Genomic DNA, 115,343 nt, shown 5'->3' with positions numbered 1-115,343 from the left:
CTCCGGCGAAGCTTGCATAGTCGCATGCGGCGATCTCTTCCTGCTTCGCGTAACGCTTGCCGCCCAGTCCGTCTTCTTCGATCCCGGGACTTTCGATCGCGAACCGGTCGTCCCAGCTGACGTCGAACCGGTCCGCAGGCCGCTGCATCCAGCGGCATCGGAACGCATCCGGCCAGAACCCCGCCCGCGCGAACAGCTCCGCCTGGTCCGGCAAAATCTCGAACGCTTTGATCCGCTGCGTCCGGTCCGACCAACGCTCAAGCTGCGCCCTGAGCAGCTTCATGACCTGCGCCGTCTCCCGGAATGGCGGCACGAAGAACAGCAAGTAGATTTTGTTCGGGAGCATCGTGACGCCGCCGATTCTCGTCTCCCCTTGATGAATCCAGAAGCGGCTTCCGTGCGGCGCGTCGAAACGTTCTTCCTTGAAGAAGCCGTTGTAAGCCATGTTGTAATAAACGGAACAGTAGACGCCCCACTCGGCCGGATCTGCTCTATGAAGGGAATAATCGCCAGACAGCGGGTACGCTGCGTTATCCTCGGAATAGTTCAAGTTCAAGTCCTGCATCTCTTCTCCCCCTTGTGAAGCCTGTCTCAGCGCTGTCTCAGTACTGTCGGCCCACCTGATCCAAACCAGGATTGATTAGCGTTCGCTGCGAAAACAAAAAGCCGCGAATGAACAACGCGCTCATCCGCAGCCTTCGATCCGCCTACTTCACCATCAGCTCATCCAACGCCTCGGCAACCTGCTCGGACGGCACAATGGCGCGCAAATAAGCATGCGGTCCTTGCTCGTCGTCCTGCCACTCATTCGCTCCGGTCGCCGGATCGACCGCGATTCGGCCTTGCACCGTATCCCAGTACGGGCCTGCTCCGCGAACCGCGTAGAGAATCGCGGTCAAATCCCAGCTCGGGCGCGCTTCCCCTTCGCCGACGTACCAGGCATAGCTCTGCCGCACGGGATGCTCCGCCGGCAGATCGGCGAACAGCCGCCGGCCCGTCATAATCGGCAAGCCGATCTCGAAGCCCGTGAACGTAATCGGCGTCGGCCAATGCGAGGCGACGTACGCCGCGGATTCGGGATGCATCTCGAAGTTCCATTCTTTCCCGCTCGGGAACGTGCCGCCCATGACAACCAAGCGGCTGACTTTTCGCCCGACCAGCTCGGCGCCGCTTAGCGGGCTGATCGCATCCGGCCCGGATTGCAGCAGATCCATCAGGTTCGGCAGCGGGCCGATCGCCGCGATGACCGTTCCCGCATCCTCGCCCCCGGCCAGCAGCTCGCGGTACAGCCGGACCGCATCCGGCGCGGCGTCTTCCTTATAGCGGTTCGGATAGTTCAGCGTAACGCCCTTGTTGTACTTCTCGTAGCCGGCATCGTCGTTCAGGAAGCCTTCGCGCTTCAAGGTACCGACGGGAATGTCCGGTCTGCCGTAATACGCGTTGATCGCGTCCAGGCAGCCCGCCCCCCATCTGCTCGACGTGCAGTGCATCATGCCGGCGATCGCGGCTTCGCCGCTGCGTTCCAACGCATGCAGCACCGCTGCCGCTCCGGCATCGTCGCAATCCGGTCCGATATCGGTATCCAATATAATGCGTACGGGTACGGATGGTTCTGTTGTCATGATTCGCATGCCCCCCAGTGTTAGTCGCTCCGGTTTACAGTGTCGGCCATGCGTCTGTTCGTGCCGCCGCTTCAGTGCGTCAGATTCGATGGGCATTCCCGCTGCGCTTCGCGCAAAAGTCGTTCTCATTCGAACTGCCGAAGCTTCCGCTCCGCACGAAAGGCTGCCTAACGACAAAACCTTCGCTTGCATTTCTCGTGTCGATGAATGATTTCGACCTGCCTTCGGGAAATCCTGCTTCGGGGGTTCAGCTGTCATTTCCCTATGTACGCGTGGGACTTGAAGACAGCACAAAAACGCCGCCCGACGCGTCGGACGACGTTATGCTTGATGGCGGTTATGGCATGCTGGAGCCGGCTAGCAGCTCTTGCCGTTATCCGGCGACATCGGTTTCGTGCCGCTGTCCTCGGCCAGCCTGCTGCCGTATTGATCGAGTCGGCCGGGATGCGATTCCGGTCCTCTACGCTTCGGCTTGCTGTTTCTTCCCGTCATTGCGCTCACCTCCATCCCGCTTAAGATGGACGCGGGGAGCGGTTTTCATGCAAGACCCGCGCATGAAGGGCTTGGACGGATTTCTTGCTCCCGCTCGCTACATGCGGCTCTGGCGCCGGTATTCCGAAGGCGTGAGCCCGATATGCTTCCGGAAGTTTTTCGACAGCACGTGAATGCTGGAGTAGCCGTACTTCTCCGCGATCTCCGTTATCGATACGTCCGACTGCCGCAGGTCGCATTTGATGCGCTGCAGCTTGCGGCGGGTCATGTAATGCTTCGGCGAGAGGCCCGTCTCTTCGCGGAATAACGCGTAGAACCGGCTGCGCTTCAAGCCGATCTGCTCCGCGTACTGCACCAGCTCTTGTTCCTCGATCTCCGCTTGGCTGGCCACCAGCTTCAGCAGCTCCCGGATGCGCGGGTCGCCGTTATTGCTGGAATCCTTGCACGCCGTCGATAGAAACAACGACAGAAACACCTGGAACTCGCCGCGCAGACGGATCGCTTCCCGCATGTCGGTGCCGCCGATCCGTCCCGGCAGCGTCAAGAAGCGGTTATGGTAGGAGAGCCACAGCGGCAAATTGGCGATGATCGCGACCGGCTCGATTCGAAGCGCCGGCTCTTCGTCGACGTAGACGGAGAGCGGCGCGGAATGATGGGAGACGATGTGGAAGAATTGGCCCTCGGACACGAACGGACGCTGACGGGGGTTCCAATCGAAATACGCGGTCCGGTGAATCATCGGCTCCGCCGAAGCCGCCCGCCAGCGATGGATTTTGCCGGCGGGAATGTAGACGAGCGTCCCCGCTTTCATCGGAATGTCGCGGTCGTCCATATGCAGGATGCCTCCGCCGGTCTCCACGATAATGATCGCGTTCATGTAGGCAATCCGTTCAAACGAGGACTCGTTCGGGTAGAACGCATACCGCTGGGCGAACAACAGAAAAGGATGAAGCACAGTCGGATCGATCATTGCCTGCTCATTGCCGCCGAAGGCAGCGCTCATCCAGAACTCCTCCTTGGCCATGCGAGTTTCTCTGTCAGCCGCGGGCTGGGCTTAAGGCTATCCTCATTATAGAACCGGCCATGCGGCAAGGACAATCCTCTCCCCGCCGCACGGCCCGTTCATGCCCTTACGCTTATTTCTTCTGCTTGTCGTACGCCTTCTGGTAGATTTCCAGGTAGTGCTTCAGATTCAGTCCGTCGAAGCCCTTCACGTAGCTGTCCCATTCCGAATCCGTCAGCTTCTTCGCGCCCGTGACGAACTGCGCCATGTTGGAACGCACGTATTCGTTGATCTGCGTGCGCAGCATGATCGCTTCGTTCGCGTCACTCTCGTCGACGAAGATCGTGAGCGGGAACGTTTCCTCCGGCTGCTTGTTCTCGTAATTTTTGGCCGTTTCGGTGTACAGCCTTAATTCGTAGCCTTGTTGGGAGAACGGATCGGCGGGCGCTGTCCACGATTCGCGGATGGCGCGCGTCCGTCTCGTGATGCCCATCTGATCCCAGGTATCGTTCTGCGTCGTCTCCACGTCCCAATATTTCGGCTTCAGGCTGTACTTCGCCTGGTTGCCGTGCACGTCCTTCTCGCCGTCCTTCGCCTTCTCCCAGTAGATGCCTTCCGGACCGTACTCGTTCATGATCGCATGCTCTTCGGAATACATGTAATCCGCCATCTTGATCGCCGCGATCGCCTGCTCTTCCGTCGCTTTGTTCGTAATGGCGAACTGGCCGTTGCCGTACGACTTGTAATAGCCCGCGTAAGCGACGCCGCCGGGACCGGTAAGCGGAGCGACGGTCACGTACTCTTTATGCCGGTTCTGCCCTTCCGCCAAGCTGAAATACATCCCGATATGGCCGGCCGTCACGCTGCCGGAGACGTTGTCGCCTTCCTTGTTGCCGACTTGCGCCATCTGGTCGTTGTTCTGCGTGAACGCTTCTTTATCGATCAAGCCCTCGCTGAACAGCTTATTGATGTACGTCAGTCCGTCGCGCCATTCCGGCTGATTCGCCGCCAGCTGCACCTTGCCGTCCTTCATGAAGAAGAAGTCTTCGTCGTTATCGTAAATGAACGAGTTCATCAGGAAGTTCGACGGAATGCCGTGCCACGTATTGAACGCGCCGGACAGCGGCACTTCGTCCGCCTTGCCGTTGCCGTTCGGGTCCTGCGTCTTGAACGCCTTCAGCACTTGATAATATTCTTCGGTCGTGGTCGGCATCTGGAGCCCGAGCTTATCCAGCCACGTCTGGTTGATCCACAGCTTCTGCGAGTACCAGCAGTGGAAGCATTCGTTGATATGCGGCAGCGCGTAGATGTTGCCGTCCGGCGACGTAATCGCCGCCTGCAAGTCCTTATCTTCGGCGAACGCGCGCTTGATCTCGTTGCCGTACTTGTCGATCAGCTCGTTGAGCGGCTTCAGGATGCCCTGCTTGCCGTAGCTGATCTGTTCCGCCTGCGTGAAGTCGCCCGAGAGGAAGACGGACGGATAGTCGCCGCTCGCCATGATCAGCTTCTTCTTGTCCGCGGCGTTGGCGCTCGGCGTCGCGTCGAACTTGAATTTGATGTTGAGCTTCTTCTCGATGTACGTGGTGACGGAGTTCGTATTCAGATCCTCGATCTTCGGCGACACGCTGATGAACGTGTCCAGCGTGACGGGCTTGGCGCTGCTTCCCGCATCGCCCCCGCCATTCCCCCCGTTGCTGCCCGTTCCCGCGTTCGAGCTGCCGCCGCCATTGCCGCCGTTATCGTTGCCGCATGCCGCTAGGAACATTGCCATGACTAACATCAAACCGAGCCATTTCGAGCTTCTCTTCATGTTCAAGACAGACGCCTCCTTGTAATTTCAATCGTAACATGCTTCCCGCTTCCCGACATCAGGGTAACCGCTTTCAATCGAAGGCCTCACCACCTTCAAGCCGACCGGCTTCGCGCCGTTATCCTTTCAGCGAGCCGATCATAATGCCTTGCACGAAATATTTCTGCACGAACGGATAGATGGCAAGCACCGGCACCGTGGCCACGACGATCAGCGAGAACTTGAGCAAATCCCGCAAGCCCTGCATGGCGGCCATTTTGTTCGCGTCCACCATCATGCTCGAATCGATCGAGTTCAGAATCAGGATGTTCCGCAGGATGATTTGCAGCGGGAACCGGCTCTGCGATTTCAAGAAAATCAGCGCCTCGAAGTACGCGTTCCACTGGCTGACCGCATACATCAGCACGAGCACCGCGAGAATCGGCTTGGACAACGGCAGGACGACCCGCCACAGGAAGCCGAGGTCGCTGCAGCCGTCCAGTTCGGCCGCCTCGCCAAGCTCCTTAGGAATGCTGGTCTGGAAGAAGGTTCTCGCGATGATGACCTGCCATACCGCCATCGCGCTCGGCAGCAGCATCGCCCAACGCGTATCCAGAAGATGCAGGTTCTTCACCGTTAAGTAGTACGGAATGAGCCCGCCGCTGAACATCATCGTCAGCACCAGCATGCCCATCAGGACATTGCGGCCGTAGAACGTCGTGCGGGATAGCGGATACGCCATCATGACGGTCAAGCTTACGTTGATCAGCACGCCGAAGACCGTGTAGAAGAGCGAATTGCCGTAGCCGGTCATGATCTGCGGATTCGAGAAGATCGCGCGGTATCCGGCCAGGCTGAAATCCACCGGCAGCAGCCATACTTTGCCGCTGATGACCGCCTGCGGCGAGCTGAACGACGAGCTCAGAATATAGACGAGCGGGTACAGCACGACAAGCAGGACGAGAGCCAGGAAGGCGTATACCAGCGTCAGGAAGAGCTTGTCACTGAAAGATTCGCGAATAGTGTTCGTGCGTGACATTTCTTGTTTCGCCCCCTACCATAAGCTGCTTTCGGAGATGCGTCTGGCCACGTAGTTGACGCTGAGCAGCAGAATAAGATTGATGACGGAATTGAACAGGTCGACGGCCGCCGAGAAGCTGAAGTTCGCGCCCAGCAATCCAATCTTGTACACGTAGGTCGAGATGACCTCCGAGGTGCTCGTATTGAGCGGATTTTGCATCAGATAGATTTTCTCGAAGCCGACGTTCATGATCTGCCCGACGTTTAGAATGAGCAGGATCGTCGCCGCCGGCATGATGCCGGGCAAGTCGATATGCCAGACTTTGCGGATCCGGGACGCCCCGTCCACCTTGGCCGCCTCATACAGGTCAACGTTGATTCCGGAGAGCGCCGCCAGGTAGATGACCGCTCCGTACCCGATGCCCTGCCAGACGTTCGACCAGACGAAGATGCTGCTGAAGTACTTCGGAACGCCCATGAAATTGATCGATTCCATGCCGAAGACCGTCAGAATATGATCGACGAAGCCCAGTCTCGGCGACAGGAACAGAATGATCATGGACACCATGACGATCGTCGAGATGAAATACGGCGCGAACGTCACCATCTGCACGAGCCGCTTGAACCGCATGCTCCGGACTTCGTTCAGCGCCAGCGCGAGCAGAATCGGCGCGGGAAATCCGACGATGAGCGAGTAAATGCTGATGATGAGCGTGTTCTTGATCAGCATCCAGAAGTTCGGCGAGCTGAAGAACGTCGAGAAATGCTTCATTCCCGCCCAATCGCTGCCGGTCACCCCCTTCACCGGACTGAAATCCCGGAACGCGATCTGCGCGCCGTACATCGGGATGTATTTGAAAATCACCAGATACGCGACCGGCAGCAGCACGAGCAGATACAGCTGCCAATGCCGCTTCACCCGCTTCCCGCGGTCTCTGAGTATGAGCGATCTGCCGCCCGTGGCGGTTTTCGCCTTCTTGCCTTCAAGCGCTCCCGTCGTTGCCGGCATGATTCCCCGTCACTTCCCTTCTTCACGTTATGGATGGCTTGCGGTACTGCATGCATGAGCGATGAACGTCGCTGCTTGCGATTCCCCCGTCTCGCTGGCTGGATGACAACGGCTTGATGACAACGATAATGGAATCGCATGTCGCGGACAACGGCTACTTCTCCACATGTGGTCTATTTTTCCAATCCCGCGCCGTTGCTGGGATCTGCGCATGCAGCGCGCATTTTTCCAGCGGCGCTTATCTTTCCGGCGGCGTGCTTGCGGGCATGTTCGAAGAGCTGCGGCGGTCTGCTGCCGGAGGCCGGGGCAGTCTGCTGCCGGAAGGCACGGGCGGCGGGGAAGCCTGCTGCCGGAAGGCCGGGATGGCCTGCTGCCGGAAGGGCGTGGCGGCCTGCTGCCGGACGGACCGGGAAAGACCGCTGACGGCAAGCCGAGCGCCCGCCCGCCGACCGCGACAAAAAGACTGCCCGCAAGCAGAAACGCTTCTGCTGCGGGCAGTCCCTTATCTTTCGCCGTAAGGCGTTTATCCGATCGTTTGTCCGTTCTTACATCGCATGGCGCTTGCGGTAGTCGACGGGCGAGATGCCCTCCACCTTGCGGAACACCCTGCGGAACGTCGCCGCGTTGACATAGCCGACGCGTTCGCCGACCTCCTGAATCGAATCCGGCTGCTCCAGCAGCCGTTTCTTCGCTTCCATGATGCGCAGCTGGGACAGATAGTCCAGGAAATTCTCGCCGAATTCTTCCTTGAACAGCTGGCTGATGTATTTGGCGCTGATGCCGAACTTATCGCCGAGGAATTCCAGCGACAGCTCCGAATTGGCATAGTCCTGCCCGATATAATCCCGAATCTCTTGAAGAAGCTGATGATGCTGGCGGTGGTTCGCCAGCGCCGCCATCTGCTCGGCGTTCCGCGCGAGCGCCTCGCCGAAGCGCCGCTGCAGCTCGTCAAGCGTCTCGAATTCTTCGATCGCCTGCCGCAAGGGCGCGGAAGCGTACTGCATCCAAGCGTCGTAATACTCCTTCGAGGCCTGTGACAGCTGCAGGTCCGAATGGTCGACGAAATACCGGCACAGCCCGGCGATCTCGCTCTTCGGCAGAAGGCTGCCCCGCATGCCTCGGAAGAACGCTTCGAACCCTTCTTGCCATTCGGCGTCCTGCAGCCGAAGCTGCTGGATCAACCGATGGATCGCCTGCAGATGCTTATTCGTTTCCTTGGCCGTCGCCTGCTGCGTGTCCCTGTACGCGATGACGCGGTTATAACCGAGCGTCGCCTTGAACGTCAGCGCCTCCAGCGCCTGCCGGTTGGATACGCCGGCGCCCGCCGGCAGGCTCGAATCCGCCGCCGGCCCGAATCCGGCGCCGGATTCGATCGGCTCCCCGAGGCCGACCGTCACCGAGAAGGCCAAGTGCTGATCCACCCAGGAAGTAATGCGCGCTGCCGTTGCGGCGGCAATGCCTTCAGCCTCATGCTCATTCTCAGCCTCATCCTCGTCCGTCAGGAAGACGATGCCGGTCAGCTGCAGCGGCGTCGTCCATTCCAGCCATAACGGAACCTGGCGCTGCGCCTTGAACATTTCATGAACCGCGCTGCTGATGACGAACTTGAATAACGACTGGTCGCGGCTCTTGTAGCGGCTGAACACCTGCTCGGGGTGATCGATTTCGACGACGAAGGTTTGCAGCCGGTCATGAACCGGCAGACCTGACGGTTCGATGCCTTCCGCGTGCACGCCCTCCGCATGCTCGCCGCTTTCCTGCAGCAGCTCCCGGAACAGCGCCTTCTGTCTGCGGGCCGCCGTCTTCTGGCTCTCCTGCTGGAACAGCTTCGTCTGCTCGGCGAAATTGTTGATGGCCGTCTCGATGAACGTGAATTCGTCCACCGCCAGCCTGCCGAGCGCCGGCTTATCGGCGCCGAATTGATCCTGGATGCGGAAGACGAGATCCGCGATCGGCTTGTAATTCTTGCGCGTGATATAGACGATCGAGACGCCTCCGGCGACGAACACGAGCAGCCCGAGCATGAGCCATATGCTCGATACGCCCGAGATCGCGGCAACGGTCGTCCCGTCCGCGGCGCCGCTCTCCGCCGTCCAGCCGGTGTAAGACGAGGACTGGCTCGCCAGCACCCGCCTCTTGCTCGGCATGTCGTCCGGGTTGAACAGCGGATTCCCATCGTTATCGTACAGCTGGACGAATACGCGCTCCGGATCGTACATCTCGCCGAGCATGTCCCGAAGGGAGGCGAGGCTGATATTGACGACGATCATGCCGTCCGTGCCGTCGCCGATCGCCACGTTGTGCACGAGGCTGATAACGTCCTTCGGCTTCTGGTTCGTGAATTCGCGATAGGAGCGGAACGAGCTCCACGTCGAGACATACGACAATTTGCCCGCCTGCTGGCCGCGGATGAACGCAATGTCCGGGAACGCGTTCATCGGCGTCGACGTGCCGCTGAAGACGGTGCCGTCGTTGTTGCGTACCAAATAATACGAGTCGATGATCGGCATCGCCAGCTTCAATTGCTGCATCTGGTTGACGACCTGGTAATTCAGAAATACGTTATCCTTCCCGCGCTCCTGGAAGAAGTCGGTCAGCAGCCTGCTGGACAGCAGCATTTCCCGGATCATCATATTGTCGAGTGACCTTAAGCTGACATCCACGGACTGCAGCAGCTGGTTCACGAACACTTGGCTGGATTCTTTCGTGTTGCGATTGTTTTGTTCAACGAGAGTCTGGAAGAAAACAAAGAAGAGGAAGGAGAAGATGAAGCAGAAGATCGGCAGATAGGACCATATCATTTTTCGCAGCCACATACGATTCAAGCACCATCATTCCTTTTGAGAAAGTTTGTGCGCATCCCGACTAGCGCGATCCATGATGTGAAACCGCATACATCTCTATCTATTATAAGCCTGCGCGGTACGGTCGTCTTTGTTATTCTCACCAATTATTTGTCTGTTTTTCCACTGGAGCGCGGCTGTCTCAAGCAGCGTGCAAGCTCGGTTGGAGCCTGCATCCACGCGCTCCTCCACATGAAAAAGAGCGGTTCCGCATGGAAACCGCTCTCTTCTTCTTCTGTCTTAAGACCTCACGTACCCGAGCTCATAGGCCCTTTCTTCGACCGCCCGAAAGTCTGCGGCGTCCTTGCACCGTTATACGCCAAAATGCGCCCGAACGTATCCGAATTGTTCTTCCTCGCTCATATGGGGCGTTCTTTCAACGGTTCCGATCCCGTGCCTCATGCAGGCCATACGAATTTCATGGGAGAATTTCACCATCGTTCGGTTGCCGTGCCTGATGGTCTCCGCCGGATTGGCCGTCAGGTTAATGACGTCCAAAATCATCTTATGGTCTTCGCGAAAGAAGTAGAGCCGCTCGATCTCTTCATCCGAGGTATACAGACAGATCATCCGCTCTTGCGGAATGAACGGCAGGATATGTTCCGGCATGAGGGAGACGGCGGATTCGGACCGGCCGTCTATAGCTGCACCACCGCATCGGAGATCCTCCTTTCGTGAACTGCTACAACCTTTCGACAATGGAAAGGGAATTCCTTCAAATCCCAAGGCTCAGTATCCTCTGCCTTCTTGTCTTTCCTGTATTACCCGCACATATTTTGCGACCGCTCACGTACGAATTATAGTAAAATAGATGCCGAACACATTAAGGCTAAGTGAAGGAGAACGAATCGGACAATGAAATCGTTGTACGCCAAGCTGTTCCGAAACTATTGGAGCCCTTATCTGGCCATGGCGCTGGCGGGCCTTTTAAGCGCGGTTTATTTCGGCATTACGAAAACGGTGTGGGCGGTGACCGGAGAATTCACCCGTCTCGCCGGGCATGTCATGGAGTGGTTCGGGGCGGATGTCTCGAGTTGGAGTTACTTTCAATTGATCGGCATGAAAGGAACCACCTTCAACCGAACGGACGGCTGGATCGTATGGGGGATGTTCATCGGCGCCCTGATCATGGTCCTGCTGAACAATAACTTCAAGCTCCGCCTCCCGAGGCAGAAACGGCGATGGGCGCAAAGCTTCGCCGGAGGGATCGTCGCCGGCTTCGGCGCCCGCCTGGCGCTCGGCTGCAACCTGGCTGCCTTCTTTACCGGCGTCCCCCAGTTTTCCCTGCATGCTTGGATCTTCATGGTTGCGACAGCAGGCGGCACCTATCTCGGCGCCAAACTCGTCGTCACCCCGTGGTGGAAGGGAAAGCCGCGGCTCGCGAAAGGCGCTCTCGAACGCCCGACGCCCCAAACGTCGGCGATACAGCCTTATCTGGGCGGCATCGTCGCGGTCGCTTATGCAGGGCTGATCGTGTATTTCTTCGCGAGCGGTCAGCGCATGCTCGGCGTCGCCGCCTTGTTCGGCGCGATGTTCGGCATTCTGATCGAACGCGGTCAAATCTGCTTCACGTCGGCGTTCCGCGATCTCTGGATCAGCGGACGCGCGACGATGACCAAGGCGATTATCCTTGGCATGGCGATCAGCTCGATAGCCACGCTTGCCGTTATTGTCATCTACGGCATGGAGCCGATCACGAAGATCGCCGGCTTGAGCACGCTGATCGGCGGCTTGCTGTTCGGCATCGGCATCGTGATGGCAGGCGGCTGCGAGACCGGCATGATGTACCGTCTGATGGAAGGACAAATCGTGTTCCTCCCCGTGTTCATCGGCAATGTTCTCGGCGCCGGCGCGCTCGCGTATGCCTGGGATCATCTGGGCGTCTATGATGCGCTCGTGAAGAGCGGCTCCAAGATTAATCTGATCGATGTCATGGGGCATGCGGGAGCGCTTGCGGCTACCCTCGTCGTCCTGGCGGCCGGCTTCATCGTCGCCGTGTATTGGCAGAAGCATTACCGATTCAAGAGAGGCTTCCGGAAAGGAGAATCCGAACATGTCGCAGAATCCCCCTCGTTCCATTGATTATTCGCTTGATGTACGCGGCGAATCTTGTCCTTATCCGGTCATCTATACGCTGGAAACGCTGACTCAGCTCCAGAAGGGCCAATTGCTGCAAGTGGTGGCCGATTGCCCGGCCTCGCTGCGTAACGTCCCCGAAGAAGTGGTGAAGCATGGCTACACCATGGAGATGGAGCCGCAGCAGAACGGACGCGAGCTGATATTCTATATCCGGGCGTAACGCGCGCCTGCGCAGGGCTATGACTAATCGAGAAAGCTCGGAGCTTCGGCTCCGGGCTTTTCGATTTAATTATTCTGCTCTTTCGTATTATGAGTTCGGCCTTCGCGACTCTTCAGCCCTACCATTCAATCAGATCGCGCCTGACGCGAGGGAAGTAGTACTGATCCCCTCGGCTTCCTGATGGCTCTGAACGTGGCAAACTTAAGTTACCCGGCGTTCTTGCGATTGCGTCTAGCCGGCTTCTGCGTGATGACATGGCCCGTGCCGCTGCGCCGTTCGTAGAACAGCTGCCGCTTCCGGTTGAACAGGCACATGACGAGGTGAATGCCGAAGACGGCATTGACCGCGAAGACGGCCAACAGTAAGGAGAGTATGGCAATCGAGCCGCCTCCCCCGCGCGCGCCGAAGCCGATCATCAGCGCGTTGATTCCTCCGACGGCCCCGTAGAGCAAACCGTACCGGATCAGCAGCTCCTTCAGCCCCAGCCGGTTCCCGGTTCCGCGCACGCGGATGCGGACGAACCATTTGCCGAGCGTCTGCCCGTTAGCGATATACGGCAGCGCGATGAAGTACGCCGCGACCGCAATGACGTACGGCACCGGGACATGCATGACCGCCAGCGCCGCGATGACCGGATTCAGCGCGAACCAGTCAATCAGGAACGCCAGCCCCCGGCGGGTGTACGACACGCGCTTCGCCGTCAAATCGACGTGCTCGTCAAGCTTGTCGATGCGGGGCAGCCGCGAGGACAGCCAGTCGGCGGCAACGAAGCCGATCATGCCGCCGCCCGTGTTCGTCATCGCGTCGTCGACGTCGAACAGCCTGTACGGGTAATCGTAGATGCCGTAAATGCCCGTCACCTGCGTCACTTCGAAGAAGAGCGAGAGCCCGAAGGTCAGCAGCAGGCATTTCAGCCATCCCGTACGGAAATAATACCGCAGGAACATGCCGAACGGCACGGTCAGCAGCACATTGAACGCAACCTGCAGCACCGCCCTTTCCTCCAGCAGACGGAGGTACGTCGAAGGCCGCTCCCAGTCAACGCCGGTCTCCTTCAGGATATCGATGACGAAATGGAACGGGATCCACTGCGCGTACGAGCCGGACGACGGGGGCTCGTTGTGGACGCTCGGCGGGAGCGGCAGCAGAATCAGATACACCGCGTTCATCATATAGAGCAGGAACAGATACAGCAGCAGCGCCCGGTACTTATGGACGTACCCGTGACGCCGATATTGCACGAGCAGGAACGGCAGCGTGAACAGCAGCGCTGCGACCGGAAAGCTCAGAAACGCATACGAAATCGGAAATAAGTAAAACGTCAGCATGTTGACACCTTTCGCCGGGAAGCGCGTATGCCGCGCAGATCCAGAGGTTGCTTGTTACGCTAAATATTCGAGCTTGATACGTTAGTTCCTGTCTCACTAGCCTGCCCGCCGGCCGATCGGCGGAAACCGATTCAGTCGTCCGCTTCCAAAACGATCGTATCATAGATGCTTCCGGCGCGGTCCAGCGCACGCACCCGCCAGCCCTTCAACGTATCGATAGCCAAGGGATAATTAAACAACGACTTGAGGCCATTGCCGTACCTGACGATGAAGCGGCAGCCGGGCCGGACGATCGGTCGCAGTTCCCGCAAGATGTCCAGCTTCTCCGGGACGAGCGAAGCGATGAAGATATGCGTGGCATCGGCAGCGAAGCGAAGGTCGCCCAGATGGCTCTTCACGTAGCGAATCGTTGCATCCAGCCCCAGATGCCGCGCAAGCTCGGTGCCGTATCGAATCGCTTCCTCATCGATATCGACGCACAGCACTTCGGTCGATACGGCTTCCGCAAGCGTAAACGCCGAGGCGGGGAAAGCGCCAGCGCCGACAAACATCACCTTCGCATCCCGCGGCACCTCAACCTGATTGCGTTCCTCCCGCAAGGAGGCGGACAGCAGCTCCGCGTACAGGCAGCGATCGCGATGTCGCGAACAGATTTTCCGCACTCTTGCCTTCTCGAGGGTACCGAGCGCCATAGCGGAACAATGCCGCATATAGGCTGCCGCGTCCGTCGCCATGCGATCCTCCAGATGGTTCCATAGCCGACCGTTGTCCTCGTGGAGAATATAGGCGCACAGGCGATCCAATTCGGCGCTTAGCCGCTCGAAGCTGTCCGATTGATAGCAAGCGCTGGCCTGCAGCTCATTGATTTCGTCTGCCCATGCGCGTAATTCGTCCGTGAAGCGCGCCTCGCTTATGCTTCGCACTTCCCTCCTCCTCTCGATACGCAAGCGTTTCAATCCGCTTAATTGAGAATTATTATCAATCAAAGCGAAAACAGTGCCGCAGCAATTTCATTTTGAATACGGGGAGCATCATTCGAGTGTGAACCGTTAACGGGTATAGCCTGACGAATCGGAGCGAAGGAGCTTCTCTTCCCTAGCGTGCTTTCTTTCCGAATCCAGTGATAATGATTATCAATATCGAAGATGGAGGAGCCGGCATCTCGATCATCATCAATAAGAATATGCCGGATGCCGCCAGCTATGCGCAGAATCAACAAGATTACGCCGAGCTGCCCCTGATAAGCCGGGAAGTCTGCCGGCAGTCATTCGTTCCAATCGGCAGGAGGCGTCATTCGGGCGCCGGCAGAGGGCTAACGCAAACGCGTATTCCGCATACGTAAACGCATATGTCCACACAAAGCAACGGAGCGCCCAATCCGAGTGATTGTGCGCTCCGCGTCCGTTCAGTCCATGTGAAGCAAACGTATGATTTCACCGTCTATGACTTCTTCGCTGAGCTTGCGGAACCCCAGCGATTCATACAAGCATGCGGCAGCGTGATTCTCGGGTCTATGTCCGATCATCAATCGCTTGCAATTCATCCCGCGCATGCAGGCAATCAATTGTTCCATCGCGGCCCGGCCGCAGCCCTTGCCCTGATGCTTCTCATCAATCATGATCGCCGGTATCCAGTAGCTGCCGTCCATGTCCGGCTTCGTACGGAATACGATAAATCCGGCTACTTCGTCCTCCCAATAGACCGCGCGCAGCTCAAAATCATCGACATACTTGGATTCCGCGATCCAGTACACAACCGGCGCCGGAAAAACATGGAGCTGCTCGCTCCTGACGTTCAGCTTGGTGCATGCATACCAGTTCTCGGCAGACACCGGCTTAAGAGTAACGCCCATTTCGATTCCTCCCGAAGCTCATCTCGCCTTACTCTTCGAGACGGCGGGTCCGATTACCTGCCGTTACCCGATGCCGGAGACGGACGTCGCCTGCCGCGACGATATGAATGCCGTGCAATCCGCGATTTGATTGGACAAGAGGCGGCCCGAATTGGATGGGGGAAGCTTCGCGCGAATGGATGGTGATGCAGGGGATGGAGTCCACTATTCTTAATTCGAGCGGTTCGGTTCGCATGTTAATGAGATGGAGGTGTATCGTATGATGTATACGATTATCGTTTTTGCCGTGATGATCGTGGGCGTGGTACTATTGATGCTTGCGGGAAGAAGCATCTTCAACTCGGAACGATAACCTCGCGGCGCCAGTGAAATAATCTCATCGACGAAGGGGAATGCATGATGTGGAAGCTCGATCGCGACGGCAAAAGAGCCCTTTATCAGCAGATTGCCGATCATCTTGAGCAGCGAATTTCATACGGCGAGTTTCCTCCCGGCAGCCTGCTCCCCTCCGAGCGGAAGCTCGCGGAGCAGCTCGGGGTCAATCGCAGCACCGTGGTCATGGCATTTGCCGAGCTTCGTTCCTTGGGGATTATCGACAGCCGTACGGGAAGCGGGACCCGGGTGAGCGCCACGAAATGGGGAGCGACGCCAAGGCATACCCCGAACTGGAGCCGCTATACGGAAGGCGGCCAGTTCTTGCCGAACTTGCCGTTCATGCGGCGGATCCGGGAAGCGCTTATCCAGCAGCCGGCATTGATCGATTTTGCAAGCGGGGAGCTGGCGGCCGATCTGGCTCCGACCGAAGAGATCGCCAAGCTGATGAGCACGCATGAATATACCTCCTACTTGGGCTACGATAATCCGCAGGGCTCCATGCCGCTACGACAGGCGTTAGTCGGGTACCTGGAGAAATACAGGGGCATTCGCACGACCGAATCATCGATTCTGATTACGTCGGGCTCCCAGCAATCGTTGTATTTAATTACGCAGTGCCTGCTGTCCCCGGGAGATGCGGTTGCGATCGAAGATCCGTCCTATTGTTACTCGCTCCCCATGTTCCAGTCGGCAGGGCTGCGATTGTTCCGGCTCCCGGCGGACGCCGAGGGGATCGAGCCGGAGGATATACGGACCTTGTTCAAGCAGCATCGGATTAAAATGGTGTTTCTGAACCCGACCTTCCAAAATCCTACCGGGACGGTGCTAAGCGACGAACGCCGCCGGCAGCTGCTAGCTGCGGCCAGCGAGCTCAGACTGCCCGTTGTCGAGGATGATCCGTTCAGCTTGACCGCATACGACGGCAATCCGCCGCTGCCCTTGAAAGCAATGGATACCGCCGGCTCCATCCTCTACATCGGTTCCTTCTCGAAGATTGCCGCATCCGGGCTGCGGATCGGCTGGATGGTCGCTCCCCGTTCGATCGTCGAGCGCCTCGCCGATGCCAGGCAGCAGATGGATTTCGGCTTGAGCGTCATTCCCCAGCAAGTCGCCGGGCAGTTCCTGCAATCCCCCTTCTTCGAGCCGCATCTCGACAGGCTGCGCATGGAATTGCGGTTCAAGCGGGATATCCTGATTGAAGCGTTGAACAAGGAGCTCCCGGGCATGATCCGGTACAACGCGCCCAATGGCGGCCTGCACTTATGGTGCCGGCTCAACAGCGCCGTTCAGGACGGCAAACTGCTGGAGGAGACGATCAAGAGAGGGGCAGTGTTCGTCCCCGGCAGCGTGTACGGATCGGATTCGGGGTTCGTAAGGTTCACCTTCGCCAGACCGCGAACGGAAGAGATTGAACAGGGCATATCCGCGTTTAGCCAGGCTCTCCGGCTGCTGCAGGAGTAGCGCGGTTATCCGCCGGCAATAAAAAGCGCACCCGCAGACCTTCCTGCGGGTGCGCTTCGAACCGCTTATCGAAGCTCGCCATTAAAACTGGCCGTATTTCTCGTTGCCATGATCTTCCCATCTTCTTGAGTAGGCTTTATTCGTGATCCAGAACGTCATCCACGCCAACACGACGACAATAACACCGGCAGCAACCCATACGCCCGCTGGTACATGCATATTCCGATCCCCTCCGTTACGAGCTTTAATGAAGATAAGGGTATCATAAACAGAATGGACGGTTTTGTAACCGTCCATTTCTGCATGCCCGCGACCATCCAATTCATGATTAGCCTACGGAACCGGACCTCGGTCCGGCGTAATCGGGCGTCATCGTTTACCTGTTCGCTACGGGCGCCATGCCGTTCTTCTCGATCGGCGCCGCCGCCTTCGCCTTCGGCTGCAATTTGAACAACAGCAGACCTGCTATCAGGGCGGCGGCCCCGGCCGCCTTCTGCCAGCTGAACGGTACCCGCTCGAGTCCGAGCCAGCCTGCGGAATCCCACCATAACGCGCAGAGCAGCTGCGATGCCATGACGATCGTCGTCGCGGCGCTCGGACCGAGAAGGCGAACGCCCTTGACGACGCAGGTCACGACGCCGATCCCCAGCAGTCCGCTGAACCAGAACCAGCCGGGCATCGCCTGCCAGTTCAGGAAGTCTGTCCCTTCCGCCGCCAATCCGGCGCCGAACGAGGCGATGAAGCCCATGCCCAGCACGAGCGCGGTCGTCGTATGGGAGTTGACGGACAGGTTTACTTTATTGTTGAACAGCGTCTGCACGCTGACGAGCATTCCTGCCAGTAGCGCTAATAGGATGCCGATCATGGCTGCTGATCCCTCCGCTCTCCTTGTTCGTATATATTTCGTCCTGCGGCCGCCTCGAGGCCCTTCCGATCCCGGACCACGAGCGAGCCGCGGCTTCGTTCAATCCAACCCGACCGGCAGAAATTCAGGATGACCCGGTTCAAATGCCGGTAGCTGGTGCCGATCAGATTCGCCATATCCTTCACATTCGCCGTGCTGACCGCCGCGTCCGACGCGTTCGTCATGGAGAGCAAATAGCTGGCCAGACGGACTTCGACCGGGTACAGCAGATTAAAGCTGAGCGACACCGATTTGCTGTAGAACTTATGCGCGATCAGCTGCAGCATGAATTGCAGGAAGGGCGCCTCCTCCCGGTACAGCCGCAGCCACCGTTTGTGAAATCCGACCGCCTCCACGGGCGTCACGGCCGTCACCGTGTTCAGATTGTCCAGCCCGCTCAGGCATTCGATCTCCCCGATGACGCCGAGCGGCGACATGAAATTCAGCAGCAGCGTATTGCCCTCTGCCGATGTCGTATAGACCTTGACCTTCCCGCGCATGAGGAAGAACATCCATTCCGGTGCTTCGCCCTGCATGCAGAGCGCTTCCTCCGGCTCGAACCGGCACAGCGTCAAATGCTGCCGCAGCGGTGCCGTGAACACCGCTTCGAGCCCGTATTGCGCGAGGTATCGTTCGATCCGGCCGGTATCCTCGATTTCATTCATCGCAGCCGCTCCTTCTCTGTGGGATTAGTTTAACCGCTTAGAAGGACAAACATAAGATGCCTGCGATCATGAGCGCTATGCCGGCCCATTGCGGCGTGCGAAGCCGCAGCGCGCGTCTGCCGTACCAGCCGGCCTTCTCCATCGCCAGCGTTCCGATAATCTGGGCGATCAATGCCGAGGATACCGTCACGGCGGCGCCGTTAAGGTGGAACGCGGTAATGTTGCCGAATATAATAACGGCCGCAAGCGCCCCGCCTATATGAAACGGCAGCCTCACTCGCGCGAGCTTCCTCCAAGACCGATCGCCCGCAAGCCAGACCAGCAGCAGCGCAGCCGCGAACCCCGTACCTTGCGTCAGCGCCGCGGCCTGCCAGGTGCCGAGGCGAGCGCCGATCGCCGCATTGGCCGTGCTTTGCAGCGTGATGAATATGCCGCCCAACATGGCGTAAATCATGCCTTTCATTCCCCGTCTTCCTCCTCGAACGTCATGCTCTCCCTATTAAACGACGAGCGGACGGTGTCGTGAAAGGACATATGTCCTCAACGAGCGGCAGCGCTTCAATCGCAGCATGCGGGACATACGCAAAATAAAAGAGCAGATCAAGGCATTGGCCTGCGATCTGCTCTGTCCGGAACGATATTTATTGCGGCATGCCGGGATTCACGTACCGGGACGGGTCCATTCCCATACCCATCCTCATTCCCATTGGCGCGCCCATAGGTGCCGCCATATTGGCGGGCTGATAAGCGCCAAGCGTCGTCTCGGTCGTTATTTCCTTCATGGTCGGCACTTGGTAGTATCCGGCTTGGTTCATATATTGCCAGATCTCGTACGCCTGCTCCGAGCAATTGACGGCGCCTTGCTGCAGGTTGGCGCGGAGCTGCGGGTTCGCGCACTCCAGCGCCGCGATGATCTTCATGGTGGCGGACGATTTATGGAGATTCAGCAGCGCGAACGCCACGTCCCGGTCGTCGATCCGATTGTCCGGGCCGATCGGCGCCGGATGGTCAAGTCCGTATACCGGGGCTCCTGCGCGCGGCATCCCGTAAGCGGATGACTGCGGCCCGGCGTTCATGACTTGCAGCTGGCCGGCCAGCTGCTGCGCCGACTGCACGCAGTGATTGTATTCCTGGATCGCGAATTGAAGCTGCTTGTCCGCAATTTGCGCGAGACGTTGATCTTGAATATGCGGCCGATACAGCTGCATCGTATGGATATTGGATACGGATGCGGACAGCAGCTCGTGAAGCTCCATCGTTTCATGTGCGCCTAAGTTGGCAGCCATAGCAAGATTCCTCCTCAGCTTGAATGGGTAACCCAAATTAGATTGGCGATCGGCATCCGAAACTATTCATTGCGACCAAGCGTATATTCGGCCTTGGAGCGGAATCCAGCGGAATCCTACAACGTGTCTGCGAAGCTGCGTCCGAAGGCCGACAATGCGAAAAGGCCGCTGCTAGAGCGGCCTTTCGGTTCGATTTTCGCAAGCGTGAGTCAAGACGCAACGCTAGTTTAGGGCAGTTTGCCGCGCGCGAATCTGCTCCCGGGCTTCGTCGTTCATTCTTGCTGGCGTCCACTTCGGCTCGAACACCAGCTTCACTTCGGCCTCCCGCACCCCTTCCACGGATTCGGCCGCTTGGCGGGTATCCGCTACGATTTGATCGGCCAGCGGGCATTCGGGAATGGTCAAGGTCATTTCAATGACGGCCTTCCCGTCTTGCGAAACGTCGACTGCGTATACGAGGCCGAGATCCACGATGTTGACGCCGATCTCGGGATCGATGACCTCCTCGAGCGCCGCCATAACCCGGTCTTCATTCATCTTCAGCACATCCCGACATTGTTGATGCATGCGCGTCTAGTATGCCTCTGCCGGAAGCAGACTTATACGGCTGCGTCTTCTTGATCCATGCGCGCGTTTAGGCGGCCCTCAGCGTATGCGATACTCATCGAAGTAACGCGGAATGATCGTGGTTGAGGCTCCTGGCTGTACCGGCAGCTTATAGTAGCCGTCGACCACGGTGGCCGGCTCTTCGAAAATATGGCGGATCCAAGGAATGTACTCCAGCATGACCGCGTTCTGCGTGGAAGCGACCAAATGCTGATGAATCTGCCCCATGTCGCCGACATGCGGACAGATCGGCAAATCATAGGCAGCCGCAAGTCCCGCCACCTGCATCCATTCGGTGATGCCGCCGACGCGCGTGACGTCGACCTGGACGTATTCCACGGCGCCTTGGTGGATATAATCGCGGAACGCATATTTGTTGTAGACATGCTCGCCGAGCGCGATCGGCACGTTCAGTTCGTCCGCCAGCTTGCGATGGCCGGCAACGTCGTCCGGGTTAAGCGGCTCTTCCAGCCACATGAGATCGAACTGCTCGAGCTTCTTGCCCCATGTCATGGCGGTCGTGATGTTCCATTGCTGATTCACGTCGATCATCAGGCCGATATCGTCGCCGATCGCCTTGCGAACGGCTCGTACGCGATCGAAGTCTTCGCGGGGATCCGGCTTGCCGACCTTCATCTTCACCGCGGTGAATCCTTGATCCACGATGCCGGTCATATCCGCGATCAGCCGCTCCTTGCTCCAATTCAGCCATCCGCCGTTCGTATTGTACGCCTTGATCTTCTCCGGCTTATGGCCGCCAAGGTATTGCCACAGCGGCTTGTTCGCCGCCTTCGACGCGATATCCCAGAGCGCGATATCCACGGCCGCCAGCGCCATATGCGTCACGCCCGCCCGGCCGATCCAGTGCATCGGGCCGAACCGCAGCTCGTCCCAGATTTGCTTGATCATGGCCGGATCCTTGCCGACGAGTGCCGGGGCGTAGTACAGATCGATCGTATCGGCGATCATCTCGTCGCCCTTCGCGGTCGTTCCGGTGTAACCGTACCCCGTAATGCCTTCGTCCGTTTCGATGCGGACGCCCGTTACGCCCCAGTGCGTCGCGGCATTGATCGCATCGGTTATCGGCGGGGTGATCGGAACGTGCAGGATAAAGCTTTTCGCGCTCGTTATCTTCATTATTCAGCCATCCCTTCATGCTGTATCCGGTTAGAGCCGGCGGCGTAACCAAGGTACTAGCGGCCTTGGCTAAGCCGCCGGCCTGGATCGATTATTTCAACGAGGACAAGAATGCAACGGTTTTCGCATCGGACTGGTAAGCGGACGTATCGAACGGCTGCGTCATCGCATCCTGCGCGATCTTCAGGTAGCCGTCCAAGTCCAGCTTCTTGAAGCCGTCGAGGTACTCCTGCCAGTTTTTATCCACCGACTTGTTGCCGAGAATGAACTGCGCCGTCCACTGCTTCATATACTGCTCGATGTTTGTTTTCAGCAGCGCGAACTTCTGGTTCTGCGCGTCATCCATGTAGATCGCGCCCGGGTATACCTGCTGCGGCTGATGTCCCGCGTAGTTCTTCATCGTCTCGAGCAGCAGCAGCGATTCCAGCCCTTCCGCCGTAAACGGAGAAGTCGCTTTGACGAAGCCGTTGCGCCATACGATGTCCTGGAAGATCGGGCCCATCTGATCCCAGCCCTCGTTCTGCTTCGCGCCGGAAGAATAGAACTTATCGGACTGCGTAATGAACAGCGCCTGTTCGCCGCCCAGCCCTTTCACGCCGTCGTCCGCTTTGGTCCAGTACTTGCCTTCCTGCCCGAAATTCATCATTTGCGTGCCTTCCGGCGTGTAGATGAAATCGATCAGCTTGATCAGCCTGACGATCTGTTCTTCCGACGCCTTGTTCGTGACGGCGAAGGTCAGCGATCTCGGGCTGTTGCCGCTGAACGCCGCATATTGCACGCCGTCCGGTCCTTTGAGCGGCGGCACGCTGATCCAGTTCTTGTAATTCGCGCTGTTCATGTCAAGGAAGGCGCCGCTGTAGAGCGAAGGAATGACGCCGACCTTGCCTTGGGCCGCGAACTGCTTCACGATATCGCTCTTCTGGCTGAGCGCTTGCTTGTCGAGCAGGCCTTTGCCGTACAATTCGTTCAGATACGCTAGGCCCTTCTTCCAGCCGTCGAGCGTCGGCGCATACTGCACCTTGCCGTCCTGGACGTCGAAATAGTCGGAGGCGTTGTCGTACGTGAAGGCATTCATAATGTAAGGAATCGGATCGAAGCCGTCGGACGAGCCGCTGTACGGGTTAATGCCGTTATCCTTGAATGTTTGCAGCACTTGCTCGAACTCTTCCGTCGTCGTCGGCATTTGCAAGTTGAATTTGTCCAGCAGGCTCTTGTCGATCCACGCCTTGTTCCCCCAGAAGCAGTGCCAGCAGGTGTTGTAGCTCGGCAGGCCGTATATATTGCCGTCCGGCGCCACGATCGCCGCCTTCAATCCGGGCGCGGATTCGATAGCGCTTTTCAGATTGGGCGCATACTGGTCGATGTATTTGTTCAGCGGGACGATGATGCCCTGCTTGGAGTATTTCATAATGTCGGACGGCGTGAAGTTTCCGCTCCAGAACACATCCGGATAGTCGCCGCTCGAGAGCAGCAAGGACTGCTTGGTCGCCGCATCGCTCGAAGGCGCGATGTTGAACGAAATATCCAGCTTGAATTTGTCTTTGACGTAGCCCGTGAACCAGTTCGTCTTCAAATCGATCACGTCGCCGCTCGGCACCGCGAAGAAGGATACCTTGACGACTTTATCCTGATCGACCGCGTCCGTCTTGCCGCTGTCGCCGGCATTCGAATTCGCCGCGGCCCCGTCGTTCGACGGCTGGCTTCCGCCGTTATTGCCGCCGTTATTCGAGGAACACGCGGAAACCATCACTAAGACGCCGATAAGAATTGCCGCAACCATAAGCTTGCTGATACGAAGCATGAACACCCCTCCTGAATTGTCTGCTGCTTAACACGGATAATCGGATGATGCCGCTTGCAATCGATGATGCTTCAGACGGCGGCGCTATTCTTTGATCGCCCCGACCATCACCCCCTGTACGAAGTACTTCTGAATGAACGGATACAAGATAAGAACGGGAATGCTTGAGATGACGATGATCGAATATTTCAGCAGCGTCTTCATGTCTTCGAAATGCTTCAGCTGTTCCGCGCTGAGCGTCATCGAGTTCGTATCCACGTTGTTATTGACCAGAATCTCGCGGAGCACGAGCTGCAGCGGATACATGCCGGCGTCGTTGAGGAAGATCAACGCGTTGAAATACGAGTTCCAATTGCCGACCGCGGACCACAGGAAGAGCACCGCGATCACCGGCTTCGACAGCGCCAGCACGACTTTCGCCAGGAAGCCGGCGTCCGAGCATCCGTCGATCTGCGCCGCTTCGTAGAGATCGTTCGGTATCGAGGACTGGAAGAACGATTTGGCCACGATGATCGAGTAAATGCTGAGCGCTCCCGGGAGGATCATCGCCCAGACCGTGCCGAGCAGATGCAAATTGCGCACGACCAGGTAATACGGGATGAGCCCGCCGCTGAACAGCATCGCGAACAGCAGCAGCCAGATGAAAATATTTCTTCCGGCAAGGGTCTTTCTCGAGAGGGGATACGCCATCATAACGGTCAGCGCCACGCTGAGCGTCGAGCCGGCCCCGGTGTAGATGATGGAGTTCAAGTAGCCGGTCCAGATCTGGTGATACTTGAACACTGCCGCGTACCCGTACAGCGTAGGGCTGACAGGCAGGAACCATACTTTGCCTTCCATGACGGCGGAAGACGAGCTGAACGACGAGCTGATGATATAAATAATCGGGTAAGCAACGGCGATCGTAACGATACCCAGTGCCGCATAGACGAACGCAAGGAGCAGCCGATCTCCCCAGGATTCTCGAATGCGTATGGCTTGGTTCACTTCTGTTCCCCCTTCGATCAGAACAAGCTGGAGTCGGAATATTTTCTGGCTAATAAGTTAGTGGCAAAGACGAGGACGAACCCGACGACGGAGTTGAATAATCCGACCGCCACGGCAAAGCTGAAGTTCGTGTTCACGAGACCGATCTTGTACACGTACGTGGAGATGACTTCCGACGTGTTCAGATTCAGCGTGTTCTGCAGGAGAAACACTTTCTCGAAGCCAACGCTGAGCAGGCCGCCAACCGAGAGAATGAGCAGGATGATAATCGTCGGGCGAATGGAAGGCAGATCGATATAGATGATGCGCTGCAGCCGCGATGCGCCGTCGATCCTGGAGGCTTCGTGCAGCTCGGGGTTGATGTTGGCGAGCGAGGCCAGGTAGATGACGGCGCCGTATCCGGTTTCCTGCCAGACGCCCGACCAGGCGTACAAGGAGGAGAACGCTTTGGGCTGTCCCAAAATGTCGTAGATCTGATCGATGCCGAATAAATGCGCGAATTGACCGTAAATGCCGGTGCTTGGGGAGAGAACGATGTTGAGGATGCCGACGAGTACGACCGTGGAAATAAAGTAAGGCGCGTAGGTCGTCATCTGCACGACCTTCTTGAACCGCCGGCTGGGCACTTCATTGAGCGCGAGCGCCAGGAATATGGCGGCGGGCGTCCCGATCAGCAGGGCGTAGACGCTGAGAATCAACGTGTTGCGGATAACCGGCCAGAAGAACGGGGAGGTGAAGAACATGTCGAATTGCTTGCCGCCTACCCAAGGGCTCCCCCAGATGCCTTTCACGGGACTGAATTCTTTAAATGCGATCTGCACGCCGAACATCGGAACATAGTTGAACGTGATCAAGAAGACGGTCGGCAGGAGCAAGATGAGATACAGCTGCCAGTGCCTGAGCACTCTTCTTTGCAAACTAGCGGTACCCGGTTTCACCATTCCGGCAAGTCCCTCCCTGTGAATGAAAGCGCTATTATTTTGTCATGAAATAAAATATCATACACGATTTATAATGTAAACAAGATTTTACAAAAAAATAAAGCTCGCCCAATCGCGTTTTATTTGAAATTGGCCACGAGCCTTTCATAGGAATTCTGCAAATGCCGGCGCATCGCTTTCACCGCTTCTTCCGTATTGTCCGCAAGCAGCTGATTGACGATGCTGCGATGCTCCGCCCGCTCCGCTTCCAGATCGATCTTGTAATGATGCAGGTTCAAATAACGGTGAATCCGCTCGATCAGCGCGCTCGCCATCTGCTGAAGATTGAAATTATCCGCATAGAGCAGGAGCGTGCCGTGAAGCCCGTCGTTCATTTGGCGGATGGCCTTCTCCTCGCTGTCCTCTTCCGCCCCGGCCGTATCGCCGCGCTCGAGCTCTTGCAAAATCTGCTGCAGACGCTCCTTCGCGATGCGCGGCGCCGCTTTGCGGATCGCGAGCTCCTCCAGCTGCGTGCGAATCTCGAATATTTCGTTAATGTCCTTCAAGCTCATCTCGGCGACGAACATGCCCTTGAACGGAATAACCGTCACGAAGCCCTCGGAGGCAAGCCGAAATAAGGACTCCCGGATCGGAATATTGCTGACGCCGAACTCTCTGGCCAGCTTGTCGATGTTGATCTTCTCGCCGGCCGGCATGACATGGGATAAGATTTGCTGCTTCAACAAGGCATAGAGCTCGTCGGTCAACACGTAGCGGCTTAGCTGCTTCTTAGACATCTCTGATTATCCCATCCTCGCGTAGTTAAAGTCATGATCAAAGTATATCATGCACGATTTACTTGTGTAGCAAGAAATAAACAGCGCGGAATGTTCACCTTGTATCGCAGTTCGCTGTCGCACTCTGTCTCCGCAGGGCGAGGCTTCGTGCACGGCGGCGAAACGCTGCATGCCGAAAAAGCCGCCTGCAGGCATGGCCCGCACGGCGGCTTCAAGCCGCTTGTTCCCTAGAACGTGCTCGCTTTATGCGTATCCGGACACCAGCGCGCGGCGCGATAGTACCGGATCAGCACGTCGACGGCCCTTGCCGTGCGAATGGACGTCAGCGCTTCGAACGCGTAGGCCCGCGCATAACGGTCCCGGCTTTGCAGGCCGGCCTCAAGACCGTCGATGACAAGGTCCGCGTCGCCGCGCTTGCCGATTCGGAGCAAAGACAAGGCCGCCGTATAGGCGATTTTGTTCGTAATGTATTCTTGATTGTACACGTAAGCGCCCGTGCTGCCGCTCTCCATGCCGGCGGACTCCTTCGCAACCGCCTCCTCGAGCGTACGAACCAATGCCGGAACCGTCTCGTCGGCCGGATCGCCGATCATGCCGAGCGCCTCCACGACATTGCGGCGAACCCATTCGCTCTCGTCATGAAGCGCCACGATTAGCGAAGGAACCGCGGAAGACGCCGCCGCGCCAAGCATGCCGAGCACGAAAGCAGCGAGCGCCCGGCTATTCTCCTCCCCATGCGCGAGCAGCCGAACAAGCCCGTCCAAGGCTTCCCTGCCCGAGGCTTGAAGTCCGTACGCCGCGCGCTGCGCCGATAGCTTCGAGCCTTCCTCCAGCTCCTTCAACAACGCCGCCGTGCCCGCTCCGCCGATATGCCCAAGCGCGTAGACGGCATTCAAGGCCGCGTTCTCGGACGGATCGCGGATCAGCTCCGCCAGCTTCGGCACCGCTGCCGCTGCCGCTTGACCGATTAAGCCAAGCTTATCGGCTGCCTGTCCGCGGGTCGATGCTTCCTCGCTCGACAACGCTTCGATGCAGGCAGGCACTTCGGCCTCGCTGCCGTTAACGGCCATCGCGCGGTTCCCGTCCCCCCGGAGCCAATGCCATACGTCATGCCATAGATTCGCATGCGCGTCAGGCGCGTCCGCAGGGAATGCCGGCGCCGCATTCGTATGGTTCCAGCTCGGCGCAGACGGCTCGGACAGACGGACGAATTGGAACTTGAGCATATAGCGGTCGATGTTCGACGTGTTCAGCGAAGCCTTATGCCACAGATCGAAGTGAACGAGCGCGATCGTGCCCGCCTTGCCCGTCGGAAGCAGCTCCTTCCGGTTCGGAAATTTCTCGTTGTATTGCGACCCCGGCATAATCGCCGTCGGTCCCATCTCTTCCGTAATATCCTGCGTGTAGTAGAACATCATGACCCACCATGGACGATGGCTCCGCATCGACGACCAGAAGCCGTCCTTATGCCACTCGCCGCCGCCCGGCTTCCCGTTGCCCGGCTGATTGTAATGCATATGGCGATGCGGATGCATATAATAGTCAGGTCCCAGGACGCTGGTGAGCGCCCCTTTCGTTACCGGCGTCTCAAAAAACTTCTGGATGTCCGGTACGCGAGGCAATATATTGTTGCCCGGATTCCCTTCGTTTTGCAAGACGAAGTCGATTTGATTCATGACGCTCCGATGCAATTCCTGCGGCAATTCGTTCTGAAGGACGAGATATCCTTGCGTAATGAACTGAATCATCTGCTCGTCGTTTAACAATTTCAACTCGCTCGACATTTTAAGGCAGCCCCTTTATACGAAAGTGATGTGCTATAGTTAATGTACCGGAGCCGGCCTGAATTGTATTTAGCTGGCAGTCAGACAGTTGCACGATAATCAGGTGAATTTCGAGCCAAGCGATGAAGGAGCAGCGCTGCCATGCATTTCGCCCAATTCCACCCTTATGTCTATTACGCGACCAAATATCCGTTCTATCGCGGACAAACCAGCTGCAACCGGTACGTCTATTCGAGCTCGATCTACTTCGTTACGGAAGGGAAAGGGCTGTTCCGTCTGCGGGGCAGGGAATACGTCGCCTCCCCGGGCATGATGGTCTACGTGGAGCCCGGGCAGCCGCATGATTGGATTGCGGATGACTACGATCCGATGACGCATGTCTGCTGTTATTTCGATTGGCGCTACGTCGATCGCACGGCGGCGTTCAAGGACGTAGCCGGACCGATCTGTTACGACCGCGATCTGCTGCAAGAGGAGCTGCTCGGCGACGGGTTTCCTTACGCGCTGCCCGAAATCACGGACGTGGGCGCAGCGCTGCCGAGCTGGACCGACCTGCTGCAGCGCAGCTTCATCTCGAACGAGCATGTCAATGAGCGGACGTTTCTGCGAAGTCTTGCCGCGCAAAGCCATTTCGCCGAATTCATCCAGCACTTCTTAACCTTCTCCCTGCAAGAATCGCATATCCCGGACCCTCGTATCGGCAAGCTGCTCGCGCGCATCGACGCCGATCTGCTGAGCGGCGCCGATATCGCGCTGGAGCGTTATTCCGCGTCGCTCGGCGTCAGCCGGGGCTACTTCTTCGATCTGTTCAAACGGTCGACCGGCCTGTCGCCGATCCAGTACATGAATCAGTTCCGCATCGGCAGGGCGAAGGAGGACTTGCGTTCCTCCAATCTCAGCATCATGCAGATCGCGGACAAATACCACTTCAGTTCCGTCCATTACTTCTCCCGGACCTTCCGCAAATATACCGGGAAGTCGCCGCAATCGTTCCGTCAATCGGAGCCTGACTAGCAGGCCGCTTCCACGGCCGCCGGAAGCTTGACGTCCAACTCGGCTGCCAGTTCATTCAGCGTCTCTTGCACGTCGGCGCCGTCCATTACCATCCGTGCCAGAGCGGGATTGACATGACGGTCCAGCAGCTGATACAGACGCGAATGGCCGGGCGATACCGGCAAGGGCGAGCTGTTCGCCAGCTCGGACAAGACGGCATTGCGCAGCGGATCTTCGGCATGCCCGACCTCGGCGTATACGGACTGCAGGGCAGGGATGAAGCCTTCGGAGACAAGGCGGGTCAGCTCGTTGCTTTCGCAAGTTATGTCGCGAAGCAGCGCCCACGATAATTCCGGATGGCGCGCAGCCGAAGAAATCCCGAATCCGCTGACCCACGGCTCATTCAACCTTGGTCCGCCTTCGAACCGGGGCAATCCGGCAACGCCCAGATCCTCTCTCAGCCGGGGCTGGATCTCATGAAGCATCACATAATAATCCAGCATCATCCCGACTTCGTTCCGCATGAAATCCGCATTGACGAAATAATCCTGCGTTGCTCTCGCCGCATGGCGGCTGCGTACCAGATCGACCGCCCACTGCACGGCCCGCACGGCTTCCGGACGATTGGCATACCCTGAAGCGCTGCGTCGATCGGGAGCCAGCCAATCCGTCCCGGCAGTCAGCAGCAGCAAGCCGATATATTCCCAATGAAATGATATTCTTGCCGCATGGCGCTGCTCGCCTTCTTCGATGTTCGCACGCTGGAGGCGAACGGCGATCTCTTGAAACGCCTCCCATGTCCAGCCTTCTTCGGGATAGGCAATGCCGGCCTTGTCAAACCAGCGCTTGTTATAGAAAATCCCCTTCATGGAAGCATGCGTAGGAAGCACGGCGATCCGTTCCCGCAGCTGTATCATGCGGAAGACGGAAGGGTGAAACAAACGAATCAACGCCGGGGACGTGTCCAGCCATGCGCGAAGATCAAGCACAAGACCAGCCTTGCAGCAGTCGGCAATGTCTCCGTTCGTGAGCTGCACGATGTCGGCGCCCGATTCTCCGTTGTAGAGCGCAGCGCGGATCTCGGCGGCAGGCATCACTTTAACGTCGACTTGTACGCCGGGCGTATTCGCTTCGAAGCGGCGGGCAATGGCGTCAACGGCTTCCTTTTGCCATTCTTCGTCAATCTGTACGACTAGCTCCACGGATAACAGCTCCTTGTATGGGATGGAAATGGCTGATGATAAGCAAGGAATGAAGGGTACGTTTCTCGACCGTTTGTTCGCTCACGTTGATCTCCTCTCGATTTCCGGATCAAACATCCTGCCATGCCGCATACTTATTCCCGTCGGGGTCGAAGAAATAAAATCCCAACCCGCAGCCGCCGCTGTCCTTAAGTTCGGATACCATGGCGCCATTGTCCTTCATTCGTCTATGAAGCTCGTGAATCGCCGTTACTTCGAAGCAGATCGCCTCCATCTCATGCGCCTCATTATCTTCATCCCAATCATGCGTTACGAAGTTGGGCGATTGCTTTTCTCGGGTCTCCAGGAAAAACAAGCCTTGTCCAGAAGCAAGTTTAACGTTCCCGCCGGGCGATAAGGTAACTAATCCATGTTTCATGAAAAATCGTTTGGCTGCTGCCGCGTTCGTTACAGGAATGTAGACGCATTCAATTCTTTTCAACATGGCCTGCGTATGCGAGTACTTGCTCTCCAGCTCATGTTTCAATTCCATTTTATTCAGCGCAGCCACCTCCTTCATCCTTCATCCTTGATTCTTCCAGGTTTGATGTTATTTCAATTATAGAACAAATGTTCCCATTCGGCAATTCATTACATTGGATATCATTCCCTCATCTAGCCAGCAGCAACTTCCCGCATCGCGCCGAGCACGAGATTGTACCCGTCCAAGTCCTGGATATAGGCGTTCTTGAACTCCCACTTCCCGTGCGCGCCGACGAACGGCTCGATCGCAATGATTCCGCCTCGGGCTCTGACCTCTTCGACGTACAAATCAAGGTCCTCCCACGAGATGTAAATAAAAGAGTCCCAGGCATGCTCGGGTCCTTCCCAATCCGTCGGATAATCCGGACGCTTCCGCGACACGCGATTCGGCTTCACGTCATCCGGTGACATGGCCTGCTGCAAAATAAACAAGAGTTCGTCCCTCTCCGCATGCCCCCAATCATCCACCGTACAGCCGAGCACGTCGCGGTAGTACGCCTGCGATTTCTTCAGATCGGCTACCAGTCTGACTTGCACGCTGCGGCCAAGCTTTGCTTTCGTCGTATTCCTGTTCATGGTCATCCCTCGATTCTCCAAATTTGCGGTTCACCTTAAATGATGCCGATGCGCCTGCCGATCCTGACATGCATGACAAAACTTTTTGAAGGATTCTCGGAAGTTCGGACGAACTATATGATTGGCAGCGACTACATTTCATAATAATAGGCGGATCCTACATGGAATTGACAGAACTGGAGCTGACGGAACGAGCCAGGCAAGGCGATGCGGAAGCGTTCAACGAGCTGCTGGCCAGACAGCGCGACAAGGCGTTCGCCTGGGCAAACCGGATCGTCAGCGATCCCCATCTGGCCGAGGATATCGTTCAGGAAGCGCTCATCAACGCGTTCTTGAAGCTGGGCACAATGTCCGATATGAACAAGTTTCTGCCCTGGCTGCGCAAGATCGTGCGCAATCAGGCCATGATGAAGCTGCGGCGCGGCGGTCCCTACGGCAAGGAACAGCCTTTCACGAGCTTGCAGCGGACAGACCGGGAAGACGAGATCGACTGGAGCCGGCTCGACAACGTGCTCCATCATTATGGGCAACGGCATTCCGCCCCGCATCTCCAATCCGCCGTGCCGGGCCTTGCGCTCGAGCTTCATCCGGCGGAAGCATTGTCAGGCCTTATTCGCGTGCTCGGACCGAAGGAGAAGCAAATCTTCGCGAAGTTCTTCTATGAACAGCTGACGCCGGACGAGATCGCGGCCGCGTTCGATACGAACGTCAACAATGTGCATAAGACGCTGTCCCGCATCCGCAAGAAGCTGCACGAACACAGAATGGAAGTGGATATACGCGCGCAAATCCGGGCCCATCTGGATCAGAACGGCTATAAGGCAAAGCTGCTGCCGAAGCCGCTCTTCGACGGCGGACCGCTCGTTCATCCCGACCTCTCGTTCCCGATGAGTCTCTATTGCGCGCTGAAGTACGCCGGCAAACCGTATTCGCTCGCGCATGTCATCGGCTTCAGCGGCTATGCGTTCCTCCTTAATCTTCATCTGCCGATGATCGGCCCCGGCGGGCTGGAATTGTTCGATTGGGACACGCATATCACGAACGGGCTGCTGAATTTGGGGTTCCATTCCGGCTATGCGGATTATCAGCATTTCAAGCATACGGCCGCAAGCAGGCATAAGACGGAGAAGTTCTTGTTCGCGCTGGACATGATTCGGCAATCCGTCGATCAAGGTATTCCGGCTCTGCTAGGCGGCGGCATCCAGCACGAGTTCGCGCTCGTATACGGCTACGACGATCAGGAACAGTTACTATTCGCGGCCGACTCCAGGCACGCGTCCGCGATTCCGTACAGCTTCCTGTACCACGGCGGGACGAAGCTCGATCCGACGTTCGAGTATAGGGCGTCCAGACAGCTGTACTGCCACGTCATCGCATCCGAGATCGAGGCGCATGACCCGATGCTTGCCGTGAAGCGGCTCGTTGAACGCATCGTTCGGCATGCCGACGGCCTTGACCCCACCTTCCTGCCTTGCGCCAACGGGATTGCCGCATACGACGCATGGATGGACGCGTTTCGAACGGGGGCGATCGATCCGCTGGGCAACGCTTCCTCTCTGTTCGCGTACGGCTGGTTCAGGAAGCAGGCGGCCGAATTCTGGCGAGAGCTGGCGGCGGCTTGGCAGTCCGACATGCAGTTCGCGGCATATGGGCGGTGGATTGAGACATTCAGGGAGGCCGAGCGGCATTACCGCCGGATCGCCGGCCTGTATCAAGAGCTCGGCGAGCTGTTCCCGTTCCCGAACGGCGGCGATCCGCACGCGCCTGACGCAGCCGCGGCGGCGCTTCGGCTGCTGGGGCTGTTGAAAGAAACCGAAACCGCCGCCGTGACTTGTCTGAGGAGCAGCGTCATTATGGAAGAGCGGCAGCCGATCGTGCATATTCCGATCAGCCCGTTCTACTCCTTCGGCGGGCATCGGGCCAAGCCGGACCAGCCCGCTCCCGGGCAGCCGACCTTGCATGCGGCGCTCGTCCTATGCCGTGATTTGAAAGCATCGCTGCGCTTCTACAGCCGCTTGCTCGGCATGCCGCTCCATCCGGAAATGGCGGACGGCCCGGTCGGCGTATTCCCGCTTCAGGACGGCCGATGCATCGTGCTGATGGACAGGCGGCTCAGCCTTGTCCATGTCGACTGGCGGCCCGTGCTGGCGATTGCCGTGCCGGACATACGGCTGGCCTTCGCCGATCTGAAGCGGCAGCAATGGGAAGTGGTGTACGCGCTCGATGAAGGCGGCGTTCAGATGGATTTCTTCATCGTCGCCGACCGGGACGGCCATCAGCTGTTCGTATGCAGCGCGGCGTTCGCGATCGTCAGCACGGCCGGGCGTGACCCTCGCCACCCCGTCAAGCCGCAATTGCGCCATATCTGCCTGCATGTCAAGGACGCCTGGGCGTCGCTGCAAGCTTATACGCAAGCTTTCGGAGCGCCGGCCGTAAGCGAAATGCTGCAATTCGAAAGCAAGTTTCATCGCCGGGAAGCCAACTCGCGCATGCAGCTCACGGCGGAAGGCTTGGATCGCGCGTACCGGACGCTCCGGGAGGCCGGCGCCGCCTTCGTTCGATATCCGGGCGAATTGGATGACGGCACGCTCGGCATGATCGTTAAAGACCCGGACGGTCATTTGATTACGATTCGCGAGGAACTCGGTCAAGGAACAACCTGCCCTCCATCCCGGAACGCATCGATGATTCGATGACGACAGGCAAAGCTATCCCCACGAAAGAAAGGAGAAGTCCGGCTTACCGGCTTCTCCTCAGATTGTTACGAAACATATGAGCTGCTTCGAGCAGACTCGTGACAACCCGCGCTCCGGAACACGAACAGATCCTGTTGCCCCGCCGGCGTGGACGGAACTGCCCAAACCATTGCGCCCCAGCCGTCTTCATGACGGCTGGGGCGCTGTACGTCCGTCGAAGCTAGGATCCGGACAGGAGATGCGTTATTCCCTTCATGATCGCGTTTTTTCGTGTGCTGACGGACAGGAGATTCGCTATACCGGCCGATGAACCTGTTTTCAATGCCATTCGGGGACAGTAACGGATCCTGTGTCCGTGCGCTGCCCCCAATAGCCCGATCTCCCCAAAATAGAGGATCCTCTGTCCGCCAGTCTTGGAGAAGGGATCTTTTCCTTTCAATAGATGCGGCATATGCGACGTCGAACCTACTCGACCGCTTGAGGAGAAGCCCGGCTGACGGGCTTCTCCTCAAGCGCGGTTTATGAATCTATCGTTCCGAATCGTTTTGCTGTTCCTGCATTTGGATTGCTGGCGCGCGGTTATCATCAGGGTCTTCTATAATAACGTTGATGTCGCGGATCTGCCAATTAGTAGACGGAAGCTGCCTTAAAGTTGCGGCCGTCTTTGACGTATTCGATACCGTTCTCCGCCTCCCTGTAAGCGTCCGGGACGAACGACTTGCCGGTTTTCAGACTGTATACCAGCGCTTCCCGCTTGTATTCGCCGTCTCCGTCGGGCGTTCCGACGACCGTAACCACATCGCCTTCTTCCTTCTCGATTCCGAGGCTGAACAGAAATCCGCCGCTGCTGTGGTAATCACGGATATGCTTCGCGGCTCCCGGATTCGTGCTGTCAAGCGCCCACAGCTGCTCGCGGTAAGGCTGATTCATGCCCGGCTGCCTGGAATAGGTCGAATAGACGACATAGTCCCCCGCTCCGTACAAGCCGCTCAGGAAGACATAATTGTCTCCGTCCTTTAACGGGAGCGTAAGCAGCTTCAAGGAGTTGTCCGGCGTCAGCTCCGTGAGCGCGGGTCCTCCTGCGGATCCGCTCTTGCCGTCCCGGCCTGCCGCGTGCAAGTAAAGCGTGAACGGTGCCGTCGGATGGGCATTCAGCTCCTGACCCGGATCAAGACCGGTCATCGCGGGTGCCGGCGCCCAGACAATTCCGTTGTCCAGCTCGGCCGCGTGCGTGTAGTATTCCAGGTTCTTGTCCGGGTACGCAATCCTATAGGCGCGGCCGCCGAAGCTGAATGAGCGCTCCAGCTTCCCTCCGGTTTCCGCTCCATCCGATTGCACCTGTATGAACGCCTTCGCCGACAGATCGAGCATAAACTTGCGGTCCTGCGGTCCTGTCGGCGTTTCCCCGCCGGGACCTTCGGAACTAGGCAGCACGAGCAGCCCGTCCTTGACGGAAGGCATGGCGCCGGGCCGGTAATAGGAGGTGCTGTCCGTTGTACCGTCGGACGTCCGGAAGTCGAGCAGGGCGGCTCCGCTGCCGTCATGGGCAACCGCCAAGGCGTATAGCGTCAGTCCGTGGCAGTCGGCATAGGCCGGCACGAGCAGAAACACATCCGCATCCGGAAAAGGCAGCTTCGTCATCTCGACGATGCCGTCGTCAGGCTGAATAAAGGTTAGATTCCTCAATACGGCGATATCCGTCTGTTCGGTGCCGTCTTCGTAAACGACGTTGTAGTTCCCGCGGTACTGAATATCCGTCTCGCCGCCCAAACAGCTCGGCGCGCCGAGCGTCGTCCGCGATTCCTCGCCCTGGGCGACGACCAGCAGCTTGCCGTCCCCGGAGATGCCCTCGGCCCTGACGGTGCCCGATGGGTGATCATTTTCACCGGCTGAGCCTCCATCGCCGTCCGCGACGCTAATCGCCGGGGCTTCGTCTCCGGAAGACTCGCCCCCTGGTATCGCCTGCAGCCGGATCAATAGCAGGACGACACACAGCGCAAGCAGCGCAGCGCCGGTAAATCCCGCCGCCATCCCGTACGTCCGTCGCTTCCGATGATGTCCGTTTCCGCCGGCGATCCGCGTCTCCACCTCCCGGCGCGGCCGGCCGTCGAAAGGCCGGCCGGCGAAGGGACCTTTATCTGCCCGTTTATACCAATCCGGTCTCTCTTGGCTCATCTTCGCACCTCCTTATGCGTTTGCACTGCATAACGCAGCTTCGTCACCATGGGCTATAACTGCTTATAACTGCCGCTGCACTTTGGCACGGGCCCGATGCAGCCTCGATTTCACCGTGCCGTGCGCGATGCCGAGCAGCGCGGCGATCTCCTCGCCCGTCAGCCCGTAGCGGATGTCCAGCACCAGCACTTCCCGATAACGCGCGGGAAGCGCCATGATGATGTCCCATATCTCGTCCGTGTAATGAGCGTCCAGATATTCGTTCTCGGCCGAGGCGGCCGTTCCGGTCTCCGCTGCGTGCGGAAGCAGCTTCACCTTCCTCAGAAACGCCGACCGCCTGTAGCTGAACGCCGTATTTCTCGTAATGGCCAGCAGCCAGGTTTTGAAGGACGACTGGCCGCGGTACGAGCCGATACGGTAGTAAGCTTTTATGAATACATCCTGGGCGATGTCGTCCGCGAGATCCCTTGCGCCGGTCAGAAAAAACGCATAGTTCCAGACATCCTGCCCGTACCGGTCCATCGTATCTCGCAGCGCCCCGGCATCCATCTCCATCACATGCTTCAAATAATCGGACTCCACCGCATTCACCCCAATGAATTGGACTCCTTAACCCGGCAAATGGTTCCGGCGATCCGCATGCCGGACAAACAAATTTCCGGCGAACGCAAGATGGCATGGATATTTGCATACGCGCACTACAAGAACCGGACCCCTAATAGGAACAAAGCCGCTTTCCGTTCCGGGTAACAGCATGCGGCTCAGCTCGCCCTGGAAAGTTCGACGCCGTATTTGCCGTATTTGCCGTATTTGTTGAAAGGATCCCTCTCCCCCTGATCCCGCGGACACAGGTTCCGTTATTTGGACGAAATCAACCTTTTGCGGTGAGTAATCGGACATAGGATTACATAGGATCCGCTGCTGTCCCGAATGGCATCGAATACAGGTTCATCGACCGGTATAGCGAATCTCCTGTCCGGTCCTAGCCTCGACGGACGCACAGCGACCCAGCCGTCATGAAGACGGCTGGGTCGCAATGGGTTGGGCAGTTCCGTCCACGCCGGCGAAGCGGCCGATGGACCTGTCCGTAGATCCAGGGCTCGCGTTATCACGAGCCTGCCCGAATCATCTAATTATCGGTTCTTCTGTAACTTGAGGCTGGCGCGCTTGCGCACCGTTACCTGTGGCGGGGTTTATCCGCATTCTATTGCTTGCCTAGCATCTGGTTCACTGCGCTGAACAACGCTTTGACCGACGATGTCATGATGTCCGCGTCGATGCCGCAGCCCCAGTATACCGTGCCGTTCGATGCCGTGATGCCGATATACGACGCGGCTTGCGACTTCGAACCGATCTCGAGCGCGTGCTCCTTGTACACCAGATCGGAGTACTCGATGTCCAGATGCGTCTGCAGCGCATTGTTGATCGCATCGAGCCGGCCGTTGCCCGAGCCCGTGATTTCCTTCGTCGCGCCGTCCGCGCGAATGGTCACGATCGTCCGGAAGTCCTGCTCTTCTTCTTCCGTGAAGCGGCTCTTCACCAGCTCGATCGGCGTCTTGATGTTCACGTACTGCTTCATGAAGATGTCGTGGATCTCTTCCGGCAGCAGCTCCTTCTGCTGCTGGTCGGACACGTTCTTCACGAAGTAGCCGAAGTGCTCGCGCATCTTCGCAGGCAGATCGAGACCGTATTTCAATTGCAGAATATAACCGATGCCGCCTTTGCCGGACTGGCTGTTGATGCGGATAATGTCGCCTTCGTACTCGCGGCCGATATCCTTCGGATCGATCGGCAGGTAAGGCACCGACCAGTTGCCGCCCGCGCGCTCTTCGCGCCACTGCATGCCCTTCGCGATCGCATCCTGGTGCGATCCCGAGAATGCGGTGAACACGAGCTCGCCGCCGTAAGGCTGGCGCTCGCCGACCTTCATTTTCGTCAGGCGCTCATAGACGGCGATGATGCCCGGAATGTTGTCGAAGTTCAGCTTCGGATCGACGCCGTGCGAGTACATGTTCAGCGCCAGCGTAACGACGTCCACGTTGCCCGTACGCTCGCCGTTGCCGAACAGCGTGCCTTCGACGCGCTGCGCGCCGGCCAGCATGCCCAGCTCCGCGTCGGCAACGCCCGTGCCTCTGTCGTTATGCGGGTGAACCGACAGAATAACGCCGTCGCGATAGCTCAGATTCTCGCTCATGAACTCAATCTGGCTCGCGTACACATGCGGCATCGACATCTGTACCGTTGCCGGCAGGTTAATAATGACCGGATTCGCGGCAGTCGGCTGCCATACGTCGAGCACGCGGTTGCAAATCTCGAGCGCGAATTCGATCTCCGTACCCGTGAAGCTCTCCGGCGAGTATTCGAACTGGAAGTTGCCTTCCGTCTCTTCCGCGCATTGCTTCAAGAGCTTGGCGCCCGTCAAGGCGATCTCGATAATCTCTTCCTTCGACTTGCGGAACACTTGCTCGCGCTGCGCGACGGACGTCGAGTTGTACAAGTGCACGACCGCCTTCTTCGCGCCTGCGAGCGATTGGAACGTTTTGCGGATAATATGCTCGCGCGATTGGGTTAGCACTTGAATCGTCACGTCGTCCGGGATCAGGTTCTGCTCGATGAGCGTGCGCAGGAACGCGAACTCCGTCTCCGACGCTGCCGGGAAGCCGACTTCGATTTCCTTGAAGCCGATTTCGACGAGCATTTGGAAGTATTCCAGCTTCTCCTCCAGGTTCATCGGCACGATCAGCGCCTGGTTGCCGTCGCGCAGATCGACGCTGCACCAAATCGGCGCTTCGGCGATGTATTCCTTCTGCGTCCATTTCAAGCTTGTCGCCGGCGGCATGAAATACCCTCTGGTGTACTTGTCAACATTCTTCATCGCGATCCATCCTCTCGTTCGTCTCTGCGGTTGTCACGTCGTATACGGAAGCTTGTTACTGATTTCAGGCAATAAAAAAAGCCCTTCGTCTCCATTAACAGAGACGAAAGACTGTGACATCTTACGCGGTACCACTCCGAATTCACGCCCTGCGGGCATGCACTCTGACAGATAGAAGTCTGCTGAATGAACAAGCACAAAGTCTCTTCTATCCTCCTGCTTGATAACGGTCAGGTTCCGGCTCCGCTTACTTCAGGTTCAGCGAGCAACTCCAAGGCGAGTTCAGATTCTCTTCGCGGCTGTTTCGCACCGGCCAACAGCTCTCTGAGCGCTTAGATCAATCGTACTGGTCCTTATCAACGTTCGTGCTTATATTGCTCAAAGTATATAACACCGGGTCTGCAAAATCAACCCACAAATTAACGCCCCGCGGATATCCGCGGGGCGCCTTGCGCCGTAAGCCGTTTTGCGAGCTCAGTTATCCTTCTTGTCGTCGAACGCCGCGGCCGGATAACCGGCGCCGAACGGCGCGTCCGGCCGCTCGTATTCGCCTGCCAGATAGCGGCGCACGGGCGTCGTGCGCGCCAAGTAGTCCTTGTCGTTCTCGAACCGGTCGGAGAACCGGACCCATGGCGGACTGTAAATGTAATGCATCGTGTAGCGGTCGTAGTCCCCGTCATGCACGTACGTGCGGTGCCAAACCGCGTTGTGAAACAGCAGCACGGAGCCGGCCGGCGCGCAGATGACCTGCCCGATCGGCAGATCGGCTTTCTCGCGGCGAATGTCCTGCGGGAGCGGCACCTGGGCGCGGTGGCTGCCCGGAATCATCTCCATATTGCCCATCCGCGGCAGCGATTGATCCGTGAGCAGGAACGAGGCGCGCAGCTGCAGCAGCGGAATCGGGTAGCCCAGCTGCTTGAAGTCGTAAGCGCCCGAGCCGTCCTGATGCCAGCCGCCGAAGCCGCCGAACGCCGGCTGCTTCGTGCACCAGGCCGATTGCAGAATGAAGCGGTCGCCGTACAACGCCCGGACTTTAGGCAGCACGGCCGGATGGTCGATCAGCCGATCGAGCACCGGCTCCGTCTCGAAACCGCGGCCGACCTGCGCCCAGCCCGTCGTCCCCTCCTTCTCGTGCAAGCGGGTGGCGGCTTCCAGGCATTCTTGCGCCTCCTCCGCCGTCAATACGTTCGGAATGACGAGATAGCCCCAGGATTCAAACATAAACCGATCGAGCTCGGTGAATTCCCCGGGCTCGGAAAGCGCATTCAAACCAGCGTACGTCTCAGCGCTCATGCAACATCCTCCCAGCTTAACGAAGTGAGTCTATGCCAATAATGCCAAACTACCAACATGCCAACGATGCGGCTCCTGCCAATCCGTCTGTCACCCCGACTATAACATAGCGGCAATCGGCCAACAATCCATAATCGCGCCAACGCGGCCGATGCCGCATCCGTGTCCATTTCGACTGGCGTACGGGCAGCGCGGACGGGAGAGCGGCAGCCCGAACGACGACGCGGGAAGCCCGGCATATGCGCCGTGCTTCCCGCGCTTCCCGCGTTCGGACCTGCTGGCCGCGATTAATCGATCCACTTGGCGAACCGTTCCGTAATCGCGATGCCGTTCTGCCAGTCTTCGCCTTCCTCGATGCTCCAGCATGCCTCGAGCACGCCGCGCGCGACGCCCCACATGCCGATCCGGCGCGTGTCCAGGCCCAGCCGCTCCGACATGATCGCGATCCGCCGCTCCAGCACCTGCTCGCGCGTGCCGCCGCGGTCCTCGAAGTTCAGCAGGTATTGGATCGTATCGAAATGGATATCCCCGATAATGCCCTTCGGGTCAATGACCGCCCATCCCTCATCCCCTTGCCGAAGGATGTTGAAGTGATGCAGATCGCCGTGCAGCAGTACGGCGCGCTCCGTCGTAGCGATCAGATACGCCAGGCATTCCTCCGCGTTCTCCACCCAATTATCCGGAAGCGGACCTTGCTCGCCGGCGCCGCCGAGCCGTTCGCGATAGCGCTCGATCGCCGCGAAATGTTCTTTGATCGAGGGGACGCCGATGCCGATATCCGATGTTTCGTGCAGGCGCCGGAACACCTCGCAGAAGATCTCGGCCGCCAGGGCATCATCCTCGATCTCCGACAGCGGCGTGCCCGGATCGGCTAATTGCAGCACGGCAACTCCCCAATCGTCGTCGGCGTCGATCACCTCGACCGCCCCGCGTCCGGCGTAAGCCCGGAGAACCTCGATCTCCCGTGTCAGCTCTTCCTTAAGGAACGAGCATTTGAGCACGACGGGACTTCCGTCAAGCCTGCTCGCCCGGAGGAGATAATTCCAGCTCAAATCCGCATACGGCGCTTCGGCGGTCAGGCCGAAGCGGCCGGCGCACCGTTCGATCAGCTCGGGCAAGCCCGCCGTCCACGACTCGCCTCGCTCGCCGTGAAGCCGGCTCATTCTTGCTATGAATGGGGCTGGGATCAACGTCATTGTCGCGCATCCACCTCGTTATCAGTCAGGATGTACCTACCATAGCAAACGCCGGTTTCCTCCACAATGCGATTCCCATGCAGAAAACGGCTATAACCGTTCATGACCGCCTATTTCGCGGAGAAAATGCCCTTCTCGTACGATTTGGTATACACCATCCCGGCAGCCGTCCATTTAGCCGTCTCGATGCTGTCGTGCACCAGATTGACGTTGCGGCCGGCGGAATCGATTTTGTAAATGCCCGGTTCGTAGCCATCGGACACGTAATAGACGCTGTCCGGTCCGGCATAGAAGGAGCGAACGGGCCGATCGCCGATCTTCGCTTCGCTCGCTTTCGCCAGATCGAAACGGTACAGGTCGCCCTGGGACAGCACATTCCCGGGATTCGCGCTCACGGTGTAGTAAACGCCGCCGCCTGCGAACTGGACGTTGGCCGCTTTCCGCGCGGTCAGCGTCGTATTGTCGCTGCCGTCCGTACGAACCGACTTCAAGTAACCCCCAGCGGAGTCGATATAATAGATCCGGCCGTTCACCAGCCAGAAATCGCTGGCCGGCGGCGTCAGCTTGACCTGCGTCCCCTTCGCCAGATCGAGCTTGTATACGGCGCTCACGTCATTGGGGTCGCTGTCCTTGTAGCCTAACGTATACAGGAATCCGTCCTGTACATAGAGCGCGTTGCTCATCCCGTAGCTGAGCATGTCGCTGCTGATCGACCGGGTTACGCCATACGTGAAGCCTTTCGCTCCGATGGCCGTCGAAGCGCCATTCTTCAGATCGGTCCGGTTCAAGTTGTCGACGGCGTCGCCGATCGGCGTGAACGAGGAATCGTACATGTATTGGCCCGCTTTGACGAAACCGTTGAAGCTGTGCTCGGTCGTCACGGCCGTTGCCGTACCCGGACCCGCCTTGTACAGCGTCTCGCTCCCGATCGTCAAATCGCCGCGATGCAAATTCAGGTAGATCTCGCCGTCCATGGCGCGGATGTCGGCTACCCAGCCATCCCCCGGCTGCCATTGGTCGATGACGCAAATTTTAGCCGACTTTCGGCTGCTCAGATCGTAAGCGTCCAGCTCGACCTTGCCGCTCACGACCGTGACGTAATAGAGCTTGCCGTCGATGACCTTCGCCGAATCCAATTTCGAGCTGCCCGGCAATTGGACTTGCGCCGCCTGCTGTCCGCCCGTTCGGCGGAACAGCATTTGCGTTTCGCCGGCGTTCGTGTACAGGCTCTTGTAGTAATAGACGTCGCTGCCATACTGGGTCACCGGATAAACCGCATCCTTGTAGTCGACCCTCGCGCGGGAATCCGCCAGCTCGGCCTTGATCTTGTCCTTGACGGCCAGCGTCTGCTTGCTCTGCAGATCGACGCTTGTATCGCCGATCAGAATAAGGCCGTCGAGCCAGTCGATGGTCATATCGAGCGCTTCGGCCGCGCCTCTCAGCGGCAGCACGATCCGGCCGTTAACCTTCTGCGGCGCGGTATCCAGCGTCTGCGGCTCGTTATTGACCAGCATCGTCTTGCTGCCGACGGTCAGCTTGACGCTCTTATGGAGATTGGTATTCTGGAGCAGGACATCGTTCGGCGCCTCCGGCTTCCAGACCGCGTCCCATGTGCCATGATAATGTCCGGCCCTGGTCGCGAGCGTGCCCATCATCCGAATGGGCACGAGCAAACGGCCGTCGCGCGTCACGATATCCTTGCTGTCGGCAAGATCGTTCTTCACGCCGTTGTCGAACATCTTGTTCTGCCCGTACGCCACGATCACCATCTTGTCAAAGACGTCGCCCAGCGGCTTCTTCCCCGCATCTGCCGCGGCGGCATGCATGCTTGCCGCTCCGCCGATGAATAACGCGCAAGCGAGCGCGACGCCAATCGATTTCTTCATGGAACGTTCTCCTTCGTATCCCCGATTAGGTAGCATCCAACTACTTACACAGCCTAGACGAAGCCGGATTCGGAATTGTTTCAGCCAGGGAAGGCGCGTTTCGACAAAAGCCGTATCGCGCCGGCCATCGTCTGCACGAACGGCTAGACTATCCGGCCAATAGGAAGAACAAAACCCGCCAATCGGATAACTGGCGGGTTGATTCATAGACACGAAGGCTTAAGCCTGCTCGGCCATGAGCTCCGCATTCAGCCGTTCGGCCAGCTCGAGCAGCTCCAGCGGCTCGCGGATGGTGTAGACAGGCCGTTCGGATTCGTCCGCGGGCGCATGGGGATAGCGCGTCGTCCAGCTCTGAAAAACGCTCGCGATGCCGAGCGCGTTAGCGCCTTTGACATCGCGGCTCAGATTGTTGCCGACCATGATGATGCGGGAGCGGTCGGCTTCGGTTAGATCGAGCGCGCCCATCGCCGCCTTGAACATGCGCGGGCTCGGCTTGCTCGCTTTGATCGTCTCCGAATAAATCATCGTCGCGAAGCAGTCGTAGATGCCGTTCTGCTTGAAGACGTTCTTGAACGACTGTGCATCGCCGTCAGCGACCAAAGCAAGCGTGTATCCCCGCTCCGCCAAGGTTCTGACCGTCTCGACCGCCCCCGGAATGACGTCCGCGCTGATCACGATGCCTTCGTCATCCCGGATTTCCGTCGATTCGTCTATCAGCGTGTCGCCGCTGTCCAGAAAAATAATAAGTCCCTTGCCGGCTATGTCGATTCACCCTCTCCATGATTGTCGGCCTTCTCGCCTCGTCATTACGAATGATATGGCTATAGCACTAGTATACGATCGCCGCCGTTAGCGCGATAGATAGCCAAGCACCATTTTACGGCTCGATCAGCCCGTATTTGGTTTTGACCCGTTCCAGCTTCTCCAGCATCGGCCGCGCGAGCACGAACAGGAAGAAGACCGTCGCGGCGGCATGCACCATATCGAACCAGAAGCCCGATGCGTAGGCGGCCAGAAGCGTCTCCGCGTTGAGCGCGGACGCCGCCATCGATACGGTGCTGAAATTCATGATACCGCCGTAAATCACGAGCGCGGACAAGCCCCCGAAGAGACAGAGCGGCAGCCTGGAACGCTTCAGCCGCCCTTCCTTGAAGAGCAAGCCGGCAAGGAAGCCGACGATGCCGAAGCAGAACATCTGCCACGGCGTCCACGGCCCCTGGCCGAAGAAGAAATTGGAGACGAAGCCCGCCGTCGCGCCCGCCAGGAACCCCGCCTCCGCGCCGAGGCTGACGCCCGCGACGATGACGATCGCCAGCACCGGCTTGAACTGCGGCAGCATGAAGAAGGCGGATCGGCCCGCGACGGCGATGGCGGCCAGCACGGCGATCACGATCAGTTCTCTGGCCTGCGGCTTGCGGCGCTCGAACACCATGGCGAACGGAATCAGGGTGTACAGGATAATCAGCAGGCTGATGAAATAATATTTCCGGTCGTTCAAGACGACGATGCCCAAGAGCATCGTTGCCGGAATGACGAGCAGGATCAGCAAGGACGCGAAGAGCGTCCGCTTGTTCCACCGGCGACGGCTGTTCAGCGGCTGCTGCGGCATCGCTCGATCACGCTCTCCGTCGTCACGGCGTCGTTCCAGATGCGGCGTGCCATCCGATTGGCCGCCGTCGTATAGAAATGATTCCCGGCGAAGAACGCCTTCGCCTCGTTCGAAGCGATCAAGCCGCCGTCGAAGAACATCGCGCACACCTCCCCGTACTTTGCACAAAATTCGATGTCATGCGAAACCATAATGACGGTAACGCCGCCGGCATTCAGCTTCTGCAGGAAACGGCCGAGCTTCTCCTTGAAGAAGGCGTCCAGGCCTTTGGTCGGTTCGTCCAGCACGAGAATCGACGGATTCAGCAGCAGCACCTTCGCAAGCGCCGCCCGCTGCTGCTCGCCCCCGCTCAGATCGTACGGATGCATCGCGAGCAGCGGTTCCAGCTCGGCGAGCACGGCCGCTTCGCGAACCTTCGCTTGCTGCCGCTCGCGGGACAGCCCCGAGCCGCCCAGCATCTCGTAGAGCTCCAGCTCGACGGTCTTCTGGACGAACAGCGACTGCGGGTTCTGGGGCAGCATGCCGAGCCGGTCGCGGAACAGTTCGCTCGCCTTCATCGACGCGGGATCCCGCCCGTCGACCAGCACCTTCCCGCGATAAGGCTTGCGCATGCCGCCAAGCAGCGAGAGGGCGGTCGATTTGCCCGTGCCGTTACCGCCGACGATGCAGTAGAATTGCCCTTTCAATACCTCGAAGGACAGTCCTTTGACAATGTCCGGCCCGTTCTTCTCGTATTTGAACCAGACGTCCTTGAAGCGGACGACGGCCGGAAGATCTTGGGCAGGCGGGCCGGGCGGCTTCGCGGCGGATACGCTCAAGGCGCTGGTTGCGCCGGCGGTGCCGGATGCGCTCCGGGCGCCTGCAGTGCCGCGGGGAGCCGATGTGCTTGGAGAACCGGACGCGCCCACAGCGCCTATTGCGCCAAGGGAATCCGAAGCGCCCGAGGCACCGGATGCGCCTGGCGTACTGACTGCCCCGGGGGCATCGGATGCGCCTGGGATGACATCCGCATCATCCGGCGTACCGAAGATGCGGTCCAGCCACTGTCTGCCTTCCTTGATGGTCAAGGGACTTCGCCCGTGCACGCTCGTATCCTTTGCCGGCATGGATGCGGCAGCGGCGGCATAGATGCGCATCGGCGCGGGCATGGCCGCGAACATCGGATGCCCGAGCGCGCGCAGCGCCTCGCCGGCGGCGCGCGGCGTATCGTCCGCCAAGACCGCCCCCTCGTCAAGCACGATGAACCGGTCGGAGAGCAGCAGCGCCTCCTCCAGCCGATGCTCGCTCATGATGACGGTCGTGCCAAGCTCCCGGTTGATTTTGTGCACGGTATCGAGAAACTCCGACGCCGCGATCGGATCCAGCTGGGAGGTCGGTTCGTCGAGCACGAGCACGGACGGATGCATCGCCATGATGGAGGCCAGATTCAGCAGCTGCTTCTGGCCGCCGGACAGCTCCGCAACCTCGCGATGGAACCAGCCTTGAATGCCGAAGAAGCTGGCCATCTCGGCTGCCCGCAGCCGCATCGTCTGCTGGTCGAGGCCGAGGCTCTCCAGGCCGAAGGCCAGCTCGTGCCACACTTTATCCGTCACGAGCTGATTGTCCGGATTTTGCAGCACGAAGCCGATTTCCGACGCTTGCGTCCGCTGGTCCGCCTCCGCCAGCGGCTTGCCTTTGTACAGCAGCTCTCCCGTGCGGACGCCGTGCGGCGTAAGCACGGTCTTCAGATGGCGAAGCAGCGTGCTCTTGCCGCAGCCCGACCGGCCGGCGACCGTAATGAATTGACCGTCCGCGATCGACAGGTCGATATGGGCGAGCGCCCGCTTCGCCTGTCCCGGGAACGAGAAGCTCATGTCTTTGATGCGATAGATTTCCATTTGATATCCTCCACTAGCTGAATCATCGCCGGCAGCAGGCATAAGCAGGCATAGGCCGCATACACCGCCGCGCTCCGCAATGAGCGCTCCTTGACATGAATGGACGGGAAGAAACGTATCGTGTTCTCTCCCCACCCGGCGCCAAGCAGAACGACGGCCAGAAGCGCGGCCAACGCTGCCAGAGCGGCCATGTCCCGCCGATCGAACCGGAAAATCGCGAAACTCGTCCTGCCCGGCAGACCGTACCCCCTCGCTTTCATCGCGTCGGCAGTCTCGATCGCGTTCTCCATCGCCCAGGTCGCCATGATCGACAGAATCCGGAGACCGTGCCGGGCGCGCTGGATGACGTTTCCTTGCGTCGCGTCCCTCCCGATGCTGCGCTGCGCCAACGATACGGCGCGAAGCTGGCTGCGGAAGCGCGGCACGAAGCGGAGCACCATCGAGAACAGCAGGGACCAGGCCGGCAGCGCCCTGCCCAGGAGATGGATAAGCTTATCCGACGTCATCACCTTATTGAAGCACGAGAACCAGATCGTGACGGTTACCAGCATGCAGGACGCCGACGCGCCGTACAGAATCGATTCCAGCGTCACCGGATTGCCGTCCCGCAAGTAGAAGAGGATCGTCACGCCGGCATGATTGAACAGCGGGTTGGCGACGGCAAGGATCAGGAGTATCGGCAGCATGTAGAGCAGATGGAAGCGGGCGGCCTTACGTCCGTGCAGCATCGCCGAGTAGACGATCGCGCCGAGCAGCGCGGCGCCTTGAAATACCGGATGCATGAACACCATGCCGCAAGCGAGCACGGCCGTGAAATACACCGCGTTAATCAGCGGATGATAAGTCGAAAACGCATCCCGCCTCATACTACCCGCTCCCCGCCTGGCCGCCGCCGATATCCCGGCCCAGATCGCAGGTGTACAGCCACTCGATCGCATCGCCGTCCTTGAGCTTGTAGCGGCTGGCGCCGTAATTGGGGAACCAGTCGTTCACGCGGTACATCCAGCCGCTCAGCTCCCCGCAGTCGAATTCGTAAATATTGTGAATGCCCTCGATATAATTGCTGTTGTAGAGCGGCGTCATCTCGAATTCCATATGGATCTTGCGCTTCTTCATCTCGCGAAGCAGCACGTCGAAGACGCTCTCGCCCTCGTAGAAGGTCACCGTCTGCCGCGCGAAAATAATGCCGTCCTTCGGCAGTACCTCCAGCTTATCCGGATCGAAGTCGTCCAAGCGGTCGAGAATGGTCTGACAGGATACGAACAACGTCGCCGTCAGCGCCTTCTTCTTATTAATGTCCGCCTGCTGCGGCTCTGACGGAGCAGGCTTGCCGGCCGGGACCGGCTCGGTCTGATACTTGTCCTTGGCCGCAGGCTTCCCGGACGAATTCGAGCCGCTGCCGCTCCCGGACGCTCCCTTGTCCGCGCCGGCTGGCTTGTTCGCGGACGTCTGACTATCCGCGGCAGATTGGCCGCTCGCGGCCACTTGCTTGCCGGATGTCTTGCCCGGCTGCGCGTTAGCTGCCGGCGGCTGCGGCGCGGCATTGTCCGCGGCCGTGCCGCTATGTCCGGCGGACAGGCCGGAGCCTGCTGAAGGCTTCGCGGCTTGCTGCCCGCCGGAGCCGGCAGCAGCCACATTCGGCGCATGGCCGTCCCGGCCGGACGCCGGCTTCGCGTCCGCCGGCGCCGAATTCCGGTCAGGCGCCGCGCCACCGCCGGACGGCTTGCCGCTGCCGGACGCCGCATCGCTGCCGGGCGACGACGCGTTACCGCCGGACGCCGCGCCATCGCCGGACTGCGCACCGCCGCTGGATGCCGCGTTACCGCCGGATGGCGCATCTCCGCTAGACGCAGCGTTACCGCCAGATTGCGCATCTCCGCCGGCCACCTCGCGACCGCCAGACGGCGCGCCATTATTGCCGGACGCCGCGTCACCGCCGGTCAGGACGCTCTTGCCGGCGCCGTCGGCCGCCGTGCCGTTCGGCGGAGCGTCCCGGCCCTTCTCCGCCACGGCTGCTCCGCCGACCGCGGATTGCCGGCCGCTCCCGCTTCCGGCCCCGCTCCCGCCGAAGAAATAGGCGATTGCCAGGATGCCCGCAACAACCGCAACCGCAATCCATTGCTTAACGGTCAGCTTCATAGGCGGCTATCACCTCCAACGACCAAGGCAAGGGCGGTTCGATCCCGCCCTTGCCTTGGTTTGATTTTCCACATCTATTCAGCCGTACTGGAATTAGAGGACAGCCTTCACGTCCGTCATGTCGTACAGACGAGTCTGGCCCTTCAACAGCCGGTCGTAGGCGACCAGCGCGTACATCGATTGATCGGCGGCCATCGGATCCTCTACGCCCGGCGCGGCCCCGCCGTTGCCGGCTTCGCCGGTTTTCACGTGATAGAAACCGCCGTCAGCCGCGGCGAAGCCGAGCAGCGCATCGATCGCCGAATGGCCGTTCTTCACGAATCGGGCGTCCGCGTGCGGATCGATGCCGAGGCCGGTCAGCGCCACGACGACCTGCGCGGCGCTCTCGGCATTGTTCGCGCCATTGCTCGCGAACCCGCCGTCCGCTTGTTGATTGGCGGACAGCCAGGCCAGCGCTTCGTCGATCGCCGACCGGACTTCCTTGCTCGAGCCGGCATAAGGCGCAAGCGCCTGGATCGCCATCGCCGTCACGTCGGGATCCGACGCCGAGCCCTCGCCCAGCGCCCATCCGCCCCCGCCGGCATGCCGCTTCAAAATATAATCGACCAGCAGCTCTCTTGTCGTCTGCGTCTTCGCGCCGGACGCGGCCGGGATAGCGTACTGCTTGCTATCGAGCGCGATCAGCGCGAAAATCGGACCGTTAATGCCCTGCTTCGTCAATGCGTCGAAATCCGCCAGCTTCTCCAGCAGGCTGTAGCCCGCCGCATTCGTAACGCTCTTGCCCATCGCGGACAACGCCAGAATGACGCGGTCGTACTCCGTATATTTCACGCTATGGAGGACGCCGGATTTCGCTTCCAGCGTCTGCTTCAGATTGGCTTCGTATGCGTCATAATAGGAAGCTGGAATCGCCAGCCCGGACCGCGCCAAGCCGAGCACCGTCCATTCGCCGCCAAGCGTCGATACGGCCGGGCTCGGAACCGTCTTCTGCAAGTACGACGCCGTCAACGCGATCTGCCGCTCGGCCGCGGCCTGTTTGCCCTTATCCGAGCTCGAGCCTGAACCGGAACCGGATGGATCCGCGCCATTATGAAGGTATGCTTGGGAACGCACGGCTACGACAGCAGCCATCTCGCGCGTTACTTTGCCGGCCGGATTGAAGCCGCTCCCTTCGCCGTTCATGATTTGCGCCGCGAGAATCGCTTGGACGGCCGATTGCGCCCAAGGCGAGACCTTTTTCAAATCGGCGGGCGCCGCCGTTCCCGCAGCCGGGTCGAGGGCGAGCGCCCGGACGACCATCGCCGCCATTTGCTCGCGGGTAATCGTATCGTTCGGGTTGAACCGGTCCCCGTCCCCGGTAACGAAGCCGGCTTTGTATGCGGCCTGCACATACGGGCGATACCACGCGCTGCCAGGTACGTCCTTGAACGACGTCGACGAACCGGAATCGGCCGGGATGCCGAGCGCGGAGACGAGCAGCTTAACGAATTCGGCCCGCGTCACTGCAGCCTGCGGGTTCAGCTTGCCGCCGCTTCCCTGCAGGAAGCCCTGCATCGTCGCTTCCTTGACCGACTCCAGCGCCCAAGCCGAGATCCGGTCCGCATCCGCATACCGCTTGCTCAGATCGACGCTTGCTTGTTCCTGCTTCTTCGTCGTATACGTTACGAACGACGTGAAATGATTCGTCTTGATAACAAGATCGCTGCCATCGACGTAGGCATACGTAATTTTCTCGCTGCCCTTCGTCGCCTGCTTGCCTTCCTCGTCGGAGGCGAACAGCGGAATCGGCGTGAAGACGCCGCCTTCGATATAGCCCGCCAGCTGGCCTTTGCCGCCTTTGACCGTGATGGTGAGCGGGGCGTCGAACAAGAACGATTGATCCGCCGCGCCCATCGTGAACGCCTGGCGGATCGCATCGACGCTAACATCTCCCGTCAGGCTGCCGTCCACGAGCGCCAGCAGCTTGGCATCGGCGGTGTCCATGGCGGCGAACAGCTCGATGGCGCTTCCGCCGGAGACGAGCTTCGTTCCTTTGCCGATCGTGAAAATCAGATTGCCTTTATTGGCGGTCAGCTGCGGCAGCCCGTCCTTGGCTTCCGCCACATTCAGGACGACCTTCGGCGCCGCATCCGGAATGTTCAGCGTGATCGATCCTTGCTGATCCTTGCCCGCCTTCAGCACGTAATCCTGCTGCTGGTCTTTCGGCACGTCGATCACCGTATCGGCAGACGATCCGCCGCCGGCGCCGCCGGTGCCTCCCGTCGGAGCGCCTCCCGAATTGCCGCCATCGCTCGGAGCGCCCAGATCCTTGCCCAGATCGAGCGTATACCGCCATGCCACGACATCGTTCGGCTTCAACGTGTAGCTGTCCGCGCTGTAGTTCGGGAAGACGCCGTTGACCGAATACATCCAGCCGCTGCCCGAGCCGCGGTCGAACTCGCTTAGCCCGTCGATGCCCTGCACGTAACGCGTCGGACCGGAACCGATCGCGCGGACTTTGCCCGGCAATTCGCGCGCCAGAATCGTATACGCGGTGTCGCCCGGCTGCAGCGCCGTCTGCTTGGCTGGGAGGATGGTGCCCTTCTGGCTGTCGCCGGTAACGGAGAGCGTCGCATAGTCGACAGGCGTTCCGCCGTTGCCGTTGCCGTTACCATTGCCGTTGCCTTCGGCGATGACGATCGGCTGCGCGAAGCGAACGATATGCGGCTATGTCCGGTCTCGTAGCCGGTCACTTCCAACGTATAGCTGCCTTTATTCGCGATACCGGCGCCGAATGAGGCGACGCCGTCTTCGTTCGTCTGCTGCACGGCGCCGTCGATGCTTACCTTCACGCCCGCAGCCGCCGAAGTGACGACCTCGCTGCTCGTTCCGTTCCAGACCGAAGCCGTCTGCTTGACCGTAACCGTGAACGGTTCGCCGGCTTTCGGCGACGACGGCGCGACTGCGACCGACTCCGCCAATTGGGTATGCTCGCCGCCGTAATAGACGAGCAAGCGGTCGTTCGGCTGCAGCTCGTAGGCGTCTATGCTTACGGCAGGGAAGCTCCAATGCCCGTCGCGATAGACATCATACAACCAGCCGTCCAGCTCGCCGTACGAGCCCGCGGTAATATTGCCGATCGCGGAGACGTATTTGCCGTACGCCGTATCCGAGGCGCTGATCGGCACCTGCTTCTCCTGGAGCACACGCTGAAGCGCTTCGAAGGCATTGCCGCCGGCCGCGCTTCCTTCGGCGATCGTTCCGTCCGGACCTTCCACTTGCACGGGTACCGTAGGCGGCAATGCGCCCATCTGGTACAGGCGCCCCGTGCCGTGCACGTACATTTCGTACGCGGTCAGCGCCTGCTGCGCCTGTTCGGTCGCCATGAAATCGGTCGCCGCTTGCGGATCCGCGACATGCACGAAACCGCCGTCCGGCTGGAAGAACGCGAACAGCTTATCGATTAGCGTAATGCCGTTCTTCATGAAGGCCTCGCCCGTCGGGTCGATGCCGTTGGACGAAAGCGCGATAATCGCTTGCGCAACCCCTTCGCTGGAGTCGGCGCCGCTCGAGAGATAGCCGCCGTTCGCCTGCTGGTTCGCCGACAGCCACTGTACGGCGCGCTCGCCGGCCGTCTTCACGTCCGCGCGGTCCATATATGGCGCGAGCGCGGTCAGCGTCATGGCGGTCAGGTCGGGATCGCTGGCGCCGTCCGTAAGGGCGAAGCCGCCGTCCGCGTTCTGCTTGGCCAAGATGGCGGCCAGCAGCTTCTCGCGGTCCCACTTCGCGTCGCTCGGCGTCGCGTATTCCCGGCTGTCAAGGGCGATCAGGCCAAAATCCAGCCCGTTGATTCCCTGCGCTTCCATAACGTCGCTGTTATAGATGCGCTCGATAACGTTGAAGCCGTTGAATTCGGTCGCATCCTGGCGCAGCGCGGACAGGGCGATCGCGATCCGCTCGTAATCCGTCACGTAGGCGTATTCGGGATACGCCTTGACGAATTCCAAGGACGGCAGCGTGGCCAGGTAGCTGTCCGGCACCTTCAAGCCTGCCCGCGATACCGCGACGGCCTGCCATTCGGTATCGAACCAGCTGGCGCCGAGTATCCACTTCGCCGGCCAGCCATACGGCTGGCGCGCGCCAAAATCGTACAGGCGGTTGCCGCCGCTCTTATACGACACATATGCGTCGAGCGCTTGCAGCGCCTGCTCCGTCGCCATGCCGCTCGAGCCCGTGTCCGGCGTATGGGAGAAGGTGCCGTCCGCCTTGCGGAACGCGAGCAGCTTCTGCACGAGATTGACGCCGTTCTTCGTAAACCGGCCCTCCGTCGGGTCGATGCCGTGCGACGCGAGCGCGATGATGGCCTGCGAGACGCTCTCGCTCGCATCCGCCCCCCAAGACAGATAGCCGCCGTTATCCTGCTGGTGACCGGACAGCCAGTCGACCGCTTCGCCGACGACGGTCTGAACCGCGGCATCGGCAGCGTACGGTGCCAAAGCGGTCAACGTCATCGCCGTGATGTCGGGATCGCTGACGCTGCCGAAGAGCGTAAACCCGCCGTCGTCCTTCTGCTTCGCAAGTATGGCGGCGACGAGTTTATCCCGCGTCCACAGGGCGTCGCTCGGTACCGAGTAGCGGCCGCTGTCCAGCGCGATCAAAGCGTACAGCGGGCCGTTCAGCCCTTGATTCTCCATGATGTCGCTGTTATAGATGCGTTCGATCAGATCGTAGCCGGCGAATTGGGTCGCATCTTGATTCGCCGCCGTCAAGCCGATCACGGTGCGCTCGTAATCCGTGACCGATGCGAAACTGCCCTTGGCCGCCACGAGCGTTTGATAGAGCTTGGATACATATCGGCTCGGAATCGGCTTACCCGCCCCGGTCAGGCCAACGGCCTGCCAGTCGCCGATAGAGCTCAAGCCCGTAATCGATTGGGCCGCCCCTTCCATGGCTGCCTGCGCCTCGGTCAGCAGCGGGTCGCCCGCCGGCGGCGCGTCGGCATAAGCCCGATAAGCCGAGCCGAAGCCGGATAACAGCACGGCGAAGACCAGAAGCAGCTTGAAGAGCAGCTTCGGCGAGGCGTACCGTTCGATGGTATGGTTATTCATTCATTTTTCGCTCCTCGTTACAATAATGGATATGGATGAATGCACAAAGGCCGCCCTGTCACAGGGCGGCCTAAAAGAAGGACATGCGCATAGCGCTGTCCGGCAATCGTTCATCCAAGCGGACACGGACGTATCCACGCTTGCTTTTCTGATTCTCACCCCCCGAAGAATAGAAAATATCACGCTAGGCAGGTCTCCTGGCTCATGGATCATCGCGACTCTATGCCTTCCCGGCGAACTAGCGCCAGTGGCAACGATATAGAGTCGCTCCTCAATTACAGTGGCGGGACCGCGTCGGATTAGTACCGAACTTCCCTTTTAAGCAAGCTTGATCGCAAGCCTGCACCTTAACGGATCGTTGTATGAAATTGTCCTGTTCATCATACAGACATTTAAAGCGGCTGTCTACGGAAAATGATAATCGAATTCCCCATGCCGTCGAATATCTCAATACAATGGCGTAAATGCCGGATTACGCGTAAAAATAGCGCGGGAAGCCGCCCGAATGCCCGGCATTCCGGAATCCCGCTGACGCTCGAAGCACACGGACCGCAGGCGATAACCGGCTGTAATCCGCATCAAAAAAAAGCCGGAAACCGCCCTGGTTCGGGCAAGTTCTCGGCTTTTCGGCTTTTCGGCTTTTCGGCTTTTCGGCTTTTCGGCTTTTCCGCTCTTCGGCTCTTCGGATTTCCAGCGCTTGTGTTCCTCTCTCCCGCGCGCTGCTTGCGGCCCATTCGACAGCCGCGGGAATCCTTAACGCGGCATGGCCACGGTTTCCTTGCGCGTCTCGTTCGGCAGCGCGAGCGCGATCGTTCCTTTCGTGCTCACGACGCCGCCGGAATCGTTCCGGTAAGCGGTCGTTTCCAGTTTCCCGTCCTTGCCGGCCCGGCCGCTGCTCGTCCAGCTCGCCGAACCCGCAAAGCCAACGTCGTAATAGAGGAACGCCTTGTCGATCTTCGGCGCCGGCCCCGTGCGATCCGCAAGCTTGTCCTGAAGCAGATGTCCCACGGCATCGCCATCGTTCGGGTTGAGGCGCCCCTGCCATACGGCTACGAGGAAATCGTTCCGGTATTCATAATACGTCGCGATCTGACTGTCCTTGATGACGAAGAAGCGCAGCGCTTCTCCTTCCGGGAACAGATACTCGTCGTCGTTCATCTCCCACCGGTAGGTCTTCTGCAGAGGCGGATGCTCGTACTGTACGTTCGATTGCCGCGCGGCTTCGATCGCGAGTTTCCTGGCCGCCGCCAAATCGCCACCGTAGAGCGTCGTCCGCGCTTTCTCGCTCAGCGGCGACCGAATCGCCACCGTATGTCCGTCCCACGCGACGTTATAGCCGAATTGCTCCGAGACGAATCGCAGCGGGATATAAATCCGATTATGAACCGCCTTCAGCGGCACATCCAGCTTCACCGTTTCCTTGGACGAGCCTTCGCCGAACTGCCGTTCGATGACCGCGACCTGCTGTCCGATCTTCAACGACATCTGCTCCGTCCACTTGGTCACGCTCGCCGTTTGCGTCGCTTGATTCCAGCTCACCTCGGCGCCCATCGCCTCCGACACGGCGCGCAGCGGGACAAGCACCCGGCCCTGCGCGTAGATCGGCGCGCTATCCGCCGCCACCGGCTTGCCCATCATCGTAATGCCGATGCTGCCGGCGGCGGACGCGGTCGAACTTGCGGCAGCCGTACCGGCCGCCATCGCGCCAAGCGCAAGGAGCGCGCAGAACGTTCTCGCCGTCGTACTCTTCGTCAGCTTGATCATCTTCCTCACCCATCCTCGTCTAATTTATTGTCGAATCGCTTTCCCCTTCTTCAGCCGATCATGCGCATCCATTACCTAGACGAAGCATCGCTGAATTTGTTGCATCCGGTGCGGCGATTTTAGAAATTTGCACAAAGATTCGCTTTTCCCCATGTCAATTGTCTGAGAGAATGTCACCCTAACTGTTCTGTGAAAATGTCACCCCCGTTGAGTTTAAAGCCACCGTCAGGTGGCTTGGTTTCGGCCTTGCATTGTGGTATTCTGAATCTGTTTTTGGTGTACCTGATACGTCCTTTTCCAAGGATGGTCAGCGGCGGGTTTGCGTGGCTGCGCAATACCCGCTTTTTTATTGGGCTTCTTCTCCGCCTGTCGGACCGCTTTCGTGGTCTCCTTCAGCATTAAGGCCTCTCCGTTGTGCCAGATCAGCAAGGCCCCGCTAAGTGTCTCTCGGACCTCGACAACGGATTTGGCATCCCAGTGTCCCGGTACCGCCTTGGCGAAGGTGTAAATCCTCCCGCCGTACGAAAGCGTTCGGCCCGTACCCAGCTTACGATGTTCACGTGTCGTGAATACATGCTCTAAGCGTACGTCCTTGCCAAGCTTGCGGTAAGCGGAGTCGGCAGATACGGGGGCTACGGCAAACTGCTTGTTGTGCTTGGCGATAAGCTTGGGGAGTGCCTTATTGGCCTCCTCGATGGTCGATACACCGAGCAATCGCAGCTCAATGACGAGGCGGTCCTGCAGCGTCACCCAGAGGCGCTCAATGCGGCCCTTGGCTTGCGGCGTGACGGCCTTGATGTGTTCGATGCCCAATTCATGCATAGCCTTGCCAAAGTGCGAGAGGGGCTTGGTCATGCCAGCAAGCTGCTGCTCCAAGGTTAGTTTCTCGTTCGGCGAACGGAAGATGGTGTGGCGATCGCTGTAGAGTCCGAGTGGGATGCCTTGTTTCTTGATTCCCTGCATCATCACAAGCGAATACCCTTCGCGGCATTCAGTGGGCATGAATACGGCGCCTGTCACGATGCCGGTAGCGTCGTCGATGGCGGCGTGAAGGGCAAAGACAGGGGCACGATCCTCGAGCCAAGCATACGGAGTTGCGTCGATCTGCCAAAGCATACCGACTTGGGAGCGACGTTTACGGGGCTGGTGCACCTTCGAACGTCTACGCTGTTTCGCCGATTTCAAACCCTTGGTGAGGAGAATGCGACGTGTGCTGACGCCGCTTAGTTCAATCCCCTCATGCTCAGCAAGCAGTTCGGCAAAATGACAGCTGTTGCTGCCTTGATACTTTTGTGTGTAAAGTTCCGCGACTCGATCCTTGATTTCCTCGGACAAGGCATGAACGGGCTTACGTCCGCGATTGCCGTGAGCGATCCCCCCAACGTTTCCGACTTGATAACGTTTTTTCAGACGTTGAACCTGTCTAACCGAAAGCCCCAGCAGGGCAGCTCCTTCCTCATTCGTCATGTGTCCATCCAACACTTTCTCCACAACCAAAACCTTCTTCAGCTCTGTGTTCGTCAATGTCATGGTCTCCTGTCTCATAGTGACATTATCTCAGAACAGTTACAGGGTGACATTATCACAGACGAACAACAAGATTCGCTTTTCCCCATTGACAATATTTGAGGGCGGATGATAAAGTGGCGAATAGACTTTGATGAACGGAAAGGAGGGTTACGAACATGTTGAACCGCACGCTGACGAACGCATTCGGCCCATTCGGCCATGCTGGCACTCGCAATGAACGTAACCCTCGCTATAACGGACGTTAAGCAGGCGGAGAACGCGGATTCTCGCTTGACGACGCGGTTGGGCGCATGGTTGCGGTAACGTAATCGTGCGCCCTCTTTTTGTATCCGGGCTACGCGGCAGCGCTGCAGCTGTCCGCGCGGATGCAACCGGAATGGGGCGTATCGCTTACGGCGGTAGGCCTCTTTTTGTTCTTCCGATTTCTTCAAAAGCTGGAAAGGTTGTTGATCGACGTGTTTGACGTACTTAAGAAATTAAGCTGGTTTTTCAAATTACGATGGAAAACGTACACGGTCGCCATCGTACTGCTGACGATTGTCGGCATTCTGGAAGTGATTCCGCCCAAGCTGATCGGCTATGCCGTCGACGCCATCGGGCAAGGCACGATGACCCCTGGCAAGCTGACGCAGCTGATCCTCTTCTGGGGAGGCCTGACGGTCGTCATCTATCTCGTGACCTGCGTATGGTGGGCGATGCTCTTCGGCTCCTCCTTCGTGCTGGAGCGCACGCTCCGCTCGAATCTCATGCGCCATCTGCTGCGGATGACGCCGACATTCTACGAACGCAACCGCACGGGCGACCTGATGGCCCGGGCGACGAACGATATCGGCGCGGTATCGCAGACGGCGGGCTTCGGCATTCTGACGCTGATCGATTCCACCTTGTTCATGACGACGATCCTCGTCGTGATGGCGGGCTTCATCAGCTGGAAGCTGACGCTGGCGGCGATGCTGCCCCTGCCGGTTCTCGCGCTCGTCATGCAGCATTTCGGCAAGAAAATCCACGAACGGTTCACGGTGCAGCAGGACGCCTTCGGCAAGCTGAACGATCAGGTGCTGGAATCCGTCGCGGGCGTCCGCGTCATCCGCGCGTTCGTGCAGGAAGACGCGGACCGCAAGCGGTTCAGCGGCATGACCGACGAGGTGTACCGCCGCAACATCGAGGTAACCAAGATCGACGCGCTCTTCGAGCCGGCGCTCAAAATCCTCGTCGGCATCAGCTACCTGATCGGCCTGTGCTACGGCGGCCTGCTCGTCTTCCGCGGCGAAATCTCGCTCGGCGAGATGGTGTCGTTCAATATGTTCCTCGGCATGCTGATCTGGCCGATGTTCGCCATCGGCGAGCTGATCAATATCATGCAGCGCGGCAACGCCTCCCTGGACCGCATCAACGAAACGCTCGGCGTCAAGCCGAACGTGAAGGACGCGGAATCGCCGGTGCCGGTCGCCGTGCCGGAATCGATCGCCTCCGAGAGGCTCGCGTTCCGCTACCCGTCTTCGTCGATCGATAACCTCGTCGATATCTCCTTCGAGCTGAAGCGCGGCCAGACGCTGGGCATCGTCGGCAGAACGGGCAGCGGCAAGACGACGCTGCTGCGCCAATTGCTCCGCGAATATCCGATGGGCGAAGGCAGCTTGTCGGTCGGCGGCGTCCCGATTGCGGACATCGGGCTCGATCAGGTGCGCGGCTGGGTCGGATACGTGCCGCAGCAGCCGATCCTGTTCAGCAAGACGATCCGCGAGAATATCGCATACGGCGTTCCGGACGATACGATGGATGAAGCGCTGCTGAACAAAGCGCTGGAGCTGGCCGCCTTCAGCAAGGACGTTCACTTCCTGCCGGACGGCCTGGAAACGCTCGTCGGCGAGAAAGGCGTGGCGCTCTCGGGCGGGCAGAAGCAGCGGGTCAGCATCGCCAGAGCGGTCATCGCGAACCCGGAAATCCTCATGCTCGATGACGCGCTGTCGGCGGTGGACGCCAAGACGGAGACGGAAATTCTCGAAGGCATTCGCCGCGAACGGGCAGGCAAAACGACGCTCATCACGACGCACCGGCTGTCCGCCGTGCAGCACGCCGATTGGATCATCGTGCTGGACGAAGGACGGGTCGCCGAAGAGGGCACGCATGAGCAGCTGCTCCTGAACAACGGCTGGTACAAGGAACAATACGACCGTCAGCAGCTGGCTTCCATCGTGGAGGCTTAAGCGCAAGACGAACGACTAGACACGAGACAGAACTAGGAAACGAAGGTGACACCCGCAATGGGCAACAACGGAAAACGATTGTTTCAATATGCCTGGCAGTTCAAGAAGCCGATCCTGCTCGCGCTGCTGCTGCTGGCGCTGGCGATCTCGGCCGAACTGGTCGGACCATTCCTCGCCAAGCGAATGATCGACACGAATATCATGGGCATCGAGAAGCCCTGGTACGAGAGCAAGACGGACGGACGCTACGACGTCGAATACGACGGACGGTTCTACAAGCGGGCCGACCATTGGAAGGACGGCGAAACGAAGGGCCGCGAGGTTCGCGTGCTGCAAACCGGGCTGACGTATTATTTCGTCGATGCGGCCGGCGTGCCCGATCAAGGGGCGCGCAGCTTCGCGGATCATACGCTGACCCTTACGGCGAAGGACGGCAGCGAGCGGCAATTCCCGGCCGCGCTGCTGAGCCGCGACGAGACCTACCGCTTCTATAAGCCGGAGCTGAGGAGCATGTTCACCCTTGCGGCGGGCTATGTCGGCATGCTGCTGATCGGCGCCGCGCTCGCTTACGGGCAGAAGTATCTGCTGCAATCGTCGGCGAACCGGATCGTGCGCAAGATGCGCAACGACGTGTTCCGGCATATTCAAGAGCTGCCGGTTCAATATTTCGATAATCTCCCGGCCGGCAAAATCGTCTCCCGCGTCACGAACGACACGGAGGCGATCCGCGAGCTGTACGTCTCGGTATTGGCTAATTTCTTCTCCGGCATCATCTACATGACGGCGATTATCGGCGCGCTGTTCCTGCTCAATGCGCAGCTCGCGCTGATCGCGCTGCCGCTTCTGCCGATTCTGTACATCTGGATCGTCGTCTATCGCAAGTACGCCTCCCAGTACAATCATGTCATCCGCTCGCGCCTGAGCGACATTAACGGCATGATCAACGAATCGATTCAAGGCATGCCGATCATCCAGGTTTTCCGCAGGCAGAAGCAGACGATGACGGAGTTCGGCGTCATGAACGACGAATATTTCAGATTCCAGTTCAAGATGCTCCGGCTCAATTCGGTGACCAGCCACAATTTGCTGAGCGTCTTCCGGAACGTGATCTTCCTCGCCGTCATCTGGCTGTTCGCGGGCGACTGGTTCGGCACGGCGGTATCGGTCGGCGTCCTGTACGCCTTCATCGATTATATGAACCGGATGTTCTCGCCGATCATCGGCATGGTGAACCAGCTGTCCAACCTGGAAGTGGCGCGGGTGTCGGCGGAGCGCATGTTCGCGCTGCTTGACGAGCCGGGCGTGCCCGTATCGGATCAGCGGTCGGCGCGCTACAAGGGCGACGTGTCGTTCGCGGACGTCACATTCGGCTACAAGGAAGGCGAGGACGTGCTGAAGAACATCAGCTTCCGCGCGAAGCAGGGCGAGACGGTCGCGCTCGTCGGCCATACCGGCTCCGGCAAGAGCTCGATCCTGAACCTGCTCTTCCGCTTCTACGACATCGACCGCGGCGCGATCTCGATCGACGGCATCGACGTGCGCGACATGTCGAAGCAGCAGCTGCGCCAGCATATGGGCATCGTGCTGCAGGAGCCGTTCCTGTTCACCGGGACGATCGCCTCGAACGTCAGCCTGGACGATCCGGCGATCTCGCGCGAGAAAGTCGAGCAGGCGCTCCGCGACGTCGGCGCGTACGACATGTTCATGCAGCTCCCCCGAGGGCTCGACGAGCCGGTCATCGAGAAAGGCAGCACGCTCTCCGCGGGCCAGCGGCAGCTGATCTCCTTCGCGCGTGCGCTCGCCTTCGATCCGGCGATTCTGATCCTGGACGAAGCGACAGCCAGCATCGACACGGAGACCGAGGCGATCATTCAGCAGGCGCTCGACGTGCTCAAGCGGGGCCGTACGACGTTCGTCATCGCGCACCGGCTGTCGACGATCCGCGCCGCGGATCAAATTCTCGTGCTCGACCGCGGCCGCATCGTCGAACGCGGCGACCACGACGAGTTGATGAAGCATGGCGGCAAATATTTCGCCATGTACCAGCTTCAGCAAGGCGGCGCCGTAAGTATCGGCGCGTAATTGCCGCATCTCCACGCCTCCAATAACGCCAACAAGCCTGCGCGAGAGCAGGCTTGTTGGCGTTGTTACTCCAGAATGCCGTTAGTGATAATCGTAACGGCAACCTTCGGCTTGATGTCCAGCTTCGGATACCGCTCGCGCCAGTTCATCGCATGGTACAGCTTCGGATGATACGCCGCGAGCGTATGCCCAAGCTGATAATAATCGCAATTGGCCCGCTGCAGGGTCTGCATCACGTTGACGGCCTGCTGCGTCAATTGCGCCCCGATATCCTGCTCTTTCTTCGCGACGAGAAGATCCGTCGGTATCTTCATCGTCCCTTCTTCTTCGACCATTTGCACATCCAGTATTAATCCGATCGCGATTTCCCGAATGCCCGATAGCAGCAAGAAGATGAGCGGCAGCGCGACGATGAAGAGAACGGACAGTTGATCCTGCATCGCTGCCAGCTTCAAGATGTCCTTGCGCTGCGTCATGAAGAAGCAGCCCGCGAAGCAAAGCGTCGCAATCGCCCAGACCCATGCCTGCTGCCTGCCGAGGCCTTGGCCGCGAAGGTGGATGAATGCCTTGGCCGCCACGAAGAAATACACATAGATCGTGTCGGCGATGATGCACATGTAGAAGATCAGGAACAGAATGTCCAGGCTCTGCAGAACTTGAAGTATATAATTCTTCAGAATGAATACGATCGGCTCCGGGATGACCTTAAGCTGCTGCAGGCTGAACATCGTTGAGCACACGAGACAGACCGCCACGTAATACACCATGGTGCATGCGTTCGCTATGGACATGGCGAGCAACAGCCTCTTCTTGCTCCCCGTCTTCACGTACGGGTGCGACGATTACCATCGTATTGGACACCAAATTCGACTGCACGACCACCGTGCCGACGACGATGCCGCCGACGACGCCGATCGTCTGGCCGACGGGACTCGCCAGCCGAATCGTCGCTTCCCTGACGATTTCAAGCAGCAGCATCATCGCCAGCGCCTCGATCACCGGCGGGAACGTCACGTATTTCAACGAGCTTTGCAGCGTATTCACGAAATTAATCGGCAGCAGCTGCGGATTGTAGCCGCTGACCGCGACGTACAATCCGGGCAGGCCGATGGCGATCAGGAAGCAGCAGAGCCGGACAGTCCGCATGACCGTGCCGAAGATCCAATTGTTCTGGTATTCGTCCGGGCTCTGGAACAAGGACCAGAACGATACCGGCATGATGATCGCGTCCGGCGATCCCGCGGCCGCGACGACGGCTTTCCCTTCCATTAGATAAGCCCGCGCCGGGTCCGGCCGTTCCGTGACGAGCAGCTGCGGAAACAGGCTGTATTTCTGATCCCGGACCAATTCATCGATGAAGCCGGGCATCTCGACGTAATCGATATCGATGTCGCGGAGCCTGCGCTCCAACTCGGCGACATAGGCCGAATCCGCAATCGACTTGATGTACATGACGGCCATCTTCGTCTGCGAGAGTCGCCCGATCATGAACGTCTTGACCACGAAATCGGTCGAGTTGATCAGCTTGCGCATCAGGTTCAGATTCGTGTCCAGATTCTCGATGAAGGCTTGATTCGCTCCGCGCAGCACCCGCTCGTTGATCGGAATGTTGATGGAACGCTCCTTCTTCAAATCCGCCCCGAGCAGATAGAGCTTGTCCTCGCCGGCGCGATGCAGCGCGAGCTTCCCGTCCATGATCGCATGAACGGCATCCTCCAGCCGATCGGTTTCCGCGAAGTCCAGAATCGACACGACCTCGTGGACCGGATCATGCGGACGAAGCAGCAGCGGCCTCAAAATATCTGTCTGGACGGCGTCCGGATCGATCAGCGTATTGAGATAGTACAGCCGATATTCGATGCCTTCGATCCGCAGCCGTTTCACTTGAAAATCGCTTTATTCCGAGAATTGCCGGCAGACAAGCCGCTCCGTCTCTTCGATCGATGCGTTAACGTTCATGGCAGGCTTCCTCCTTCATCGCCGATTCCCTTACTTTAACCGGCGCTTGGTAAAAGCATGAGGAGCTGGAAGGTTAAGGTCGGCAGAATCGACGGGAACGAAAGCGCCGGTTTAGACTTTTTTTAGACTTCGGTTATCGTTTGTTTACGGATGGCAATTACAATGAAGGAGGAAAGGAGCTGCAGCCCATTGTCGATTCGAACGAAATTGCTCTTCTCGCATATTGCCATGATCGTCATTCCCGTTCTGCTGCTCGGGGTTACGGCCGTCTTGGCCGCCGGCGCTTTCATGCAGGAGATGTCCCCAGGGGCGAAGCAGGACAAGCCGGTCCCGTTCGCCGCCATGCGGGAGCTGTTCGGCGGCCGCAGCGCGCTTGTCTCCGGCCTGACGTTCGTCGCCAAGCATGATCCCCGCCTGTTCGGCGATTCCGCCTTCCTCGCGGAGACGGAAGCCGACCTCGCCCGGGTCGATTCGGGCATCGCGCTGCTCGCCGGCGATTCCGCGGTCACGTATATCTCGCCCGGCCTATCCGCGGCCGACATCGTCAGCCGGGTTCATCAAGAGACGGGCAGGCAGCAAGCGGCGCGCTTCCCGCGCTCCGGGCCGGGCGGCGGCGCCAGCCTGGAACGCATCCCGTTCATCGGGGCGGACGGCACGGACCGCACGCTCGTCATCGTGTCCGATATGGAGCCGGTCGCCCGCTTCTTCCGCAAATTCATTCCGACCGTGCTGCTGACGCTGCTCGGCGCGCTCATCCTGACGAACGGCGCCCTCACCTATCTCGTCTCGCGCAGCATCGTCAAGCCGCTCTACGCGCTGAAGTCGGCGGCAGGCCAAATCCGCGAAGGCGATCTGGACCGGCCGGTTCATATGCGGCGGCAGGACGAGATCGGGCAGCTCGGCACCGCCTTCGAAGAGATGCGCGTGCGGCTGAAGGATTCGATCGGCGCCCGGCTCGAGCTGGAGCAGAATCGCAAGGAGCTGCTCGCGAGCATATCCCACGATCTGAAGACGCCGATCACCGCCATCCAAGGCTGCGTGGAATGTCTTCGGGACGGCATTGCCGACTCCGAAGAGAAACGGCGGAAGTACGTCGATATGATCGCCGGCAAGACGTCCGACATGAACCGGATGATCGAGGAGCTGCTGCTCTACTCGACGCTCGACATCGGCAAGCTGCCGTTCCGCTTCGAGACGCTCGACGCCGCCGCGTACGTGAAGCAGGTCGTCGAGGAGCTTGACCTGCATCCGCGCATGGGCCGCGTTCGGCTCGAATGGCATAACGGCGCCGGGCGGCCGCTGTTCATCCAGGCGGACCGGGAGAAGCTCCACCGGGCCTTGCTCAACGTCGTGGACAACAGCTTGAAGCATATGGACCGGCAGCCCGCCATACTTCGGTTCGACCTCTTCGAGGAAGACGGGGGCTTAGCAGCGATCCGCATCGCCGATAACGGATCGGGCATACCGGCAGCGGCGATGCCCCATGTATTCGATCAATTCTACCGGGCGGAATCCGCGCGCCGGACGGATGCGGGCAGCAGCGGGCTCGGGCTCGCCATCGTGAAGCAAATCGTCGAGGAACACGGCGGAACCGTCGAGGCGATCAGCGAGGCAGACGCCGGAACGGCCATAGTCATGCGGTTCCCCGTCGTTCGCGGAGAGCCGTCCGAGGAAGGAGAACGAGAATGAAGCGAATATTGATTGTCGAGGATGACCCGGTCATTGCCGAGGTGCAGAAGGATTACCTGGAGGCAAGCGGACTGGCGTCCGAGGTTGCGAATCGCGGCGAGCTCGGCTTGCAGCTGGCGCTGCAGCGGCAATACGACCTGATCCTGCTCGATCTGATGCTGCCCGGCATGGACGGCTACGAGCTGTGCCGCCGCATCCGGGAAGCCAGCAACGTGCCGATCCTGATCGTCTCCGCCAAGAAGGAGGAAGTCGATAAGATCCGCGGCTTCGGGCTCGGGGCCGACGACTATATTCTGAAGCCGTTCGGACTCGGCGAGCTGGTCGCCCGGGTGAAGGCGCATCTGGCCAGGTACGACCGCCTCGTCGGCAGCGGCGAATGGCGGCGCGACGAGCTGCGGCTGCACAACATCCGCATCGACCGGCAGGCGCGCAGAGTGTTCGTGAACGAGCGCGAGACGGCGTTCACGGCCAAGGAATACGAGCTGCTGCTCTTCCTCGTCCAGCATCCGAACCGCGTCTTCCGCAAGGAGGAGCTGTTCGAGCGGATTTGGGGACTGGACGCGCTCGGCGACCATGCGACCGTGACCGTGCATATTAGCAAGCTGCGGGAGAAGCTCGAGCGCGATCCGTCCAAGCCGCAATATATCGAGACGATCTGGGGCATCGGCTACCGGTTCAACCTGTAGATTATCGGGAGGCGTTATCACCGTGAACACTACCAACCTGTCGCTGCGGCAGCGAAGAATACTGCTGCTGCTTCATCTTTTTTTCGCGTCGATCATGCTGGGCGGGCAGGCGACCTTCATCCTGCTCGCGCTGACCGCTTCCGTGACGGACAGCGATTCCGTCCTGCGGGCCTGCTATACGATCATGCATCTGTTGGCGGCGTCGAGCGTCCGCGCGTCGACGATCGGCACGACCGTGACCGGCATTCTGTTATCCGTGCTCACCTCATGGGGGCTGTTCCGTTATTACTGGCTGATCGCCAAGGAGATCCTCACGCTGCTCGCGATCGGCATCGGCTTCGTCGGCATCTACGAATGGACGCTTCGCGGCGTCGAACAGACGGATAAGGCGGGCCTGCAAGCCTGGGAAGCCGCGGGCTTCAGCGTCAACCACACATGGTTGTGGATCGGCATTCTGCTGCAGGCGTTGTCGCTGCTCGCGATGTTCGCGCTGTCCGTCTGGAAGCCGGGCGGGAGACGCGGCCGGCGGACCGCGGTCTAATTCGATTCGCTATTCGGAAGGGGGAACAAGCTTATGAGAAGGTATTCGGTTATTATCTATTACGTGCTGGCCTGGGCTTTCCTGGCGTCGCTGTTCGCGCAAGTGTTCCTGGCGGGGCTGGCGGTGTTCGATAACGGAGATTGGTCGATGCACCGGTCGTTCATTCACGTGTTCGAATATTTCCCGGTCCTCATGGTCGTGTTCGGTTTACTGGGACGGCTCGGCTGGCTTACGGTTACGCTGTCAGCCGTGCTGTACCTGCTCATCGTCTTCCAGTACATTTCCGTTGACCTGAGCGCAAGGGCGCTCGCGGCGGTACATCCCGTCACGGCGCTTCTGCTGCTGTGGGCGACGACGGTGCTGCTGCGCCGCTCGAATCCTTGGCGAACGGGCAGCGCGCGGTAGCGCGGCTCCGGATCAGCGAGCCGATCCAGCTGCCGGTTCGCCGGCATGAATGGGACTGCCCGCACCAATGCGACCCAGCCGTCTTGATGACGGCTGGGTCACGGGTACGTCTGTCGAAGCTAGGAAACGGACAGGAGATCCGTTATTCCCCTCATAATCACGTATTTTCGTGTGTTGACGGACAGGAGATTCGCTATACCGGCCGATGAACCTGTATTCGATGCCATTCAGGGACAGTAACGAATCCTCTGTCCGATCGTCCCACCAAACTCTATCCGCTGGGCCCGGAAGAGGGCGATCCTTTCGCGGCGTCGATCGTGTTCTAGGGCTTCCGGACCGCAATGGCAGCGCTGCGATCTTCACTGCGTTCATCGCGATCGCGCCATCTATTAGGATGCCAGCTTGATTGAGATAGGCTTCCTCGCGATCGGATCCCGCCATGAAGCCGATAGTACGCCGATGTTAATAGGAAGGCTTCTTCCTCGCGCGCATGGATACCAGAATCTGCTGGACGATGATCACGAGCAGACCGGCATTGATGGACAAGTCCGCGATATTCATAATCCCTTGGCCGGATCCGAATTGCAGGAAGTCCGTTACTTTCCCGAACAATAACCGTTCCACGCCATTCCCGGCCGCTCCCGCCACGAGGAACGCTAAACCGACATCCAGCCAACGGCGGTTCGAAGGCTGTTTCTTCCGATAGTAGAGGACCAGTACAATGAAAACGACTGCGAGCACGCCAAACCATCTTCCGTAGCCTTGAAATGAACTGCGGGCCGCACCGGAATTCTGATAATACGTAAACCGCAAAATCCCTTCCCGAAACAAATTCGTATCTCCAACCTGCATATTCAAACGCACGATCAGTTTCGTGATTTGATCCACCGCCGTCATCAGTATCGCGATCCAATAGAAAATTGCAATCACCTGCTTTCGGTATTCTTTATACTCATGTCGTTAGCGCATTCATACCAACGCCCGCTCCCGAGCTATCTTCACCGCCTCGGCGCGGTGCCGCACGCCAAGCTTCGCATACAGGGCGGACACGTAATTCTTCACCGTCCCTTCCGTCAGATGAAGGTCCGCGGAAATTTCCTTGTTCGTTGCTCCGGCGCACAGCTTGCCGAGAATGGACAGCTCCCGCGAGCTCAAGGCATCCGGCCCGCCGGCGATCGACGGGCTGGACAACCGCATCCGGAATTGGAGCTCCGGAGCGTATTTCCGCCAATCCGGAGTCCACCTCTCCGGATCCCAGTCTCCGCGAACGACCCCGCGGACGGCCTCGATGAGCAGCTCGGGCGGCACCTCCTTGAGCAGGCATGCCGCGGCTCCGGCATCGATCGCTTCCATCAGCCACTCGTCATGCCGGAACGTCGTCAAGACGATAAACCGCGCTTCCGGCGTTTGCGACCGGATACGCCGCATGGCGGACGCGCCGTCCAGGCCGGGCATCCGCAGATCCATGAGGACGACATCGGCAGGTTCAGACGCCATGCGCGATACCGCTTCGGCTCCCGTCGCCGCCGTCCAGCTCACCTCGATGTCTATCTCCAAGCCAAGCACGATCGCCAAGCTCTCGCGAATTAACGTCTGGTCCTCCGCGATTCCGATCCGAATCATTCGGGCATCTCCTCCGATTCCGCGCGATAAGGGAGCCGGACCCTAACGGTCGTTCCCCGCCCTGGCTGGCCGGCGATATCGAAGCTTCCGCCGTAGGCTTGCGCCAGTTCTTTCATTGATGCGATGCCCGTCCCCGCAGGCCTGGCCGTTGACGCATCCAAGGAATACCCCGCTCCGTTATCCTGCACGAGGATGAGCAAGTCCTCCCGCCCCGCCTCGAGCCGAATCCGAATCGCTTCCGCGAGACCGTGCCGGATCGCGTTCGTCAACGACTCGATGACGATTCGGACCACGGTCTCGGCTGCTTCTTCCGGCTCCCGCCAACGGTACCACGGGAGCTCCGGCGGCAAGTCCAGCGCGATCTCGATCCCGCCGATTTCGACATATCGCCGAACGGACCGTTCCATGAACCGCATCCAGTCTCCCGGCGACTGCTGTCCGCCGCTCCACAGCCCTACCGCGGCTCTCATTTCCTGCAAGCCTTCCATCGACGCTTCCCGCGCTTTGCGGATGAACTCCGTTCTTCGCTCTCCCTCCACGCGCAGGGCGACATCCAATGCACGCGCAATCGCCGACCAATATTGCCCTGTCCGGTCGTGAAGCTGCTTCGCGATCCGAATGCGTTCCTCGCCCTGCGCGCGCCGTTCTCTTTCAATCGCCGATATGGCCGCCATGCGGCGGGCCTGCTCCCTTTGCTTGAGCAGCACGCCCAGGACGAAAGCGTATCCGCCGGCCGCGGGCAGCACAATCAGCTGAAGCGTCAGATCCGTCTCCAAGTCCCAATAACACAGGCCGACGCCGGCCATGGCGATCAGCATCGCGAAGGCGCTATCCCGCCAGCGAAGATGAATGCAGGAGCGGGCAAGCGGAGACAGCAGCGCGAACAGAACGACGCCATCCCGAATGACGATCGCCCACGCCAGCACGAGCGCCGTTTCGACGGCGATGCCCAGACGCATCACCTTCATTCGGGCATCGGGCCTTTTCCAGTGGTCCCCTACGCACCACAGCGCAATGCCGATGCTGACGGCCCATTCCAGCCAGCCCCAACCTACCGATTGCCCGATCGCGCTAATCTCGATACATCCATATCCAACAAGCCTCATGACAATAAACAGCGTGCGCAACGACATGCCTCCTACTAGATGACGGAAGGATGACCCCGGTCAATATTCATATGACTGCCAAGCGATATATGATTACCGTATCACACTTACCGTATCACAGTAGAAGAGAAATCCATATCGAAAAAGTTTCCCGGGAGGCGTTCTTATGCTAGGCGGTCATTATGCGGTCGGTTATTGGGCCAAGAGGGTAGATCCGACCCTCAAGCTATGGCATTTGTTCTTGGCGGTGCAATGGCTCGACATCGTGTGGAGCCCGCTCGTCTTGCTTGGCATCGAGAAGGCGGACACGAGGCAGCCGCTGCCCGCCAGCCCGATACACCTGACTTATATGCCCTATTCGCACGGATTGCTGGCTGCAATGCTCTGGTCGGTCGCGGCTTACTGCGTCTATCGCTTCGCAGCCGGGCCGCGCCGCAGCGTCAAATCCAGCCTCATCCTTGCGTCGGCCGTCCTGTCGCATTGGGTGCTCGACGTAATCGTTCACGACCGCGACCTGCCGCTGCTGGGCAATCGTTTCAAAGTCGGCTTCGGCGTCTATCGGAGCATCCCGTGGAGCTTCGGCATCGAGTCCGCGCTCTTGCTGCTCGGGCTGCTGCTCTACATGGCGTCCACCCGCCCCGTCGGCAGCGGCTTTAACGGCCGCTACGGCATGCTGCTCGTCTTCCTCGCGCTATTACTGTTCAATGCCAATTCCATCTGGGGGCCCTTTCCTCCGAACGAGAACGTCGTGGCCGTCTTTAATCTCGTCTATTATATCGGGTTCGCGGCGGTCATCGCCAAAGTTGAACGGACCCGAGTTCCTAAAGCTCCGTCGACCGTGCCGTCCTGAACCGCATTGATAAGGCCCGAGCTAAGGGACATTCCCCCGGCTCGGGCCCGAGCTTCCTCATTGACGGCGATACCAGGGCAACCGGGATAACGGAGCCTCGACTTCAGCCTCGCACGGTCCGGTGACACGGCTTCCGTCATCGCCAAGCCAATTGCCGTCAGGGAACAGAATGGTTCGCGTAACCGCGCCTTGCTGCAATACCGGAGCCACCAGAATGTCGCTGCCCAACATGAATTGGTCCGTTACGCGCTCATAGCCCGCTTCCGGAAACACGTATGCCATATGCCTCATGATCGGTTCCCCGGACATGGCCGCTTGCTTCGCCAGCTCTTCGATTACAGCGCCCATGCGGCCGTGCAGCTTCGCTGCTTCCAGGCAATACTGCAAGCGCTCCTCGTCCAGCACTCTCCAGGGAGCCGTGGAGAATTGGATCATCGGGAACAGGGCCGAGCACTGCGCGTACCGAACGAACAGCTCCTGATCCACCACATAATCCGGACGAATTAAATCCCCGTACTGTCCCCCGCCGACCATGTCCGGACAATTGAAGGCATAGCCGATCAGCCCTTGCGCCAAGCCGTTCGGAATCAAGCTGCCCAGCCCGTCCTCGTCCCAGCTGTGATTCTTATCGGACAACCGCTGAACGAGCGGCTGGCCGGCAAGCTTCCAGCAAGCCCGGTATTCGTTAAAGGCATACCGCAGGCCAAGCCTTGCCCAAGCTTCGCACTGTTCGTTCGGCGTCGCTGGACGGGCGCTTACGTCGGAAGGGCTGTAGTACTGCGGATCTCCGGCATCCAGCTTAAATCCGTCGATTCCGTACATCTCCATCAGCCGGTCCAGCTCGCGAGTAAACCAACCGAGCGCCTCTGCGTTCGTTCCGTCCAGAATACCGCTGTAGCCGTTCCACCATTTGCGGATAACGGGTTCCCCGTTCCTTTCCCTCAATAGAAGCCCTTGCTGATCCAACAATCGGAACACTTCCCCATCGGGACTAATGAACGGACTCGCCCACAGCATTACGCGGAACCCGAGCTCATGCAGCCGATCGACCATCGCCTTGGGATCCTGGAACCGCCCCGCATGAAAATTCAGCGTTCCGTAGTCCTCATGCCAATTATCATCGATCATCAGAATACCCGGCGGGAAGCCGTGCGCAAGGATCGCTTCGGCATATTCCAGCACCTTCTCCTGCGTCGGATGGTAGCTCATCTCCATCCAGGAGTTGTATTGGGGAACGTTAAAGAACATCGCATCGGGCTGGGTGCCCGAGGACGGGAAATACGCGCTCGAGGCATGAAGGAAAGCCTCGCGTAGATGATTCCCGCCCTGCTCGATCTTGACCGATCCCTTCCGCCCTGCGACGATCAGCTCTTCGCCGTCGAACGAGAAGCGATAAGGCTCTTCCGACCAGACATACCGGCCTTTATTGGAGAGCAGAACAGGGCTCGCCTGATTATAGCCGGCATCTCCGAACAGCTCCCTTTGATAGGGCTTATCGCCGAATGGCATCCGTACGCCGTCGCAGACAGCCCCTCCCCACCAGTACTCCTTGTCCAATAACGGAATTCGAATCGTATCGTTATCCATAGCGAGCCTCCTATTGAGCATGTAACGCTCTTCCTGTTCTGATCTTACAATTCGCCGCTCGGGAGGACAATCTTAAGATTGTGCGTTAAACTATAACGGAATTGACTTTGTCTGTATGGGAGTGAACGCAGCATGGAGCCTGGCGTCTACGGATTTCGCACTAACGATCATTCGATCTTGACGATCGACTCCATCGGATGGCAAACGATCACGAGCTCCGAATACCGATTCGCCGGCGATAACCGACCGGATGTCGGACATGTGATTTTCCAATATACCCTTCGCGGACAAGGCCATCTGGAGTTTGAGAACCAGCGCTTCTCGCTGCCCAAGGGTACGGGATTTCTCGTGCGGATTCCGAGCCGGCACTGCTATTATTACTTGGATAACGGAGAGCCGTGGGAGATTCTGTGGCTGAATATGAGGGGAGACGAAGCGAACCGGATCTGGGGGCTGGCGATGGAACAAGGGGGCCCGGTCTTCCGCATGGAAGCGAGCTCCCCCGTCATCGCGAACCTGTGGACGATCTTCCGCCAGATTGCCGGGGCGAAGATGACGGATAAGTACCGTCTGTCCGTCTCTGCGTATGAGTGGATGCTCACTCTGCTCCAATCAAGCAGAGAGTCAGGACGAGAGCTCAATTCCAAGTCGAACTCCGTCCTGCATCAGGCGAAGCAGCTGATGAAGGAGCGCTATGCTTCGCCGATCACGTTAGACATGCTGGCCGAGCAGCTCCGGATCAACAAATACTACCTGTGCCGGTTGTTCCAGAAAGCCGAGCACACGTCCCCGCTTTCTTATCTTCGGGATCGAAGGATCGAAGCTGCCATCGCCATGCTCAGAACGACGAATCTTCCGATCCAGGAAGTCGGCAAACGCTGCGGGTTCGAGAGCCCCAGCTATTTCGGGAAGGTCTTCCATGCGTACATGGGCCTAACGCCAACGGCGTATCGCGAGAAGAAGCTGGAATTTCCGTATGACGCCATCTATTACGAGTAACCAAGGTTGGCCGCCATTCGCCATGACAATGCGATCGGCCGTCGTTGCGAGGCCGCTCCTGCGGATAAATTTAATCGCGGCGTCCTTCTGCCAGGCGCCCGAACGGCCATAGCCGAACCATTGCCGATAGTCCGGTTCCCGGAGCATGCTTCGCAGCTGCAGAAGCAGCGGCTCGTACGAATCCTTGTCCGGCAGCGTCGCCCCCATCTCGATCAGATGCTTCGGCTTCGTATCCACATCTTGAACGCTTTGGATACGGTGCTCAAGTTCAAGTCCAGGAAGTCGGCCAGCTCCCGCTGCGAGGGGAGCTTCGTTCCGGGCAATAGCACGCCGGTTAGAATATCCTGCTGCAATTGCCGCGCGAGCGCTTTATAAATCGGTTTCCGGGTTTTATCCATCGTCGGCTTCCAGCTCATTGGATAATCATCAAACGAATTAAATGGCATGATCCGCATCCTTTGTCGAATTGCTGTCAGCTTAAGTACAATGGCATGCTTTGGCTTTGGCGTGCTTCATTGCCCGTCCGGTCCGCGTTTAGCTTTCCCTATGCTCGTCCGACGTGAAATGCAGCGGATCCTTCGGCGGGATATGGTTCAGCTTGCGGAACTTGTAGGTACGGATCGCGATAATCTTGATGATCGCGTAGACGGGAACGACGAAGATCATGCCGAAAGGGCCGATTATCGCGCTCGCGCCGATGACGAGCAGCATGACGGTCAGCGGATGAACATGCATCTGCTTGCCGATGATGCGCGGACCGATCACATTCGATTCGATCTGGTTCGAGACGATGAGCACGACGCCGACGAGAAGCACGGTCATCGGAGAGACGGTAAGCGCCACGATAGCCGTAGGAACGAAGGCGATCAGCGGCCCGATATACGGAATGAAGTTCGTGATCGCGGCAATCAGCCCGAACAGCAGCGGATAGGGCAAATCGATCAGCAGGTAGCCAATGAAAGTAAGTCCGCCGATGAGCAGCGACGTCAATACCTTGCTCAGGATGAACGACCCGATCGACGCATCGATCTCCTTCAGCGCGCCGCTTACCTCGCGATGGTAGCGCTCCGGAAACATTCGCAGGACGAGGTGCGGGAATTTATCCCCTTCGCTCAGCAGGTAATAGATCATGAACGGTACGAGACTGAGCAGGAAGACGAAGCTCATGACAAGATTGAACAGACTGCTCACGCTGCCAATGACCGAATTAAGAATCCCGTCCATCGAGCCGGTTAACTTATTCGTAAGATTTTCCGTGGAGAGCGTGTTCTTCTGCTCGATTTGCCTAAACCACTCATGCTGCTGCACGGTTTCGAGCCATGACTGAATGGATTTGACGATTTGCGGAAAATTGTTCACGAGGTTGATCGACTGTTCCTGGATCGGCGGCCAAATCATCCAGAAGAACAAATATAAAAGGCCGACAGCGCCGATGTAGACGAGAAGTATGGCCAGCCACATCGGCAGCTTGGACGATAACAGCCTGACGAACGGACGAAACAGATAATAAAAGACGCCCGATATCAAGAGCGGTAAGAACAACGCCGCCAGCACCTTGACGATCGGATCGTACAAATAGTCAACCTTGGAAGCCAAGTAGGCAATCAATAAGACGACGATGATGCCATAGCCTATGCGAAACCACTTGCCTTGCGGCATACGAACCTAACTCCCTTGCAACAATAGTAGCTACCTATGAATAACATTAACATAATGCCGGCAAGAATACATACCTATCAAGGAAAGAACTTTATTTCCCCTCATCAATAGGAAGGAAAATAAAGTTCGTTGATGGGACTTCTATAATAAGTGCCATTAATCGTTAATAAGTGCCATTAGTCGTTGTATGTCTAACATCCCTTTCGGACATCTACGGGACGAAGACTTGCGGCGTACTCATCCAGAACGATGGCCTTCCCGCCATTCAGGCGCGATTCCTCGGCGGCAAATGCCATCAAGTGGCTGCGGACCGAAGCGGATGCCGATGTCAAGCTCTCCTGACCGCCATAGTTCCTCGCTTCATCCAGGAAGCTGCCGACGATGCCTGCATCGCCCCCGCCGTGACCGCTGGCCTGTTCGGCAATGGTGATTTCGGTCTTCCTATGCGTAAGAAAGTCGAACGCCGTAATGACATTCCCTTCTCCGCGAAGCTCCCCTCTTGTCCCCATAATTTGAATTCGCCGTTCTTGCTCGAAGGTAAAGCCGCACATGCTGAAGATCGCCGTCGCTCCATTCGCGAATTCCATGTTGACGACTTGATGATCCACGACATTGTTGTCGCTCTTATAGACGCAACGACCGTAGTTCGTGTCTCTCAATCCCTGCACGATCTTGTCATAGGATAGATCCGGCGCGAAATGCCTAGCCCAGGGCTTGAACTGTTCGCTCAAATAAAAGCGCTGCGCAGCATAAGGGCAGGTCGATTGCACGCGGCAGTCAAGGCACCGTTCTGCAGCCCCTTCCGGCGCATTGCCCTCGTGGAAATGCATCAGGGAACCAAACGAGCTGACCCTCGTGCACGGCTGATCCATCAGCCAAGATAAAACATCCATATCATGACAGGATTTTGCGAGAATCATCGGGCTCGATTGCTCGGAATTGTTCCAATTGCCTCGGACGAAGCTATGAGCGATATGCCAATAACCAACATTCTCGTTCAGCTGAATGGAGACGATGTCCCCGATATCCCCCGCTTGTATCTTCTCCTTGATCGTACTCCAAAACGGCGTGTAGCGCAGTACATGACAGATGGTCAGAAGTCTGTCATTCTCTTGGGCGGCTCTCTCCATCTCCAGACATTCTTGCGGATGGGGAGACATGGGTTTCTCCAGAAGAACATGATACTTCTTGTTCAGCGCTTGGATGGTCGGCCGGAAATGCATCTGATCCTGCGTACAGATGACGGCAATATCCGCCAGTTTTCCTTCAGCGAGCAGCATCTCCCATGATTCGTAAGCACGCTCGGCTGGAATGCTATGGTCATCGGCGAATGTAGACCGCCTACCGGGATCGGCTTCCGCTACTGCGACGAATTTGAGCTCATGCGGATAATGGAGCGCGTATGGCGCGTAGCTTCCCGCGCCGCGCGCGCCGGCTCCGATTAAAACAGCTGTTAACGGCTTCATGTTTACTCTTCTCCTCTGTCAGTTCAAATTGAAAGCTTTGCTCAATTCGCGCCAAATTCACTTCATTAAAGCAATCATATTTGGAATAATCACTTCATGTCAATTATTTTTTGGATCCAAATTCTCATTACAATTATGATACGCTGCATGCTCAAAAAAAACCTCAAAAGCGGTTCACCTTATTGGCTGAACGGCATTTAGAGGTTATAGCGGTCATGATTAAAAAACTAGCGCGTATGACGTTTAGCCTTCCTTGTTAATGAAGGCTGAAGATTGACGAACCACAAGTTCATACGGAAGCAGCACTTTGAGCGGCAGCGAATAGTGACCCTCCACGTAATTCACCAACATGTTCGCAGCCACTTCGCCGATTTCCGATTTCGGCACCTGCACGCTTGTGAGCGGCGGCGATGAATATTGCGCGAATTCAATATTATCCATGCCGACGAATGCGATATCCTGAGGAATGCGATAGCCTTTCTCTACGGCGGCGCGAAGCGCGGGTAACGCCAGCGCGTCGCTTGCGCAAAACATGGCTGTCGGTCTTTCATCCGCATTCAGCCTGTCCAGCATCTCATTCATTAAACTGTAGCTCAAATCAACGTCCCATTTGGCATTAATAATCCAGCTTTTGTTCAGCTCGCTTCCCGTTTCGAGCATACCGAACTTGTAGCCTGAAAATCGTTCGTCCTCGTCCATTTCATTAGAGAAGGATGGTCCCCCGATAAATCCGATTTTCTTGTGTCCCTGCGCAATCAGATGCCTGACTGCGGAGCGTGCAGCCGAGAGGCGGTCGCAATCGACAACGGGTACGGCTAAGCTATCATAGTTCAAGCTGACGCCAAGCACGCGCACGCCTTCTTCTTTCAAGACCTCGAATTGCTCCTTATCATACCAGGCAATCGAAAGAATGCCCTTCACTCCCGTTTCCCTGATCAAAGAGCGCAGGTAATTCGGACTCGCCAGTTCTTCTCTCGCCGTAAAAAACGCAGGAGTTCGCCCAAGCTCATATAGCCTCTTGCGGAAGCCCGACAAAATGCTCGAAAAATACGGATGATAATCAAATAAAGACTGAGGCATGATACAGCCTATTGATTTCTCGATTTGATAGTGGGCTTTCGCCGCCGAAGATGCCTCGTCTTCCTCTATCTCATAGCCAATCTCATTCGCAACTTCTAATACTTTGCGCTTGGTCTCTTTACTGACAGGGCGATTAGCATCATTGCTAATCGCACGCGATACGGTGGAAATCGATACTCCGAGCCGGTCGGCAATATCCTTCAAAGTCGGCAAATTAACACCTCCTCGATTATTCGAATGAGTGACACCCATTAGCGGAATTCAAAGCCCATTAACTGCTCGTTCACCAGCATGCGCTTTTTAATACGTCCTTTCATAAAAGCCGTTAATCGATATCGTTTCTTCGCGAACGTCGTTCATCGTTATTACCTCAATGGATGTTGTTCCATATCCTTGTAAGCGAACGGTAGCGTCACCGTTGGACTCGCGGATCGAAACCACCTCGGTATCCATATCCCTTGTCAGGATGCCAATCGATTTGGATAGCGTAATCATATTGATTTTATCACGCTCAATATTGATTTCAAACGAATGATTGTTCCATTTCAATGTTGCCTTCGCAATTTCTTTGTCACTCCACCAATCGATGTTTAGCAAATAGATGACTCTCAAACCATCTTCGCGGTCAAACACCGTAAAGTTGACCGTATCATCGCTTACAATATACCCTTTCTCATACTCCGCCTTAGAAGCTTCCTCAGCCGCTTGCTTCAAGACAGCTTCGTATTCATCGCGAATAGCCGGGTTGGCCGGATAGTGCAGCGAATTCATGAAGATGACTTTGCCTTTGCCGACGCTGTTCTGAATAATAAGCGCTTTGTCATGATGGGTCTGGACGACTGCCGCCGTATCTTGCAAGGTAAGTTCCGCCATTCGTTTCGGATCCTCATTATATGCAGGGAACGTATAGTCTTGTATCCCTAGCAGCCTTTCCGTTAAGCCCTTCTCGATAAAGCCGCTTGTTCCCGTTAAAGCTTCATTTCGATCCGTTGTGGTGAACAGATGCGCCCAAGTCAAGATTGCGGTACCGCCATTTTCGCAGAATGCAAGGATCTGCTTAAACTGCTGCTCCGTAGCCGTATTGTAACCTAAGAATGCAAGCACTTTATAGTTTTGATAAGCAGCCTGCTGAGCCTCTATAGGCAGAATATCCACCGTGCCGTATGGCGTTCTTGAATAAAATCCTTGCGGTTTGTTTTCGCACGGGTACCTATAAATCGCATTCAGAACGGCATCCGGGAAGAACACCTTCAGTAAATCCCAGCTTTCTTCCATATGGTCGAACTTCCACTGGTCGCCGATTTGTCCCCACGCATTAGGCCTTGTAAAACAAACCCAAGCATCATTCTTCCCATGTAGAAACCCGAATGGGACAACCATATTCGTCGGTCTTGTATGCGTGGTTACAAAATGAGCAAAGTTCTGTTGAACTTCCAAGTGCCCGAGGCAAGCCGGAGAGAAACGATCGAAGAAGGCCAGCTCGCTTTCGATATGCATAAGTCCTTCTTCCGTATTGATGTGATTAATGTTATGGGTATAACAAACAAACAGCGAAAGCCGATACCTTCTGAACCTTTCTTCCGTATCATGAGGCAGCGTTGACCATTGAACGGCCAAATGTGCCAACAAATCCTTCTTGTTGTACGCAATGGCCGCGCCTCTCTGGGCAGCGATTATAATTTCATGAGGACCGTACATCAATTCGCTCCCGGCGCTTTCCACGCCGCCCTCGTAGAAATATTTGAACAGCGTGCTTGGACCCGAATGCCGCTTCATGCCGTTTAACGAATACCGAACGTTATCGACAAGCTGATTAGCCGCTTCTTCCATATCCGCCGGCTTCACGGGATCATAATTCGCAAATACGCGATTACGTGCATAGACAGGAGGCGTCAGATATTTTCCATCTTCGATTTTGTTTATAAACCGCTCCATCAGCTCATCGAAAAAGGCGAATTTCTCGCCGCGCCGTATCCCCCAATAATAGAAGGCCCCGTCTCTTTCATGTCCCTGATTGCCTACAAAATAAGGTCCTTCTAACATAGCTCTCGTTGGGTTGGCATTCATGCCCGGAAGCTCGCGCCCATCGATAATATGGCAATAATGATAGCGAAGCTCCGTAAACAGATCGACAACATGCGACCAGAAGCCAGCGTTTAATTCCCTCGTTCCAGACCAGCGATAAACGGGCCTTAACGTAATAAAATTACCCAATCGATTGTTGATGTACCAGCAGAAATACTCGTCGAACTCCTCCATATCCTGAGCGATATAGATGGCATCCGACGTTCCCGTCAATACATTGTCGTCTTGCTTTACCAGCGTACGGATTATAGTAATCGTTTCTTCTTCCAGACCGCAACGGAGCCCGATATCGACATTCGTTTGATGTGCCGTTGCCGTAAAGTTGATGACGTTAAAGCCCTTTTTGCATTCATGCACCTGATCGAATACCAAGTTTTCATTGCCGCTTACGGTAACGGTCGACGCTTGTTTCAAGTAAATCAGAACCGGAATAGGCGTATGTAATGGTATGCAATCATTATAACCAACTACGGTCAAGTTTTTTGCTTCCTTATAGAGCAAGTATAAGGATTTAACCCGATAAGGATGAGGCATAAAATGGTCCGCTTGATTAGTGATGCTAATCGTGTTTTTTCCTGCCTTCAATAAAGCTTGATCGATTTTAATCTCTTTCTCGGTAAACCGCAGCGAACGTTGAAAAAACTCGCCGTCAAAGCAAACCTCGTCGTTGATTGCGATTTGAAGGTTTGCCCATTCTTTCTTGGAGAGGTTTTCCCCCAGCCAGTTCATATCCTCATGAAACGGATTAAACATCGTAAACTGCGGCAAATAATTATAGCCCGGCTCACAATAGAAGTTCCCTTGTAAATAGGGATCCTCCAAGTAAAGATCGCCGGTGCATCCCTTTACATGGATGTAGACCAAGACGGAAGCGACATGATCTTCAAGAACGAAATCCTTCTCGATTTTGCTCCACGGGTATGTTCCCTCTTCGATCGGAATAACGATCACTTCATCCGGGTCTAAACTGATTGAAGCTTTGTTCACCCCTTCTTTGATCCATCGCTTCTCAAAAACAATGTCCAATTCCGCATCGGTATTCTTTATTAATTGCTCGGCCTTGGCATAGATAGAGAAGGTGAACCGATTGCCGGCATGTTCAGGCTTTACGAATTTATAATAGGCACGCTTTCGATACGCTTCGCCATTACCTTTAAACCGCAAGTAAAACTGACTATGATGGGTATCGATCGGACACAGACAGTCATCAATCATGCGGTATAAATAAGGGTACCCCGCCTCTGTCATCCAAGAGGGGTGCATCGCATACTCGCCTTTTAACATGAGCTTGAAATCGTGATCCGCGATAAAATCCGAATCATCAAGCACAAAGTCGTAAGTGAATACATCGCCAGGCTTGATATGCGGCGGTTCCGCATAATCCTGAATCGTCATTTTACTATACATAGGATCCTCCCGATATGTGAGATGCAAAAGGAGCGTGAAAGCTCACACTCCTTTTGAACGATGGATGAGATAGCGATTATTTCTTGAACGTCTCGTCGTATGCTTTATTGATGAGCTCCAAAGCTCGCTCGGAGCCAAGCTTTTTAACCTGCGGAATGACTTTCGAATCCCAAGTGTCAATGCTTTGCTTGCCGATAATGATATTCACGGAAGCTTCCTCGACATACGTGTCAATCGCCGTTTTGAGGTCGCCGTATTCCTTTTGCTCTTTATCATTCGTAAATTTCGCATTAAAGGTCGCTTTGCCGAAGGCGTTGTTCTCGCTCAAGAACGCGACCGACTTTTTCATTGCGGCGCCGTTCAGCTCGTACGTATTGATCGCTTCTTGGTTGACGACCGTGAACAGGTCTTGATTATTCAAGCCGGAATTCGTGATCGTGCCCTTCGGCGTTGCAGGCGTTTGGAAATCCTTCAAAAACTTGATCGTGCCGTCGGCATTCTTCTCATAAGATTCGCCTTCAATACCGAATTGCATGGCGTTGATCCCCTCGGGGCTGTACATCCAGTTCAATAAATTAACCAATTCGTCCTTGTATTTGGATTTGCTTGAAATCATTTTCAAAGCTCCGAAATATCCGCTTAATACAACCGTTCCTACTCGAGTATCGTTGTATTTAGGCTGAAGCAAAGCCGTAAACTCAAAGCCCTCCGGCGTTTTGGCTCCCATGGTTTGAATGATTTCGTCGCCGGCTTGCGGGTAGTCGATCGTCACGAAGCCTTTGTTCGTAGCCAACAGCTCATTCCATTCTTCATCCGTAATCGTGGCGAAGTTCGGATTCACCAGCCCTTGGGCATACAGCTTGTTCAAGAAGATCAGCGTATCCTTGTAAGCTTGGCTATCCGGACCGAACGCGTATTTTTGCGTCGCTTGATCGAGATAGAAGGAAGTGTCGGACCCTCTGAAGTAGGCTTGGTTCTGAATTAAATGATTGGTTCCCCATCTTACGAAATACGGATAGGAATCCGGGTACAGCTTCTTCAGCTTCACTAACGTATCGTATAAATCATCGAACGTTTCAAACTTCGTGGATAAGTTGTTTTTCGCGAAAATATCGGTTCTGCCGATCAATACCTCGTCGGCACGATAAGGAACGTCGTACATTCTCGGAGCGCCGTAATAGTTGCCGTCAGGCGAACGATCCAGATCCATTGCAGGCGCGTATTTCTCCAGCATGGCTTTCATATTATCAAGCTTGCCTGACTCCATGTATGGCGTCAGATCCAAGAATGCGCCTTGCGGGCCGTATTTATCCGCATATTTCTGTCCGCTCTGCAGCGACATCAAATCCGGCAGCTCGCCGGATGCCAGCATCGTATTGATTTTCTCCGTAGAGTCTGCACGGGATACGTTAATCGGCTTGATTTTAATATTGGTGTATTTTTCGATCGTCTTGAACACTTCTTCATCCCCCGTGTAAGGGGTATTTGCCGTGAAAAACCAATTGACTTGAATAGGCTTGGCGCTGATTTTTTGTGCACCGGTTGCAGCAGGTTCATCTGCCTGCGTTTCAGTCGAAGCATTCGTCGTTGTTGCTTTCTCTGTGGAATTCGAAGATTTGTTGTTGCCGTTGCTGCTGCACCCCGTAACAATCAACATAATGACCGCTACAAAAAAGATTAACAATCTTTTCATAACAAGACTCTCCTCTTTTTAAGTTTATATACTATCCTTTTATCGAGCCTACCATCAGACTCTTCACGAAATATTTTTGTATAAAAGGATATATACACATAATAGGAAGCGTGGAAATAACAATCGATGCCATTTTTAACGATTCTGTAGGAGAGTGAGTGAGTTCGGCGTAAGCGCCCTTATCGCTTGGATCGACGGATGCCGTGATCAAAATACTTCTCAATATCATCTGTAAAGGATATTTCGTGTTGTCATTTAAATAGAGCAGCGCGGAGAAATAGCCATTCCAGATGCCAACTGCCGTAAATAAGCCGATCGTGGCCAAAATGGGCTTGGAGAGCGGTAAGTAGATTTTGGTATATATCTGAAAATTGGTCGCGCCGTCAATTTGAGCGGATTCGCTCAAGGCTTCAGGTATATTCCTGAAGAAGGATCTCATCAGAATGACGTTCCAGGCGGACAATGCCCCCGGAAGAACCATAACCCAAAACGTATTGATCAGATGCATCGACTTAAAAGCCAGATAGGTCGGAATCATACCGCCGCTAAAAAACATCGTGACGATGTAGATTTGGGCGATATAGGATCTCATTTGAAACTTGTCTTTGGAAAGCGGATAAGCCGTAATGGAAGTGAAGAACAACGTAAAGAGCGTACCAACCGCGGTATATAGAATCGTGTTTCGGTAGGCCGTGTAGAAAACAGGGTGATTAATCATCGTCCGGTAGGCGCCTTCGTCAAACCCGCGCGGAAAGAACGAAACCTTCCCGGCCATGACTTCCGCAGGATCACTGATCGAGACAGATAACACGTAGGCAAAGGGATACAGCATCATCAACACCGTAATCGCTAATATGATATAGACGATGACGAGAAAAACCTGATCTTCGATCGGATCTCTAATTCGGTTCGGATTTTTCACGACATCACCACAAACCTTCATCTAAGAATTTTTTGGAGAAGAAGTTTGCACTCAGCAAGAAGATAATAGAAACAACGCTGTTAAACAGCCCGATCGCGCTTGAGAATCCATAATCCTGGTCGAACATCCCTTTACGGTACACATAGGTAGAGATAACGTCGGCTACGTCATAGGTAGCCGGGCTATACATTAACAGGATCTTCTCGAATCCAACGCTGACGATGCTGCCTACAGCCAGAATGAACAACGTAATAATGGTCGGGCGAATGCTTGGCAAGGTGATATGGAAAATCTGCTTGAACCTTGAACAGCCGTCGATCTTGGCCGCATCGTACATTTCGGTGTCGACCCCCGTAATAGCAGCCAAGTAGAGGATGCTGGAATAGCCGACTCCCTGCCATATGTCCGAGCCGATATACATGCTTCTAAAAAAACCGGATTCGTTGAAAAACTGGATCGGGCCTGCATCCACCGCCGCTAACATATCATTCACGATACCTGTATCGCTAAACATCGACTTCATAATGCCGACGATAACGACAACCGATATAAAGTAAGGTAAATAGGTAGCGGTTTGAACAAATCGCTTCAATTTCGGATGTACCATTTCATTAATCAATAAAGCGAGAACAATTGGCGCAGGGAATGACCACAGCAAGTTATAGAGACCGAGCAGGAACGTATTTTTTACAATTCGATAAAAGTTCGGATCCGCAAAAAACCGTCTGAAGTTATCGAATCCGATCCACTCGGAGCCGGTCATCCCTTTAAACAGGCTGTAATCTTGAAAAGCGGTTAAAACGCCGACCATGGGATAGTAAGCAAATAAGGCGATGATGACTAACCCAGGTATCGACATGATCAAAAAAGAGCGGTTACATTTCCAGTCATACAAAAATTTGGAGTAAAAGGATGGCTTCGAAATTTTCTCGGTCGTTGTTGACATTCGCTCACCTCGTTTCAGTATTTCGCGTTCGATCTCATTCCGGTCCATACAAGTCGGAGCTCGTTTGGCGCATATTCGGCAAAAAACCGCCGGATATTTGCACCAACTTTTCCTTGAATAATGCTATAATAATGAGAAAAATATGATGTGTCAATGGATTATTTGGATCCAAATCTCAAAGTTCCCATGACTAATTCACTAGATCGATAGTAAGGAAAATGAACCAAAACAAAGCCCTCGTCCTCGTGCTCACGGGAGCCACATCACAGAAATGAACGCCTCCCATGAACAAACGGAGCGGTTAGCCGCGTCGTTGTTAAGCCAAGACAGTAGAAAATGAAAGGCCGCCGGAGAATATTTTATTCCGCCTCATCATGAAAACGTTTACAATTAAACACGCAGTTCAATCGAAAAGGAGGGTTTTTATGAAAGCGGCAGGAAGAAAATTAGCACTGTTGTTGGCATTATCACTGATTTTATCGTTGTCCTGCGTACCAGTCAGTCAAGCGGCAGGCAATGGGAATTTTCAGGTCGTCAACGGCAAAATTTACGACCCGAACGGTAACCGCTATGTCGCGAGCGGGCTAGACATGTATCTCAGCGACGGTACGGCCGACCAAGTGCTTGCTATGTTTCCGGGAATCAACTTCATCCGTATACCCGATGATTCAACGCATGATCCGTCCTACTTTTCGTCCTTCATCAATACAATGACCGCGCACGGCGTCGTTTGCGAGATCGAATACCATCCATGGCCAACGTTCGATACGAGCAGCGAACCTAGCAATTACCTCAGTTGGATCAACTCCCTCGCGAATTACTATAAGAGCAATCCCTATGTCTGGATCGGCACGATGAACGAGCCCACTAACGCCGCCCTGACCAATGAACACACCGCAGTGTACAATCAAGTGCGAGGCACCGGCAACAATAATATCGTTGTCCTCTACACCGAAGGAGCTAACGCGCAGACCCCAAGCAGCTATGCTTCGATGCACGGGGTCGTCTGGGATTCCCACTTCTATGGCTGGCTGTCCGACTATTCCACCAATGTAAGCGACGTTCGGAATGCGTATCTGTACGGCACCAAGTGGATCGGCGGCGTTAGCAATGCGCAATTCGGCTCCACGTATTACGCCGGCACCGTCAGCGCCGACGGTGCCATACCGCTTATCAACGGGGAGTTCGGGCCATCGACCGATGACCTGTCGACCGATGCTAACGCGAATCAAGTCATCGATACGGTCTCCAACTGGGCAATTGCCAATGGGTATTCGCAAGGTTATAGCGGCTGGAGCTGGTGGAGACCCGGCAACGGCATGGATAACGTGCAAAATAGCGGGGTGCTGACGACTTGGGGCACTCAGCTTAAAAATGCCATCCAGGCTACAAAAACTTGGCTAAGCAGCCAACCGGGACTCGGTTCGAGTAATACGCTTGCCAACACGGGTTTCGAGTCGGGCTTATCTTCATGGGGGACGTGGGGCAGCACTTCGGCGGCAGCCGGCAATGCCAATTCCGGAAGCTACGCCGTCAAAGTTCCGAGCGGCGGCGGCGTGTATCAGGATATTAATGCAAGCGCCGGAGCGATCTATAATCTGTCGGCCTTCGGCAAAGCAGATGCAGGCGGAGGCAGCGGCGCCATCTATATCAAGGCTAAGAACGCAAGCGGTACCGATATTGCAGGTTCGGAAGTCGACCTCAACATCACATCCTCCAGCTATAGCAAGAAAACGACGACTTATGTAGCTCCTGCCGGTACTGCCAAACTGGAAGTCGGAGCCTGGACGTCATCCGGGACGATCTACTGCGATGATTATTCGCTTACGCTCAATTTGCTGGCCAACCCCGGTTTTGAATCCGGCTTGACTTCATGGGGCAGCTGGGGCAGCGTATCGGCCGTAACCGGAAATGCCAACTCCGGCAGCTATTCGGCCAAAGTTACGAACGGCAGCGGCGTATTCGAACAAATAAACGCTGCTGCCGGAAATACCTATCATCTGTCGGCATATGGCAAAACAGATGCAAGCGGAGGCAGCGGCGCCATCTATATCAAGGCTAAGAACGCAAGCGGCGCCGATATTGCAGGCTCGGAAGTCGACCTTAACATTACATCCTCCAGCTATAGTCAGAAGACGACAACTTACGTAGCTCCTGCAGGCACTGCAAAGCTGGAAATCGGAGCCTGGACGTCATCCGGGACGATCTACTGCGATGATTACTCCGTTAACTAAGTGGATGTCGCTTGCTGGCGGCAGCGGCAAAGCGATTGGATACCGGATACGACCCTCTACGGGACTTGGCGTTGCTCTCCTTCATCACGTCGCTGACCGTAGCCGTTAATGCAATCCAATCGCGAGACTCTTCTATCGAAAGCAGAAGGTCGTAGCGGAATCGTAGCGGTATGAAGAAGACCAGCATCCTTCAACGGATGCTGGTCTTCTTGCTTTCCTGTTCCTGGTCTTCTTGCTTATCCATTTCTCATGAAATTCTGCGCATCCAAATTACTCAGCGGCACCGTCCGCGAGAACGCGAGGGGAACGATTACATCCGCCCTTGCAAGGTTGTTCACGTCATTCGGCATCGCTAAAGTTAAGGAATCGTATCGCGCTTATTCGCTCAGAAAAACCGCTTTTCAAATTCTAACAAACCCTAGAGGCGTTATGCCTGAGAAAACAAGCAATAACCTCTCAAAATGGCATGTTTTCTGGGAATAAGGCGTCCTGGGTTCGTTAGATTTTAATCAGGTGGTTTTTGAGCTAAATAAGGCGTCCTGGGTTCGTTAGATATTAATTAGGCGGTTTTCGAGCCGAATCAGCGCACTGGGCTCGTTAACATGGACGGACGGCATGTTTCTTCCACACAACCCGTCTTCGGCGCAGGCGTAACATGCGCTTTCGCGATGTCTTGTGTTTGAATTCCCGCCATCCGTGATGACGGATACCGGCATACCGGCGGGCAGCCTTGCTCAGGCATGCCAGATACGCGGCATCGGCATCGATTCTTTTCCCAGCTCGGCCCAAGCGTATTTCAGCAGCAGCTCCGTCTTCAACGCAGCCTGATTCGGATCATCCCATAAATTGCGAACTTCATCCGGGTCCTCGGCGAGATCGAATATTTCCCCATAGGTTTGATTGTAATACACCGTGATTTTGTATCGGTCATCGACGTACGTCTTCTGGTGAATGGTCGTCGGCTCGTGCCGGAATTCACAGATCGCATGATCTCTGGCCGCCTCCCGTTCCCCGAGCCATACGCCGCTCTGATTGACGCCTGTCATGGCGGAAGGGACGGGCAAGCCTGCAAGCGACAAGAATGTGGGCGCCAGATCGACCAGCGATTGAATCGCCGGCGATACGCGTCCGGCCGGAACGCGGGAAGGATAGCGGACGATGAACGGAAGTCTGATCAGGTCCTCGTAATGGAAGCCTCCCTTATGCTGCAGGCCGTGCTGACCGAAGAAATGGCCATGGTCCGTCGTGAACACGACAATGGTATTGTCCGCCATGCCAAGCTCGTCGAGTTTATCCAATATCCGGCCGATGGCTTGATCCATGCAGCTCACCATGCCGTAATACGTCGCGACCTGCCTCTTGCGCTCTTCGGGAGAACGCTGAACATGGGAGTGGTAGCCATGAATGCCGAATCCCGTTTCGCGCCAAGCGCCGAAATCCGGATCCTCCTCCTGCGTCATTCGGAAATGCGGCGGGTTGCGGTCATGCTCGCCCGGAACGGCCTTCGGAATCGTGAGCCGATCCGGATCGTACATCGTATCCCACGGCTCGGGCACGAGATAGTCCGGGTGAGGATCGAAGAAGCTTGACCATAGGAAGAACGGTTCCTCGTTCGCCTTATACTGCTCGAGCAGCGCGTTCGAACGTTCGGCAATCCACGTATTGTAATGGTATTGCTCCGGAATCGGCCATTTGTGCTCGATCTGCTTATCCATCGTCCCTGTCGGAGGAAGGAAGTAATCGCGCCAATTCAAGCAGCCCTTCTCCTCCATCCACAGCGCATAATGCTGACCGACATGCGCCTCGTTCGTATGGTTGCGCGCCAATTCCACATGGTCGAATCCGTAGAACGGTCCATTGAACTGCTTCCAGAACGCCAAATCCTGCAAAATCGGATAAGCCTCTACGGATGGATACGCATCCGTGTCGCGTAACGGCTGAAAATGCGCTTTGCCGATCAGCGCCGTTCGATAGCCGTTAGCGGCAAAATCTTCGCCGACGGTATGCCGGTCTTCCAGCAGTTTGGTGCCGAGCGTCCACGCTCCGTGCTGGCTTGGGTACATCCCGGTGATGATCGATGCCCTTGACGGCGTGCAGGTCGGATTCGGACAGTACGCTCTCGTGAACGTCGTCCCTTCCCGCGCCAGCCGGTCCAGGCTCGGCGTATGAATGTCCTTATTGAAAGCACCGATCGTATTCCAATGCTGCTGATCGCTGGTAATGAGCAAAATGTTAGGTTTAGCCATACCGTATTCCCCCTGACAGCAAATTTCCAATCGCTTGCCCGGCCAACGAACAGGCTAGCTCTCCCCCATCCGGGAGATCCTTCGGAAGAGAGCGGGCGTCATGCCGGCCTGCTTCTTGAACGTATGGTGAAAATAAGAAACGCTGCCGAATCCGCAGCTATCGGCAATATACGAGATCGAATGATCGGAATGCAGCAGAAGTTCCTTGGCCCTGATCATTCGTTTGGCACTTAGATAAGCCGGCAGCGTACAGCCTGTCGCTCTCCGGAACGTCCGGCTAAAATGCTCGGGCCCGACCAGTGCCTGCCGGGCCAGCCAGTCCAGCGTCATCCGTTCATCCAGCAGATGATCGTCAATATAACGCAGAATCCCGTTCATCCATGCCGCGCTTCTTGAAAGGGCGGGCGCTGCGGCTTCGTCCTGCCTCGTCTGCCGGCGGTTGATGGCGAGCAAGAGACGATGAAGCAGCACGACAAGCGCATGACGGCAGCCGATCCGCGCGCCGGACCACTCGCCGTTCATCTCGCCGAGCATGAGCTCGCATAGGCTCAGCTCATCCCCCGTCAGCCATTGCCGATGCCCCTCGTTCCAATAGAACGGCTGCAGCGGGTCGTAATCGCCATCAGCCGCAAGCATCCTCACGATCGAGGGGCGAAATAATACGACGGAGCATAGAAAGGGCCGGCGCTTGTCCGGAATCGACCGATGAAGCGCGTCGCCGGCAATCGCGAAGACGCTGCCCTTCTTCATCGCGTACCTCTGATTTTCGATAAAGAAGTCGCCTTCTCCTTCGTGAACGATGACGATTTCGTGCATATCGTGAAAATGAAAGATCGGGGTATCGAACTCCGACCGGCCTCTCATGCGGTACGTCAACCAAAACGGGAATCCGGAATCGACGCCAATGGCTTCCTGTTCGACCTGCAAACGGCATCCTCCTTAATCGAATGGCGGCATTGCTTGCAATACGGCCGACCATAGGAAAAGATCAAAAAAACGCATACGCCTATCGATTTATGACAACTGTCTCTTCCAACGTACCGCTATACTGAGTTAGCAGATAGTAATTAGCAGATAGTAAATAACAAGGAGGAGCTTCATTGAAACCTTACGAGGACGCGCAGTTACCCGATCTGCAATCGGATTATCCCCTCTCCGACGAGCTGATCGCGCAGTACCGCGAGGACGGTCATACGATCGTCAGAGGCGCCGCCGCCAAGGAAGAGATCGCCCCCTACCGGGAAGCGATCCGGCAATGCGTGATGGCCAATGCCAAGCCTATGGACCCCTTGGAGAAACGTTCGACTTACGGCAAAGCGTTCATCCAGGTCGCGAATGTATGGGAGCGCTCGGAGGCGGCCAGGAAATTCGCTTTCGCGCGGCGCTTTGCCAAAATCGCCGCCGAGCTGATGGGCGTGGACGGCGTGCGCATGTATCACGATCAGGCGCTGTTCAAGGAACCCGGAGGCGGCCATACGCCATGGCATCAGGACCAGGTGCTGTGGCCGATCGATACGGGCAAGACGATCACGATGTGGATGCCGATCGTCGATATTTCCGCAGCAATGGGGTCCATGACGTTCGCTTCCGGCAGCCACAAGCTCGGTTATGCCGTTGATCTGCTGATATCCGACGAATCGCACCGGACGCTCAAGGAGCTGATCGCGGCAAGAGGGTTTCCGACTGTTACTTACGGCGCTATGGCGGCGGGAGACGCCACCTTCCACGACGGCTGGACGATGCATAATGCGCCGGCCAATCCGACGGGAGAAACGCGAGAAGTGATGACGGTCATCTACGTAGCCGACGGCGCGCGCGTAGCCGAGGAAATCCGCACGCGTTCCCAAGCGCTCGATCTCGCCGGCTGCATACCGGGCGCGGGGCCGGGGGATCTCATTCGAAGCCCGCTCAATCCGCTGCTTTACAGCAAGTCGAATCCGGAGCCGCCGGGTGAATAACACGAATCCGGCGGAGCAAAGGTTCCCCCTTTGCCTCGCCGGATCGTTACGACTAGAGCAAGACGGCAGTCTTTATGCGCTCTCTCCCTCTCTATGACTCACATACCTGCCCGTTCATCGCCGATCAGACCGGTATGAAGCGCGCCGATCAGCCCGGCCTCGTCGCCCAATTGCGCCGCCGCGACCTTCAAATACGACGCTTGATGCGGACAATGGCGCCGCAGCTCCTGCCGGATCGGCTCGAGCAACAGATCGCCCGCCGCCGCCACGCCGCCGCCGACGATAATAAGCTCAGGATCCAGCGCATACACAAGCCCCGCAAGCTTGCGCCCGATCAAGGTACCGACGCGTTCGAACAACGCCTTCGCATCCGGGTCTCCTTGCATGCAGGCCTGATACACATGCTGCGCGGTAATGGAACCGCGCCGGGCTGCCAGCTCAGGGATGCGGCCCGACAGCACCAGCTCTTCCGCGAGACGGGCGATGCCGGTGGCGGAGGCGATCGTCTCCAGACACCCCGATTTGCCGCAGGCGCATGGCGCGGCTTCTCCGTCCACGATGTCATGGCCGAATTCGCCGGCCAACCCGTTCGCCCCGCGAACCATCGCGCCATCCACCATGATGGCTGCCGCGATGCCGGTGCCGACGGTCAGACAGATGAAGTCGCGGCAGCTCTTGCCTGCGCCGCCGACCGCTTCTCCCTTCGCGTACGAACGCACGTCGTGTTCGATAACCACGGGCACGTCCAGCCGCTTCTTCATCTCCGCCGCCAAGCGGACGTCACGCCAGCCGAGGTTGCTGGCATCGCGAACGATGCCAAGCGCCGCATCGATCTGCCCCGGTACGCCAATCCCGACGCGGCGCAGCCTGCCGCCTGCGCCGGAATCTTCCGCCAGCCGGAGCACCTCCTCTGCCAAGCGGTCCAGCATCGGCGCGGCGCCGGCGATCCGATCCGGCTTTACCGTCGCGAAACTGCTTTTCATCACCAGATTCATTCGCTCGTCAAATAACCCGACAACGGTATTCGTCCCTCCGATGTCGATCCCGGCGTATACGTCACGCATCGTTTCCCATCCCTCGACCGTTCGAAGACGCTAACGCGCCATCAAACGTATTTGCGAATAAACCGCACCGCTTCCGCGATATCGCGCGCAGGATCGTCGCCCGTCTCCCGTTCGACGGTCAAATACCCGTTGTATCCGATGGACTGAAGCGCCGCAAAATAGTCATCGAAACGCACATGCCCTTGACCAAGCGGAACTTCCTTGCAGGTTTGCCTAGCCAGCCGTACCTTCTCGCTGTCGGGCGCGTAACCATGGAAGCCGTACAGGTCCTTCGGGTCAGCCTCTCCGTACCGGACGCCGTCTTTCACATGCGTATGTACGATATAATCCTTCAGCGTAATGACGCCGGCAGCGGGGTCATCCCCGGTGACCATGATCAGATTGGCAGGATCGAAATTAACCGACACGCCGTTGGTGCTCAGTTGATCGAGGAACGCCTTCAAATGCGCGCATCGTTCCGGACCCGTTTCAATCGCGAAATAAGCATTCACGCTTCTTGCATACACGCCAAGCTCCTCGCAGGCGCGCAGCATGCTGTCATAAATTTCGCCGTTCTCGTCGTCCGGCACGATTCCGATATGGGTCGTAACCACGTTCGAGCCCAATTCTACCGCAAGATCGATAATCCGCTTCGACTTCTCGATCTTCTCGGGATTCAAACGCTTGTCCTGAAAACCGTGTCCGCCAAAGTCCCCGCATAATGCGGACACTTCCAGGCCAAGGGAACGCAAATAGGCCTTCAATTCCTTCCGCGAGGATGGCGAGAGCCGATCGGGAGCCATCTCTCCTTGAACCGCATAGATTTGTACGCCGTCAGCGCCAACTGCCTTCGCTTTGATCAACCCTTCGCGAATCCCGAGATTGAAGCTGTCCACCATCACGCCGATTTTATTAGTCAAAGCCATTATCGTTCTCCTTCTCCGTCTGAAATGCATGCAGTTCGGTATACTTCCTTGCCTTGCACATAGGTCGCCTTCAGCGACAATCCCCTGTCCAGGATCAGGAAGTCCGCATCCTTGCCGATTGCGATCGAGCCTTTCCTGCCGTCGATTCCGCCTTCGCGGGCAGGTACCAGCGTCATGGAAGGCAGCACCTTCTCGATAGGCAGTCCGGTGTAGTCAAGGACGTTGCGGAATGCCTGAATCATCGTCAAGCTGCTTCCGGCAAGCGTATCCATGCCGTCCAAGTAAATCTTTCCATTCGTTACCCGTTGTCTGCCGTACACCCCGTCGGGCAGCCCCGTACAATGAACGGCGTCCGTAACGACGCATACGTTCATCTCGCCTTTGACCTCGTAGAGCAGCTTCGCCAACGCGGGATGGACATGAATACCGTCCGCGATCAGCTCTGTCGTCAATTCGGGCAGCATCAGTCCCGCTCCGGCGACGCCAGGCTCCCGATGGTGAAGCGGCCGCATCCCGTTAAAGTGATGCGTCGTATGGGTAACGCCATTGCGAACGGCCTCGGACACTTCTTCGAACGTGGCATCCGAGTGGCCGATCGAGACCGTAACGCCCCGCTCTGTAAGCAAACGAACAAGCTCCATTCCCCCGGGCAGCTCGGGAGCCACCGTAATCAGCTTCAAATGGCCGCCCGCCGCGGCGATGTAGCGTTCCATTTCCCCAAGGTCCGGCATCCGCAATTCATGCACCTTGAAGGCGCCCTTGCGCTTCTCGTTCAGGAACGGCCCTTCCATATGGATGCCCGCCAGCGCCGCTCCGGACAAGCCCTGCTCCATCGCTTGCGCCGCGGCCTTCAGGGCGGCGATGTTCCCTTCCTCATCCGTACCCGCTCCCCCGGTCGTCGCAAGAAAAGCCGTCGTGCCCTGAGAAGCGTGGAACCGGCTCATGCCGTCGAGCTGCTCGTACGTTCCCTCCATCACGGCGAAACCGTTCCCGCCATGCACATGGACGTCAATGAACCCGGGAACGATCATATCCCCATCCAATGGAATGATGCGGGCATGATCCTCGATAACGGCGGGAAGCTGCGCGGCAATCGCGCCAATCGTGCCGTCAGGCAGCACAAGCACATGCCCGCCTTCGATCTTTCCTTCTTCGGCAAACACGGTCCCGTTGACATACCAGGTCGCCGGTCTTGCATTTGCAGCATCGCTCAAAACAGCCACTCTCCTTCGTTACCTTAAATGATCACCGAATCCCCCGCTTCCGACGAACGACGGATCGCATCAAGCATGCGAACGATTTGATAGCCTTGATCCGCGCCGGACAGCGGCTGTTTCCGTTCCCTTACGCAATCGATAAAATGATTGATTTCGCTCTCGTAATTATCGTTGACTGCAACCTTCAGCGCGCTGTCGACAGGCAGACGGTTCAGTTCCTTGAAGACGGTGAACGGATCGAGGCTCGCTCCTCCCTTCGTGCCGTAGAGCTCGATCTTGATCGTATCGTCCTGAATGCCGTTCACGGCCCAGCTTGCGTCAATCGTAAGCGCCGCCCCGTTCTTGAAGGTGATGAACGCCGTGCCGAGATCCTCCACGTCGTAGACCGGATCCGCTTTATTCTCGCTGGACATCGCTTCATAGAAGCCGACGCCCTTCGTGTCGTAGGGAGCGATCTTATGGAACAGCTTCCCCAGCGCGCGCTCGGGTTCCGGCATGCCCATCATCCACCAGGCCGCATCCAGAGCATGAACCCCGATATCCATCATCGGTCCGCCGCCCGAGTATTGATTCGAGGTAAACCAGCCGTAAGGGACGCCGCGCCGGCGCATGAAACGCGCTTTCGCGTAATAGATCTCCCCCAATTCTCCGGATGCCGCGATCGCATGCAGCGCCGCGAACGGATTGCTGTAGCGGGCGCTCATGCCGACCATCACGATCCGGTCCGATTCGTTCGCCTTCGCGCGCAGCAGCTCCGCTTCTTCCGGCGATACGGCCATCGGCTTCTCGACCAGAACGTCAAGCCCGCGCTCCAGCGCCAGCAAGGCCAGCCGGACATGGCTTTCATTGAAGGTGCAGATACTGACGGCGTCCAGCTTGGTTCGCGAGAACATGGCTTCCGCGGAATCGAACGCTTGCACGTTCCCGTACTTCGCGGCGATTTCCTCCGCGCGGGCCAAATCGCGATCGGCTACGGCCACGAGCTCCGCATGCGGATTCTTCATATAATTAGGCAAATGGCAAGCATTCGCAATGCCGCCTACGCCAATAACGCCGACTCTGACTTTGTTCATGCCAAGTACCCCCCTCATTGATCATCGAATTTGCCTGTTAATCGAATTTACCTGTTAGCCGAGCGTTAGAATAAAGCGTGATAGAGCGGCATGCCCACGGCCGCGATTACAATGGCCGGCAGCAAATTGCCCACGTTGATGCGTTTGATCTCCAAAATATTAATGCCGATCCCGATAATAAGCACGCCGCCGACCGCGGTAATTTGCGCGATGACGGCGTCGAGATCCCCGCTGCCGAGCCCGCTCGAGATGAGCGCCGCGGTCAGGGAGATGATGCCTTCATATAGAAGAATCGGCACCGCCGAGAAGACGACGCCAATCCCTAATGTCGATGCGAAAATAATGGCCAGGAAGCCGTCCAGCATGGCCTTCGTATACAGAATGTCATGATTATGCCGCAAGCCGCTGTCCAGCGAACCGAGAATAGCCATCGCTCCGATGCAGAAGACGAGCGTCGCCGTAACGAAGCCCTCGGCGACCGAGCCCATCCTCGCGTTGTGCTTGCTGCCGCGGGCTACAGTCCTCTCGAGCCAGTCTCCTAGCTGCTGGAGACGATCCTCGATACGGAACAGTTCGCCGATGACGCCGCCCGCTACCAGGCTGAAGATCGTCAGCAAAATGTTGGCCGGCTTGATCGCCATCGTGATGCCTAATACGGCGATCGACAATCCCAACCCTTGCATGACCGTTCTTCGAATGCGATCGGATATGCGAGGAATCAGAACGCCGAGAAATCCTCCGGCAATTATCGCGCAGGCGTTCACGATTGCTCCCCATAAAACCATAGGTATCAGTTTCCCTTCCGAGTGATAATTAAGCCGTCTAGTCCGCTGCTCATTGCCAGTCGATCAACACGCCGTAATAGTCATCCTTGCGGAAACGCAGCCCCTCGTAAGCTTGCGGAGCCCCTTCCGGCTTCACGACATGGCTGATCAGAGGCTCGATTTGCAGACGGTGCTGTTCCATCAGGCTGAACACGACCTTGGAGTTGCGGTAGATCGAATGCTTGACGAACTCATTCGGCATGACCGGATAGCGCCATTCATGCGCGCCCTTCAGCGTCAGGTTGCCGCCTTGATAGAGATGGCAATGATTGAGTACGCTCGTCAAATTCGACTCATAATCGCCGCGCGGGCTGCCGAGCAGAATCAACTCGCCCGAGCGCTTCACCCAATCGAGCGCATCCTCGGCCACCTTCGGCACGCCGGTCGCTTCGATCATCGTGGACACGCCTTCTCCTTGCGTAATCGTCATGATCTCTTCCTTGACGCTGCCCTGTCCGATGCGAATGGCATGATTCATCCCGCACTGCCGGGCCGTATGCAGCCGGCTCTCCGACAAGTCCAGGCCAATAACGTTCCCGCCTTGCAGCTTGGCCAGCTGGGAGGCCATGTTGCCGACCAACCCCATCCCGCTTACGCCCACATAGTCTCCTACTTCGATCTGGGAGGCGCGGATAGCCGTGATCGCCACCGTCGCCAGCCGCGTATAAGGAACCCAGCGCGATTCCAGACCGTTCGGCACCTTCAGGCAGAAACCGTCCGTTTCCACGACTTCGTATTTGGCATGATTGCCATGATGGTAGATTCGATCGCCGACCTGGAAGCCGTTCGCTTCCGGACCGACCTCCACGATTTCGCTGACGGCCGAGTATCCCGGGACGCCCGGCATGAGAAACCAGCTCTCCAGGCCCGACAGGCATGCGAGCTCCGTTCCCGCGCTGATCAGCGTATATAGCTTGCGAACCAATGCTTGCTTGCCTTCAAGCCGGAGATCCGCGATGCCGTCATGTTGAACGTCGACTTGCCAAGGTTCCGTAAAGACAACTTTCGTATTTTCCATCGGACGCATTCCTTCTTCCACTGAATTAAGTAGCTAGCCTTTCACGGAGCCGACAGTGAGACCTTTGACGAAATATTTCTGCAGAAACGGATAAACCAATATAATCGGCCCGATCCCGACGATGGCCATCGCCATTCTCACGGTCTCGGTCGGAATCGTCGCCGCCACTTTTCCCGCTACGGAGGCGTCTACCCTGCCCGAGTTTAAATACTGGATATTGTTGATGACCTTGTACATCAGGTACTGCAGGCTGACGAGATGATTGTTGCTGATGAATACCGAGCTCGTAAACCAGTCGTTCCAGTAGGTTAGCGTCTGGAACAGTCCGATCGTCGCCATGACCGGCGTGGATAGCGGGAGGATGATTTGCGCGAATATTCTAACTTCTCCGGCCCCATCGATCTTGGCCGCTTCGATCAGAGACCCCGGTATCGTATTCGAGAAGAAGGTCCGCATGATCAGCACGTTGAACGGCACGACCAGATTGGGTATGATCAGCGCCCACAGCGTATCCTTCAATCCCGCGACCGAATAGGCCAGATACCACGGGACGAGCCCGCCGCTGAACAGCATGGTGAAGAAGACGATGAAGGCCAGCACGTTACGGTACGGCATGTCTTTGCGCGAAATCGGAAAAGCGTACAGCGCCGTTAACAGCAGACTTCCGATCGTGCCGACAACGGTGACCAGGATTGAAACCCCGTAGCCGCGAATGATTTCTCCGGGATCCTTGAACAAGTAACGATACGCATAATCGGACAATTGCTTCGGGATTATGTTATATCCATGCAGCGCGATCGCGTGCTCATCGGTAAAAGAAACGGCGATGACGAGCAGCAGCGGATACAGGCAAGCGACGGAAAGCAGTACGAATAGGACAACCAGCAGCGCGTTCGATACACGGGAAATCTGATTGACCGACGAAGCGGCAGCCCCCGTGCCCCCGCTCGTTATTTGAGAATCGATATTTGGATTCATGTCCGCCTCCTCCTAGAACAACGCATTTTCTCTGCTTACGCGGCGAACGATGAGATTCGTAGCCAAAACCAGCACCAAGCCAATGACGGCCTGATAGAATCCGGCAGCCGCGGACATGCCGACATTGCCGCTAATCAAGAGCGAACGATAGACGAACGTATCGATAACATTGGTCGTGGGGTACAAGGCCCCCGTATTGAGCGGAACCTGGAAGAACAAGCCGAAATCCGCATTGAAAATTCTGCCGACCTGCAAAATCACCATGACAATGATGACCGGAAGCATTAACGGAAGCGTAATCCGGCGGATTTGCTGCCATTTGGTAGCCCCGTCGATGACAGCCGCTTCGTAATATTCGTGATCGATGCCGACGATGCCGGCCAAATAGACGACCATCCCGTAGCCGACGTTCTTCCAGAGATTGACCAAGGGAAGAATGAAAATCCAATCCTTCGCCTCCGTATACCAGGAGACAGAAGACAATCCGAGCGGCTCCAGAATCGCCTTATTGATATAACCGTTTCCTCCGAGGAAAGCGTAAGCCAAATAGCTGACGACAACGAACGACAGGAAGTAAGGAAACAGCAGGACGCTTTGAAACATTCGCGATAGCCTCGTGCTTCGAAGCTCATTCAAGGCAATCGCCAGAAAAATAGCAATCGCGGTCGTCATCACGATAAACAATAGATTGTACAGCACCGTATTCCTCGTGGCGACCCACGCATCTTCCGTTTGGAACAGGTATTTGAAGTTCTCCAGCCCTTGCCAAGGACTGCCCAGGATGCCGTCGGCAAAGTTATAGTTCTTGAAGGCGACGATGACGCCGAACATCGGGATGTAGTTATTGAAGATCAATACCGATAAAGGCAGCAGCAGCATCAAGAACAAGGCACGATATTTGACGATGTTTCGGAGAAACTGCGAAGATCGCATCATGAAGCCCACTCCCTTTACTCGCTATCCTCCTTATGGAGGAAAGGCCGGTAATTCCTTCGATCGCCGGCCTGATTATAGTTAACGCTGCGCCAATTAACCCTTATTCGCCAAGAATGCGTCGATTTGTTTCTGCTTCTCGGTGATAACCTTCTCCAGTCCGGCCTTCTTCATCTTGTCTACGAACTCCGGCAGCGCTTTCTTGTAATCCATGGTTCCCGTTGCCAGTCCGTCGATATAAGCGTTGTAGATGTTGACGATTGCCGCCTCTTCATTCTTGACCGAATCCGCGTTGAACGTGAAGCCGACGATCGGAGAAGCCTTCGCCGCGGCGTTGAACGCCTTGTATTCGTCCCACTTGTTCGGATCTTCGTTGTCCCACAAGTAATCGAGGAACTGATTGCCCTCCATCCAGTTGTTGCCCGGCATATATCCGCTTTGTCCTGCCGCCACGCCATCCGGCAGCTTGATGACATTGTCGCTCACTTTCACGTAATGCTTGCCTTCTACGCCGTATACGAGCGTATTAAGCACTTCCGGATCCGTGTGCAATAGGTTGATCAGCATCATTGCACGCTCCGGATTTTTGGAGGTCCTGGAAATTGCGGTCATCGCGCCGGTGAGATCGGCGCTGGTCGTATACGGCTGAGACAGCGCCACCTGCACCAGTGGATGTCCGCTCTGCTGGCTCTGCACCTTGTCTTTGCCCGGCGTCAGCGGCGACCACTCGGCGAAAACCGTGCCAGCCTGGTCCACCGCGGAGCTGTCCTTCTGCGTAGCGGGATCCTGCTGGAATAAGCCCTTTTGATTCCATTCCTGCATCATTTGCAGCAATTGCTGCATTTCCGGCGTCTCCCATTGGTCGACAACTTTGGTCGTTCCGTCAAGCGGAATGACGCCCGGAACCGGATCGCTGCCGTTTTGCTCGTAGGGGATTAAAGTCGTTACGTTCTTGGAACCCCAGAATGGCACGACGCCTGGCTCTTTGTCCTTAATCGTTTGCAGCATAGGCTCGAGATCCGCAAGCGTCTTGATCGAGCTGATGTCGAAATGGTACTTGTCCACCAAATCCTTGTTGAGCATGAGTCCGTATTGCTCGGCCAATTCCTTCTCGACTGGAACCGCGTAGTTCTTGCCGTTGATCTGCGTGCCGGACAGCAGCACCGGATTCATCTGCGCCTTCATCTCCGGGGCATATTGATCAATGAGCGAGGTAAGATCGGTGAATGCTCCCTGCGCGACATAAGTGCTGTAGTCTCCGGCGCCGGTGAGCACCAGATCGAAAGGCTCGCCGGAAGCAACCATCAGGTTGATCTTCTGCCCCCAGTTGCCCCAGTCCACCTCGTGTATCTTGACCGTGGCGTTAATCTTGTCTTTCAGGAGCTTATTCATTGCGTCTTCTACCAATGCAACATCCTTCTGCTCTCCGCCCGGAAAATAAATGGACAGCTCGACCGGATCCAGACTTGAAGCCGCGTCTTGCGAAGCGTTGTTTGCTTTCGCGCCGTTCGTCGCATTAGCCGCGTTCTTCGAATTAACCGAGTTGGCAGCCGAATCGGAATTACTGTCCTTGGCGCACCCGACAAGCGCCGTTGTCATTACGAGCGATACGGCGAGCGCCGTCGTCCCAAGCCTCTTGTTGAATTGCATGGAAATCCCCCTCATCAATCTTCGTAGTCTTCTTCATGTCTTGCACAGTCCTTATTGTAGAGGCATCCATCGCCAAGCTGAATAAAATAATCTATGGCTGCATTCAAAATTCTATTGATTTTCCTGAAGCGGATGCAGAGGATCGAATGAAGGAAACACATAGTTGCCCATGTTGATCAATTTGGCGATTTTCGCTTCGTTAAGCGACTTGTTATATAGCTCGGTTAACGATTCCAATGCCGCTTCCGGCTTCTCTATTCCTTCTACGATTTGCCTGTAGACTTTCATCCGAAGCGCATCGCCTACGTTTTTGGGCCCGCTGGAAGAAGGCGCATCCTGCAAAATAAACTTCGGCTCCTGCGGATATGGCGACTCCTCCGGTCCAGGCAGGAATGCTTCGAAGTCGGGCAGCAACGGCCGATTCCCGGGATCGCCCGTCACGTCCCGGCGCGTCGGAATCAAGTTCCCCTGCTTGTATAAGGCGCCCAGGAACGACGGCGATTGCAGGAACGCCCACAGCTCCGCGGCCTCCTGCTTATGTTCCGAGAAGGCATTGATGACATACGGCGGATCGGGATAAACGATCAATGCGCCCTTGCCTTCGAGGGAGGCATCCAGCAGCGGAGGCATCGTCACCCCCCATTGAAAGGCATGCGCATCCAGCTGGCTGAACTGCGCGAAATCCCGGTTGCTCATGTACATCATGCCGATATTGCCCTGGGCGAATTGGGTTAAGGCCGTGTCGCTCTTCAGCGATATTTCCCCGGGAAACAAGCCTCCTTCCCGCTTCATCGCCAATATCGTTCGAAACCAAGGCTCATAGACGGTAAAATCGTACCGGCCATGGGCAAAGTCGTAATAGTCGATGCCGCTGTACGTATTGGCCAGCTCAAGCGGCTGTATGAAGCCGGCCCAATCCTCGCCCGCCGGAAGCGCAAAACCGTATTTCCGATACCCGGTTCCCGCTTTCGTAATGGAATCGGCGCACACGCGCAGCTCATCGAGCGCAGCCGGCGGCTTCCCTTCCCGGCAGCCGGCCCCGGCTTTCAGCAAATCCTTGTTGTACACCAGACGCAGCGTCATCATGCTGGACGGAACGGCGTAGTAGTGCTCGTTGTCCTTCGTATAGTCTGCAGCCCAACGCGGGAATTGCTCGCTGATCTTGCCGTCCACGACTTCGGACAAGTCTTGCAGCCAGTTCTTGTACACATAGGTCGCCAGCCAATCCGTTCCGATCTGGAACACGTCGGGCCCTTGTCCCGACGTCATGAGCATATTGAGCGTCTCGTCGTAGCCATCGGCCGGTATGGGCATCAGTTCTACTTTGTACGCGGAATGAGCAGCGTTAAACTCGTCAAGCTGCCGCTCCAGGTCTTTCGTCGCCGCGGAGGACTGCACGCCCAGCTTGATTTTCACTTGCGGCCTGAACGCATTGTCGGCATCGCTCGCTTGCTGGCTATTGCTGTCCGCGCAGCCCGACAACCACAGGCATGCAAAAATCGCCGCCGAAAGCGAGAGGGTGCTTTTCATCATATCCATGTCCCCTTATAATGTTAAAATACAAGTCATCGCACAAGTGTCTTCTCCTGAATCGAAAGGAAGGCTGCAGCCATGCTTCGGAAGCTCGAATCCTTAATGCCGAACGTCAACCTGAAGTACAGATTGCTGCTCTACTTTCTGGTGCTGGTTATTCTGCCGACCTCGATTATTTCGGTGACCATCTACAACGAGTCGTACCAGACGATTACGAACAACATCAACGCCGCCGTCCAGAAAAATTTAACGATGACGGAAATCGTCATCAACAAAAAGTTCGACCAAATGGGCGATTTGGCGAATGCCATCTATCTGAATCCGGACATGGTCGATATTTTGTCGGCGGACCCGCCGTCCGACCAAATCGGCTTCGTGAACGAACTGGCCGATTTGAACAAAATTCTGGACAGCTACGCGAAGCCGAACGGTTCGGATGCCCAATTCGTGCCGAAGCTGTACATGTTGAACAGACCCGAATACTTTCAATATAATTTCTCTCGCAGCGTATCCACGATCAGCGAAATCGAAACGAAGCCCTGGTACGCCGATTTGCCGCCCAAAGCCCGCTATTCCGTGATCGGATTGCAGGAGAATCATACGTCCGGCGGCACGGGCTACACGATCAAGCTCGCCAAGCGCCTGTTCGGATTGAAGAACGTGGCGATCCCCTACGTCGGCCTATTGACGATTGACGCCGACATTAACGACTTCAACGGCATGCTGGACCAGTTAAAACCTTCCGTACATAGTTCCGTCTTCATCATCGACAACCAGGCCAACGTCATCGTGAGTCCGGACCTGTCGTTAGTCAGCCGGAGCATGGCCGAATCCCCCTACATTGAGAAATTAATGAATACGCCGAGCAACGTCGGCTCGTTCGGCGAACATATCGGCGGACGAGCCGAGCTCGTCTCCTTCCGGCGAATCGAATCGCTGGGCTGGACGGTCGTCTCCATCTCCCCGAGCAGCGACCTGAACGGCAAGCTGATTTCGTTCCGGCGGGCGATGTACGCGGTGCTTGCCGCGTGTATGGCGCTGGCTTTCGGAATCGCGCTTGTCCTGTCGAACAATATTACGAATCCGATCCGCAAGTTCATTAAGTCGATGTCCTACGCGCAGGAGGGGAATTTCGACATTCAGATCCAATATGCGCGCAAAGACGAGTTTACCTATTTGTTTAGTCAATACAATAAGATGATAATGCAGATTAAAGAGCTGATCAATAAATTGTACGTCAGCGAAGTGAAGAAGAAGGAAGCCGAGCTGAAAGCGCTTCAATCGCAGATTAACCCGCACTTCCTGTACAATACGCTCGACTCGATCAACTGGATCGCGCTGCGTCATGACGTGCCCGACATCAGTCATATGGTGACGAGCCTGTCCGACTTCTTCCGGTACAGCTTGAGCAAAGGAAGAAGCATCATCCTCATCGAAGAAGAGCTTCGTCAAGTCGAGAGCTACTTGTCGATTCAGAAATTCCGGTTCAAGGACCGGCTCGACTACTCGCTTCAGGTTGAACCCGAAGTTTACGGTCACTATACGGTTAAGCTGATTTTGCAGCCGCTTGTCGAGAACGCGATCATACACGGCATCGAGAAGCGGCCCGGCAGAGGCTGCATCGACATTCGAGCACGCCTGAACGAGGCGTGGATTCATGTCGAAATCGCCGATGACGGCATCGGCGCCGATGTACGCGCACTGAACGCCATGTTGGACGACAAGAGCGGGACCCATCGATCCTTCGGAACGGTGAACGTCAATCAGCGGCTCAAGCAGCTATTCGGCAGCGAAGCGGGCATTCGTTATTATGCAAGGGAAGGACAAGGCCTTGTCGTCGCCGTGACGATTCCGGCCGTTACAACCTGGGAGGAGGAACAGGACCATGCTAACGATGATCATCGCCGATGACGAATATAACGTGCGCGAAGGATTGAAGGAAGTCGTGCGTTGGGAGGAGCTCGGCATTCAGGTGATCGGGGATGCCGCCGACGGCCAAGAAGCGCTTGAGCGGTGCCGTGAACTGAGGCCGGATATCCTGCTGACGGATATCCGCATGCCCCTGATGGATGGACTGGAAGCCGCGATCAAATTAAGAGAGCTGGGCAATCCCGTTCGGCTCGTTATCATAAGCGGCGCGGAAGATTTCAATTATGCGAAGACGGCGCTCAGCCTGAACGCGGACGGTTACATTCTGAAACCGATCAAAATTCCAGAGCTGCAGCAGACGCTCCGCAAGGTCGTTTCTTCCATCCTCATGGAGCGCGGCCGGGAAGCGCAGACCGAACAGCTCCAGCGGCAGCTGCATCAGAATTTGCCCGTGCTTCGCGAGAAATTTCTGACGCAATTAACGCTCGGCATGATGAAGGACGAGGACAGCGTGCGGCAGAAGATGACCGAATTCGCCTTACCGTTCACGACGGAAGGACCGTGGACGGCCGCCGTGCTCCAAATCGACGATTACGAGAAAGCGGTCGAACGATACAGCGGGACGAATAAGCAGCTTCTCAGCTTCTCGGTCAACAATTTGCTGGAGGAGATCGTCTCCCGAAGCGGGAACTGCGTCACCTTCTTCATGAATGAGAACGAGCACGTCATGCTGTTCAGCCATGCGGCGCACGATGATCGCAGCCCCATGAACGTCTGCCGGGAAATGATTCAATGCGTGCATTCCTTCCTGCGGATCCCCTCTTCGTGCGGAATCGGGAATCCCGTACGGAATGCCACCGATATCTATACCTCTTATCAGGAAGCGCTGACGGCAATCAAATACCGCTTCTACACGGGTAAAAATTCCGTATTGTCCATCAGGGATTTTCAATCGGAGGACCGGTCCGTGGAGTTCCCTCAGCTCTTCGACGCCGAACAGGAGCTGATCCGGCTTATGAAGCTCGGCGATTCGGAACATGCAGCGGACAAAATCCGGTTTATCTTCCATACGCTGTGCGATAATCGGCGACTGCCGGTCGGGTATGTCCAAAGCGTATGCGCCGAGCTTGTCAATATGGCGGGCAAGGCCGTGCTCGAGCTCGACGAGAACATCCGGCATATCGTTCCGGATTACTCCTCGGTCTTCCACGATATTTACAGCAAGCGGGAAGCGGCCGAGCTGCAGGAGGTTATGCTTGCCTTCTTCGGCAAGCTGACCGGGCATTTCGCGCTGAAGCATTCCCAGAAGAATGCCCGGACCATTCACAAAATCAAATCGATCATCGAACAAACCTATATGAACCATATTTCCTTGACGACGCTCGCGGAAGAAGTTTATCTGTCGCCGAACTACATCAGCTTGATCTTCAAGCAAGAAACGGGAGAGAGCATTACCGAGTACATTACGAAAGTGCGCATGGAAGCGGCCATGGAGCTCCTGAAATCGCCTGATCTGAAAATACTCGAGGTCAGCGAAATGGTCGGTTTCGAGAACGCGACTTATTTCAGCACCGTATTCAAGAAATATGCCGGCATGCATCCGCAAAAGCATCGTTCCCTGTATCTTAACGATTGACTCCGCTCTCCTCTATAGCTACGGCCGATACGTTGGATCAAGTTCCTGTCATCGCCAAATGACAAGCGCTTGATCCAATTGTGCTTTCGGAGCATCTCGTTCTTCCTCCGCGCTCCTATCCAATTCCGATAGAAATTTGAATGTTTTCATAGTTTATTTTATTAATCCCCAACTTGAAAGCGAATACAATCAAGGTGAAATTATTTTATGGCAAGGCCCCCATGTTCCTTTGGGTAAATGCCGGGTATGCGAATCCGGACAATTCACAGAAGAAAGGTGACCAAGAATGAGAAGAAAGACGTTAAGAAAGGTGACCGGCGTGCTCTCGTGTACGGCCCTCCTGCTGTCTTATGGTTATGCGCCGCGAATCGCCAGCGCGGCGACGCCGGAGGTCTACGATACCGTCGTTTCCAGCCTGGACCAACAGACCGTCAAAGGCTGGGGAATCAACGGCGGAGACGACTACTCCTACTGGGGCGGCGCGATCACGTCGCCGGATCACAAGGCGGAATTCAATGCGATATTCGGCGGCGTCAATAACAATGGCGCTATTGATCCGGGCCTGGGCATCACGATCGACCGCGTGCCGATCAACATCATGCTCGGCGACGGGGCCGGCAACTTGAATGAGAAATACATGGAAGAGAAAAGTCAGTTGATACAAGCGCTCGCAGCCAAAAACCTGCCCTATGAAATGTCGGTTTGGAGTCCGCCCGTCGGCATGAAAACACTCCCGATTGCCGGCGATAAAGACGGTAATGGCGGAGTCGTCACGCTCAGGGTGGACAAAGAGGACACCTATGCAAAATATATCGTGAATATGATGAAGTATATTCAAAATAAAGGCTTGCCTCTTCCCCGATTTTTTGCGATTCAGAACGAGCCATGGACGATGGCGGACTATGATGCAGCGTATTATACCCCCCAGCAGTATCAGCGCGTCGTGAAGAAGGTCAGAGCGGCATTGGATGCCACGAAAGGATCCGCTAACGATGTATCGGCCGTTACGCTGGTTGGACCTGAAGACGGCTATTTCTCGTCCACGCAATTCCTTGGCGAAGATTTTTCCGATTTGGCGAAAGATCCCGAGCTCGATCATGCAATCGGCGCTTTCTCCACGCATTCGTACGACTGGGGCGGCACGGATCTCATGTCCTGGGTACGCGCGACGGATAAATACCCGGACAAGGATAAGCTGATGACCGAGTACTGTCCGATCGATCTGGGGAACGGGGAATCGAATAATCCGCTTGAAATGGCCGTTTATACGATGCAGCGGTTCTCCAATGACATGTCCGCCATGAAAGACAATTACTGGATGTTCTGGGACGGGACAGGCGGAGGAACGAATTTCTCCAACGTCAACGCGTTAACGGATTACGGCACCGACGATTCAGGTCTGACTACGGGCACGCCGGGCAAGGATTACGTGCGTAAATCGCCGCTTTATTATATTCTGCAAAAGGTATTCACCAATGTGCCCGTCGGTTCCAAGGTTCGAACGGTGACTACGAACGACCCTGCCCTTACGGTTGCGGAAAGCAGCCAGAAGAACATTGAAAACCAGGTTGCTTTCGTGAACGGGAACAAAACCGTCGTCATCTTAACCAACCCGACAGACAAGGCCAGGCTGACGAACGTAAGCGGTCTGACAGGGACTTCGGCACAAGTGTATCAGTCCGCGAGCGCCGATACGGATAAGCCGATGGAGCTGGCGCAGCAGAAGAATATCGCGAATGGTAAGATCGCTACGGTTTCGCTCCCCGCCTTCAGCGTAACGGTAGTCGTTACCGGCGACGCGGATACGGCGGCTCCCGCGGTAACCTTCGATCAGCCGGGCAGCTCCGATGCAACGGACGCGACATACGCCGTAAGAAACCAGCAGTACAAGCTGTCCGGACATCTTGACGAAGCGGGAACGATCGAACTGAGCGTCAATGATGCTCCTGTTACGGTCAATCAAACTGAAAACCATGGCGAGTACGATTTCTCGGCAATCGTGAACCTTTCGCCCGGCCTGAATGTGATTCGCACGACCGCAACGGATCGATTGAACAATACGGAGACGATTCCAAACGCGCTTACGCTGCGATACGACCCTGACTACATTGGCATCTCATTGGATCAGACGGACGGTTATACCAATCAACCCGACTATACGATTTCAGGGTTTATCAATGCGTCCGATGGCATTGTAACCATCAACGATGAGCCGGTTACCGTTACTCAAGATACGTATGGGTTCCAATCGACGGTTACGCTTCAGGATGGCGCCAACGCCTTTACCGTGAAAGCCGCGGATGCGCAAGGCCATGAGGCAGCGCCGGCCATCCTTCATGAAACGCTGGATCAGGCCGCTCCCGACATCACCGTAACCTCCGCGGCGACTGCTTCAAGATTGGTCTATGTCTTGAAGGGCAGCGTGTCGGAAATAGCCGCCATAACCGTTAACGGTTCATCCGTTTCGGTCAATGAAGACCATACGTTCAGCCAGGTTGTGCCTGTGATCGCGGGACCTAACGCAATCGCGATCACTGCGACGGACAGGGCCGGCAATGTCACGAACACGTCCTTCACGGTGGATTGCACGCCGGCAAAGGACGGCGTTATAGCTTCAGGTCTGGCTGAAGCCCATAAGACTTCCGCCGCGCCTGCCATGGATGGAAAACTGGATGCTGGCGAAGGCTGGGTCATCAACAACCAAGTCGGCAAAATGATCTCCGGCATGTCCGATGACGACGTTACCTTCGGCACGTTATGGGACGACAACAATCTCTATGTGGGCGTCAAAGTGCTGGATGGCAGTCTTCAAAGGAACGCCGCTCATGACGTGTGGCAGGATGACTCGGTAGAAGTTTATGTCGATGGCGGCAATTCGAAAGCGGCTACTTACGATAAAAACGATCATCAGCTTACGTTCGGTTACAGTGATTCGGAATTAGGCGTCGGAGCCGGCATCGCTCAAAAGATCGCGCAGTCCGATATTGACGGCGGGTATGAGATGGAATTTCAAATCCCGTGGTCGTCGATCGGTATTACAAAGCCTGCCGCAGGCACGGCGATCGGCTTCGATATCGGCAACAACGATAACGACAACGGCGGCCCCGGCAGAGACAGCGTTCTGATGTGGAACGGTACGGGGGACAACTATAAGGATGCTTCCAAGTTCGGTACATTGTATCTGAGCAATGGAGCCAAGACTGCAGTAGCGGAAGGCCCGCAAGCTTTTATTACCGTGGATGGAAACCTGAATGAAGCTTCATGGGCACTAACCAACACGGTATCCAACCCTGCAGCAGGCCATTCGGATAATACCGTCGCCTTCGGCGCCTTGAGCGACGATAACAACGTCTATTTGGGAGTCGATGTCAAGGATGCCAACCTTCAAAGCGGCGATGGCGTCGAGCTGTATATCCCCGATGCGGCGGGCGCAATTCACGAAATAGCAGCAGGCTATGACAATCAAACCCTTCTCTCCGGCGGAGATCTAGCGGGCATTCAATACCGCCAGTCGCAAACGGCGGACGGCTATTCCGTCGAACTGGAAATTCCTTGGAGCAGCCTTGCTATGACGCCGACAAGGGATTGGAGCATTCCGCTGGAAATCGTCAATAACGACGACGACGGAGCCGGCAGCGCAGCTCGATTGCGATGGAATGGTACGGGTTCCGCGCTAACCGACGCAACCGCCTTCGGCAACCTGGTGCTTAACGGCATATCGATCAAGGAGCAGACCGATACGCCTGCCGTAGAAGTACCGGCCGACCTCAAGGACTTTACGGACGAAGCCGTCGATCTCACCAAGGTATATGATAAATCATCACATATCGAAACCGTCAATCAAACGTATTTCGAGGGCGATCATGCCGCCAAGTTCATTCAAACAACCGACGGACTCCAAACGCCGACGGAATATGTCACCTATGCGTCGCCTGAAGGCGATATATACGCATTCACTATTAACGTGGGGCTGTTCGGCGATTTCGCGTCCCAATCGAGCTTTCAGGTGCTAGGCTCGGTCGATGGCGTGAACTTCCAGCCGATCGTCTTCATCAGCAGTCCGGATGCCCAAGGCGTGGATGCCCAAGGCCGATCGTTCTGGAGTTCCAATTTGACCCCATTGGTTGAGAATCTGAAGGTAAGGTATTTAAAGATTGTATTCCCTTCTCCGACCACGGTCATCAATGGACAGGAGGGCATCAATCATGACCAAGCGTATATCGGCAGCGTTTCCTTCCAATACGCTCCGAAGCCTGCCAATATCCGTACATTGATTGACAATGGCGACGACTTTACGAAGCTGTACGACTTTACGGGTAAACAAGTCGATGACCATGGAGACTTGGTGCTTGATGCCGACGGTCATCCCGTAGGCGGCATATCGAACACCATTTTCTTCGGCGGTTGGGAAGGCGCGGACGCTACGGATGATGCCGGCAACGTAACGGCTGTTGGCGATCATGACGCCGGACGGTTTAATCCTGCGGCCAATACGACCGACGCTTCGACGTATGTCATTTACAAATCGCCCGATGGAGATATCACCTCTTTCAACATTGCAACCACGATCAATGACTCGGCGGCAGATTCGGGTAAGACGCAGTTTACATTCTACGGATCGACCGATGGTCAAACCTATGTGCCGATTACGGTCATTACGACGAATGTAGCCGACTACAAGAGCAATCATCATGATTACACGAACACTTCCGCAGCGATACCGAGCGGTATTCGGTACCTGAAAATCGTCTACCCGTATCCGGCCCAAAATTGGGGCGTATTCCTGAATCAGGTCGCGTTCGATTATGTCACCGCAGCCGACGGCGGCAGTAACAACAGCGGCGGCGGAACGCCGCCGACGACAGGCAGCTCCTTGCCGTCGAGTGAGGCGTCCACCGGCAGTTCGATCGTAACGGACGCGCCCGCATTGGACAGCAGCACGGGTACGGCATCCGTTCAAATCACTGCGGCTGCCGTGAACGGCGCATTCGAGAAAGCGGCTGCTAATGGGGACGGCATTAAAACGATCGAGGTGCAGCTGCCTAAAGTAGACGGAGCCAAAGCCTACGAGCTGACCATGCCTGCCAGCCTCTTAACCGCAGGAGATGCATCGAAAGCGATTCACATCAAGACCGACCTGGCGACGGTGACGGTTCCGGGGAATATGCTCGCTGCCGAAGAGGCGGGCGGCGCGCAGAACGTCTCCCTGATGATCGCCGCCGGAGACAAGAGTAAGCTTGCCGCGGATATTCAGGCGCAGCTTGGCGACAAACCTGTTATCGAGCTTAGTCTGCTGCTCGATGGCCAACAGACGGCATGGAGGAACGACAGCGCCCCGGTGACGGTCGGCATCCCTTATGCACCAACGGCAGAGGAGTTGAAAGATCCGGAACATATCACGATCTGGTACATCGACAATTCCGGCAAGGCCGTATCCGTCCCAAGCGGCAAATACGACGCTGCGACGGGCATGGTGACTTTCAGCACCACCCACTTCAGTGAATATGCGGTGGTCTTTGTACGCAAGACCTTTGCAGACATCGGCAATTACGGCTGGGCGAAGAAACAGATCGAAGTGCTGGCCTCCAAGGGAGTCATCAACGGCACCTCGGAGCAAAGCTTCTCTCCTGCTGCCGGCATTACGAGGGCGGATTATCTGGTGCTGCTGGTAAGGACGCTGGGATTGTCGGCGGACTTCACGGACAACTTTGCCGACATTCAACCCGAGGATTACTTCTATAAGGAAATCGGTATCGCTAAGAAGCTGGGGATTACGACGGGATCCGGAGATAATAGATTTAATCCCGCGGCTTCGATCACCAGGCAGGATATGATGACGCTGACCGAGAAAGCCTTGAGAAGCCTCGACCGAATCAGCCAACATGGCTCGGCGGCAGACCTGGACGGATTCGCGGACGAATCCCGGATCGCGGCATATGCCGCAGACAGCGTGGCCGCATTGGTGAAGGAAGGCTTGATCGAAGGCGACGGCGATTTCATCCATCCGCTTGCCAGCACGACAAGAGCGGAAGCTGCTGTATTCCTTTACAGGATCTATAACCTCAAGTGACGGCAGTCCACCCCTCTTTAAATCCGATGCTTATATATTCCGAGAGCCCCGTACGCAGTGTACGGGGCTCTTGTATCGCCGTTTTTTTGATGACGTTTTACTTCAGGATCACGACCAACTCGTTCTGCGTATCAAAGAAGACCGAGTCCGTGAAATAGATGGCATCTCCCGATGTCGTATATTCCAGTTTCGTAGCCCCGGCATTCACGCATTCGATCCGCGCAATATGCGCTTCATGCAACTTCAATACGTTTAACTGCATGTCTCCTCCCAGGACTCGAACGATCGCTTGTTTGGCTTGCTCCTCGTACACGCCCCAGCCCCGATCGAGCGACCACAGAACACGGAATACGCCATCTTGCACAGCCACCGGCTTAAACCCGATCATGCCTGCAACCATATCGTATTCGAATCCGCTGTATGCTTGGAGCAAGGAGAAGCTCGCCATAGATCTGGCGTAGTTGCTACCGCATTCGATCTCGTTCCAAGGGTTGCGCTTCTCCCCGTCGTAACGTTCGCGTATCGCTTGAACGACCGCGAGGCCCTCATCAGTAAGCCCTTCTTGGATCATATGAGAAGCCGCTTGGTATTCGAATCCCGTCATCGTTTCGGAGTTATAAGTTAACGGAATCGCAGGCTTGCTCGTCCTTTCCGGCCATGTGCAGATCACGAGCCCGCCTTCGTCGTTCAGCGAGTACAATCTCCACGTATTCGCTTCATTCCGCATGCTGGACTTGAAATTATGGCGGTATAGCGATTGCAGCGCCGAACGGGTTTGCTGCTTATCGAAGATTTCCCCGAGTCCACATAGGTTGGCATGCCACTGGGCAACGACCTGATCGATCGCGCAGCCATCCGCGATCTGATATTTGATCTCGCTTAATTCTTCATTCCAATACGTAGCGACGGTCTTCTCATCGAATTGTTCAAGCAGAACCTTATCGGATAGATCGACTTTCTGAACGTAGTATTCTCCGTTGAACAGATGCTCGTCTACCCAACGCTTGCCGGCTTGGAACAATTCGCTGAACTCCGCCGCCGACTCCTGTTCGCTCAAGGCTTTCGCCATCTCGGCGCCTGCCTTCAGGGCAGCCAGATAGAATCCGCTCAGCCAGGAATTCGGTCCGTACAGCTCCATATCGAGCGTATGATGCTGTCTTCCCGTCAATACGCCCGACTTATCCGGGTCCCACTTATCTTCGTTGCTGCCTATCCATGCATAGGTAATGGATTCCTTAACAGCCGGCCAGATCGAGCGGAGCCAGTCCGTGTCCCCCGATACCTTCCAATCCCGATAAGCCTTGATAACGCCGCCGAATTGACCGTCGGCGCAAGCTCGAAAGTCCGATCTTTCGCGTCCGAGCGGCAGCATAAGCCGAAACGACATTCTGCCGTCTTCGCGCTTGTTGTATTTGAAATCCAGCTCTCTCATGCTCCGCTCCAGGCGAGGGAACAGGAACGGCAGCGCATACGCATAGTTCCATACATGCGTGCAGGAGCCTTCGCAGCAGCCCACGTCTTCGATACAGCCCTCGAAGCCATAGAACGAGCCGTCGGTCAGGCGCAGCGTCGTCGCCGACTTGATGACGGACAGGTTGGCGGATACCGCATCCTTTACGGCGTCAGGCACAGTAGAAGCAAACAAGGAATCCTTGAACGTGAGGGTATCGCGGTATAATCGCTTCCAGTTCGTCATGGCATATTGCGCGCTGGCCTTGGAATCATCGAACCATGTTGCATAGTAATTCTTCCACGAGTTGGCGCCCATCGGAGCCGGGTTCCAATTGTTCTCCACATTCGGAAAGCTCCAGCTTATGACGAACTTGATTCCCTTCTTCTCGCCAGGACGCAAGTCGATATGCGCCGCAAGCGATGCGGTATCCTTCCGATGCGCAGTCGATTCATCCGCTTCATAATGCCTGTTCGCGAAACGGCCCGGCTGCGTGAAGTCATGCCAGAACATCTCGAGATTATCGCACCATCCGCCGCGATACCAATATTCCTGATAACTCACCTCCGCCGTATCTGTTGCGATGGTGATGTCTCCGTAGCTCGCATGCTCTTGGCTGTATTGGTCAGAGGTCAATTGAATCGCATGAATCTTGCGGTCTTCCTGCCCCGTAAACTCAATATAGCGGTTGGCTGCCCTCTCGGTTGACTTGGGATTTCCCGCCGATAGACAGATCGTATACGTAACGGCCGCATCTCCCGTATTCTCTAGCTCCCACTCGAAGAATGCTGCTGGCAGGCTGGAATCATCCTCTTGAAGCGGAATGAAGGGGTTGAATGCCGTTAGCTGCACGTTTCCCGGAAAAGCAGCATCCGCGAACGACATTTCGGCGATTGGAAACTCTCCCTTGAACGCAGTCTCTTGAAAATGCGGCATGCCCGCCATCGTCTGGCTCTCCGGACCGAAGCCATACCCGCTATGCAGAGGGCCCCCGCGAACCGGCTCGCCTGTATAAGGCGATTGCATATCGCCGTTCAGCACCCTCGCATCAAGAAGCTTGCCATCCTGCTCCGCCTTAATGGCAAAGTGGCTAAAACCGTTGAAGCTTCTCTTGTTCGGACGGTTAAAGATTTCCCAATCCACCAATCTCCCATTGCCTGCTAGACCGATGCTTCCGCTCCCGATACCTCCTAGTGGAAAGCTGATTTCCCGTGTATTTGCGCCTTTATATTGTTGATTCATTCTTCGGCTCCTTCATAGGAATAGTAAAATGCACCTTTATCTTGCGGCAGCCTCTTCTTCCAGCGTTTTACCGCCTGCTGCTCTCCACTTTTCTACAAAGGTATCGAAATAATCGATAGGCTGTTTTCCAGTAATGATGTCCACATACGCCTCGGATCTGATTTTGTCAAGCTCTGCTCCATATTTAGGCTGAGATGGGAGAGGTAGAATAACCTCATTCATAATACCATCGCTTTGGAGCGTTCCAAGCGACATGCCCCATGCGTACTCACGGTTGACCTTCGCAATAATGGATGGCATCCAGATCGCATTATTGAACGTTGCGCCTTTTTCTCATTTCCATAATGTTCGAGCCTTCGCGATCACCTGCTGATTGAGCCGGTTTCCAGTAGAGGTATTCCGGGTAGCTGGTTACGCCAAGCGTGCCGTTTACGAAATCAGTTGCGATGGACCAGTCTCCGCCTTTGTTTTCTCCGTTCGCATTTACAAACTCAGGAGTAAGCACGCCGTCTTTATGCCTCGCTAATGATTTCATCGTCGATGTACTTCTGATATTTGGAGAAGCTCACAGGAAACACGTCAGGAACTTCGCCTGCGGCAATCTTAACATCGAATGCAGCCGCATCGCCGGCGTCAACCATCGTCAGATTTACATTGAATTTCTCTTCGATTTCTTTGACAATCTCACCGTTATTATCAACGGGGCCTGTCCAGTGCTCTAATGAAGTACCAAGTACAACGCGCAGGACCGAATTTACGAAACCCGTTTTGATGTAACTGTAGCTTAGTACGCTCTTGAAATTATCGAAGGACAGCTCAGGCGGAAAAAAGTAAATTTACGTAAGCGAGATGTTGCCTGCGCTTAAGGAGAGCGAGAGGAGATACATAAAGGGATAGATGGTCGTAAAACAAAGTAAAATCATAAAAATGACGTTGAATGAATCAAAGGCGTGCTCGCCAACGCTTTTCTTTATCCGGCTAGAACTCTTCATCTCGTTCACTTCCATTACCGGATTCCATTATCGCTGTATCTTTTTGCGAAGAAGTTAGC

The 115,343-nt window shown here is 56.7% G+C and carries 90 protein-coding genes, 1 pseudogene, 1 riboswitch and 1 other annotated feature (2 of these 93 running past the window's edge); of the genes and pseudogenes, 19 read left to right on the top strand and 72 right to left on the bottom strand.

The window, feature by feature from the left end; translation table 11 throughout:
- The 8 genes from GXP70_RS07735 to GXP70_RS07705 all read right to left on the bottom strand — a co-directional run.
- Positions 1-565, bottom strand: the 5' portion of a protein-coding gene (locus GXP70_RS07735; protein WP_162355916.1) for a GNAT family N-acetyltransferase. Its footprint begins 380 nt before the window's first position; only the first 565 of its 945 coding nucleotides appear in the window; the start codon lies at positions 563-565; the stop codon falls past the left edge of the window.
- A 142-nt stretch (positions 566-707) separates the two neighbouring features.
- Positions 708-1,622, bottom strand: coding sequence for a nucleoside hydrolase (locus GXP70_RS07730; protein WP_162355915.1), 915 nt, complete (start codon positions 1,620-1,622; stop codon positions 708-710).
- 357 nt (positions 1,623-1,979) lie between these two features.
- Positions 1,980-2,114 (bottom strand): hypothetical protein, encoded by a 135-nt coding sequence (locus tag GXP70_RS30045; RefSeq protein ID WP_263864105.1) that lies wholly within the window; start codon positions 2,112-2,114, stop codon positions 1,980-1,982.
- A 97-nt stretch (positions 2,115-2,211) separates the two neighbouring features.
- The gene (locus GXP70_RS07725; RefSeq protein WP_162355914.1) at positions 2,212-3,117 is read right to left on the bottom strand and encodes a helix-turn-helix transcriptional regulator; all 906 of its coding nucleotides are present in this window, start codon (positions 3,115-3,117) and stop codon (positions 2,212-2,214) included.
- Positions 3,118-3,250: 133 nt separating this feature from the next.
- Complete coding sequence (locus GXP70_RS07720) at positions 3,251-4,927, bottom strand: ABC transporter substrate-binding protein (RefSeq protein ID WP_162360355.1); 1,677 nt, start codon at positions 4,925-4,927, stop codon at positions 3,251-3,253.
- A 118-nt stretch (positions 4,928-5,045) separates the two neighbouring features.
- Complete coding sequence (locus tag GXP70_RS07715) at positions 5,046-5,945, bottom strand: carbohydrate ABC transporter permease (RefSeq protein WP_162355913.1); 900 nt, start codon at positions 5,943-5,945, stop codon at positions 5,046-5,048.
- A 15-nt stretch (positions 5,946-5,960) separates the two neighbouring features.
- Entirely contained in the window at positions 5,961-6,935 is a 975-nt protein-coding gene (locus tag GXP70_RS07710; protein ID WP_162355912.1) for an ABC transporter permease, read from the bottom strand.
- A gap of 545 nt (positions 6,936-7,480) precedes the next feature.
- Positions 7,481-9,625, bottom strand: a complete 2,145-nt coding sequence (locus tag GXP70_RS07705) for a cache domain-containing protein (protein WP_162355911.1) — start codon at positions 9,623-9,625, stop codon at positions 7,481-7,483.
- Between GXP70_RS07705 and GXP70_RS07700 the strand changes: the two genes are divergently transcribed.
- The 3 genes from GXP70_RS07700 to yedF all read left to right on the top strand — a co-directional run bounded on the left by GXP70_RS07700 (position 9,626) and on the right by yedF (position 12,077).
- The gene (locus GXP70_RS07700; protein WP_162355910.1) at positions 9,626-10,456 is read left to right on the top strand and encodes a hypothetical protein; all 831 of its coding nucleotides are present in this window, start codon (positions 9,626-9,628) and stop codon (positions 10,454-10,456) included.
- A gap of 177 nt (positions 10,457-10,633) precedes the next feature.
- A complete protein-coding gene (yedE, locus tag GXP70_RS07695) occupies positions 10,634-11,860 on the top strand; it encodes a selenium metabolism membrane protein YedE/FdhT (RefSeq protein WP_162355909.1) in 1,227 nt (408 codons plus the stop codon).
- Entirely contained in the window at positions 11,832-12,077 is a 246-nt protein-coding gene (gene yedF, locus GXP70_RS07690; protein WP_162355908.1) for a sulfurtransferase-like selenium metabolism protein YedF, read from the top strand. The genes yedE and yedF overlap by 29 nt, the downstream gene beginning before the upstream one ends.
- Before the next feature lie 206 nt (positions 12,078-12,283).
- Here yedF and GXP70_RS07685 read toward each other — a convergent pair whose 3' ends face one another.
- The 4 genes from GXP70_RS07685 to GXP70_RS07670 all read right to left on the bottom strand — a co-directional run bounded on the left by GXP70_RS07685 (position 12,284) and on the right by GXP70_RS07670 (position 15,257).
- Positions 12,284-13,405, bottom strand: coding sequence for a VanZ family protein (locus tag GXP70_RS07685; protein ID WP_162355907.1), 1,122 nt, complete (start codon positions 13,403-13,405; stop codon positions 12,284-12,286).
- A 131-nt stretch (positions 13,406-13,536) separates the two neighbouring features.
- Positions 13,537-14,328 carry a class I SAM-dependent methyltransferase gene (locus GXP70_RS07680; RefSeq protein WP_162355906.1) on the bottom strand — a complete coding sequence of 264 codons (792 nt, stop codon included), beginning with the start codon at positions 14,326-14,328 and terminating at the stop codon, positions 13,537-13,539.
- 59 nt (positions 14,329-14,387) lie between these two features.
- Complete coding sequence (locus tag GXP70_RS07675) at positions 14,388-14,624, bottom strand: hypothetical protein (protein WP_162355905.1); 237 nt, start codon at positions 14,622-14,624, stop codon at positions 14,388-14,390.
- A 186-nt stretch (positions 14,625-14,810) separates the two neighbouring features.
- Entirely contained in the window at positions 14,811-15,257 is a 447-nt protein-coding gene (locus GXP70_RS07670) for a GNAT family N-acetyltransferase (RefSeq protein ID WP_162355904.1), read from the bottom strand.
- Positions 15,258-15,656: 399 nt separating this feature from the next.
- Here GXP70_RS07670 and pdxR point away from each other — a divergent pair, with 399 nt between their 5' ends.
- Positions 15,657-17,093 carry a MocR-like pyridoxine biosynthesis transcription factor PdxR gene (gene pdxR, locus GXP70_RS07665; protein WP_162355903.1) on the top strand — a complete coding sequence of 479 codons (1,437 nt, stop codon included), beginning with the start codon at positions 15,657-15,659 and terminating at the stop codon, positions 17,091-17,093.
- Positions 17,094-17,174: 81 nt separating this feature from the next.
- Here the strand turns inward: pdxR and GXP70_RS29535 are convergent, their stop codons facing one another.
- The 12 genes from GXP70_RS29535 to GXP70_RS07610 all read right to left on the bottom strand — a co-directional run bounded on the left by GXP70_RS29535 (position 17,175) and on the right by GXP70_RS07610 (position 27,980).
- Complete coding sequence (locus tag GXP70_RS29535) at positions 17,175-17,312, bottom strand: hypothetical protein (protein ID WP_192043427.1); 138 nt, start codon at positions 17,310-17,312, stop codon at positions 17,175-17,177.
- Between the two features lie 157 nt (positions 17,313-17,469).
- The gene (locus GXP70_RS07660; protein ID WP_162355902.1) at positions 17,470-17,958 is read right to left on the bottom strand and encodes a DMT family transporter; all 489 of its coding nucleotides are present in this window, start codon (positions 17,956-17,958) and stop codon (positions 17,470-17,472) included.
- The gene (locus GXP70_RS07655; protein ID WP_162355901.1) at positions 17,955-18,662 is read right to left on the bottom strand and encodes a Crp/Fnr family transcriptional regulator; all 708 of its coding nucleotides are present in this window, start codon (positions 18,660-18,662) and stop codon (positions 17,955-17,957) included. The genes GXP70_RS07660 and GXP70_RS07655 overlap by 4 nt, the downstream gene beginning before the upstream one ends.
- Positions 18,663-18,699: 37 nt before the next feature.
- Positions 18,700-19,125, bottom strand: a complete 426-nt coding sequence (locus GXP70_RS07650; protein ID WP_162355900.1) for a DMT family transporter — start codon at positions 19,123-19,125, stop codon at positions 18,700-18,702.
- 178 nt (positions 19,126-19,303) lie between these two features.
- Positions 19,304-19,948 carry a spore coat protein gene (locus GXP70_RS07645; protein ID WP_162355899.1) on the bottom strand — a complete coding sequence of 215 codons (645 nt, stop codon included), beginning with the start codon at positions 19,946-19,948 and terminating at the stop codon, positions 19,304-19,306.
- Between the two features lie 222 nt (positions 19,949-20,170).
- Entirely contained in the window at positions 20,171-20,485 is a 315-nt protein-coding gene (locus GXP70_RS07640; RefSeq protein ID WP_162355898.1) for a metal-sulfur cluster assembly factor, read from the bottom strand.
- Positions 20,486-20,593: 108 nt separating this feature from the next.
- Positions 20,594-21,691 carry a mandelate racemase/muconate lactonizing enzyme family protein gene (locus GXP70_RS07635; RefSeq protein WP_162355897.1) on the bottom strand — a complete coding sequence of 366 codons (1,098 nt, stop codon included), beginning with the start codon at positions 21,689-21,691 and terminating at the stop codon, positions 20,594-20,596.
- Positions 21,692-21,782: 91 nt separating this feature from the next.
- The gene (locus GXP70_RS07630; protein ID WP_162355896.1) at positions 21,783-23,492 is read right to left on the bottom strand and encodes a type 2 periplasmic-binding domain-containing protein; all 1,710 of its coding nucleotides are present in this window, start codon (positions 23,490-23,492) and stop codon (positions 21,783-21,785) included.
- 84 nt (positions 23,493-23,576) lie between these two features.
- Positions 23,577-24,479, bottom strand: coding sequence for a carbohydrate ABC transporter permease (locus GXP70_RS07625; protein ID WP_162355895.1), 903 nt, complete (start codon positions 24,477-24,479; stop codon positions 23,577-23,579).
- Positions 24,480-24,496: 17 nt separating this feature from the next.
- The gene (locus GXP70_RS07620) at positions 24,497-25,420 is read right to left on the bottom strand and encodes an ABC transporter permease (RefSeq protein ID WP_162355894.1); all 924 of its coding nucleotides are present in this window, start codon (positions 25,418-25,420) and stop codon (positions 24,497-24,499) included.
- 119 nt (positions 25,421-25,539) lie between these two features.
- On the bottom strand, positions 25,540-26,196 hold the full coding sequence (locus tag GXP70_RS07615) for a GntR family transcriptional regulator (protein ID WP_162355893.1): 657 nt from the start codon (positions 26,194-26,196) through the stop codon (positions 25,540-25,542).
- A 227-nt stretch (positions 26,197-26,423) separates the two neighbouring features.
- Positions 26,424-27,980 (bottom strand): HEAT repeat domain-containing protein, encoded by a 1,557-nt coding sequence (locus tag GXP70_RS07610; protein WP_162355892.1) that lies wholly within the window; start codon positions 27,978-27,980, stop codon positions 26,424-26,426.
- A 141-nt stretch (positions 27,981-28,121) separates the two neighbouring features.
- Between GXP70_RS07610 and GXP70_RS07605 the strand changes: the two genes are divergently transcribed.
- On the top strand, positions 28,122-28,994 hold the full coding sequence (locus tag GXP70_RS07605) for an AraC family transcriptional regulator (RefSeq protein ID WP_162355891.1): 873 nt from the start codon (positions 28,122-28,124) through the stop codon (positions 28,992-28,994).
- Here GXP70_RS07605 and GXP70_RS07600 read toward each other — a convergent pair.
- The 3 genes from GXP70_RS07600 to GXP70_RS07590 form a co-directional block, all read right to left on the bottom strand.
- Positions 28,991-30,175 (bottom strand): extracellular solute-binding protein, encoded by a 1,185-nt coding sequence (locus tag GXP70_RS07600; RefSeq protein ID WP_162355890.1) that lies wholly within the window; start codon positions 30,173-30,175, stop codon positions 28,991-28,993. The two genes, GXP70_RS07605 and GXP70_RS07600, sit on opposite strands and share 4 nt — an antisense overlap.
- Positions 30,176-30,284: 109 nt before the next feature.
- The gene (locus GXP70_RS07595) at positions 30,285-30,725 is read right to left on the bottom strand and encodes a VOC family protein (protein WP_162355889.1); all 441 of its coding nucleotides are present in this window, start codon (positions 30,723-30,725) and stop codon (positions 30,285-30,287) included.
- A gap of 104 nt (positions 30,726-30,829) precedes the next feature.
- Positions 30,830-31,279 (bottom strand): VOC family protein, encoded by a 450-nt coding sequence (locus tag GXP70_RS07590; RefSeq protein WP_162355888.1) that lies wholly within the window; start codon positions 31,277-31,279, stop codon positions 30,830-30,832.
- A 155-nt stretch (positions 31,280-31,434) separates the two neighbouring features.
- On the opposite strand from GXP70_RS07590, the gene GXP70_RS07585 reads away from it, so the two are divergent.
- Entirely contained in the window at positions 31,435-33,969 is a 2,535-nt protein-coding gene (locus GXP70_RS07585; protein WP_162355887.1) for a sigma-70 family RNA polymerase sigma factor, read from the top strand.
- A 627-nt stretch (positions 33,970-34,596) separates the two neighbouring features.
- On the opposite strand, the gene GXP70_RS07580 is transcribed toward GXP70_RS07585, so the two are convergent.
- From GXP70_RS07580 to GXP70_RS07510, 15 genes are all read right to left on the bottom strand, one after another.
- Positions 34,597-36,144 carry a hypothetical protein gene (locus GXP70_RS07580; protein WP_162355886.1) on the bottom strand — a complete coding sequence of 516 codons (1,548 nt, stop codon included), beginning with the start codon at positions 36,142-36,144 and terminating at the stop codon, positions 34,597-34,599.
- A 63-nt stretch (positions 36,145-36,207) separates the two neighbouring features.
- Positions 36,208-36,726, bottom strand: a complete 519-nt coding sequence (locus GXP70_RS07575; protein ID WP_162360354.1) for an RNA polymerase sigma factor — start codon at positions 36,724-36,726, stop codon at positions 36,208-36,210.
- Between the two features lie 622 nt (positions 36,727-37,348).
- A complete protein-coding gene (leuA, locus tag GXP70_RS07570; protein WP_162355885.1) occupies positions 37,349-39,019 on the bottom strand; it encodes a 2-isopropylmalate synthase in 1,671 nt (556 codons plus the stop codon).
- A 96-nt stretch (positions 39,020-39,115) separates the two neighbouring features.
- Positions 39,116-39,388, bottom strand: a binding site (T-box leader).
- Between the two features lie 105 nt (positions 39,389-39,493).
- Positions 39,494-40,312 (bottom strand): phytanoyl-CoA dioxygenase family protein, encoded by an 819-nt coding sequence (locus GXP70_RS07565; protein WP_162355884.1) that lies wholly within the window; start codon positions 40,310-40,312, stop codon positions 39,494-39,496.
- A 287-nt stretch (positions 40,313-40,599) separates the two neighbouring features.
- Entirely contained in the window at positions 40,600-41,508 is a 909-nt protein-coding gene (locus tag GXP70_RS07560) for an aminoglycoside phosphotransferase family protein (protein ID WP_162355883.1), read from the bottom strand.
- 110 nt (positions 41,509-41,618) lie between these two features.
- The gene (locus GXP70_RS07555) at positions 41,619-43,394 is read right to left on the bottom strand and encodes a DUF5050 domain-containing protein (RefSeq protein WP_162355882.1); all 1,776 of its coding nucleotides are present in this window, start codon (positions 43,392-43,394) and stop codon (positions 41,619-41,621) included.
- A gap of 219 nt (positions 43,395-43,613) precedes the next feature.
- The gene (locus GXP70_RS07550) at positions 43,614-44,069 is read right to left on the bottom strand and encodes an HAD family hydrolase (RefSeq protein WP_225442713.1); all 456 of its coding nucleotides are present in this window, start codon (positions 44,067-44,069) and stop codon (positions 43,614-43,616) included.
- A gap of 202 nt (positions 44,070-44,271) precedes the next feature.
- On the bottom strand, positions 44,272-45,003 hold the full coding sequence (locus GXP70_RS07545) for an ECF transporter S component (protein ID WP_162355881.1): 732 nt from the start codon (positions 45,001-45,003) through the stop codon (positions 44,272-44,274).
- Positions 44,985-46,880: an energy-coupling factor transporter ATPase gene (locus GXP70_RS29765; RefSeq protein ID WP_225442712.1), complete on the bottom strand. Its 1,896-nt coding sequence runs from the start codon at positions 46,878-46,880 to the stop codon at positions 44,985-44,987. The genes GXP70_RS07545 and GXP70_RS29765 overlap by 19 nt, the downstream gene beginning before the upstream one ends.
- Positions 46,853-47,746, bottom strand: a complete 894-nt coding sequence (locus GXP70_RS07535) for an energy-coupling factor transporter transmembrane component T (RefSeq protein ID WP_162355880.1) — start codon at positions 47,744-47,746, stop codon at positions 46,853-46,855. Before GXP70_RS07535 ends, GXP70_RS29765 begins: the two co-directional genes overlap by 28 nt.
- A 1-nt stretch (position 47,747) precedes the next feature.
- Positions 47,748-49,019: a DUF4430 domain-containing protein gene (locus tag GXP70_RS29760; RefSeq protein ID WP_225442711.1), complete on the bottom strand. Its 1,272-nt coding sequence runs from the start codon at positions 49,017-49,019 to the stop codon at positions 47,748-47,750.
- A 93-nt stretch (positions 49,020-49,112) separates the two neighbouring features.
- Positions 49,113-51,527: an S-layer homology domain-containing protein gene (locus tag GXP70_RS07525; protein WP_162355879.1), complete on the bottom strand. Its 2,415-nt coding sequence runs from the start codon at positions 51,525-51,527 to the stop codon at positions 49,113-49,115.
- On the bottom strand, positions 51,461-54,106 hold the full coding sequence (locus GXP70_RS07520; protein WP_162355878.1) for a prenyltransferase/squalene oxidase repeat-containing protein: 2,646 nt from the start codon (positions 54,104-54,106) through the stop codon (positions 51,461-51,463). Before GXP70_RS07520 ends, GXP70_RS07525 begins: the two co-directional genes overlap by 67 nt.
- A gap of 170 nt (positions 54,107-54,276) precedes the next feature.
- Positions 54,277-54,471: riboswitch (cobalamin riboswitch) on the bottom strand.
- A 388-nt stretch (positions 54,472-54,859) separates the two neighbouring features.
- Complete coding sequence (locus tag GXP70_RS07515; protein ID WP_162355877.1) at positions 54,860-55,870, bottom strand: copper amine oxidase N-terminal domain-containing protein; 1,011 nt, start codon at positions 55,868-55,870, stop codon at positions 54,860-54,862.
- Between the two features lie 225 nt (positions 55,871-56,095).
- On the bottom strand, positions 56,096-57,394 hold the full coding sequence (locus GXP70_RS07510) for an ISNCY family transposase (RefSeq protein WP_162355876.1): 1,299 nt from the start codon (positions 57,392-57,394) through the stop codon (positions 56,096-56,098).
- 461 nt (positions 57,395-57,855) lie between these two features.
- Between GXP70_RS07510 and GXP70_RS07505 the strand changes: the two genes are divergently transcribed.
- Both GXP70_RS07505 and GXP70_RS07500 read left to right on the top strand, forming a co-directional pair.
- On the top strand, positions 57,856-59,607 hold the full coding sequence (locus GXP70_RS07505; protein ID WP_162355875.1) for an ABC transporter ATP-binding protein: 1,752 nt from the start codon (positions 57,856-57,858) through the stop codon (positions 59,605-59,607).
- Between the two features lie 57 nt (positions 59,608-59,664).
- A complete protein-coding gene (locus tag GXP70_RS07500) occupies positions 59,665-61,689 on the top strand; it encodes an ABC transporter ATP-binding protein (protein ID WP_162355874.1) in 2,025 nt (674 codons plus the stop codon).
- 65 nt (positions 61,690-61,754) lie between these two features.
- Here the strand turns inward: GXP70_RS07500 and GXP70_RS29755 are convergent, their stop codons facing one another.
- Positions 61,755-62,429, bottom strand: a complete 675-nt coding sequence (locus GXP70_RS29755; protein WP_225442710.1) for a Ger(x)C family spore germination C-terminal domain-containing protein — start codon at positions 62,427-62,429, stop codon at positions 61,755-61,757.
- Positions 62,395-63,573, bottom strand: a complete 1,179-nt coding sequence (locus tag GXP70_RS07490; RefSeq protein ID WP_225442709.1) for a spore germination protein — start codon at positions 63,571-63,573, stop codon at positions 62,395-62,397. The genes GXP70_RS29755 and GXP70_RS07490 overlap by 35 nt, the downstream gene beginning before the upstream one ends.
- A gap of 264 nt (positions 63,574-63,837) precedes the next feature.
- Between GXP70_RS07490 and GXP70_RS07485 the strand changes: the two genes are divergently transcribed.
- Genes GXP70_RS07485 through GXP70_RS07470 form a run of 4 tightly spaced genes read left to right on the top strand, consistent with a single transcriptional unit; the run spans position 63,838 to position 66,969 of the window.
- Entirely contained in the window at positions 63,838-65,337 is a 1,500-nt protein-coding gene (locus GXP70_RS07485; protein ID WP_225442708.1) for a sensor histidine kinase, read from the top strand.
- Complete coding sequence (locus tag GXP70_RS07480; protein WP_162355873.1) at positions 65,334-66,023, top strand: response regulator transcription factor; 690 nt, start codon at positions 65,334-65,336, stop codon at positions 66,021-66,023. The genes GXP70_RS07485 and GXP70_RS07480 overlap by 4 nt, the downstream gene beginning before the upstream one ends.
- 22 nt (positions 66,024-66,045) lie before the next feature.
- Complete coding sequence (locus GXP70_RS07475; RefSeq protein ID WP_225442707.1) at positions 66,046-66,564, top strand: hypothetical protein; 519 nt, start codon at positions 66,046-66,048, stop codon at positions 66,562-66,564.
- Between the two features lie 33 nt (positions 66,565-66,597).
- On the top strand, positions 66,598-66,969 hold the full coding sequence (locus GXP70_RS07470) for a DUF6220 domain-containing protein (RefSeq protein ID WP_192043426.1): 372 nt from the start codon (positions 66,598-66,600) through the stop codon (positions 66,967-66,969).
- Positions 66,970-67,431: 462 nt separating this feature from the next.
- Here the strand turns inward: GXP70_RS07470 and lspA are convergent, their stop codons facing one another.
- From lspA to GXP70_RS07455, 3 genes are read right to left on the bottom strand one after another with little or no spacing between them, the layout of a single operon-like run.
- Positions 67,432-67,899, bottom strand: a complete 468-nt coding sequence (gene lspA, locus GXP70_RS07465; RefSeq protein WP_225442706.1) for a signal peptidase II — start codon at positions 67,897-67,899, stop codon at positions 67,432-67,434.
- A 39-nt stretch (positions 67,900-67,938) separates the two neighbouring features.
- On the bottom strand, positions 67,939-68,592 hold the full coding sequence (locus tag GXP70_RS07460) for a response regulator transcription factor (protein ID WP_162355872.1): 654 nt from the start codon (positions 68,590-68,592) through the stop codon (positions 67,939-67,941).
- Positions 68,589-69,719 carry a sensor histidine kinase gene (locus GXP70_RS07455; RefSeq protein WP_162355871.1) on the bottom strand — a complete coding sequence of 377 codons (1,131 nt, stop codon included), beginning with the start codon at positions 69,717-69,719 and terminating at the stop codon, positions 68,589-68,591. The genes GXP70_RS07460 and GXP70_RS07455 overlap by 4 nt, the downstream gene beginning before the upstream one ends.
- Before the next feature lie 145 nt (positions 69,720-69,864).
- On the opposite strand from GXP70_RS07455, the gene GXP70_RS07450 reads away from it, so the two are divergent.
- The gene (locus GXP70_RS07450) at positions 69,865-70,548 is read left to right on the top strand and encodes a hypothetical protein (protein WP_162355870.1); all 684 of its coding nucleotides are present in this window, start codon (positions 69,865-69,867) and stop codon (positions 70,546-70,548) included.
- A 57-nt stretch (positions 70,549-70,605) separates the two neighbouring features.
- On the opposite strand, the gene GXP70_RS07445 is transcribed toward GXP70_RS07450, so the two are convergent.
- A complete protein-coding gene (locus GXP70_RS07445; protein WP_162355869.1) occupies positions 70,606-72,135 on the bottom strand; it encodes a glycoside hydrolase family 31 protein in 1,530 nt (509 codons plus the stop codon).
- A 132-nt stretch (positions 72,136-72,267) separates the two neighbouring features.
- Between GXP70_RS07445 and GXP70_RS07440 the strand changes: the two genes are divergently transcribed.
- Entirely contained in the window at positions 72,268-73,134 is an 867-nt protein-coding gene (locus GXP70_RS07440; RefSeq protein ID WP_162355868.1) for a helix-turn-helix transcriptional regulator, read from the top strand.
- Positions 73,135-73,140: 6 nt separating this feature from the next.
- On the opposite strand, the pseudogene GXP70_RS07435 reads toward GXP70_RS07440, so the two are convergent.
- The 8 genes and pseudogenes from GXP70_RS07435 to GXP70_RS07400 all read right to left on the bottom strand — a co-directional run.
- Positions 73,141-73,580 (bottom strand): annotated as a pseudogene (locus tag GXP70_RS07435) (GntR family transcriptional regulator); the annotation flags it as partial.
- 88 nt (positions 73,581-73,668) lie between these two features.
- Positions 73,669-74,793 (bottom strand): AI-2E family transporter, encoded by a 1,125-nt coding sequence (locus GXP70_RS07430; protein ID WP_162355867.1) that lies wholly within the window; start codon positions 74,791-74,793, stop codon positions 73,669-73,671.
- Positions 74,794-74,984: 191 nt separating this feature from the next.
- Positions 74,985-76,259: a Gfo/Idh/MocA family protein gene (locus tag GXP70_RS07425; protein ID WP_162355866.1), complete on the bottom strand. Its 1,275-nt coding sequence runs from the start codon at positions 76,257-76,259 to the stop codon at positions 74,985-74,987.
- A gap of 243 nt (positions 76,260-76,502) precedes the next feature.
- Positions 76,503-77,552 carry a LacI family DNA-binding transcriptional regulator gene (locus GXP70_RS07420; protein WP_162355865.1) on the bottom strand — a complete coding sequence of 350 codons (1,050 nt, stop codon included), beginning with the start codon at positions 77,550-77,552 and terminating at the stop codon, positions 76,503-76,505.
- An 87-nt stretch (positions 77,553-77,639) separates the two neighbouring features.
- Positions 77,640-80,831 (bottom strand): hypothetical protein, encoded by a 3,192-nt coding sequence (locus GXP70_RS07415; protein ID WP_162355864.1) that lies wholly within the window; start codon positions 80,829-80,831, stop codon positions 77,640-77,642.
- Between the two features lie 76 nt (positions 80,832-80,907).
- On the bottom strand, positions 80,908-82,290 hold the full coding sequence (locus GXP70_RS07410) for an extracellular solute-binding protein (RefSeq protein WP_225442705.1): 1,383 nt from the start codon (positions 82,288-82,290) through the stop codon (positions 80,908-80,910).
- Positions 82,291-82,555: 265 nt separating this feature from the next.
- Entirely contained in the window at positions 82,556-83,446 is an 891-nt protein-coding gene (locus GXP70_RS07405; protein ID WP_225442704.1) for a carbohydrate ABC transporter permease, read from the bottom strand.
- 4 nt (positions 83,447-83,450) lie between these two features.
- Positions 83,451-84,392, bottom strand: a complete 942-nt coding sequence (locus tag GXP70_RS07400; protein ID WP_162355861.1) for an ABC transporter permease — start codon at positions 84,390-84,392, stop codon at positions 83,451-83,453.
- A gap of 425 nt (positions 84,393-84,817) precedes the next feature.
- Here GXP70_RS07400 and GXP70_RS07395 point away from each other — a divergent pair, with 425 nt between their 5' ends.
- Positions 84,818-86,626 (top strand): cellulase family glycosylhydrolase, encoded by a 1,809-nt coding sequence (locus tag GXP70_RS07395; protein ID WP_162355860.1) that lies wholly within the window; start codon positions 84,818-84,820, stop codon positions 86,624-86,626.
- 734 nt (positions 86,627-87,360) lie between these two features.
- On the opposite strand, the gene GXP70_RS07390 is transcribed toward GXP70_RS07395, so the two are convergent.
- The gene (locus tag GXP70_RS07390; RefSeq protein WP_162355859.1) at positions 87,361-88,872 is read right to left on the bottom strand and encodes a sulfatase family protein; all 1,512 of its coding nucleotides are present in this window, start codon (positions 88,870-88,872) and stop codon (positions 87,361-87,363) included.
- A gap of 54 nt (positions 88,873-88,926) precedes the next feature.
- Positions 88,927-89,799, bottom strand: coding sequence for a helix-turn-helix transcriptional regulator (locus GXP70_RS07385; RefSeq protein ID WP_162355858.1), 873 nt, complete (start codon positions 89,797-89,799; stop codon positions 88,927-88,929).
- A 173-nt stretch (positions 89,800-89,972) separates the two neighbouring features.
- Here GXP70_RS07385 and GXP70_RS07380 point away from each other — a divergent pair, with 173 nt between their 5' ends.
- Positions 89,973-90,830: a phytanoyl-CoA dioxygenase family protein gene (locus GXP70_RS07380; protein WP_162355857.1), complete on the top strand. Its 858-nt coding sequence runs from the start codon at positions 89,973-89,975 to the stop codon at positions 90,828-90,830.
- Between the two features lie 98 nt (positions 90,831-90,928).
- Here the strand turns inward: GXP70_RS07380 and GXP70_RS07375 are convergent, their stop codons facing one another.
- The 10 genes from GXP70_RS07375 to GXP70_RS07330 all read right to left on the bottom strand — a co-directional run bounded on the left by GXP70_RS07375 (position 90,929) and on the right by GXP70_RS07330 (position 102,025).
- Entirely contained in the window at positions 90,929-91,894 is a 966-nt protein-coding gene (locus GXP70_RS07375; RefSeq protein WP_162355856.1) for an ROK family protein, read from the bottom strand.
- 41 nt (positions 91,895-91,935) lie between these two features.
- Positions 91,936-92,799: a sugar phosphate isomerase/epimerase family protein gene (locus tag GXP70_RS07370; RefSeq protein ID WP_162355855.1), complete on the bottom strand. Its 864-nt coding sequence runs from the start codon at positions 92,797-92,799 to the stop codon at positions 91,936-91,938.
- Complete coding sequence (gene nagA / locus GXP70_RS07365) at positions 92,799-94,013, bottom strand: N-acetylglucosamine-6-phosphate deacetylase (protein WP_162355854.1); 1,215 nt, start codon at positions 94,011-94,013, stop codon at positions 92,799-92,801. Before nagA ends, GXP70_RS07370 begins: the two co-directional genes overlap by 1 nt.
- 23 nt (positions 94,014-94,036) lie before the next feature.
- Complete coding sequence (locus GXP70_RS07360) at positions 94,037-95,089, bottom strand: Gfo/Idh/MocA family protein (RefSeq protein WP_162355853.1); 1,053 nt, start codon at positions 95,087-95,089, stop codon at positions 94,037-94,039.
- Between the two features lie 65 nt (positions 95,090-95,154).
- The gene (locus tag GXP70_RS07355; protein WP_162355852.1) at positions 95,155-95,874 is read right to left on the bottom strand and encodes a DUF554 domain-containing protein; all 720 of its coding nucleotides are present in this window, start codon (positions 95,872-95,874) and stop codon (positions 95,155-95,157) included.
- 49 nt (positions 95,875-95,923) lie between these two features.
- Positions 95,924-96,931 (bottom strand): zinc-dependent alcohol dehydrogenase, encoded by a 1,008-nt coding sequence (locus GXP70_RS07350; RefSeq protein ID WP_162355851.1) that lies wholly within the window; start codon positions 96,929-96,931, stop codon positions 95,924-95,926.
- Between the two features lie 33 nt (positions 96,932-96,964).
- Entirely contained in the window at positions 96,965-97,909 is a 945-nt protein-coding gene (locus tag GXP70_RS07345; protein WP_162355850.1) for a carbohydrate ABC transporter permease, read from the bottom strand.
- 12 nt (positions 97,910-97,921) lie between these two features.
- Positions 97,922-98,845 carry an ABC transporter permease gene (locus tag GXP70_RS07340; protein WP_318652416.1) on the bottom strand — a complete coding sequence of 308 codons (924 nt, stop codon included), beginning with the start codon at positions 98,843-98,845 and terminating at the stop codon, positions 97,922-97,924.
- Between the two features lie 93 nt (positions 98,846-98,938).
- Entirely contained in the window at positions 98,939-100,492 is a 1,554-nt protein-coding gene (locus tag GXP70_RS07335) for an ABC transporter substrate-binding protein (protein ID WP_162355849.1), read from the bottom strand.
- A 111-nt stretch (positions 100,493-100,603) separates the two neighbouring features.
- A complete protein-coding gene (locus GXP70_RS07330; protein ID WP_162355848.1) occupies positions 100,604-102,025 on the bottom strand; it encodes an ABC transporter substrate-binding protein in 1,422 nt (473 codons plus the stop codon).
- Positions 102,026-102,103: 78 nt separating this feature from the next.
- Here GXP70_RS07330 and GXP70_RS07325 point away from each other — a divergent pair, with 78 nt between their 5' ends.
- From GXP70_RS07325 to GXP70_RS07315, 3 genes are all read left to right on the top strand, one after another.
- On the top strand, positions 102,104-103,936 hold the full coding sequence (locus GXP70_RS07325) for a cache domain-containing sensor histidine kinase (RefSeq protein WP_162355847.1): 1,833 nt from the start codon (positions 102,104-102,106) through the stop codon (positions 103,934-103,936).
- Positions 103,911-105,530: a response regulator gene (locus tag GXP70_RS07320; protein WP_162355846.1), complete on the top strand. Its 1,620-nt coding sequence runs from the start codon at positions 103,911-103,913 to the stop codon at positions 105,528-105,530. The genes GXP70_RS07325 and GXP70_RS07320 overlap by 26 nt, the downstream gene beginning before the upstream one ends.
- A 286-nt stretch (positions 105,531-105,816) precedes the next feature.
- Positions 105,817-111,600, top strand: a complete 5,784-nt coding sequence (locus tag GXP70_RS07315) for a sugar-binding protein (RefSeq protein ID WP_162355845.1) — start codon at positions 105,817-105,819, stop codon at positions 111,598-111,600.
- A 97-nt stretch (positions 111,601-111,697) separates the two neighbouring features.
- Here GXP70_RS07315 and GXP70_RS07310 read toward each other — a convergent pair whose 3' ends face one another.
- The 4 genes from GXP70_RS07310 to GXP70_RS30255 form a co-directional block, all read right to left on the bottom strand.
- Positions 111,698-114,193: a non-lysosomal glucosylceramidase gene (locus GXP70_RS07310; protein ID WP_263864124.1), complete on the bottom strand. Its 2,496-nt coding sequence runs from the start codon at positions 114,191-114,193 to the stop codon at positions 111,698-111,700.
- Between the two features lie 135 nt (positions 114,194-114,328).
- Complete coding sequence (locus tag GXP70_RS07305; RefSeq protein ID WP_225442703.1) at positions 114,329-114,547, bottom strand: hypothetical protein; 219 nt, start codon at positions 114,545-114,547, stop codon at positions 114,329-114,331.
- Positions 114,548-114,602: 55 nt separating this feature from the next.
- Entirely contained in the window at positions 114,603-114,827 is a 225-nt protein-coding gene (locus GXP70_RS07300; protein ID WP_162355842.1) for a hypothetical protein, read from the bottom strand.
- 471 nt (positions 114,828-115,298) lie between these two features.
- Positions 115,299-115,343, bottom strand: the 3' end of a protein-coding gene (locus tag GXP70_RS30255) for an ABC transporter permease subunit (RefSeq protein WP_404822351.1). 288 nt of this gene lie beyond the right edge of the window; only the last 45 of its 333 coding nucleotides appear in the window; its start codon lies off the right edge, out of view; its stop codon occupies positions 115,299-115,301.

The sequence above is a fragment of the Paenibacillus lycopersici genome, from assembly GCF_010119935.1.
Lineage (GTDB): Bacteria > Bacillota > Bacilli > Paenibacillales > Paenibacillaceae > Paenibacillus_Z > Paenibacillus_Z lycopersici.
This window is presented reverse-complemented; position numbering and strand designations above follow the sequence as displayed.

Coding starts and splice junctions, on each gene's coding strand:
- GXP70_RS07730 (WP_162355915.1), bottom strand. CDS start 1,622: ATGACAACAGAACCATCCGTACCCGTACGCATTATATTGGATACCGAT.
- GXP70_RS30045 (WP_263864105.1), bottom strand. CDS start 2,114: ATGACGGGAAGAAACAGCAAGCCGAAGCGTAGAGGACCGGAATCGCAT.
- GXP70_RS07725 (WP_162355914.1), bottom strand. CDS start 3,117: ATGAGCGCTGCCTTCGGCGGCAATGAGCAGGCAATGATCGATCCGACT.
- GXP70_RS07720 (WP_162360355.1), bottom strand. CDS start 4,927: ATGAAGAGAAGCTCGAAATGGCTCGGTTTGATGTTAGTCATGGCAATG.
- GXP70_RS07715 (WP_162355913.1), bottom strand. CDS start 5,945: ATGTCACGCACGAACACTATTCGCGAATCTTTCAGTGACAAGCTCTTC.
- GXP70_RS07710 (WP_162355912.1), bottom strand. CDS start 6,935: ATGCCGGCAACGACGGGAGCGCTTGAAGGCAAGAAGGCGAAAACCGCC.
- yedE (WP_162355909.1), top strand. CDS start 10,634: ATGAAATCGTTGTACGCCAAGCTGTTCCGAAACTATTGGAGCCCTTAT.
- yedF (WP_162355908.1), top strand. CDS start 11,832: ATGTCGCAGAATCCCCCTCGTTCCATTGATTATTCGCTTGATGTACGC.
- GXP70_RS07685 (WP_162355907.1), bottom strand. CDS start 13,405: ATGCTGACGTTTTACTTATTTCCGATTTCGTATGCGTTTCTGAGCTTT.
- GXP70_RS07670 (WP_162355904.1), bottom strand. CDS start 15,257: ATGGGCGTTACTCTTAAGCCGGTGTCTGCCGAGAACTGGTATGCATGC.
- pdxR (WP_162355903.1), top strand. CDS start 15,657: ATGTGGAAGCTCGATCGCGACGGCAAAAGAGCCCTTTATCAGCAGATT.
- GXP70_RS29535 (WP_192043427.1), bottom strand. CDS start 17,312: ATGCATGTACCAGCGGGCGTATGGGTTGCTGCCGGTGTTATTGTCGTC.
- GXP70_RS07660 (WP_162355902.1), bottom strand. CDS start 17,958: ATGATCGGCATCCTATTAGCGCTACTGGCAGGAATGCTCGTCAGCGTG.
- GXP70_RS07655 (WP_162355901.1), bottom strand. CDS start 18,662: ATGAATGAAATCGAGGATACCGGCCGGATCGAACGATACCTCGCGCAA.
- GXP70_RS07650 (WP_162355900.1), bottom strand. CDS start 19,125: ATGAAAGGCATGATTTACGCCATGTTGGGCGGCATATTCATCACGCTG.
- GXP70_RS07645 (WP_162355899.1), bottom strand. CDS start 19,948: ATGGCTGCCAACTTAGGCGCACATGAAACGATGGAGCTTCACGAGCTG.
- GXP70_RS07640 (WP_162355898.1), bottom strand. CDS start 20,485: ATGAATGAAGACCGGGTTATGGCGGCGCTCGAGGAGGTCATCGATCCC.
- GXP70_RS07635 (WP_162355897.1), bottom strand. CDS start 21,691: ATGAAGATAACGAGCGCGAAAAGCTTTATCCTGCACGTTCCGATCACC.
- GXP70_RS07630 (WP_162355896.1), bottom strand. CDS start 23,492: ATGCTTCGTATCAGCAAGCTTATGGTTGCGGCAATTCTTATCGGCGTC.
- GXP70_RS07620 (WP_162355894.1), bottom strand. CDS start 25,420: ATGGTGAAACCGGGTACCGCTAGTTTGCAAAGAAGAGTGCTCAGGCAC.
- GXP70_RS07615 (WP_162355893.1), bottom strand. CDS start 26,196: ATGTCTAAGAAGCAGCTAAGCCGCTACGTGTTGACCGACGAGCTCTAT.
- GXP70_RS07610 (WP_162355892.1), bottom strand. CDS start 27,980: ATGTCGAGCGAGTTGAAATTGTTAAACGACGAGCAGATGATTCAGTTC.
- GXP70_RS07605 (WP_162355891.1), top strand. CDS start 28,122: ATGCATTTCGCCCAATTCCACCCTTATGTCTATTACGCGACCAAATAT.
- GXP70_RS07590 (WP_162355888.1), bottom strand. CDS start 31,279: ATGACCATGAACAGGAATACGACGAAAGCAAAGCTTGGCCGCAGCGTG.
- GXP70_RS07585 (WP_162355887.1), top strand. CDS start 31,435: ATGGAATTGACAGAACTGGAGCTGACGGAACGAGCCAGGCAAGGCGAT.
- GXP70_RS07580 (WP_162355886.1), bottom strand. CDS start 36,144: ATGAGCCAAGAGAGACCGGATTGGTATAAACGGGCAGATAAAGGTCCC.
- leuA (WP_162355885.1), bottom strand. CDS start 39,019: ATGAAGAATGTTGACAAGTACACCAGAGGGTATTTCATGCCGCCGGCG.
- GXP70_RS07565 (WP_162355884.1), bottom strand. CDS start 40,312: ATGAGCGCTGAGACGTACGCTGGTTTGAATGCGCTTTCCGAGCCCGGG.
- GXP70_RS07560 (WP_162355883.1), bottom strand. CDS start 41,508: ATGACGTTGATCCCAGCCCCATTCATAGCAAGAATGAGCCGGCTTCAC.
- GXP70_RS07555 (WP_162355882.1), bottom strand. CDS start 43,394: ATGAAGAAATCGATTGGCGTCGCGCTCGCTTGCGCGTTATTCATCGGC.
- GXP70_RS07545 (WP_162355881.1), bottom strand. CDS start 45,003: ATGCCGCAGCAGCCGCTGAACAGCCGTCGCCGGTGGAACAAGCGGACG.
- GXP70_RS29765 (WP_225442712.1), bottom strand. CDS start 46,880: ATGGAAATCTATCGCATCAAAGACATGAGCTTCTCGTTCCCGGGACAG.
- GXP70_RS07535 (WP_162355880.1), bottom strand. CDS start 47,746: ATGAGGCGGGATGCGTTTTCGACTTATCATCCGCTGATTAACGCGGTG.
- GXP70_RS29760 (WP_225442711.1), bottom strand. CDS start 49,019: ATGAAGCTGACCGTTAAGCAATGGATTGCGGTTGCGGTTGTTGCGGGC.
- GXP70_RS07520 (WP_162355878.1), bottom strand. CDS start 54,106: ATGAATAACCATACCATCGAACGGTACGCCTCGCCGAAGCTGCTCTTC.
- GXP70_RS07515 (WP_162355877.1), bottom strand. CDS start 55,870: ATGATCAAGCTGACGAAGAGTACGACGGCGAGAACGTTCTGCGCGCTC.
- GXP70_RS07500 (WP_162355874.1), top strand. CDS start 59,665: ATGGGCAACAACGGAAAACGATTGTTTCAATATGCCTGGCAGTTCAAG.
- GXP70_RS07480 (WP_162355873.1), top strand. CDS start 65,334: ATGAAGCGAATATTGATTGTCGAGGATGACCCGGTCATTGCCGAGGTG.
- GXP70_RS07470 (WP_192043426.1), top strand. CDS start 66,598: ATGAGAAGGTATTCGGTTATTATCTATTACGTGCTGGCCTGGGCTTTC.
- GXP70_RS07460 (WP_162355872.1), bottom strand. CDS start 68,592: ATGATTCGGATCGGAATCGCGGAGGACCAGACGTTAATTCGCGAGAGC.
- GXP70_RS07450 (WP_162355870.1), top strand. CDS start 69,865: ATGCTAGGCGGTCATTATGCGGTCGGTTATTGGGCCAAGAGGGTAGAT.
- GXP70_RS07445 (WP_162355869.1), bottom strand. CDS start 72,135: ATGGATAACGATACGATTCGAATTCCGTTATTGGACAAGGAGTACTGG.
- GXP70_RS07440 (WP_162355868.1), top strand. CDS start 72,268: ATGGAGCCTGGCGTCTACGGATTTCGCACTAACGATCATTCGATCTTG.
- GXP70_RS07430 (WP_162355867.1), bottom strand. CDS start 74,793: ATGCCGCAAGGCAAGTGGTTTCGCATAGGCTATGGCATCATCGTCGTC.
- GXP70_RS07425 (WP_162355866.1), bottom strand. CDS start 76,259: ATGAAGCCGTTAACAGCTGTTTTAATCGGAGCCGGCGCGCGCGGCGCG.
- GXP70_RS07415 (WP_162355864.1), bottom strand. CDS start 80,831: ATGTATAGTAAAATGACGATTCAGGATTATGCGGAACCGCCGCATATC.
- GXP70_RS07400 (WP_162355861.1), bottom strand. CDS start 84,392: ATGTCAACAACGACCGAGAAAATTTCGAAGCCATCCTTTTACTCCAAA.
- GXP70_RS07395 (WP_162355860.1), top strand. CDS start 84,818: ATGAAAGCGGCAGGAAGAAAATTAGCACTGTTGTTGGCATTATCACTG.
- GXP70_RS07390 (WP_162355859.1), bottom strand. CDS start 88,872: ATGGCTAAACCTAACATTTTGCTCATTACCAGCGATCAGCAGCATTGG.
- GXP70_RS07375 (WP_162355856.1), bottom strand. CDS start 91,894: ATGCGTGACGTATACGCCGGGATCGACATCGGAGGGACGAATACCGTT.
- GXP70_RS07370 (WP_162355855.1), bottom strand. CDS start 92,799: ATGGCTTTGACTAATAAAATCGGCGTGATGGTGGACAGCTTCAATCTC.
- GXP70_RS07360 (WP_162355853.1), bottom strand. CDS start 95,089: ATGAACAAAGTCAGAGTCGGCGTTATTGGCGTAGGCGGCATTGCGAAT.
- GXP70_RS07355 (WP_162355852.1), bottom strand. CDS start 95,874: ATGGTTTTATGGGGAGCAATCGTGAACGCCTGCGCGATAATTGCCGGA.
- GXP70_RS07350 (WP_162355851.1), bottom strand. CDS start 96,931: ATGGAAAATACGAAAGTTGTCTTTACGGAACCTTGGCAAGTCGACGTT.
- GXP70_RS07345 (WP_162355850.1), bottom strand. CDS start 97,909: ATGAATCCAAATATCGATTCTCAAATAACGAGCGGGGGCACGGGGGCT.
- GXP70_RS07340 (WP_318652416.1), bottom strand. CDS start 98,845: ATGATGCGATCTTCGCAGTTTCTCCGAAACATCGTCAAATATCGTGCC.
- GXP70_RS07335 (WP_162355849.1), bottom strand. CDS start 100,492: ATGCAATTCAACAAGAGGCTTGGGACGACGGCGCTCGCCGTATCGCTC.
- GXP70_RS07330 (WP_162355848.1), bottom strand. CDS start 102,025: ATGATGAAAAGCACCCTCTCGCTTTCGGCGGCGATTTTTGCATGCCTG.
- GXP70_RS07325 (WP_162355847.1), top strand. CDS start 102,104: ATGCTTCGGAAGCTCGAATCCTTAATGCCGAACGTCAACCTGAAGTAC.
- GXP70_RS07320 (WP_162355846.1), top strand. CDS start 103,911: ATGCTAACGATGATCATCGCCGATGACGAATATAACGTGCGCGAAGGA.
- GXP70_RS07315 (WP_162355845.1), top strand. CDS start 105,817: ATGAGAAGAAAGACGTTAAGAAAGGTGACCGGCGTGCTCTCGTGTACG.
- GXP70_RS07305 (WP_225442703.1), bottom strand. CDS start 114,547: ATGTCGCTTGGAACGCTCCAAAGCGATGGTATTATGAATGAGGTTATT.
- GXP70_RS07300 (WP_162355842.1), bottom strand. CDS start 114,827: ATGAAATCATTAGCGAGGCATAAAGACGGCGTGCTTACTCCTGAGTTT.